Here is a 90,599-nt window from a genome sequence, read left to right as displayed (position 1 = left end):
TGGGAGAGTAGGTCATCGCCAAACCTAATAAGAACCATTCAATCTAAAACGATAACAACCAAACCACATAAAACGCAAAAACTGCATCGCTGAAATCAGTGTTTGCGCATCTGTGGATATCAGCCTTAAATTGACTACAGTTCGCGATACTGAATTTGTAGTGCAGGTTGATCCAATGGCAGAAGCTAACTCTAAAACCGACAGGCTTGAGCCGACTGAATGGCTAGAAGTCGTTTCCCTTGGCCCGGTTTTGCCTTTGGAAACTGAGTTTGGCGTAGATATTCCAACAGCGCCAATGCCTTTGATCCCGCATCTTTTTGCGACGATTGATCCAAGCCCTGATGAAATTGCGGCTTGGGGGGATGAAAACATTCCCGAAGCCCACACTTATGCCATTCTAGACGCCAGCGTCCTGACATTGCTTCCCGAAATGCTGGAAACATCGGAACTGCAACATAAGTGTTTGTTTACGGGCAAAGCTCTTGCAGAATTCGGGGACGCTGCGCCTTGGTTGGTCAAGCTTGAACCGGACCATCCGTTTACAAGAAACCTAATGATGGGTGAAACGGAGCCAGCAGGTCTATGGCACTTGCGACTAGGAATTTTCATCAGGTCCCGCCAGCCATTGGACGTGGTTTGGCGCCATCTTCGCAAATTTACCCGGGTGCAGGATGACGATGGCACCTGGTTTTTCAACCGTTTCTGGTCCGCTCCCGTAAGCACGAAGCTGATGGAATTCGGCAACGTGCCAGACCTACAGCAATTCGTCGCCCCTTTGTTCCCAACAGGACGGAACACACTTCAGATTATTGTTTTGTCAGACTTTTCGAACGCGGTCCTGTCACGCAAAGCCGGTACGGTCCCACCGACAGCGCGACCCCGTTTGACCCAAATTGTGCAGGATTGGATGCGATACATTCGTAGGGTCCAGCAATTCGAGGAAATCATCGCAATTGCCCAAAAGCATGTAGAAAAGCAAATGAAGCTAGATACGGAAAGCTCGGCCATACATTTGCGGTCAAAGCGCGAAAAGTTCTTTAAGATGGGGTTTTGGCGGCGTGATCACCTGACCAAGCTTTGTGTATGGGAGCTTATGCTTGGCCCAGATTTTATCGACACTTATGCCGACGGCCAGATCAAACGCATCTTGATTTCACAGCCTTCCGATTGGGAAGCGATCAAGCAGATCGGGCTATTCCTTGAACCACCCCAAGAACCGACAGACGCCGAAATCCAGGTTCAAATGCTGGCAGAACAAAAAGCCCTGCACGCCGGGGTTAAGCCTTCACCATAAGTTGGCGGGATGGGTAAAGTTGCCAGAATAGAACGGTTAGGCTACCCTCCGATTGTAATCGTATGAAATTGAGTAATTTGGAACATGAAACACATATGGGCGTTTGTGCTTTTGGGGGGAATCGTGTTCAGCTTGTTGGCCGGAGGTGCCACAGCTCAGATGTTTAGCGGCCGGCCAGATACACTCAGTACCAATGTCACGTTTGCCTCTCATGATCCGGTATCGTTTCAAATCATCATCAACGACAAACAAATTGCCACACGGCGATCCAGTCGCTTGGGGGATACCGGTGCTACGCCTTATACTGGGTATTTCGACAAAACACTGAATGTAGACCTCCGATGGATTGAGGTGTTCAGCGAAACCGCCTTTCAAACCAGCTTCAAGGTCCCGACCAAATCCTTATCGAGGCTGGATGCGAAGGGTGAACATGCGTCTTTGACCATTCGTATCGGTGCAAACGGTGCAGTTGATGTCATGACACCGCATCCAGAGTTGAACAAACACTTGCGCGAAGGCACCGAAGACAAAATTACGCCAGAAATGGATGTTCCGGTTATCCTGAAGACCTCATGCGCGTCACAGCTTGAAGCTGCAGATCCTAAGACTGTGGAAATGAAGGTCTGGCTTGATGCGCAGACATTAAAACGGGCCAAAAGATACAAAGCGGATGCGCAGCAAACAGGGGCGGCAATAGCCACGCGTGATCGGTGTTGAAAGGTAAATTCTAATGACTGACCCAGTTGCAGCAAACCAAACGGCTTCGGCCGCAGGCAATGAGGCGGGGGCAGGGTCCGCTGATTCAATTGCGATCTCATGTGATCTTATCCGTTACGGAGTTTTCTTTGACGGCACCAACAATTCGCGGGCACACACGGCCTTAGAAGACATTGCGTGGCACACAAACGTCGATCTTCTTGAACGGATCTATGAAGAAACGGAATCCAAAGTCACCCGCGAGGTCGATGGCCAAACCCGCGAAGTAAGTTACGGCAAAGAATACTTCCGCGGCATCGGCGTCGAAGCGGATGGTGGAACCACAACCAATGGCAGCGGACGCGGAATGGGCGCAGAAGGGGTGCGAACCCGTGTTGAAGATGCTGTAAATCAGTTGCGCGGGCAAATCCGCGCCAAAGCCAACGGCATGGAGGTCTGCGACCTTTGGTTTGATGTGTTCGGATTTTCGCGTGGATCGGCAGCCGCACGTCATTTTGCCAATTTGATTGAAGACGGTGAACTGGGGGTTCAAGAAGCTACAGCACGCGTTAAGTTTTTAGGCATCTACGACACGGTTGTCATGATCGGTTTCGGGATTGAAACATCGGGCGCGGATGACAACGTGCGGGTAGAAACACGCAATGTCGCGGACCAGATCGTGCACATCACCGCGGACGACGAAATTCGTGAAAACTTTCCACTTACGCTGGCGCTCAGCGGCAAACGCTACCGTATGGTTGGTGCACATTCCGACATTGGCGGTGGATATGATCTTGGCACGGAAACGGGCACATTCGAATTTGAGCATGAAGACTACACGGGTATGCCTGGCTATCTGCAGCGCAACTGGGGCTTGACCGAAAACACCTGCGGCGTAGACGGTGAAAGCCCCGACAGCATGACGACAATCGCGCAAAGCAACTGGCAAATACATGATGCGGGCGAAAGCCTGTCTACCTTCGCGTGGTCCGCAGAACATGGCCTGCAATTTGTGTCGCTGAAGATCATGTATGATGAGGCCAAAGATGCAGGCGTTCCGTTTGAAGATTGGAGCGACACGATTGATGGCATCGATGTCGGACTGGGTGGCGATGACAGTTTGTTGGCGTCTTACTACGAAGCTCTTACAGAAAACCGGCTGGACGTTGACGAAGCGCTCGAGCGCAAGGTCCGTTTGCGTTACGCCCATGTGTCGTTCAACAATGAAACGACATGGGGGATTCACGTCAGCCTGCCGCGTGAAAGCGGAACCCGGCTGGACGCAACCAGATAGGGTTTTTCGCGTCCACCCAAAAGGTCGCTTTTGGGTAAGCGTTGCAAATGTCCAGCGGCTAGCATGTGATAACTCTGAAGCTTTCCGGACCTCATATGCCTGCTCTTGACCTTGCCGATGTACGCCACAATTTTCACCGCACTCCTGAACTTGGGTTTGACGAACATAACACCAAAGCCCGGATAGCCAGCTTTCTGTCTTCATTTGGATTGGAGGTTCATGAAGGCGTCGGCGTCGTTGGCATCTTGAAATGCGGCACAGGCAATCGCGCAATCGGGTTGCGTGCAGACATGGACGCGCTTCCGATCCTTGAGACAAGCACACATGATTATGTTTCCAAAACCCAAGGTGTTATGCATGCCTGTGGCCATGACGGGCATATGACCATGTTGTTGGGGGCTGCTGAAAAACTGGCCAAAGCCCGTGATTTCGACGGCACCGTTGTCTTCATTTTCCAGCCAAACGAAGAACACGGGCTTGGGGCTCAGGCAATGATCGAAGAAGGGCTTCTTAAACAGTTTCCCATTGAAGAAGTCTATGCGATCCACAATTTACCGGGCGCTCCTGTTGGGCAAATCTCGACGCGGGCGGGGCAGATTTGTGCCAGCGAAAGTTTGTTTGAAATCACTGTAAACGGCCAAGGTGGACACGCGTCGATGCCACATGTCGGGCGGGATGCCATCACTATTGGCGCTGAAATCGTACAGGCGTTGCAGACCATTGTGTCGCGTAAATTGGCACCGGGGGCCGGTGCGGTGGTGTCGGTGACAGAATTTTTGACAGACGGTCAACGCAATGTCCTGCCCGGTGCTGCCACTTTGAAGGGTGATGTGCGCACCAAACAACCTGCCGACCGTGATCAGGTTGCGACTTTGATGACGCAGATCGCGACCGGCATAGGGGCGGCGCACGGCGTGGATGTTACAGTCGATTTTCGCACTGAATTCATCGAAACGCTCAATGATCCATTGCCAGTTGAAGCCGCGGTAAAAGCCGGGCGTGGCGTTGGGGTCGAGACCATCGGTGATCGCGATCCGATGAGCTTTTCAGAGGACTTTGCGCATTTTTGCGCCGCCGTGCCGGGGTGCTTTCTGCTGTTGGGCAACGGTGCCGAAGGACCGCATGGGCAACCTTTGCATTCTGCCGATTATGATTTCAACGATGCCCTTTTGCCTATTGGCGCTGCGTTCTGGACACAGCTTGTGCGTGATAGATTGCCCCTTGATACAAACACAAAGGCCTGAACATGTTCCAATCGCGTATGAAAACTTTTCGCCAAAAGCTGTCTGATGCCGGCGTCGACGTGGCGTTGATTACGGACGAAGACAATGTTTACTATCTGACAGGCTACTACGATTACCTGCACATGGAATTTGGGCGTCCCACCGTTCTTATCGTCTCGCGCGAGGGGCGAAGCCTGCTGATCACCCCCACAATCGATCTTGTCGCGGCCCAAGCGCACGCGCACGTAGATGCAATTGCGGCATGGAATGATGGCATGGGGGACGAATGGCGCACAGAGCTGCCAAAAGCCGTCCAGAAAGCGTCATGCGTCGCGATAGAACCGAACCATATGCCCCCAATCGTTCAAGCCTATGTGTCACAGTTGGTTGGCACAGATAGGTTGACGTCAGCGACGCCAATTTTGGCAGATATGCGCATGATCAAATCCGCGCCAGAGCTGCAGTTGGCGCGCCATGCTGGTCAGGTGGCCAACGCGATGATGGCCGCAGGCCGTGACGCCATCGGGCACGGTGTGGCCGAATATGAAGTCGCTCTTGCTACGTCACACGCGGGCACGCGAAAGGCTGCAGAGTTATTGGCCGCGCATTATGACGACGCGGACATGTCTCCAAACACGCATTTCCTACAGATCATGGCGTCCGGACCGGACATCACAAAAACCCATCACCGTGCATCGACGCGTGTGATGGCCAAAGGTGAACCGGTATTTTTGTGCTTTTGTGGCATGACCAATTTCCACCGTTTCAAGTTGGGGTTTGATCGCACGTTCTGGATCGACGATATTGCAGATCGCACACAGGCGGATGTCTACGAAGTCGCAGTCGCCAGCCAAAAGGCTGCCCTTGAAATGATCCGCCCCGGTGTAACGGCGCAGGATGTGCACGCGGCCTATGCCGAAGTCATCCAAGACGCGGGCCACGAATACCCGTTCCGATGCGGCCGGGCGACAGGTTTTAGTTTTTTGGAACATCCGCAGTTGGTCACGGGCGACACTACAGTTTTGCAGCCCGGTATGGTGTTGGCTGTTGATGGTTCTGTCAGCGTTGAGACATTTCGCGCCCAGGTCGGTGACAGCCTTATTGTAACTGACACCGGATATGAATTGCTTACAGATCATCCAAAGGTCGTGGCCGATGTGATCTTGTAGCCATGCGGGATGTGACTATTCCGCATCTATGGGTGTTGCAAAAATAAAACGAACTGTTTGCGGTGTGATTTCGAATTTGCCCAACGGCGGATGATATTTTAGATACTCCGCAACACAGCCTACGCGATTTTGCGTTACTATAGCCAGGAAAGGGTTCATCATGTTTGCTTCTCACAATGCCTTTTCAGGCCGGATCACTGCGTAACACCCCTTCCGGGGCCAGCTGATCCATTGCGCTCGCGCTAAAGTGCGCTGAGCATATCTGCAAAAAAAATTTACGAATTGGGTAATCTCAATGGGCAATTCCGTCTTGGATGGCTTCGTGTCTGCTGCAACACGCGACGCCGCCATCCAGAAATTTTACACATCTGCGGCTTGGATTGATGGCCGCTCAGAAGAACAATTGAAACACGTTTCCAACTGGGCGGGGGTGCAAAAGATCGCGGCCTTTCCGGACCTTCATCCCGGCAAGTATGGGCCGGTGGGGTGTGCCGTGCTGGCGGATCGCATCTATCCGCAATTGATTGGAAATGACATTGGATGCGGCATGGCTTTGTTCCAGATTGATTTGCCGAAACGCAAATTTAAACTGGAAAAGGCCCTGCGTCGGATGCGTGTGCTGGGCCATGATCCATCAACCGACTACTCTGCGCGTCTGGATGAAACCGATGCGCGTATGCGATCGTTTTCGAAATCCTTGGGCACAATTGGCGGCGGGAACCACTTTTGCGAAGTGCAAACATTGGTCACTTGTGAACCGGATGTTGGTTTGGATGTTGGCGCGTTGTATCTGCTGATCCATTCGGGGTCTCGCGGGTATGGCACAGCTGTTCTGGCAGATGTCCCACATGATGGGTTCAACGGAATGAATCCAGATGCGGATGCCACTTCGGCGTATTTGGCGGGCCACGACCAAGCGGCGCGTTGGGCGCGTTTGAACCGGCGCATCATCGCAGAGCGGGCCGCAGATGCGTTGCGAACGGATGTTCGGTTGATTGCAGATGTGCCGCATAATCTGCTGGTGCGTGTCGGCGATGGTTGGCTGCATCGCAAGGGCGCTGCGCAGGCGGATGCAGGGTTGGTTCCGCTTGCAGGATCACGGGCGACGCCCAGTTATTTGTTGCGGCCCAGCCACACAGAGGCCGCGTTATGGTCCACGGCACATGGGGCCGGTCGCCGGTATGACAGGTCTTCGATGCACGGCCGGGTCGGCACCAAACGATCTGATCTTGAAGCGATGCAACGCACGTCGTTCGGGGGGCGGGTCATATGTGAAGATCGTGCATTGCTGATCGAAGAAGCGCCTTTGGCCTACAAATCCGCCGCCGCAGTCGCTGCTGATCTGGAAGTGACGGGTGTCGCGAAAACGGTTGCCACGTTCCATCCTCTTTTGACGTTCAAGAAAACCAGAACCGGGGTGCTGCGCAATGCGTGAAACAACCCAAGCAGACCAAAGCGTGTCATTGCTGGTGACCAGCGGCAATGGCCCGGCTGAGTGTTGCATCGCGGCAAAACATGTCGTGACCCGTATGCTGGAGGACGCGGACACTATCGGATTGGACGCAGATGTCAGCCTTACAAAGGCCAAACATGGTATCAAGTCCGCTTTGGTCGTTCTGCATGGGCCTGCGGCACGACACTTGGCCAAAAGCTGGTTGGGAACTGTGCAATGGCGCTGGAAAAGCTCTTTGCGTCCTCAGCACAAGCGCGCCAACTGGTTCGTTGGCGTTTTTGAAATGCAGGTGCCTGCAGAACGTCCCGATGTGTGTCTCGCAGATGTGACGTTCCAGAGCTTTCGCGCAGGTGGTCCCGGCGGCCAGCATCAAAACACCACCGACAGCGCTGTACGCGCAACGCATGTGCCGTCCGGGATGATCGCCGTCGCCCGCGAAATGCGGTCACAACACCGCAACAAGGCACTGGCTTTGGAGCGGCTTGTCCTGCTTATGGCGTCCAAAGACGTCGCCGATGCAGATGCGCGAAAAAGCGATCAGAACCAGATGCATGCGTCGCTTGAACGGGGAAACCCTGTGCGTTGTTTTAAGGGCGTATCATTTCGCGACGTGCATTAGGTGGTGTGCATTAGGTGGCGTTGACGGGCTGCATGAAGGCCGCAAAAGTTGCACAAAGTTCTGCCGTTGCGATCATCGGCAGAACCTGTGCGATGTATTGATCGGGGCGCACAATGATCATCGTTCCGGTGCTGCGTGAGATGCCGCGGCTGTCGAAGATGTCTTCGGTTTTGGGATCAGCACAATAGATCTTTTCGTAATCCACCATCCCATACCGCCCTTTGCGGGGACGCAGCAGCTGTGGCATCTCGTCAAAGGCGAGGTCCTTGTGGGGCTGTTGAAAGACTGCACGCAGATCGATCACCGCGTCGCAGTCCATGTCGTGTGGCGTGTACAGGTTGATCGGTGATGCCGGGTGCTCCGCAAGAAATTTTGCGATCGCGGCGATACCACCGTCCGCTTGCCCTGTGTCGTCTTGGCCTGCGAACAAGAACAGACGCCACCGACCATCAGCCTTCATCACATGGCCCAGATGCATGGGTTTGGCATCGGCCAGCCGGATCACTGGTGCGGAATGAAACCGCGTTCCGACCCGAAACCCGATGGCGTGCGCTTGATGGGTGTCGCAGCCGACGATCATTGACGGATCATATCGTGTTTCGACGCCTGCCGTGTAGCGTGCATGTTTTGAGAAATACTGCTGAAAGACATCTGACGCTGATGTTGTGCTGAAGATTTGGGCCATTTCGCGGTCAAATTCGATAAGTTCCTGCGCTTTGGCCTGACGCTCTGATGAATAGGTGCGTAAAAGGTCCGACGCAGCCTGCCCGCGAAGAACAGAGGCAAGTTTCCATCCAAGATTATAGGCATCAGCCATAGAAACGTTCATGCCTTGCCCAGCCTTCGGGCTGTGGGTGTGACAGGCATCGTCCGCAATGAAGATGCGTGGATCATGTGTTCCGTCGTCAAACCGTTCGCACACCCGTTGCCCGATTTCATAGGCAGACCACCACACGACATTTTTCACGTCCATATAATAGGGCGCTAAAATGGCTTGGGCTTTCTGGATCAACATGTCTGGCGACACATTACGGTCGGCCGCACGTTCATCATCAGTCAAAGCATCAAGTTCAATGTACATTCGCACCATGTATCCGCCTTCGCGCGGAATAATCAGCAGGCTGCCTGCGCTGGCGGATTGGATCGCTGATTTCAGGCGAATATCGGGAAAATCCGTCACGGCGAGCACATCCATCACGCCCCAAAGCTGGCGTGCGGCAGTACCTCGCAATGACAGTCCCAGCACTTTTCGCACTGTACTGCGTGCGCCATCGCAGCCCGCGACATACCGCGCCGCGATTGTTTCCGTTTTCCCATCTGCGCGCATGATGTCTGCCGTGACCGGATGATCGGCGAAATCACTTCTACGCAGTGAAACAAGGGTTTGTTTGTAGTCTGGTTCCAACCGGTTGGGCGCGTTCTTCATGATCTCTAGGTAAAAGTCGTGCACGCGGGCCTGGTTCAGAATCGTGTGCTGCTGTTCGGACAACCCGTCTTCAACATCCTGAATGCGACCCGTTCGCGTGATGCCCTTGCTGCCATCGGGGCGCCAAAAAACCGTTTCGTTCACCCAATACGCTTCACGGCGGACTTTGTCGGCGAAACCGAATGCTTCAAACATCTCCATTGATCGGCATGCAATTCCGTCGGCTTGCCCCACTGTTAAAGGTCCGGGCTTGCTATCCAATATGCGAACGGCGATGTCCGGAAATGCAGACAGCTGGGCGGCCAGTGTCAAGCCCGCCGGACCACACCCCACGATCAGAACATCAACCTTGTTCGGGTTGGAATGCGCGTGATTTTCAGAGGGGGCAATGTCGGGCGAACCGGATTTGTACCCATTCAGGTGGTACTGCATGTTTTTCCTTTGCCCTTCGTTTGGTTGGGGTCAGCCACACGGGCAAACCCGCTTGGGTATTTTACATGAATTGGTTCAACAGGCCCCTGAAAACTTCGGAAAGTTCGGCGCGGGTGCGTGGGTGTTCTTCGAATTGTCCTTGCATGATATGACGAAACACACCGTCAAGAAGCGCATAGTGAATTTCGATTTGCAGTGGTGCAGGGTGGTCCGCTTTTTCGAATGCTGTGCGCAGCAGCCCGATCAAAGCCTGTTCGATTGTTGCAACGACAGGACGGAACGACGTATCGAACATGGCTTGGGTGCGGATATCATACCAAAGCCTGTGGGTCATCGCGTCGTCAAAGATCGAAGCGACAAGAGCTTCGGTGAAGGCTTCTATGACCTGATCCCTGCCTTGTGCCGCTTCCAAAGCTTTTGCGACCTTGTGAACGAAGTCCTCTTTGTAGATTTCGACGCAATAGATGATAAGCTCTGCGCGATCTGCAAAATAGTAGTGTAGCATGCCCAGCGACAGCGCACTTTTTGCCGCTATGTCGCGCAAGGTCGTATTTGCATAGCCCAGCTCTTTAAGCGCCGAGATCGCGCTATCCGCGATCTGGCGTTTCTTGACGTCACGTTTCGCCGTTTTGCGGTCTGCGCGCGTTTTCAACTTTGCTGGCAACTTGTTCATGGTGGCGATGTCTTAAGTTTCAAATTTGATGTCTGCGGCACTTTTTCGGCCCGGCACAACCTTGCCCCCCATCAGCGTCGCCTTTGACAATTCGCAAGCACCCGTTATCCATAATCAGGCTTCCTGTTTGTTTTGTTCGCTGATTTTTCTACTGATGCAATTCATGCGGCGTATTCGGATTTGATCATGTCGGCGCATTTTTCGCCAATCATTATGGTGGGTGCGTTGGTGTTGCCAGAGACCAGCAACGGCATGATGGACGCATCGGCAACACGCAGCCCTTCCAGACCGTGCACTTTCAGGTCAGAACTGACCACAGCCATATCATCGTGGCCCATTTTGCAGGTGCCAACCGGGTGGTAGACGGTGTCGGATCTATTGCGAATGACCTCTTCCCATTCGGCATCCGTCATTTTGTCATGCACTCCGAACAGTTCTTTGTGTTTGTATTTCGCCAATGCCGGCGCCTCCAGCGTAGCGCGCGTCTGTTTGGCGCCTTTGATCATGATGTCGAGATCGCGGTCATCTGACAGAAATTTGGGATCAATGCCGGGGGCCGCCATGGGATCGCTGCTTTGCAAGAAAACCTCACCGCGGGAATAGGGGCGAAGGTTGCAGATGTGACAGGAATACCCATGCCCCAGATGCAGTTTGCGTGCGTGATCGTCGACGATGGAAATCACAAAATGCGTTTGCAGGTTAGCGCGTTCAACGGAAGGGTCGCTTTTGAAAAAGCTGCCACATTCGGTGATGGTGGACGCAGCCATTGAATTGCCGTGCTTGCGCCATTTGAAAATCTCTCCGATCAGCTTCGCACCCGCCCGCAGGCCAATCCCGACGTTGTCGGTGTCTTTGGTCGTGTAGGCCATGGTAAAATCAAGGTGATCTTGCAGGTTCTGTCCGACGCCGGGCAAGTCATGGATCATTTCGATACCATGCCGGGTGATGGTCTTTGGATCACCAACACCGGATAGCATCAAAAGTTGCGGCGACTGGAACGCACCGCCACATAAAACCACTTCCTTTGCGGCGCGCACTTCCTTGTCCTGTTTGCCGTGCCGGTACGCCACGCCGACCGCACGTTTGCCTTCAAAGATGACTTTGGTGGCATGTGCTTTGGTGATGACAGTCAGGTTGGGCCGGTCGTCCATAACGGGATGCAAATAGGCCGCCGCCGCCGAACAGCGTTCGCCGTTTTTGTCGAGGGAATGGAACAACGTGGTTTGCCACATGCCCACACCTTCGTTGTCGCCATCGTTAAAGTCGGGCTTGGACCGCAGCTGCATCTGGTTGCTGGCCTCGATGAAAGCCTGCGAAATGGGGCGCGGTGCCTTTTGATCAGACACCTGCAAAGGGCCGTTGTCGCCGTGTGCATCATCTGCACCGCGCACGTTGTTTTCGGCCTTTCGGAAATAGGGTAGAACATCATTCCAGCCCCAACCGTCGTTCCCCAAGTCTGCCCAGCTGTCGTAGTCTTCCTTTTGGCCGCGGACGTATAGCATTGCGTTGATCGCGCTTGATCCGCCCAGGGCCTTTCCGCGCGGCTGATACCCCTTGCGCCCGTTCAGACCGGGTTGCGGAACAGTGTGAAACGCCCAATTGTTGATCTTCGGGCGGCCGGGCAACATTGCGACCACAGCGATGGGCATGCGGATAAAGATGTCTTTGCCGCTGCCACCTGCTTCGAGCAGACACACGTTGGTATGTGGATCTTCGCTGAGCCGAGAGGCGATTGTCGCCCCTGCAGAGCCACCCCCAACAATTACAAAATCAAATTCCATCCGACCCTCCCAAACCAATGTGCGTTGAATTTATCTGAACATATTTTCTGGACATCTGATCAGCTTTTTGTCCTGACGTTGCGTCGTCTTGATCACCCCACCGGAAACCACCTGCGGATGGCCCCCCTTGCTGGAACTGCGCGTCATGGTTGTCGCAAGGCGCGGCGCAAGTTATCAATGACCATACCTGTTTTGCGGCACTTGTATCTTTTCGTCACAAAGCGCGACGGGCCGCAACAAGATCAGATGGATTGAAGCATGTTTAAGAAAGCCGCGTTCATAGGCCTTGGAATTTTGGCTATTGCTGCCATCACCATCCTTTATATTTTTCGGCCTATTGCTGCCACGCATCAGGCGCTGCAGGCCGACCTGCCGAAACTTGTCGCTTTGCGCCATTTCTACGCGAACACGGACTCGAAATGGCGCTACCGGCTTTCGCCAGATGGCAAATACATCGCCTGGTTGGCAACCAAGGGTTTTCGGCCAGCGCTTTGGGTGCGTCCACTCGGTGGCGAAGAGGCCGATGTTTTCAACACCAAGGACGAGGTGCGCTGGTACAGCTGGTCTGCCGACGGGCGCTATTTGCTATACCAAGCCAACCGCGACGGATGGGAAAACGACGTCATTGTCTCGATTGATGTGACCCGGAAAGATGCGGAACCCCGCAGTTATGATTTTGGGAAAAACGTCAAAAGCTGGATTCATTCTGTTCCCGCAGAAGCCGGATCGGAGATTTTGATCGGGAACAATCAACGCGATGCCAGAAAGTTTGATCTTTATCGTTTGAACCTTGAAACAGGCAAGACCACCGCGCTTGATCTCATCTCCGAAATTGGCGTGCATTGGAGCGTGGATCGTCAAGGCGATGTATATGCCCGAACCGTCCATAAATCTCAGGACGACTGGCGCACAGAGTTGCGACAACCAGACGGAACTTGGAATGAAATCGCGCAAGGCGGCATGGAAGACTGGTTTCGGGTTCTCAGCCAACCGGACGAGGATGGAAACCTCTTGGCTCTTTCGACGATGGGGCGGGACAAGTCGGCTGTGGTGACATTTGACACACAATCGCAAACGGAAAATGTGATGTTTGACGATGATGCCGTCGATACGGCTTGGGTCGAATTACATCCTGTTACGGGCGCAGCCCTCAGTGCTGTATCTTATCCTGATTTTCAGCATCGGAAGTTCTTTGATCCCGACTACGAAGCCGCTTTGAACGCAGTGCCGCATGACGCTGAGACGGCGCGTCACCGGGTATCGACCACGAATGACATGTCGAAAATGATCATCGAAACAGAGCACACAACAAAAGGCTGGACCAAGTATCTGGTCAACCAAAGTGACAATTCCGTCGAGACAATCGCGGTGCCCCCGATTGCGGCGCAAGCGGATCACTTGTCCAAGATGGAACCCGTTACTTTCAGCGCCCGTGACGGGTTAACCATTCATGCAACGATGACACGTCCCAAAGGGGCGGTGGGACCGGCGCCTATGGTGGTTTTGATACATGGCGGCCCTGTGGCGCGCAGCGCTTGGGGCTTCAGCAGTTTGCACAGTTGGTTGGCAAACCGGGGGTATGTCGTGCTTGACGTGAACTATCGCGGCAGCGGTGGGTTTGGACGAAATTTCCGAGAGGCCGCAGTTGGGGAAGTCAGTCGGAAAATGCACTACGATATCGTGGATGCCCGTGCGTGGGCTGTGGACCAGGGGTTTGCCGATCCCGATAAAGTCGCCGTTTTAGGGGGAAGCTTCGGGGGGTTAAAGGTTCTGACAGCCGTGACCCAAAGCCCTGAGCTGTTCGCAGCTGGAATAGACATCAACGGTATCTCGGATATATCGACGATGCTGCAAGAGGTGCCCGCGTATTGGCAAGGTTGGCCCGACTGGTACCAAAAATACATTGGTGATCCATCTGATCCCGAAATGCTGGCAGAGATCAAAGACCGGTCGCCTTTGTATCATGCGGCGGCTGTGCAGGCGCCTCTTTTGATCATTCAAGGATCAAATGATGTGCGTGTCATTCAGGATCAGGCAGATCGCATGGTCGACGCACTGACCGCGGAAGGGAAAGATGTCGACTACATGTTGCTAGAGGGGGCGGGCCATCAGTTTAACAGCTGGGGATGGAAAACCCGCATCATCGCCTACCGCCGAATGGAACGTTTTTTGGCCAAACATCTGGGTGGTCGGGCCGACGGGTTTGATTATGCTGTGCTGGGCGCACATGTTTTGTGGGATTGAATCGTCGAAAAACTGCGCAAGCCTATGACATAGCCAAAGCTACCGGAATTTCATGGTGCTGCTGGAGAGAATCGAACTCTCGACCTCTCCCTTACCAAGGGAGTGCTCTACCTCTGAGCTACAGCAGCGCCGTGAGCGGCTGAGTAGCGTCAAAACCACAATCGTGCAACCCTATTCTGGACCCGGCCCAAGACCTGCGTTAGACACGTCCCATGGCAGAGAAAACAGCATCCAACAAAGGCAAAACGCAGGCTCAGATCCGCGAAGATCGGCTAAAGGCCGCGTTGAAAGCCAATATGGGACGACGCAAGGCACAAGCCCGCGCGCGCACCGATGATGCAAAAGACAAACAGGCGAAGGACACGTAAATGGATTCGATAGTTGTGCAGGGCGGTGGACCGCTAAACGGGCAAATCCCGATTGCGGGGGCCAAAAACGCCTGCCTGACCCTTATGCCTGCAACTCTGCTCAGCGAAGAGCCGCTGACGCTGACCAACGCACCGCGTTTGTCCGATATCAAAACCATGACTGAATTGCTCCAATCGCTGGGGGCCGAGATCACCTCGATGCAGGAAGGCCAAGTGCAAGCGATGTCGTGCCATGGCACCATCAACACCCGCGCGGAATATGACATTGTGCGCAAGATGCGGGCGTCGAACCTTGTGCTTGGGCCGCTTTTGGCGCGTGAAGGCGTGGCTGAAGTGTCCTTGCCAGGCGGCTGTGCAATTGGCGCGCGCCCTATGGACATTCACACCGACGGCCTGACCCTGATGGGCGCGGACATCGAACTGCGCGACGGGTATTTGCACGCCAAAGCGGCTGGCGGACGCCTTAAAGGCGCGGTCATCGACTTCCCGTTCGCCTCAGTCGGGGCCACCGAAAACATCATGATGGCGGCGACGCTGGCCAAAGGCACGACCGTCATCAACAACGCTGCCCGCGAACCTGAAATCGTCGACCTTGCGGATTGCCTGCGCAAAATGGGTGCGCAGATCGAAGGCGACGGCACCTCAAGCATTACCATCCAAGGCGTCGACCGCTTGAACGGGGCAACACATCCTGTTGTCACAGACCGGATCGAACTGGGCACCTACATGCTGGCGCCTGCGATTTGCGGCGGCGAGGTCGAATTGCTTGGCGGCAAGCTGTCGCTTGTCGGGGCGTTCTGCGAAAAGCTGGATGCGGCAGGGATCGACGTGACCGAAACGGACAAAGGTCTGATGGTGAAGCGCCGTGGCGACGAGATCAAAGCAGTGGACGTGACAACCGAACCGTTCCCGGGCTTTCCAACGGATTTGCAGGCGCAAATGATGGCGCTGTTGTGCACCGCCAACGGAACATCCGTTCTGGAAGAAAAAATCTTTGAAAACCGCTTTATGCACGCACCTGAATTGATCCGTATGGGGGCTGAAATCGACGTTTCCGGTGGTACGGCGACGGTCACAGGTGTGAAAAAGCTGAAAGGTGCGCCAGTGATGGCGACGGACCTGCGGGCGTCTGTTTCCTTGATCCTTGCGGGTCTTGCAGCGGAAGGCGAAACAAAGGTCAGCCGCGTTTACCACCTTGATCGGGGGTATGAACATGTGGTGCGCAAGCTGGAAGGGGTTGGCGCCAAAATCGAACGGGTCAAAGACTGATGGTAGATGATGCGCGCTTTGAAGACGGGCGCGAGGCGCCGTTGAACCTTGGGGCTATGGATGCAGATGATCTGAAGGTGATGTCGGCACTTGTGCAGGACGCCGTTCTTCCGATCACCGAAATGACATACCGCGCCCGAGACCGGCGTTTTGCTATGCTTTTAAACCGTTTTCGCTGGGAAAATGGCACACAAAGCAAAGAACGTGTGCAATCCATGCTGAGTTTTGAAGGCGTTTTGAATGTGTCCAGCCAAGGGGTGGATCGCAGCGACAAGGACATGATCCTGTCGGTTCTGGCGGTCGCTTTTGAGGCAGGCGAAGACGGCGCGGGCCTGATTGAAATTACGCTGGCGGGCGACGGTGCTGTGCGCCTGTCTGTCGAAACCATCGAGGCGCGTCTGAAGGATGTGACCAAGCCCTACATCGCGCCGTCCAAGAGGGCACCGTCCCATCCCGAGTAACAGTTCGCTTTAGGGTGAAATCTGGATTTTCGGCATATCGCTTACAAAAAAGGCCCCGAAACAATCGGGGCCTTTTCCTATTTTCGGGAACAAGATTATGCCCCGGGTGAGAAGAACGTGCTTTCCAGTTCTATCAAAGACAGGTCTTCGAATGTCAGGGAGTCGCCGTTGCCAAAGTCCAGAACAACATCATCTCCGATCTGTTGGGCCTCTGACAGAACCGTATCGATGTTGTTGAACATGTTGGCGTCCAGGCGCACGTTCTCAAAATCGTCGATCGAAAAGTCGGTGATCGTGTCATTGCCGTAACCCGTCGCAAAGGCGAATTCATCCGCATCCGCGCCGCCGGTTAGAATGTCGTCGCCTGTGCCACCGTCCAGCAAATCTTCGCCCGTGTTGCCAAGAAGCGTGTCTTCTCCTGCGCCCCCGTCAACCACATCGCCGCCAAAGCCACCGTCCAGGCGGTCGTTGCCCGTGCCGCCATCCAAAGTGTCGTCGCCTTTGTTGCCATTAACGCGGTCGTTGCCGGAATTGCCTTTTAGCAGGTCATTGTTGTTGCCGCCATTGAGCGTGTCGTTGTTGAAGCCACCGTCCAGAGTGTCATTTCCGTTGCCGCCATTGAGCGTGTCGTTGCCCTTGTTGCCGTTCAAACGGTCGCTGCCGGCGTTGCCCAACAACAGGTCGTTGTTGTTGCCACCATTCAGCGTATCGTTGTCGAACCCGCCGTCCATGGTGTCATTGCCATTGCCGCCGTTCAGCAAGTCGTTGCCTTTGTTGCCGTTCAAGCGGTCCGCGCCCGAATTGCCCAACAGCCTGTCGTTGTTGTTGCCACCGTTCAGCGTGTCATTGTTGAACCCGCCGTCCATGGTGTCGTTGCCATTGCCGCCATTCAGCAAGTCATTGTCGCGGTTGCCGTTTAGGCGGTCATTGCCGTTGCCGCCGATCAGCGTGTCGTTGTTGTTGCCACCGTTCAGGGTGTCGTTGTCGAACCCACCATCCAGACGGTCGTTCTGGTTGCCGCCGTTCAACAGATCGTCGCCGATGTTGCCGTTCAGGCGGTCATTGCCACCGCCGCCTTGCACCGTATCGTTGCCGTCGCCGCCGTTCACGGTGTCGTTGCCGGCCCCTGAATTGATGTTGTCATCAAGTGGTGTGCCTGTGACCTTGTCCCTCTCGGCGGTCGTCGTGTTGTCCAAGGTTGTCGGGTCTATGTTTGTGCCTGGGGTAAGCGGTCCGGTGGTAATTGGTCCAAAATTGGTGGTGTCGATAAACAGCTCAAGCTCTGAAACGCTGGATGCGGTTGGAAGGGTATCCCCCCCAATTTGGAACACGTAGGTCGTGCCTGTGTTTGTGGAGCTGTTGTAGCCATCAATGACCAACAACTGGGACGTGCCAGACATGCCGCCAAGGGACCAAGCAGCGTTAAGCATTTCAGCTTCCAGATCGAAGTTTATCCCCTCACCTGTGCTAATGTCTTGGGGGCCGCCCAACCCATTCAAAACCGCGTTGTAGAGTGCGCCTGCGCCGATCCCGATGTCGACGGTTTCATCGTCAAACAAGTCCGCTGTGTATGTGTAGCTGGCTTGGTAGTCGTCGCTTGTTGTTATTTGTAAGCTTCCCGCGCCAATCCCCGTGATGGTGTCATCGTCCGGTCCATTGTCAATATAGGTGAACGAGAAGCCGGTGAATGTGGTTGTTGTCATAACGCTAATTCCCTTTGATTACTTAAAATTTCTGGAAATATGGTACAGGCGGCCTGCCTTCTGAAACAAGTAAAAACCCACCTCATCCACAAACCTCAACCAGTGCGGGAGGTTTGCAGGAAAACATGCGCAATGTTGTAAGCGTTGATAACGCCTTGCGTAAGAGCCAACGTAGATTTTCAGATATTCGGGGTGCGCAGCGAGAGCACCCCGATTGTATGTTTGCCGTCCAAAATTTGCGGAGGCGTGGGGTCAGAACAAATTTGATGTCAGGTCGATGTCATCTGTAAGCTGCGCAATGGTGATATTTTCGATCAACACCCAGTCTGCGTTGCTGCCCAGGCTGGTGCCGGTTGTTAACAACAGCACGTCCCCATCAATTTCGGTTGCATCGTCCAGCATTTCTGACACGGTTGCATACCGACCGCTTGTGATGTCCAGCCGATCCACGTTGTCCGTGAAGTCGACGATGCGATCCTGATCGTGACCAAACCCGAACACAAAGACATCCGCCCCGGCGCCGCCGCGCAGCACATCGTTGTCCACGCCGCCAATCAAAGTGTCGTCGCCGCTGTTGCCCACAAGCCGGTCGCGACCCGCATCACCGGTCAGGACATCATCGCCCGCACCGCCATTTAACGTGTCGCGGCCTTCGCCGCCGGCCATTGTATCATTGCCAGACTGCCCAAACATCACATCGTTGCCATGATCCCCGGCCAGCAGATCGTTGCCGCCGCCACCATCCACAGTGTCGTGGTTGCGTCCGCCGTCGATTGTATCGTCGCCACTGTTGCCGAACAGGCTGTCTTCGCCAGCCCCGCCACGCATCCGGTCATTGCCACTGCCGCCGAACATTTCGTCGTCTCCGACATTGCCGTTCATCGTGTCATTGCCGGTGCCGCCCAGCATAGTGTCGTCGCCACCTCGGCCGACAAGGCGATCATGGTCGGCATTGCCCATCAGGAAGTCTTCGAACCTGCCGCCTTCCAACGTGTCATTGCCAGCGCCGCCGATAATTGAAATTTCTTCGGAAAACTCTCCATCGACGAAGTCGTTGCCGTCACCCACAATGATGTATCCTGGCAGAATTAGCCCTGAAATGACGTCGTCTTCGGATATGCTTGCACCCGGAATATCGCGTAAATCAAACGGTGTGCCGGGGATGAATGGCGTGGCAAGCAGGCCTGCATAGTCCTTCTCCGCTGACTCTGCCCACAGCGTGTAAGCCGCCACATCGGCAAAGGCAGGCAGTGCATCACCACCCAGAACAAACAATTGACTTGAGCCTGTGGGGGTCGGGGCCGCAGGCGCACTCCCGGCAGGTAGGGCGACGCGTGTGCTAAAATCTACCATGACTGCGGATTTCTGTACGCCGTCCTCTTCCCATCTCATGACAAAAAGGTCTGCTTTTGATTCCAAACTCGGGTCAATGGAAAACGGATCCGACGAATCAACAATTTGACCGTTCAGACCGGATAGGGTTGTTTTGAACAAGCTGCCAGTCGCGTTTACAAGTCCAAGGCCCACCGCTGAAAACTCAAAGGTTTGGTCTTGGCTGACAATTGTGGTCAAGGTGGCTGTGCCAATTTCTTCGTTAATGGGTTGGCCAGTGCTTGGGTCAAAGGAATAGGTGGTGGAAATGCCGGTTAATGCAATCGTGGTCATTTTTCAGAATGCTTCCATAAGTTAATAAGGTATTAAAAAGACACCTATGCAGGTTAATTCTTCCAAAACCAGCAAATCCTGCGTTTTGAGCATGGGTTTCACTTAATGGTTGAAAAACAATTGCTTATCAGGTGATGCGTTGGCGCAAATCTGATGCGCTATCATACATCGTCAGACGGAGCGCACCGCTATGGTTGTAGGCGTTCCATGCGACATATCCCCTCTTTCCCCTATGGCGCCGCAGCGCTATGTCGTCAGCAACGCAAAGACCGGAGCCACCATGCCTGTTTTCCTTAATACCACAGACCCCGATTTTGAGGCCGCCTTTACAACTCTGCTCAATGCAAAGCGCGAAGACAGTCCCGATGTGGATGCCATTGTGGCCGACATTATTGCGGATGTACGGGCGCGCGGTGATGCTGCGGTGTTGGAGCTGACAGCAAAGTTTGACCGCCTTGAACTGACCACAGATCGTTTGCGCATCATGGACGCAGAGATTGAAGCGGAGGCTGCAAAAGTCGCGCCTGATGTGCGCGCGGCACTGGAACTGGCCGCGGATCGCATCACAGCCTACCATGCCAAACAACTTCCCGAGGATCAGCAATGGACCGATGCCGCCGGTGCCACTTTGGGGTGGCGTTGGACGCCTGTGTCCGCCGCAGGGCTGTATGTGCCGGGCGGATTGGCAAGCTACCCGTCATCTGTTCTGATGAATGCGATCCCCGCCAAGGTCGCGGGCGTGGGGCGCTTGGCCATCACGGTGCCGACGCCGGATGGTATCCTGAATCCTGCTGTCTTGCTGGCGGCAAAACTGTCCGGGGTGGATGAAATCTACCGGATCGGGGGCGCCCAGGCGATTGCAGCATTGGCGTATGGCACAGACACAATTGCCGCCGTCGACAAGATTACGGGCCCGGGCAATGCTTTCGTCGCCGCAGCCAAGCGTCGTGTGTTTGGCAAGGTTGGCATCGACATGATTGCAGGGCCGTCAGAAATCCTTGTGATTGCCGATGCGAACAACGATCCCGATTGGATCGCCCTTGATTTGCTAAGCCAGGCGGAACACGACGAAAGTGCGCAATCCTTGCTGATCACCACAGACGCCGCTTTTGGCGAAGCGGTTGCACAGGCCGTGGACAAGCGGCTTGAGACGTTGGAACGCCGGGCCATCGCCGGCGCAAGCTGGCGGGATTTCGGGGCGGTGATCACTGTTCCGGATCTGGATGTTGCCGCTGCCTTGTCCGATCGCATAGCTCCCGAACACCTTGAGCTATGTGTGGGCGATCCGAATGCGCTGAGCGAAAAGATCACCCACGCCGGTGCGATTTTCTTGGGGCAGTGGACGCCTGAAGCCATCGGGGATTACATCGGCGGGCCCAATCACGTTTTGCCCACGGCACGCTCTGCGCGGTTCTCTTCTGGGTTGTCGGTGATGGATTTTGTCAAACGCACCACGTTGGCGCAAATGACACCGGATGCGTTGCGGGCGATTGGGCCGGGGGCAGAGGCGCTGGCGACGTCGGAAAGCCTTGAGGCGCATGGGTTGTCGGTCACTGCGCGGCTGCAAGCCCTTAACCGGTAATCAACACGCGCTGGGCGCCAATTGCCGAATGTCTTGGGGTGTCATTTTTGCGTTGGCCGCTTTTACGGTGCGGCACAGTTGTGAAGCAGGGTTGATCTGGGCTAGAGGTACGGCATACTTCTCTCTTCGGACTTGTGCCTATGACCCGTATTTCACACATCGCTCTTGACGACGCGAACCTGCCACCGCCCACGCCCGAGATCGAGCAAGAGCGCAAAGTGGCTGTGTTCGATTTGCTGGAAGACAACACGTTTGTGTTGCCCAAACGCGAAGAGCGCCCCGTACCGGATGGACCGTATCATGTGGGGCTTTCGATCCGTGATAAACGGCTTGTGTTCGATGTGAACACGGAACACGCCGAAAAAGCGGCAGAGTTCCATTTGTCGTTGGGACCATTCCGGCAGGTGGTGAAAGACTATTTCCAAATCTGCGAAAGCTATTTTGATGCGGTGAAAACAATGCCGCCCAGCCAGATAGAGACGATCGATATGGCGCGGCGGGGCATTCACAACGAAGGCAGTCGGGTCCTGCAGGAACGCCTTGAAGGCAAAGCCGAGATTGACACAGATACAGCGCGCCGTCTGTTTACGTTGATCTGCGTTCTACACTTCGGAGGCTGAATGGCGGACGATCTGCCCCAATCCGTGCTGTTTTGCTGCGACCACAACGCGGTGAGGTCCCCCATGGCAGAGGGGATTATGAAGAAGCTTTATGGCACGGACACTTACGTGCAATCCGCTGGCGTGAAAGGCGACATGGAGATCGACGGGTTTTCGATTGCCGTATGCCAGGAGCTGAACGTGGAATTGTCGCGTCACCGGTCGCGCAGTTTCGACGAGATGGAAAACTGGGGTGACGATCTAAGTTCATTCGATCTTGTGATTGCCCTCAGCCCGGCCAGCCAGCGCCGGGCATTGGAGCTGACGCGCTTTTTCCATCTTGAGGTCGAATATTGGCCCATTCTGGACCCTACGGGCCTGGGCGAAGGCCGCGACGCGAAGCTGGACAGTTACCGCCAAGCCCGAGATCAAATTGTGGGCAAACTGCAAGCGAAATGGGGGCAGGGCAACGGATGGATGTGATCAAACGATATTTTGCGGCTTTCAATGCCGGTGACGTGGCTGGAATGTTGGCCGAGCTTTGCGATGATGTGGCGCATCACGTCAATGAGGGGCGCGTTCGGCAAGGAAAGGCGCTGTTTGAGGCGTTTTGCGTACATATGAACGACAGCTATGCAGAACAGCTGACGGATATGGTGGTGATGTCCAACGATGATCAATCGCGTGCTTGCGCCGAATACATAGTCAACGGAACGTATCTTAAAACGGATGCTGGGCTGCCTGAAGCACATGGTCAAAGCTATAGGCTGCCAGCCGGATCTTTCTTTGACGTGCGCGACGGCAAAATTGCCCGCGTCACCACCTATTACAATTTGGCTGACTGGACGGCGCAGGTTACATGATTGATGTTCGTGTGGTGCCACACGAGGATCTTGAGAACCAATTGGACGATCTGGCGGCTTTGCGCATCGCGGTTTTTCGCGATTGGCCGTATCTGTACGATGGTGATCTGGCGTACGAACGGCAATATCTTCAAATGTACCGCAACACCAACCGCGCTGTTGTGGTTGGGGCGTTTGATGGCGACTGGATGGTCGGAGCTGCGACAGGGGCACCACTTGGCGAACACGCCGATGATTTTGCTGCGGCCTTCGAGGGCACAGACGTTGATGTGGATGCTACATTTTACTGCGCGGAAAGCGTGCTGATGCCCAGCTATCGGGGGCAGGGGATCGGGCACCGATTTTTTGATCGTCGCGAAAAGTTTGCAGCCGACCTTGGGTTTGAAAACATCTGTTTTTGTGCAGTAGACCGTCCTGTCACGCACCCGTCCCGACCCGCAACACCCCGCGATTTAAGCAGTTTTTGGGCGGGGCGCGGGTATGCTCAATTGCCTGGAGTCAAAGCCACATTCGCATGGCGCGATGTTGGCGATGCGCTGCAGACGCAAAAGAAACTACAAATTTGGATGCGACATCTTGATGCTTGAAGCATTCAGATCGTGTCAGCCTTAGCCGCACAAACGCGCGGCATCATTGCCAAAGGCTTTCCAGCGTTTCCAGAACCGTTCGTTGGCTGCATTGTCCGACTGTCGCGTGTCTTGCGCACTTTGCGGATTGTTGAAAAATGCAGCACCTTTGCGTTGGTCGGATGCGGACAATGACTGATTTGCCACCGCTTGCACACATCCGCACCGCGCTCGACTGGCCTGCTTGCGCCCGCCTGCACGGCACGCCTGTGCGATAGGGCCGCTGGCAAAAAGAACAGCAGGGGTGGGTGTCGTGTAGGAACTGCGCCCGCCCGCGGCATTGCTGCTGGAGTACTGCGTGCCGCCACCACAAGCCGCGATGAAGGTTAGAATGGAGAATGCCGCCAAGATGCGTGTCATATGCCTGTACCCGATTGAGGCGGCTGTTTGCGCCGCTCTGCTCTGCTTTGGGCGAAGTATGGCGCAAAGTGGGGAAGGGTGCAATTCACGAAGGGGTGGTGCGTCAAGACGCACCTTACGGGGTTGGTTTCCGAGCCTTGTTTGGGCGTAGCCCGAACAGCCCCCGACCCTCCCCACGGGAGGGGGCTTCACCCCCACCCAGGGCCGGGGGTTGTTCTTGTGTATTATCTAGCGTCTCCATCCACATCAAAGAACCAGTCAGCTATTCGCGTGCTCAGTTTTAATAACCAACTTGCACGCTTTTCATTTTTCTGTGCCTTGTCAATTCCGCCCCCAATGGTCGTCAACCAATTGACCAGTCGTGCCCGAATAACACGCGGCGGCTTTTCAGTTGAAACAACGATCTCAATATCGCTTTTCAACATATCCAAAGCAGGTTGGGTCATTTCCGCTTTGACGTCTTCTGGCACCAAAGAAAGGTCTTCTCGTTCTTGGGCAGTCGGATAGCGCCGGGTTTCCAAAGCGGCCAACTTCCCAATGCGTTCTCGGATCAAATCATCTTGCGTGCAAATTTCGTCCACAGATGTGTACAGGACGTTTTTGAGCACCAATAGCGACGCGTCTTCGGGGTAAACATCCCCAATGTTGCGTTGCAAACTCATACAAGCATTCCAAAAAGATGACGCAACAACACTGGGCATATCGCGATAATCTCTAAAAGCGCTGCGTATAAGAACTGTTTCTGGAGAGTTTTTGGTGAAGCCGTTGTTTGGATTGCCGGACAACGCTGCGGTTAAACTGACTTCAACTTGCGCGATTGCAAAGGCCAAGGGTTCTTCAGGTACTGTGACATCTGGTTCTATTTCCCATCTGTTGTTTTGATCTCTTTGAAGGCGTGGACCAGTCTGAGTTTTTAGTCGGCGTTGAATACGCTCGATTTCGGCGGCGACGGCTTCGGGGCCTGCGTTCCAGATTGCGTCATCTATCCAAGTTATTTCCGAAAGCAATTGGCCATCCAAAGGTTTGCCGTTTAGGAAGCCTTTGTACCAAGTGCTCCAAAACCTCCAAATCGGATCGTCGATTAGACTGAGCAAATGTTCTACTTGTTCTGTCAATCCGCTAACTGGGGCCTGATCGGTTGAATGTTGCCACAGCGAATCTGAAAAATGCAAAGTTTGGAGGCTGCCTTTTTCGGCATTGTTGACGTCGTCTACTCCAAAGAATTCTGTTTCCACAGCTGTGGGTGTTTCTGAGGTATGGTTTGATATCGTGAAAGTATTGGCATTTATAGCGGCCTCAATTGCCGATGTGTCTATGCGGGTCATTGTAGGGTTATGCAATTGACTTGGAATGCGAACAGTGGTTCCGCTTGTGACGCCTCCGGCAATGCCGCCTGAAATGCCACCCATGATGCTGGACGGGATGCCGCTTTCATCATCATCGGTTTGGTCTGATGCCAGAATTTTTGCCCAGTTGTTCCTTTCCGCGTCAATGAGATCTTCTAGATCTTCACATGCCGTGGTGTTCATAGCGCCTATTCTGAATTTATCGATGTCATCTGCAACTGTCGATTGGACATAGATTGAGTTGAGAACCCTCAACACGTTGAGCTTGGTAGAATCTTCTAAACCCGTTGTACTTCTAAAGAGAAAGGGCAGGACTCTCATTGCATGCCTGAATGCGAGGATAGTGTTTTTTCTGTCGACGAACTGATGCCTTAATTTGTGTTCAGTGTTCAGTTCCGCGGATGCCCATTGACCACCCCCCAAAACCCGCTAAGACCTCTAGCATGACACCACTCTCACATATCCGCAATTTCTCGATCGTGGCCCACATCGACCACGGGAAATCCACCCTTGCTGACCGGCTCATCCAAGAGACGGGCACGGTGAAGGATCGCGACATGCAGGCCCAGCTGCTTGACAGCATGGACATCGAACGCGAACGCGGCATCACCATCAAAGCCAACACCGTGCGCATCGACTACACTGCGCAAAACGGCGAAGACTATGTGCTGAACCTGATCGACACCCCGGGCCACGTCGATTTCGCCTATGAGGTCTCGCGGTCCATGCGCGCGGTTGAGGGATCGTTGCTGGTGGTGGACAGCACGCAAGGCGTCGAGGCGCAAACGCTGGCCAACGTCTATCAGGCCATCGACGCGGACCACGATATTGTCCCCGTCCTGAACAAGATCGACCTGCCGGCGGCCGACTGTGACCGCGTGGCGGAACAGATCGAGGATGTGATCGGCATCGACGCTTCCGGTGCGATCCAGGTGTCGGCGAAAACCGGCGTTGGGATCACCGAAACACTCGAAGCCATTGTGAACGAACTGCCCGCCCCCAAGGGGGACGAGAACGCGGACCTCAAGGCGATGCTGGTGGATTCGTGGTACGATAGCTACCTTGGCGTGATCGTTCTGATCCGTGTCATCGACGGACGTTTGAAAAAGGGCGAGAAGGTCAAATTCATCTCGAACGGCACCACGCACCACGTGGACCGCATCGGTGTGTTCCGCCCAAAGATGGAGATGATCGACAGCCTTGGACCGGGCGAGATCGGGTTTCTGACGGCCTCTATCAAGCAGGTGCGCGACACGCGGGTCGGCGACACAATCACCCACGAACGCAAAACGGTTGAGCCTTTGCCCGGCTTCCAGCCTGCGCAGCCCGTGGTGTTCTGTGGACTGTTCCCCGTGGATTCGTCGCAGTTTGAAGACATGCGCGACGCCATCGACAAGCTTGCGCTGAACGATGCGTCGTTCAGCTTTGAAATGGAAACGTCCGCCGCGCTGGGCTTCGGCTTTCGCTGCGGGTTCTTGGGGCTTTTGCACCTTGAGGTGATCCGCGACCGGATCGAGCGCGAATATGACATCGAACTGATCACGACAGCGCCCTCCGTGGTGTACCATGTGTACTTGCGCGACGGCGAGATGGTGGAACTGCACAATCCCGCCGACATGCCCGACCTGACGCTTGTCGACCATCTGGAAGAGCCGCGCATCAAAGCGACCATCCTTGTGCCTGACGAATATCTGGGTGACGTGCTAAAACTGTGTCAGGAACGGCGCGGCGTGCAGATGGACCTGACCTATGCGGGTTCACGCGCGATGACGGTTTATGATTTGCCCCTGAATGAAGTGGTGTTTGATTTCTACGACCGTCTGAAATCCGTGACCAAAGGCTATGCGTCCTTTGACTATCAGATGACGGGCTACCAAACTGATAACCTTGTTAAGATGTCGGTGCTGGTGAACGACGAACCCGTCGACGCCCTGTCCATGATGGTGCACCGTGACCGTGCCGAGACGCGGGGCCGTGCGATGGTCGAAAAGCTCAAAGACCTGATCCCCCGCCATATGTTCAAAATCCCGATCCAAGCGGCGATTGGCGGCAAGGTGATTGCGCGTGAGACGTTGTCCGCGATGCGCAAAGACGTGACGGCCAAATGCTATGGCGGGGATGCTACGCGGAAGCGCAAGCTGCTGGATAAGCAGAAGGCGGGTAAGAAGAAGATGCGGCAGTTTGGTAAGGTAGATATCCCGCAAGAAGCGTTTATCTCAGCACTGAAGATGGATGGCTGAACGTCTTTCCTTACAATGCTATTGAATCACTGCTTTTCAAGTTTCCTGTGATAGTCATTTGTCACTGCTTCACGTTCGGGGAAATCAGCAAAAGCGGTTTGTGAAGCTATCATTATTTCACTGGTCATTCGCCACCAGTCGAATTTCCGACTACCAATCAAGTATGAAGAGTCTCGCCACAATTGCACGGACCTTCTGAACGCTGGCGAGTCGGTAGTGCCAAGGCGCAAATAGTAGTGCTCTGCCATCAGTGCAGACTTAAAATACTGCTCAAAAAGGCGGTCCGGGATGTTCTTTTGGATAGGGTCGATTTGATCAAACCCGCATCTTCCAATGCAGTCGAAGTAGAATACAGGAATTGTGAAGCCTTTTTTAAGGCTTTCAGTTATGACCAGTTCGACGCCAACTTGCATCAAGCTCGCTTTTTGAACCTCAAAATTCTCTGAACCAGCGGCGTTTGGAAGAAAGAATTTAACTCCAAAACTGACTCTCTCGCCAACGCTAAAGTCTTCTAAAGAAATAGAAAAGTCTCCTTCATAGTTCTGCAAAAGGCGTTCCTGTCCGCTCTGATCAATCCAGACAACGACAAAGTTCCCGTAGCCGCTGTTGTCGGAGAAATTTAAGCGATTTGCATTGACGCTGGCTGCACTTAAAAAAAGACAGATTAATCCTACTAAGAAACTGGAGCAGTTCATTACTTTTGCTCCTTCTCAGAGCCAGCGACGTTTAGTTGAAAGCCAATTATTGAACAAGCAACTACCAAATAGAAAATTCTAACGCTTGAAAAAACAGACCCTACTTGTTCCACAGATCCTTCAAAGTCATTGCGGTCCACATGGCCTTCAATAGATGCCTCAATCCAATCTAACATGGATCTTTCAAAAAAGACGGGTTGGTCTTCAATGTGGAAACCAAGAAATAAATATAGAGCGTACCCCAAAACACAAACAGCCAAGCTTACTGTCATAAGCGGCTTAGAGAGTTCTTTTGGTGCATTCTTCGCCACAAATATCGCAGCAATCGCTGGTGTAACTTCGCCTACGAGAGCAAAATCGGCCTTAAACCAAGCAGCGCTTGAAACTAAAAACCGAATAAGTGCGTCTGACGCATAGATATAATTGTTGCTAAACTCATAGAAGAGAACAGCAGCAGGCGCCAGAAAGGCGCACAACATAAATATGTAGGCGACAAACCTACTCATTTTTGGCCTCAATTTTCTGCCGCCCAAGTTCGTAGTTGCTTGAGTCGATTGCCTGAATCACTCATAGCTAGCATTTTCCTAAGAGTTTCTCAAACATATCTCGTAAAAATTAATCTTACCTTAACTCATGGTATGGACTTAGTCAGTGAAGCGGCCGATTTCTTAGACTGATTCTTACTGCGGGTGACTGTTTGACTACAGAAAATTTCAACTAAAAGTAGTTTGAAAAATAAACCCAAGTATCTGACCCAGACCAAAGCCCCCACACCCAAATCCTCTACCCTACCCCTGCGCACCAAAACGCGCGGCAACAGACCATGTTCAGACTAACCCTCATCCTTCACCTTTTCATCGGCTCAACACTTGCAGGCAGCGGCGTGATTGCGGCGCTCACCATGGGGTATGGCACCCTCATCCCGATCCTGATCGCGGCGGCCATAGGCTTTCTCATCGCCTCTCCCGTCAGCGCTATGATCGTCAAGGCGTTGACCTCCCAAAGCTGAAACGCAAAAGGGGCGCAGCTTTCGCCCCGCCCCTTCCGTTACAATGTGTTGTTAGGCTTAGTGCCCGAAGGCCGAGTTTGGCATCCAGTCCGGCGCACCCTGACCCGCCCGCATGTGCAGGCAGGCGGTGCCCACGCGTTGGAAATACGTCGCCTTCAGATCGTACCAACCGGCAGACGGGATTTGCACCTGCGCGGGTTTGGATTCTTCACAGGGGTGGCGTCCGTCAAAGTCGACGACCTGCTTGCCGCCGATGGACACTTCAAGCCCGTCGTTGCTGAGGAAATCGATGGTGTACGTGCCAGGCGCGTCGAATTTGACGTAGCCTGAAATGCCCGCTGCCACATGGTGCGCGCGTTTGGACGTCAGGGTCTTGTCGCCATCGTTTGTGTCCATGTAATCCAGCCCCGACAATGGGGTGCCCGCTGTGCCCTTTTTCAGCGCCTTGCGGGCTTGGGATAACGTTTTGACGTCGCCTGGATAGGCATATTTCACCGATAGGCCGGGTTTAACGCTGCTGGGTTGCGGGCTGGCGGGTGTCAGTTTAAGGGGCCCTGCAAAGGCCGCTGTCGCCAGAAAAGCGCTTGCAAGACAAGCGGATAGAATGGTTTTCATTGATGTCTTCCCCTGTTGATCGGCCTCGTTTTTGGGCCGTCTTGACGCCAGCTTAACCGCGTCTCGTCAAACAGGGCAAGGGACCTGCCGCAATCACGCGTTCCGGTAGAAAAAGTACCGGTCGGGATCAACGGTGGGCGGCCCGTCTATTTGTGTCATTCCCGGCATCTTTTGCTGCGACACCACCAAGCCCTGCGGCGCCATGACAGCCTTGATCAAAGGAGCCAACCGCGTGGCTTCGGCGCTGTCAACATCGTTGACGCCGATCCCGAACTCATAGTGCGTGAACGCGACTTGTGTGCCGCGCTGCGCCATTTGCACAAGCATGTCATCGGCTTCCCCTTGCAGAAAATCGGCCTTGGGCGGCACACAAGAGGGGTGGCATTGCAGCACACGGTCGATCACCCAGATGCGCCGGTTTGCATATTCGCGCAGGTGATCGTAGGTGCGCCCGTTCCCAAGCCCCATTTCAAGGATGTCCCCTTGGATGGCGCCTGTATTTTCGCCCCCAGTCCCGCCGATATTTTCAATGGCCCAGTTGATGCCATCGATCTGTGCATTCAGCCTGCGTCGAAATGATTCCAAACGGCTCATGCCAAGTCCTTTCCAAGGTGTGCGGGTGTTGCGCCACCATCCAATAATTCGTTCAGGAACGCATAAGAGAACGCCCAAATGTCCGGATCATGCACCAGATGATGCGTCAAATATCCTAAAGGTTCCGCGGCGTCTTCGGTGCCGTTTCGTCGTGCCTCAATCCGTTCAACCGTCTGCGCAATCAGCTGTTCGGGTGGCACCAACCCCCGTGTGCTCCGCCAGAAGATGGGGTCGATATGGGTGTTGATGTGCAAGATACCGGACTGCGGTTTGCGTGGCCCAAAGGCAGACACGGCGTGATAGCCTGCCGCTTTCAGATGCTGAGACAGCCCTGTGTCCATTCTGTTCCAAGGGGGCACAAACACGGGCAAAAGATCTGAGCCGAACACATTCGTCAGCGTCTTAAACCCTTCCGATGCGCGGCTTTGAGACGCTGCATCATTGTGCGGAAATTCTGATTTTTTCATTCCGGCTTCTGCGTGGTTCTGATGCGCCCACCCATGCACCAAGGGGCGCAGGTTTGGCCGGCTTACCATGTATTCAGCCAATGTGTCTTTTGCGTGGGCCGGGATGACCGCTAGATGCACCGGCACATCCAATCGCACCGAAAGCGTGTGCAGCTGGTCCAACTGCGGCGTCGGCGCAATTGCATCATCGTCGCGCCACCAAACGGGCAGAGGTGTTTTAGATTGACGGCATCGCGCCAAGGCTGATCGCAGAGGGGCCCAGTCAATCATCGTGCGGCCAGTTTTTGTTCGACAATTTGAACGGTGCGCCGTGCACCATCAAACCCAAATCGTGGTGTTTCGATTGTGTGATCCTTCGAAACTGAATCCAGCGCGGCGATCAACGCGTTCGGCGTTAACGCATCGGACAACACAACCTGTATGCCGGGAAGTGCCGCCAAGGCCTTAGCGCGTAGGGTTTGTTCGACTTCGCCACCGGCATCGAAGGGGATGAAGACGGCAGGTACTTGGGTCTGCAAAACGTCCAGGGCAGTGTTGTAACCGCACATTGAAACAGAAGCCGTTGCGTGGCGCAGCATCTGGCGAAAATCAGGACGTGCCGCGTTCAAAATGACGTTCGTTGGTGCGGTTGCCTTGAAGGCTTTTATGCGCGCATCGGCATCGCTGCCCCCCACAAGAATACGCCACTTTAAGTCCGGTCGCAAAATTGCAGCCTTGATGCAGGTTTCGAAAATACCATCCCCCACGCTGCCGCCCCCGGCGCTGACAAGTATTTCGCCTTGCCCAAGCGCATCTGGATGATCGTTCGGTGGTGTGGGCGCCACGAACCCGGTGTATGACAGGCGCTGTTCCAAAGCGTCCGTGACAGGCCAACTGATGCCAAGCGGCGTTATCTCAGGGTCTGAATGCACCAAGACGCCGTCGTAGAACCTGTCCAACACCTCAGCGGCGAATTCGGCTTTGCGGGGTTTGGAAGGGGGCGCAAGGATGTCGCGGATTGAGGCGAACACCAAAGGCTTGGGGGACAGGCTGTGGGCTGCGTCGAGCAGGTGCTGAAATTCATCTTTCAGGCTGCGGCGGCCAAAGGGGAACAGCTCTGTTATGATGACGTCTGACGGGTCTGTGCGCAAAGCGTCCACCAACATATCCCGTCTGCTCGACATGTAATCGGGGTTTGCTGCAGTGCCTCTGTCGTCCAACAGGTCCGTGAAATTGGTGCCGTCCGACCGTAACGGCGGCATTTGCAGAAATTGCACACCGGTGGTGTCCAGATGTGGGGCAGGCATCCCGCCTGACAGTATGCGCACCGCGTGACCTTTTTGCGCGAAACACCGGCCCAGGGTCAGCGCGCGGCTTAGATGTCCCGATCCCAACAGATGCGTCACAATGATCATAAGCTTCATGATGCGTCTTCAATCAGGCGGATGGAGTCAGGCTTCAAAGTCCAGCCGTCTTGGTTGATTTCGATGCAAAACAAGCGGTTGCGTTTCACCTGAAACGGAGGCGTTCCAACAAAATCATAACCGCACGCATGTGCCATGAGAACCCGCATCACACCGATATGGCATACAGCCACCGCATCGTCTTGCAGGCCTGTCGCCCAAGTGACCGTACGGGTCCGTAAGGATGACAAGGCCTCGCCGTTTGGAGGTGTGAAATCCCAACCCCAGTGTTCCATATCCCGAAAACCGCTGGCAGGATCGGCGTGTAGGTCTTTGCCGTGTTTTCCTTCCCAATCACCCCAATTCATTTCGGTAAGCGCGGGGGATGTTCGGGGCGTATGTGATGCGACCAGCTGGGCTGTTTCTACGGCACGGCGCAGCGGGCTAGACCATAAATCAGCCTGCTCCCAACCGTCTGGCAGACGCAGTCTCGAAAGGGCTGCGGATGCGTCGGCATCCAACGGAATGTCAGTGCGCCCTTGGATGCGGCCTGCGCGGTTCCATGCGGTGTGGCCGTGGCGCAAAAGGCCCAAACGGATCATGCAGCCGCCTCAATGGCCGCGGACAGGCCTTTAAGCAGGGTCTGTGTTGCAGCGGGGCGCAGGTGGCGACGTTGAATGAAATTGCGGGCTTCAACGCCTTCGTTTGCTGCTTGCTGATTGTTGTCCAGCAAGTCTTGAATGCGTTGCGCCATCGGTCTGGGGCCTTGGCGGGGCGCAGGGCCATGTGTCAAAACCACGTCCCGAACGCCGGGACGATCCTGTGCCACAACGGGGACACCGGCGGCTTGGGCTTCCAGATAGGTCATGCCGAAGGCCTCGTTGACGCCGGGCCAGAACAGCAATTTCGCGTGGCTGTATGCTGCGGCCACTTCTTTTGCGTCTTGCCGGCCCAGAAACCGGACGTTTTGCCCGAACCGGGCCATCATGTTTTCCACTCTGTGCCGTGCATCTCCGTCACCGATAATATCAAGGCGCCAGTCCCGATGACGCAACACAGCCAAAGTGTCCGCGATCAGTAGGTAGGACGCCAGCTTGTCGCCTTCGCGCATCATTCCAACACTTAGCATCGAGCCGTCTTGGGACGAAGAAGCGGGTAGGGTGCTGCGGTTCAGAAATGGGCGCAAGTGGATCAGGGTTTGTGCATCCGGTGCATCACGTTCCAACGCTTCATTGTCACGGTCGGTGAGATAGAAAATCACCTGTGCCGCGTCGCAGGCGGCTTCTGATCGTGCGGCAAACGTGGCCCATTCCCCGTCCAGACGTTTACGGGCTCGGGTGGCTTCAATGATCAAATAGGGAATGCCCAATGCGGCGCTGACGGCGGGGCCGATCAGATCAGGGGCTTTGTAGTAATTGTGGTATGTGACCCATGCGGTCAGTTTGGCGTCTTGGAATTTCTGAACTATACCAGCAGCCTGTTGATGGGCTTGCTCAATCATACCTGTTTGAAGCTGTCGCGACCCTGTCTTTTCGAGGCTGCGAAATTCAGAGGCTAAATACACCTCTGCGCCCCCGTCTTTCAGCGCGTCCATAAGGGCCCTTGCCATGGTGCGATCCCCGGAAGGCACGCGATGATTTGGGGATTTAAGAGGCGCATAAAAGGCAATTTTCATGCCAGCATCTCGTGTAATCTGCGTGACAGATGCTTGATCCCGGGCGCAATCAAAAAATCACGACGCAACCGCGTAAATGCGGCATCGGCCAATCGCGGTCCCAGGGCGGGATCCTGTGCAAAGCGGTTCATTTCAAGGGCCAGAGCGGCAGGGTCATCGTCGCTGAGGATACCGTGAACTTCTGTGTCGATAAATTCGGGGATGGCCGAAACGGGCGTGGACAAGATCGGTAGTTTTTGACTGGCCGCTTCCATCAGCACGTTTGGCAGGCCATCGCGATCACCGTCTTCGGCAACGCGGCTTGGCAACACAAAAACATCGGCAGCGCGCATGGCTTCGATGACTTCCGGTTGGTCACAGGCCCCGCGCCATGTGATGCGGTGGCCGACCTGTGCGTCTTGAGCCGCCTGCATCATCTGGTCACGCAACGCGCCGCCACCAATATGGGTCCAGTGCCAATCCATCTCAGAGGGCAAAAGCGCCAAGGCCGCAATCAGCCTGTCAAAACCCTTCTTTTCCACCAAACGTCCGACGGACATCATGCGCAGTGGCGCACCCACGATGCGCAAAGGGCGTTCCGGCGGCGCGGGAAAACGCTGCAGGTCCAGACCGTGGTACACCAAATCGACAGGTGTGCCGCTGGACAACCCTTGCAAATGCGTCGCGCCAAATCCGGTGCAGGTTGCGCCAAAAGATGCCCCGAAACTGTCATGTGAAAGCTTTTCACGCAGCTCCCATTCGGGCGATGTCCAGATGTCTTTGGCATGGGCTGAAAAGGACCAAGGGAGGTCCAGAAGTATCGCGGCATAACGGGCGACGGATGACGGCGTATGCAAGAAATGGGCATACAGCCCGCGCAAGGCGGCAGGTGCTTCATGGGCCAGAACACAAGCCTGTCCAAAGCGGCGTTCGCGGTTTGGGGTCGCATCGCGGGCAAGGTCGCGTTCAAACGCGGCACGGGCCGCGGCATACGTCGGGCGGAGCGCTGCCGCTTTCAGGGCTGCGGCCACGCGATCAGGTTCGTCTTCAAGGTACTCGGGCAAGTATCGCACGCGCGCTTGCAGCCGGTCATGCAGCGGATGGGTTTTTGTGTCTGTTGGATGGCGTAGCGACCAGATTTCAAAGGCGATACCTGTCTCTTCCAACGCCACAAGTTCCTGGGCGATGAAGGTTTCGGACAGGCGGGGCCAGCCTTTGACTACGACAGCCAAGGCGGGCTCTGGAATTGTGTTGCTTTGGGTCATTCGGCAGCGGCGTCCAGGGCGGCATCGCCCATAAGGCTACGGGTGCGTTTGATAACGTAATCCAAACCATCAAGCAAACCGTCCGCACCGGCGTCCGATGGCCTGCTTTGGGTCTTTAGCCCACGAATTGCGGCGATCATGGCGTCGGGGGTCATACCGTCGCGATCTTCGTCCAGCATATGTACCAATCCAAGTTCCTCTGCGCGGCTTGCGCGGATCCATTGTTCTAAACGGGGCACTGTACGCGGCACGATCACGGCGCGCTTGTCAAACGACAGAACCTCACAAAACGTATTGTAGCCACCCATGCATACAACACCCTCAGCACCATGAAACAGGGCCTCGATGCGGCTTTCAAATCCGACAGCGGTGACGCGGCCCTGCAGTTTTTCAACGCGCGTTTCGAATTCTTCACGGACTTCGCCCGACAAGAAGGGGCCGTAGACCAGCACAGCGGGCGGGTTCAGGTCTGGATCTTGTTCATAGGCAGCCAAGACAAGGTCCACCATCGCAGCACCGTCCCCGCCACCGCCGGGGGTGATCAAGATAAACGGGTCTTCGGGGACTTCGCTGACCTCTGCGGCTTCGCGACGCAAATATCCGGTCCAATACATGCGGGCGCGTGCGCTGTCCGAAAGTGTCAGTCCCGCTGTGGGATCATAAACGGATTTCACGCCGTAGACCCAAATTTCGTCATAGTATTGTTCGGTGGCTTGCACAGCGCCTTTGCGGTCCCATTCTGCAGCCAGCACATCCGGTTCGTCCAAAACATCGCGCAACCCCAACACAAGCTTGGTTTTGCCCCTTTGGCTTAACCATTCCAATGTGGGCAAAAGCTCGCCGCGAAAACCTGTGGGTTCTTTGTCCACGATCAGCAGATCGGGGTCATATTGTTCGACGGCCGATTGGATCAGACCTGCACGCAACGCTGTTGTTTCGTCGATATCCAGACCCAGTGTTTGCGACACGTAGGATCCGTCGGGCAGTTTGGTGACGCCCGGCAGGCGCACATGGTCCACACGTTCCGGAAAGGTGAAACGCCCGGCAACCGGAGATCCGGTCAGGATGATTGCCGATTGCACGGTATCGCTGGCGGTTAGCGCAGACGCCAACGCCCGTGACCTGCGCAAATGTCCCAACCCAAAGGTGTCGTGGCTGTAAAGCACCACGCGCCGGGGGCGGTCGCTGGCAGGAAGAGGTGTCTGCACCATAGGGTCTTCTTTCGTCTTCTTCTTCGTGTCGTTTCAGTCAAAGACGCAGATCGCTGCCAGCTTTGCCGAATATGCCTTTTATATCGTATACCACAGCGCCCGGTTTGCCTAAGGCGCGAATGGCATCGGGGCCCATTTCTACAAATTCTTTATGCCCGACAGCCACAACAATAGCGTCATACGACCCTGCGACAGGCTTGGCCACCGGGTCAATCCCATGGCGCTTTTTCATGACTTCGGCAGCAACCCAAGGTTCGTGCACATCCACGTCGACGGAATAATCACGCAGTTCGTTCAGGATGTCCTCGACGCGGGTATTGCGGGTGTCTGAACAGTTTTCCTTGAATGTGTATCCAAGGATCAGAACCTTGGCATGTTTCACGTTCATATCGCGTTTGATCATCGCTTTCATAAGCGTTTGGGCGACATAGCTGCCCATTTGATCATTGATGCGGCGGCCTGCGTGAATGACCTCGGGGTGATATCCAAGCTGTTCGGCGCGATATGTCAGGTAATAGGGGTCCACGCCAATGCAGTGTCCGCCCACAAGGCCGGGCTTGAACGGCAAGAAGTTCCACTTGGTGCCTGCCGCTTCCAACACGTCCAACGTATCCAGCCCCATCCGTGCAAAAATAAGCGAGAATTCATTGACCAAGGCAATGTTCAAATCGCGCTGTGTGTTTTCGATGACCTTGGCGGCTTCTGCTGTTTTGATATCGGTGGCGGCATGCAGGCCCGCCTTGACGACCGGGGCGTAAATGACTTGCACACGGGTCAGGGTTTCTGCGTCTTGGGCAGCAACAACCTTGATGACATTTTCCATGGAATGTTCGGCGTCGCCGGGGTTTACGCGTTCCGGGCTGTACCCCAGTTTGATGTCGGGACCACAGACCAGCCCGCTGCCAGCTTCCAAAGCGGGGCCGCAAACGTCTTCGGTGACACCGGGGTAGACGGTGCTTTCCAAAATGACCAAATCGCCAGCGGACAAGTGCGGCGCGATGGTGGCGCAGGCCCCCAAGACCGCATCAAGGTTTGGCTTTTTGGCTTTGGTGATCGGGGTGGGCACAGCGATGATATATGTGGTGCAGGATGCCAAAGCCGCAGGGTCAGCGGTGAATGTGGCATTTGATTGCGCAAGGGACGCATCCGCGACTTCGCCGTTGGGGTCTGTCCCTTTGTGCAGGGTCGCCACCAGATCTGGGTCGGTGTCCAGTCCCACAACGTCAAATCCTGCACGGTCCAAGGCCAACGCCAAGGGCAGGCCCACGTAACCAAGACCTAAAATAGCAATTGGGCCAGTTGTCATTCAGGCAGTCCTTTTCGTTCGACCTTTGCAGGCCAATTGTTACAGCCGCTATGACATAAACACGCACGCCATGTAAAACACCCCCAAACATTGAAGTGATATTGAAGTCACTGGGGGTTTACCGCCCAAAAGCCACACTCTAGCTTGGCCAAGCCTGAATATCTGGATGAATACATATGCGCAGCCTGCTTCTTTGCCTTGCCACGACCTTTTTACTTTTGATCATGGCGATGCCGGGGGCGCAGGTCTCGGCGCAAAGTCTGTTTTCGCTGCCGGCCTCAGAGGCTGATGATGACACGGATGCTTTGGCCGATACGTTGCGATTGGCGGCCGAGAACGGCTTGAGTGTTGTGGTGGTCGACACGCAGGGCAACATTATTGTGGGCGGTGCAGAGGACGCACAGGAGGAACGCGCCCAGCCGCGTGAATCCGCGCTGATGATGGCACAAGCCCAAGGCACTGCCTTTCGGGGGATGCTGCGCCAGAGGTTGCAAGCGCTACCCGATTCACTCAACGAAGTGGCCTATATTTTACGCGCCACCAGCCCCGATGGGCGGATTATGACCTTTGTTGAGGTGCTTTTATATTCTGCATTGCTCTTCGGTGTTGGCCGATTGGTGATGGTGTATTTCGTTGGCCCTAAGATTTTCCAGAACTTTGTCACCTCTCGGATCAAAGAAAAACCCGCAGGCTACCGCGAGAAGATGCCGTTTCTGGTGTTCCGCTTTTTTGTGGGAATTTTTGCAACCCTGATCAGCATGGCCATTGCCTATGTGCTTGGGGCTCTGATCTTTCCGCCTGTAGAAAATCAAGCCATTCAAGTCACTATTCTGGCCATTTACGTGGCCTTCTTCGCGATCCGTACGATTGGCGATGTGTGGCGCATGATGCTATCGCCGTTTCTGGCGCAATACCGCATTCCCAACCTGTCGGATCGGGACGCCTTGGTTTTGTATCGCTGGGTCTTCTATGTGGCTGCGCTGGATGTTGGCGTGGTCACTTTTGCGACGTGGATCAAGGATTTCGGGCTGAACTACAACGTCTATGCCATCGGATATGGTGGGCTTGCGTTGATCATGGCGGCGCTGAACATCTGCGTTGCCTTGTTCAACCGACGTGCCATCTCGAACGCAATTCGCAATGGGCGTGCGGCTCAGGACGTGGCGCTGCTGACACGTTTGATTGCACGTTTCTGGGCGCCGGTTGTCATTATCTATGTGGTGTTCGGATGGTTCGAGCTGGCGTTTGATCTGGTGTTGGAACAGCCATTGTCGATCCCTCTGGTGGCGGGTGCTTACGCGGTCTTTATGACCATTTTGATTGTGTATGGCGTGATCAACTTCGGCATCGAAACCTATTTCCAGCGTGCGCGGCGTATTCAGGATATGAACGCGATCCTGGAAAGTGACGATGACGAAAGCGACATGACAGCTGCCGAAGTAGAGGCCATGGAACTCGCGCATATGCCGCGCCACAAGATGAGCACGTTCGAAGAGCTGGCGCGTCGTGTGTCCGGCATTTTGGCCTTTGTGGCAGGATCTTACGCGTTGATCAGCATTTGGGGGGCGTCTGCGCAATCCATGGTCGAAGAAAATCCGCTAACCCAGCGGGTTCTAGATGTGATGGTTATCGTGTTTATCGGCTATATCGTGTTTCACGCCTTTCGCATCTGGATCGATGCCAAAATTCTTGAAGAACAAGGCGAAGTGGTCGAAGCCGAGTTGGGCGACGAAGGTGGCGGGACCAGTGCCAGTCGTTTGGCGACTTTGTTGCCGCTGTTTCGTAATTTCATGCTGATTATTATCTTTGTGACAATAGTTTTGATCATCCTTTTGGAACTTGGCGTGAACGTGGGGCCGCTGTTTGCGGGCGCGGGCGTGGTCGGTGTCGCTGTGGGCTTCGGGTCGCAATCTTTGGTCCGTGACATTTTTTCCGGTGCGTTCTTTTTGTTCGACGATGCCTTCCGCAAAGGCGAATACATCGACATTGGCGGGGTGAAAGGCACGGTTGAAAATATCTCTGTGCGCTCGTTCCAGTTGCGCCATCACCTTGGGGCACTGCACACGATTCCGTTTGGTGAAATTCAGGTGCTGACAAACTATTCGCGTGACTGGGTGATTATGAAGCTTCCCTTGCGCGTAACCTACGACACAGACGTCGAAAAAGTACGCAAGCTGATTAAAAAACTGGGTGTGGCCTTGTTGGAAGATCCGATTATCGGGCCGGACTTTATCCAGCCTTTGAAATCGCAAGGCGTCATCGAAATGCAAGACAGCGCGATGATCATCCGGGTCAAATTCATGACGAAACCCGGTGACCAATGGGTGATCCGCAAGAAAGTCTATCAGGAAATCCGCGAACTCTTTGAACGCGAAGGGATCAAGTTTGCCCATAAGGAAGTGACCGTGCGTTTGGCGGATGGCAATGTCGAAGACCTAACCCCGGAGCAGCGCAAAACGGTAACGGCTGCCGCGCAAGCCGCCATAGACGATGACCTGTTGGAAGGTGGAATTGAAGACGATGGTGACGATCGGTAAACCGATTGACACTATACAAGGGCGGATAAAGCGCTTATTCGCGCGGTTTGATCCCATCAGAAAGCCCGTTCCTTTGAAACAAGCCCTTGCCGATGCGTTGCAACAACGCGGTTACGAAACCCTGACACCTGTCCAAGAGGCGGTGACAGAAGACCATCTAGAGGGTGCGGACCTTCTGGTCTCTGCGCAAACCGGGTCCGGTAAGACGGTGGGCTTTGGCTTGGCGCTGGGCAACACCCTGCTTGGGGAAGACGAATCCTTTGATCGTGCGGGTCCGCCTTTGGCTTTGATCATTGCACCAACCCGTGAGCTTGCAATGCAGGTGAAACGCGAATTGGCATGGCTTTACGAAAAAGCTGGTGTGATTATGGCGTCTTGCGTGGGCGGCATGGACATGCGCGATGAACGACGCAGCCTTGCGCGGGGTGCGCATATCGTAGTGGCGACGCCGGGGCGCTTGCGCGACCACATCATGAAAAACGTCATCGACCTAAGCGCCATTCGCGCTGTGGTTCTGGACGAAGCGGATGAGATGCTGGATCTTGGGTTCCGCGAGGATCTGGAATTTATCTTAGGCGAATGCCCCGAAGACCGCCGCACCTTGATGTTTTCCGCCACGGTGCCAAAAGCTATCGCCAATCTTGCCAAAAGCTATCAACGTGATTCTGTGCGCGTGACGACGGTGGCGGAAGCCAAGCAACACACTGACATCGAATACCATGCGATGAACGTTGCCAACCACGATGGCGAAAACGCAATCATCAATATCCTGCGCTTCTATGAGGCACCCAACGCCATCGTTTTCTGCAACACGCGGGCCATGGTGAACCGGGTGACGACACGCTTGTCGAACAGGGGGTTCTCGGTTGTGGCCCTGTCGGGGGAATTGTCTCAGGCAGAGCGGACACATGCCTTGCAAGCGATGCGGGATGGTCGTGCGCGCGTGTGCGTGGCCACGGATGTTGCGGCCCGCGGGATCGACCTTCCCGGGCTTGACCTTGTGGTGCATGCTGAACTGCCCAACAACCACGAAACTATGTTGCACCGGTCTGGCCGGACGGGACGCGCCGGGCGCAAAGGTGTGTCTGCCCTGATCGTGACGGGGAAAGTGCGCCGCAAGGCGGAACGCATTTTGCACATGGCGAAGGTTTCTGCCGAATGGGGCAATGCGCCCTCCGCGGATGCCGTGCGTGAAAAAGATCAAGCGCGTCTGCTGGATGATCCCATGTGGTCCAATCCGGTGGAAGACAACGAAGCTGAAATGGTTGCCAAATTGATGGAACATTTCAGCCCGGAACAATTGTCTGCAGCCTTTATGCGCTTGTATGCCCAACGCGTGTCAGCGCCTGAAGAACTGTCTGCCGCCGGGGACAACAAAGCGCCCAAAGCACGTGCACCGTTTGGGCCATCCAAGTGGTTCAGTGTGTCCTCGGGCCGCAATCAAGGGGCTGAAGTGCGCCGCTTGTTGCCGATCCTGTGCAATGCAGGCGACATCACAAAAGACGACATTGGTGCGATCCGCATCCAGAACGATGAGACATTTGTTGAAATTCAGGAAAGCAGCGTCGCCGGATTCAAGGCGGCTCTTGGCGCAGACATGAAAGTCGAAGGCGGCTTGACGGTAAGCGAATTGGCAAATGCGCCTGCAGCGGCCAAAAGCCCCCGCCCACCTTTCAAGGGCAAACCTAAAGGCGATGGGGCCGGTCGGAATTTTGACAAATCCAAACCACAACGGGACTACAAGCCGCGTGAGGATAAACCACACGAAAGCTACAAACCCCGTGACGAGAAACCGCGCGAAAGCTACAAGCCGCGCGAAGATGACAAACCCAAAACATCAAGTGCGCCTATCGATTACAATGACGCGCCAACACCCAAGCCGCGCAAACCCAAGCCGTCTGCTGCAAAACCAGCCGGCACTTCAGCACATCCGGCCTCGAAACGGTTCACAAAACCAAAGTCGACAATGGACAGGGCGCGCGAAGACGGGGCCGTCTCAGAACGAAAGCCACGTGGCGATAAATTCGCGAAACCGGGCGCGAAGCCCAAAGGCAAATTCGAAGGCAAGCCAAAGGGCGCAAAACCCGGTGGCAAACCATCCGGCGGCAAGAACCTTGCACCAAAAGTCGGCAAGCCCAATTCCAAAAAGAACAAAGCCCGCCGCGCCGCAGCAGAGGGTGGCGGCAAGCCGCCGCGCCGCTGACAGGCTTCATCTTGGGAAAAAGACCTCGGGGGAGACGCGGCACGCGGCGGGGGCAGCGCCCCCTGACCACGGCTAGCCCTTGTAAGGGTCCAAACTGTCGCGCAAACCGTCACCCAAAAAGTTGAACGCCAAGACGACAACGATAATTGGCAGCATCGGGATGGCTGTCCAAGGGTAGATTTCGATTGATGCGAGGTTCTGTGCGTCGTTCAGCATCACGCCCCAACTGACAGCAGGCGCACGCAATCCCAAACCCAGATAGGACAGCGCGGTTTCGCCCAGGATCATCGCCGGAATGGACAAGGTGGCGGATGCGATCAGGTGGCTCATGAAGTTGGGCAGCAAGTGCCTGCGAATAACGCGCCCCGGTTTCGCCCCCATCATTTCAGCTGCGCGCACGTATTCTTCTTCGCGCAAAGACAGAAATTTGGATCGCACAGCACGCGCCAAACCGGGCCAATCCAAAATCCCCAATATGATAGATATGATGAAAAACACGGACACTGGCCCCCAATTTGAGGGCACGGCGGCGGACAGAGCCAGCCAAATGGGAAGTTCTGGCAAGGACCGCAATATCTCGATCAGGCGGTTGATGGACCAGTCGATTTTACCGCCCAAATAACCCGCGATAGAACCAAATGTGATACCCAATAGGAAAGACACCGTAATCCCGATTAAACCGACCGTCAGAGACAGTTGGGCACCATATAAAATGCGGCTGAACACATCGCGTCCAAGGCGATCTGACCCCCATAAAAATACAGTGGCCCCAGAGGGTGCGCAAAACAAATGGGTGTCCGTTGGGAACAGGCCGGCCAGTTTATAATCGTCGCCCTTACAGAAAAACTCCAACTGTTGCGGTGCGTCGGTGTCGAAAGTGTAGCGCCAGCGAAATTCTTCAAGGTCCGCTTCCCCTGTGATGGGATAGACGAAGGGTCCAATGAAGGCGCCATCGTGCCAAAAATGCAGTCCTTGTGGCGGGGCGTACAGGTAATCTGCGCTGCGCTCGTTGGGGGTATAAGGCGCGATGAAGCCTGCAAAGGGTAACATCAGATAGCTGAGAAAAAGGAAAATCCCCGAAATCAGCCCCAGCTTGTGCTTTTTGAATTTGCGCCACACAAGCACCCAATTGGGCGCGTCCATGTCGGTGCGGTCCAGTGCGGACAAATCTACATGAGGGTCATACGGCGCGTCGTCGATATAGCGCCCGTCTGGCAAAGTGCTCATTCGCGCGCTCCGTATCTAATTCTGGGATCAAGCAGGACCAAAAGCATATCCGACACCATCGTGCCGATCAGGGTCAAAAAGGCCACAAACATCAAAATGAAGCCGGCAAGGAACTGATCCTGACTTTTCAAGGCAGCCAACAGGTCGGGTCCGATTGTGGGCAAGCTCATAACCACCGACACCAAAACAGAGCCGGATACCATCGCAGGCAACAGATTGCCGATGTCCGCCACAAACGGGTTAAACGCCATCCGCAGGGGATACTTTGACAACATGCGCGTGGGTGAGAGGCCTTTGGCGACTGCGGTTTCAACATAAGGTTTGCTAAGCTCGTCCAGCATGTTCGCGCGCAGACGTTGCATCATAGCCGCAGCGCCCGCTGTACCGATGACAAAAGTCGGAACGATCAGGTGGATGGCGATGGATTTGGCCTTGGCAAAGGTCATCGGTTCGCCCTCAAACGCTGGGTCCATCAGGCCACCAATGGGAAGACCAATGTATTTTTGGCCATAGTAAAACAAGATCAGCGCAAGCAAAAAGTTCGGCGTCGCCAACCCAAGGTACCCCACAAAAGCCGTTGTGTAATCGACCCAAGACTGCGAACGGGCGGCGGCCAAAACCCCAAGAGGCAAAGCCACAAGGTACACAAACAACACAGCCGACAGGTTGATCAAAACTGTCAGCCACAACGCGTCGCCCACAATGTCCGCGACGGGATTGTCGAATTCGAAAGACCAGCCGAAATCCCCTTGAATTAGACCGGAAAACCCGTTGGGGCCGGGCGCGAAGCCCACCCAGATCAGGTATTGTTCCCAAAGCGGGCGATCCAGTGCATATTCAGTTCGCAGAAATTCGGCCTTGGCGACACCTTCTGCTTGGCCCGTGGCGCGTAATTCCGCAATCTGGTTGGACAGGAAGTCACCGGGCGGCAGGTTGATAATGAAAAACACAAGAACCGACACAACAAGCAGTGTCAGCAGCATCGTCATAAACCGGTAAACGGCAAAGCGTAGAAAGATCATTGCGACACCTGCATTTTGGCGCGGTCGCCATCAAAGAAAAACTCGTCCATGCGGTGAATGCCAAAATGCGCACCGGGTTCCCATGCCCATTTGGCTTGTTCGGGCACATTGCGCAGGTCGTTGTTGACCACGACAGGTTGCGGGGCCTCTGCCAGGACGCCGATGCCAAACTGCTGGTCCGCATGGATGGCCAGCATCTCGCGCCAAATCTCGGCGCGGGCGGCTTCGTCTTCGTTGCGTTCCCACATGTGCCACAAATCCATCAAACGTTCGGCTTCGGGGATATCTATCGGTTCGCCGGCGGCGCCGCGTGTTTGCATATACTGGCCCCATTTGGGCCAAGCAAAGAATTCTTGTTGCGTGGGGGCCAGATATTCAGGCGGAGTTGCAGCTTGCGGCAAGCCATTGTCCCAACCAAACCACACAGCCGACATCGACACGCCAGCGTAAACACGGTTGCGCAGGATATCGCGGTCCAAGGGGCGCATCACCAGCTTGATGCCCAGTTCGCGCCACGTGTCGCTGATGATGGCCAGCGCGTTTTCGACTTCTTGGCGTTCCCCTGCCGTTTCGACAAGAAACTCCATGGGCCGTCCATCTGGCAAAAGACGCAGGCCCGCAGGGTTGCGATTTGTCAGGCCCATATCGTCCAGCAACTGGTTGCCTTGTGCCGTGTCGTAGTCGGCCCAAGCGTTCAGGTTTTCGGGGTCATGCAAGGGGCTGCGCGACACCGCCGTCATGCCGCCTTCTTTGGCCAAACCAAAGTACAGCGTGCGGTTGATCATGCGGCGGTCTATGCCCATCGACAAGGCACGACGGAACCGCACGTCTCGGATAACTTTGCGCCAGACGGGATCAGCAAAGTTCAGGTTTGGATAAATTGCGATTTGCGATGCGGCAGAGTTGGCCCACAAAAACGTCCGGTAGTTGCCGCCGTCCGTTTGCCCCTTTTTCAAGATAGACACATCGCGGAAATCGAGACCCCGCGCCTGCAAATCCGCCTCGCCTGCGTTGGCTTTCGCCGCGACAAGACCACCGCCCACAATCGTCATTTTCACGATGTCGATGTAGGGCAGTTGCGTGCCGTTGGTGTCGACACGGTGATAGAAGGGGTTGCGCACAAACAGTTGACGACTGGATTTGCCTGCGGTGGCTGACATCCACGGCTGCAAGGTTGGCAAGGCGGGGTTGTCGAACTTGTACATGTTGTCGACTTTGTTGTGCAACGCCGCCCAGCTTCGTACGCGCTTTGATCTTACAAGGCTTGCCAAAGCTTCGGTTTCCGCGAATTCAATGTGGAACTGCTTTAGGTAATGTGCGGGGCGATAAATAAAGGGGGGCCGTGCGCCTGCGAGAATTTGCAAAAACCGCGGGTTCGGTCGGTCCCATTCTACCACGACGGTGTGCAAATCCGGAAAGGTCATGGTGCCCACAACGCCGTCAACACGCATAACATCTGGCGGGCCATTCGGGCTGAGTTCAGAATTATTGGCGATGTGGTCCCAATAGTATTTGAAGTCGTCGGACGTAAAAGGCGCCCCATCCGACCAACGATGCCCCTTGCGCAAATGCAGGGTAAAGCGCTTGTTGTCCACGACCTCGTAGTCGCGCAACAGATCGGTTTGCAGTTCGTAATTCTGGTCGTAGCCCACCAATCGGGCGTAGCCGTAAACCACCATCTGGCGTATGTCTTTCGACCGTGTGACCATCGTGGCTAACGTGCCGCCTTGGGTGCCTGTTATGCGCCCCTTTGCTTCCAAATCCACAATCAGCGGTTCTAAAGGAATGCGATTTGCCACAGGGGGCAAGGTGCCGTTTTCGACTTCTTGTGCCCAGAAAGAGCTTTCTTTCAAAGGTGCTGCCACAGACCCCGGCGCCGTGGCGCAGGCCCACAAAAATGTGGCGCAAATCATCAAAGGTTTAAACATGGCAACGTACCTTGTGGCCGGGATCAACTTCGATCAGATCAGGGGCGCTTATGCCTTCAAAGCGGAACGTATCGGGCCAAGTGTCCGGGCTGCCCGCGCCTTTGGCAACAAGGCTTAGGTTGATGGGGCGGTTTACATTGGGTTCAGGCTGCGCCGCGATCAACGCCTGAGTGTAGGGATGGCGTGGGTTGTAGAACAATGTGTCGGGGGGGGCTTGTTCGACAACGACGCCTTGGCGCATCACAGCCACCTCGTCGGCGATCCGCGCAACCACAGCCAAATCGTGGCTGATGAACAAATAGCTCAGGCCCATGCTGTCACGGATGTCTTCCAGAAGGGTCAGGATTTGTTCCTGAACGGACACATCCAGCGCTGACGTGGGTTCGTCACATACCAAAAGTGTGGGATCCAGCGTCAGGGCACGTGCAATGGACAGGCGCTGGCGTTGGCCGCCGGAAAAGGCATGCGGGAAGCGTTTTAGCATATCGGGGTTTAAACCCACCCATCGCAGCATCTCAGCGGCTTTGTCGCGGCGGTCTGCGCGGCTGCCTATTCCGTGAATTTCCATCGGTTCTGTTAGGGCTTCTTGCACGCGCATGCGTGGACTTAGCGAGGAATAGGGGTCTTGAAACACCATCTGGGCTTGTTTTTGAAAGGCAATGCGCTGGGCACGTGTCAAGGCATGGACCGGCAAAGGGTCGGTGTCCTTTGTGCCGCGAAACATAACTTTTGATCCCACATCCGGCACCTCAGCGCCTAACGCAATGCGCGCACAGGTTGTTTTGCCCGACCCGCTTTCGCCAACCACGGCCAAGGTTTTGCCGCGCGGCAATTGTAGGTTCACATCTATGCAGGCATGAATTTTCTTGGCCGCTTTCCACCCTCCTGCCTTGGCGGTGTAGGTTTTGCAAACGCCTTTCAGATCAAGGATCAGATCATCGCGTTCCAAGGGTGCTGCGGGTTCGGCGACCTCGGGGATGACGGGGGCTGCGGCAAACAGTTTCCGGGTATATCCGTGGCCAGGAGCGCCCAGAACAGCGGCCGCTGGTCCGCTTTCCATCACGCGGCCTTTGTTCATGACCACAACCTGTTCCGCCATATTCGCCACAACGCCCAAATCATGCGTCACAAGAACCACAGCCATGCCGGTGTCTTTTTGCAAGTCTTTGATCAGACCCAGCACCTGGGCTTGGGTTGTGACGTCCAAAGCTGTTGTGGGTTCGTCCGCGATCAGCAAATCGGGTTTTGCGACCATTGCCATGGCGATCATGGCGCGTTGGCGCATCCCGCCTGACATCTCGAACGGGTAGGCGCGAAAGGCGCGTTCAACGTCGGGGAACCCGACTTGCTCAAATGTGGACAGAACGTCCTTTTTGGCTTCGGCTGCCGACATGCCACGGTGCAGATGCAGAACCTCTGCCACCTGATTGCCGATGCGGTGCAAAGGGGACAACGACCGCATGGGTTCCTGAAAGATCATCGAAATCCGGTTGCCGCGCACATTGCGCATCTTCTTTTCCGGCATAGACAACAGTTCAACCATTGTATTGCCGTTGGAAAAATTGATCTGCCCCGCACGCAATTGTGCGGCTCCGGGCAGGATGCGCAGCACCGAACGGCACGTCAGCGTTTTGCCTGATCCGCTTTCCCCGACAAGCGCCATGGTTTCTCCGGGCATGACCTGAAAATTCACGTCGTGCACGACTGGCGGCGCATCGCCAAAACCAATACTTAGCCCCTGCACATCAAGGAGTGGTGTCATCAAGTCGTCCCAACTGTTGGTGTCGTCCGTCTTTTTGCATCAAGTGCGCGGAGCGTTGGCACCAGTCAAACCCGATTCCAGCCCCAACGTCCAGTCAAGGCGTGGTAAACTCTGGCAATTGCGCCCCAACCTTCATAGATCAGACATGAACAAACAGATAATGGACGCAAAATTTATGGAAAGCCGCCTGGACCTATTCATCAACCGTATGGTGTCGCAACGCGCCTGTCTGGATTTTGCCGCAGACGCCACAAAGGACATGTCCGGCCCCGTGTTCGAGCTGGGTTTGGGCAATGGCCGCACGTATTCGCATATGCGCCAGATCATGCCGGACCGTGACATTTACGTGTTTGAGCGTGCTGTTGCGTCCCATCCCGACAGCACGCCGCCAGAAGATCGCGTTTTGCTGGGCGATGTGTTTGAAACCCTGCCTGCAGCTTTGAAACGCTTTGGCCCGACAGCGGCCTTGATCCATGCCGATCTTGGCGGGCACAACCGCGAAAAAAATGACCAGTTTGCACGGGCTTTATCCCCTGTCATTGAACCTATTCTAGCGCAAGGGGGGCTGATGGTGGCGTCGGACAGAATGTACTTTGATGCATTGACCGAAGTCGTATTGCCGCCAGATGCCGTGCCGGGGCGTTGCTTTATCTACTCCCACACGTGACGGCGTGACGGCCTGCGGCAAGTGACGCTGCGGCGCAGGTGGAACGTGGCCCTTGCCCCTAGGGCAAGCCAAAGCATAGGTTTGCGGGTGTTCTATCCCAGCAGGAGCCTGTTTACGTGTCAGACCCAATTGCCTATGAACGCGACGGTGACGTCGCTGTCCTTACCATCAACAATCCGCCGGTAAATGCGCTAAGCCAAGCTGTGCGTCAGGGCCTGATGGCCCGGATGGATCAAGCCGAAGGCGATGCAGGCGTTAAGGCCGTGGTGATTGTAGGCGAAGGTCGGGCCTTTATCGCGGGCGCGGACATCACCGAATTTGGCAAACCGCCAATGGAGCCGTCCTTGCCGGATGTGATCGACCGGATTGAAGCATCACCTTTGATCGTCGTGGCTGCCATGCACGGTGTCAGCCTTGGCGGTGGTCTTGAGGTTGCCCTTGGATGCCACTACCGCATTGCGGTGCCTTCCGCCCGTATCGGACTGCCCGAAGTTCATCTGGGGCTGATCCCCGGTGCTGGCGGCACGCAGCGTTTGCCACGCGTCGCGGGTGTTCAAGCCGCGATCGACATGGCCACAACCGGACGCCACGTCAAAGCCGATGAGGCCCATAAGATGGGTGCGATTGATGTGATCCAGGACGGTGATCCCAAAACGATCGGCATCGCCTACGCACAACAATTGCTGGCTGATGGCGCGGCCCGCCGCCCCGTCAGCGAAATGCCGTCCCCCGAAGGCATCGATTGGGACGCGACATACGATGCGGTCTTGGCGCGTGGTCGTGGTCAGATTGCACCGGCAAAAGCCGTCCGCGCGGTGCAAGCCAGTGTTGAAAAACCCTTCGCCGATGGTCTTTTGGCGGAACGCGATATCTTCATCGAACTGATGAACACCGACCAACGCAAGGGCATGATCCACGCGTTTTTCTCAGAACGTGCTGTCAGCAATCTGCCTGAACTGAAAGGCGTGACACCGCGCGAGATTGCCAATGTCGGAGTTATCGGCGGTGGGACGATGGGGGCTGGCATTGCCACAGCGGCGCTTTTGTCAGGTCTGCGTGTGACTATGCTTGAAATGACGGCTGAGGCAGGCGAAGCCGCACGCGGTCGCATCGGCGGCAATCTTGCAGGCGCACTCAAACGGGGCAAAATCAGCCAAGCGCAACATGATGCGATCATGGACAAGGCCTTGCAGGTCTCGACCGACTACGCCGCTCTCTCTGACGTGGATCTGGTGATCGAAGCCGTCTTCGAGGATATGGCCGTCAAGAAACAGGTTTTCACCAAACTGGACGAAGTCTGCAAACAGGGTGCGATCCTTGCCTCCAACACATCCTATCTGGACGTCAACGAAATCGCCGCCTGCACCAAACGGCCCGAGGACGTGATAGGGTTGCACTTTTTCTCGCCCGCCCATGTGATGAAGCTGCTTGAAGTCGTCGTGCCCGACAAAACCGCCATTGACGTCGTGGCAACGGGCTTTGCGCTGGGCAAACGGTTGAATAAAATCTCGGTCCGCGCAGGGGTCTGTGACGGGTTCATCGGCAATCGCATCCTGTCGACGTACCGCCAAGCCGCCGATCAAATGGTGATGCAAGGCGCGTCGCCCTATGACATTGATGCCGCCCTAGAGGCTTTCGGGTTCGCCATGGGGCCGTTTGCTGTCGCTGACCTTGCAGGGCTTGATATCGGCTGGGCGGTGCGCAAGCGCAAACGGGCAGAAGGCACGATGCCGGACGGTGCCACCTATGCGGACAAAATGTGCGAGGCGGGCAATTTTGGCCAGAAAACTGGCAAAGGCTACTACGATTATGCGGCTGGCGCGAAGGCGCGCGTGCCGAACGCTGATGTCATGCCCCTGATCGAAGAAGACCGCGCAGGCACGCCGCAACGCAGCTTCACCGCCGATGACATCCTGCGCTATTACATGGCGGCCATGGTTAACGAGAGCGCGAAGGTGGTGGGCGAAGGCATCGCGCGTCGCCCGCTGGATGTGGATATGACGTTGCTGTTTGGTTACGGCTTCCCGCGCTACAATGGCGGGCCGTTGAAATGGGCCGACATTGTGGGCCTCGACGACCTGCTTGGCGACATTAAGTCCTACGCTGAAACGAACCCCGATTTCTGGGCGCCCGCGCCCCTTCTTGAACAACTGGTGGCCGAAGGGAAAACCTTCGACAGCTTGAACCAATAACCCCGAAAGGAAGAACCAATGGATCTGAACTACACAGACGAAGAACTGGCCTTTCGCGACGAAGTGCGCGCGTTTTTTGACGAAAAACTGGACAGCGATCTGGCCAACAAAGTGCGGCTTGGCACGGGGCTGTCCAAGGATGACATGGAAGGCTGGCATGCAACGCTGAACGCCCAAGGTTGGCTGGTGCCAAATTGGCCTGCCGAATTTGGTGGCACCGAATGGAACGCCGTGCAGCGCCACATCTTTGACGAGGAATCCGCCCGCTACCACGCGCCGCGCACCGTGCCTTTCGGCTTTTCGATGCTGGCGCCTGTGCTGCACAAATTCGGGTCCAAGGAACAAAACGACTACTGGCTGCCCCGCATGCTGGATGGCACCGATTGGTGGTGTCAGGGCTACTCTGAGCCGGGCGCGGGCTCTGATTTGGCATCACTGAAAACCAAAGCCGTGCGTGAGGGCGACCACTATATTGTGAACGGTCAAAAGACGTGGACGACGCTGGGCCAGCACGCCAACATGATCTTCTGCCTTGTGCGCACTGACAGCGACGTGAAACAGCAAGAAGGCATTTCTTTCCTGCTGATCGATATGGACACACCCGGCGTCGAAGTGCGCCCGATCATCCTGCTGGACGGCACACATGAGGTGAACGAGGTCTGGTTCACGGACGTCAAAGTACCCGTCGAGAACCTAGTGGGCGAGGAAAACAAAGGCTGGACCTACGCCAAATATCTGCTGACGCATGAGCGCACGAATATTGCTGGCGTCGGCTATTCTCAGGCCGGAATTGCCACGGTCAAACGGATCGCAAAATCCGAGATGGCAGGCGGCAAGCCTTTGATGCAGAACCCCCATTTCGCCGCACGTGTGGCGCAGGTTGAAATCGACTTGATGGCAATGGCCACCACAAACCTGCGCATTATCTCGCGGGCTGCGGACGGGGCGGCACCGGGGATCGAGGCGTCGATGTTGAAGGTCAAAGGCACGATTATCCGTCAGGAAATCAATGACTTGGCCCGTCGTGCTGTGGGCGTATACGCGATGCCGTTTGCATCCGAAATGGTGGAAGGCAGCAATGAACCCCTGCCAGATCCACATGACGCAGGCCCATTGGCCGCGCATTATTTCAACAATCGCAAGCTGTCGATTTTCGGCGGCTCAAACGAGATCCAACGCGGGATCATCGCCAAAGTATCAATGGGGGGCTGATCCATGAATTTCGAGCTGACCGAAGAGCGGCAAATGCTGCAAGACACGCTGCGCCGTTTCCTAAGCGACCGCTACACAACCGAAACCCGCAACAAAATTTTGGATTCGGACGAAGGCATGTCCGCCGAAATCTGGGAACAATTGGCCGAACTTGGCGTCATCGGCGCGCTGTTCACCGAAGACCAAGGCGGATTTGGCGGCATGGGCTTTGACATTGCCGTGGTGTTTGAAGAACTGGGGCGCGCTGGCGTGGTCGAACCCTTCCTTGATGGCGCTTTGCTGTGCGGTCGCATCCTCGCGGAAGCCGGCGACGAGGCCCGCGTCGAAGAGATCATCGGTGGCGGTTTGCAATTGGCGCTGGCGCATGGCGAACCCACCAGCCGCTATGACCTGAACCGCGTACAAACCACTGCCAAAGGCAACGTCATCAATGGCCGCAAAGCCGTTGTGATGAACGCCGAAGCCGCAGACGTGATGATCGTCTCGGCCCGCACTTCAGGTGAAATCGGTGACGAGGATGGCATCACGCTGTTCGCAGTCGAGAAAGGGGCCAAAGGCGTCACCATGCAAGGCTATCCGCTGATGTCGGGTGGGCGCGCCGCAGAGGTGACTTTGGACGACGTTGAAGGCACCGTGATCGGCGAGGAAGGCAAAGGCTATGCCCTGCTTGAAAGAGCCAATGCAGCCGCTACCGTTGCGCAATGTGCTGAGACGCTGGGTGCGATGCACACGGCCACGAACCTGACCAAGGAATACCTGATGACGCGCAAGCAATTCGGGCGGCCCATTGGTACGTTTCAGGCGCTGGCGCACCGCATGTCCGATCTGCTGATCGAGATGGAGCAAGCGACATCGGCAGTCACCCGCGCCGCTGGCTACCTTGAGGCCGAGGACAAAACCCGCGACATGAACATCCACGCGGCCAAGAACCTGATGGGGCGTGCAGGACGTCTTGTGTCCGAGGAAGCAATCCAGATGCACGGCGGCATTGCCATGACGCAGGAATATGAACTGGCGCATATTGCCAAACGGATTACTATGGCGGATCACCGCTTTGGGGACACCGACCACCACCTTGAAAAGTTCATCGCGCTGAGCGCCGCATGAAAGACGCGGGCCTTATCCGTGATGAGACCGGTACGCAAACGCTGATCGGTTACGTTGTGGATGTGTCTGCGAAAGATGGAAAAGGACGCTGCTGGCTGGACATCGGCCCGCAGCACACCAACCGCCACAAGGCATTGCATGGTGGGATTATCACCTGCCTTTTGGACAACGCGTCAGGCACCACCGGATCGCTGACGGTGGACGACACCGGCACTGCCCCGTTTCTGACGATTTCCATGAACACGCATTATCTGGCCCCTGTGTTCAAAGGGCGGGTGACGGCCACAGGGCGGGTGACGGGCGGTGGTAAAAGCCTTTTGTTCATTGATGCCGAATTGGTGGATGCGGAAGGGCGTGTGATTGCCACGTCCTCGGGGGTGTTTAAACGGGTGCCACAGGAGAGATTTGCATGACGGCCTACATCGAAGACGCAGGCGATCGTTTGATCGTATGGAACGGGAATGCAGCCAAGCGCGGCGCGATCACACCTGAATACTACGGCGCGATCCAAAAGGCTTGTACCCAAGCGAAGGATCGACGTGTTCGGGCTGTTATCATCACATCCCAAGGGGATTTCTTCTGCGCTGGCGGCGATTTGAATGCGTTGCAAGAACGGCGATCGCTTTCGGAAGAGGGGCGCCAGCAAAAGATCGAAATACTGCATGACGTGATCCGTGCCATTCGCGCGTGCGACGTGCCTGTGATTGCGGCTGTCAAAGGCGGCGCAGCCGGGGCGGGGGCATCTATTGCGTTGGCTTGTGATTTCATTGTGGCGGAAGCGGGCTGCAAATTTACAGCCGCTTACGTCAAGGCGGGGTTGGTGCCGGATGGGGGATTAACGGCGTCTTTGGCGCGCATGATCCCGCGCCCATTGGCAATGGAAATGTGCGTTCTGGCGCGGCCCGTCACAGCGGAGCGGATGGAAGGCCTAGGCGCGATCAATGTGACGTGCCCGCTGGATCAGGTTTTGGCAGAAGCCAACGCATTGGCGGATGCCGTGGCAATTGGCCCACGCAACGCTCAGGGCCGGATCAGGGCGATGGTGGCGCAAGCCTATGACCAAAGCGAAGCGGCGCAGCTGGATGTGGAACGCGACGCCATGGCCCACGCGGCAGGCGCGGATGAGGCCGCAGAAGGCATCGCCGCGTTCTTGGGCAAACGCAAACCGGATTACGGCACATGAGCGCATGCGTCGAAGACTATCTGGCGGCGCAAGTGGCATCTCGCGCAGAGGCGCCTGCTGTCTTAGATGTGACGGGGATCGCACTGAGCTATGGAGGTTTGGATGCGGCCAGCGACGCGCTTGTTTCGGTTCTTGAAGACGCAGGCGTACAAAAAGCCGACCGCGTTTTAATCTTGTCCGAAAATTGCGTGGCAGCGGTGGCTTTGCTGTTTGCATGCTGGAAACTGGGCGCACGGGCGATCCCGGTGAACGCGCGACAGACGGAAAGCGAAGTGGATCGCATTCTGGCCCACGCCGAACCCGCGGCTGTGTTTATGACAACGTCTGTGTCCAATGATGCAAAGGCACACGCCGCGCGCATGGGCGGGCATGAAATTTCAGGGGATTACGGGTCGCTTCATATGAAAGCATTGACCAGCAAGCCTGATGCCGAAGGCGATGTGGCGGTTTTGCTTTACACCACCGGAACGACCGGAGATCCCAAAGGGGTCATGCTGACCCATGCAAATGTCCGGTTTGGGGGGCTGACATCAGCCAACCTGCGAAACATGAAGCATGAGGACGTGATCTATGGCGTGTTGCCCACCACACATGTGTTTGGGCTGTGTTCGGTGGTGGTGGCGGCGGTCTATGCCGGGGCGCCTGTGCGGCTCGCGCCACGATTTGAGGTGGCAAAGTTATATGCGGCGTTGCGCGACGGGGTGACGCTGTTTTCAGGCGTACCGCAAATGCATGCGCTTTTGATGCAATACACCAAAGAACAAGGGCTTGAGGAATTGGGGTCCGAGACGCTGCGCTATGTGTCTTCCGGTGCAGCCCCCCTTGATCCCACATGGAAGCGCGAGGCCGAGGCGTTCTATGGCGTGGCGATCCAAAACGGATATGGCATGACGGAAACGACAGCGGGGACGTCCGCCACAAGCAATCCCATCGGCAATCCCGACACATCTGTGGGCCCAGCGTTGCCTGGCATCGAAATCGGAATTGACGAAGACGTGCCCGGGGGCGGGGCAGGCGTGGGAGAGGTTATCACACGCGGGCCACACATAATGAAAGGCTACTACAAGAACCCCGAGGAAACCGCCAAAGTGCTGGATGCCAATGGATGGATGCACACAGGTGATTTGGGGCGGATTGACGATCAGGGTCTGTTGCACATCGTTGGGCGTTCAAAGGAATTGATCATCCATGGTGGGTTCAACGTCTACCCGCCCGAGGTCGAAGCCGCACTGAATGACCACCCGAAAGTCGTACAGGCTGCAGTTGTGGGGCGGCGCAAAGACGGCGATGAAGAAGTGTTGGCATTTGTGCAGCTTGCGGATCTTGAAGCGCTGGATGCTGAAAGCCTTGGCGCATTCGTATCCGAGCGGCTGGTGGGGTATAAAAGACCCAAACGCTATGTGTTTGCAAAGGTGCTGCCCGCTGCGCCAACAGGTAAAATCCTGAAGCATAAGCTTGTCGAAACATTTGCGGATCAACTCGACTGATCCTGTTTCTTTTCGCTGTAAGTATCCCGGGGTCCGGGGCAGAGCCCCGGTTTTAAACTTCGATGCTGGTTGCGGCCTCACGAATGGATCGGATGTTCGCTCCGTAGGGGGCAGGGTCTAGTACAGAGCCCCCCCGAAACACCGCCGATCCAGCAACCAAAACATCAGCGCCCGCATTTGCGACCAAAGGCGCCGTCGTTGGATCAACGCCACCGTCGATTTCGATGTGGATGGGCCGGTCCCCGATCATGGCGCGGAGCTGCCGGACCTTATCGATTTGGCTGTGAATGAATTTCTGCCCACCAAATCCCGGATTCACCGTCATCACACAGACAAGGTCCACCATATCCAGAAGATATTCGATCTCGGATGCGGGAGTGGCCGGGTTCAACGCGACACCCGCTTTGGCTCCGGCCCCTTTGATGGCTTGCATGGTGCGGTGGATGTGTGGTCCTGCCTCAACATGCGCCGTGATGACATCCGCGCCTGCGTTTGCAAAGGCTTCGATGTAGGGATCAACAGGGGCGATCATCAGGTGGACGTCCATGACCCCTTTGATGTGGGGGCGGATCGCGGCACAGGTGGCAGGGCCAAAGGTGATGTTGGGCACGAAATGTCCGTCCATCACATCCACATGCACCCAGTCTGCCCCTTGTGCTTCTATAGCTTCGCATTCAGCGCCAAAGTTGGCGAAGTCCGCAGACAGAATGGACGGCGCGATTTTGATAGAACGATCGAAGGTCATGGCAGTGCCTTTTTGTTGGGTTTGCCGCGCTATAGCGGGTGCATGCGTGCGTGGCAAACCTTAGGACCCTCCGGGGGAGGTTTATTTAGCGAGATGAAGATGGATCAGACCTGATAATAATCGCGGTACCAGTCAACGAAGGTTTGGATGCCGGTTTGGATCGGGGTCGTTGGCGTTTTGCCGGTCAGTGTTTTGAGCAAAGTCGCGTCTGCCCATGTTGCAGGGACATCACCCGGTTGCATGTCTTTGAATGATTTCGTGGCTTTTTGGCCAATGGCTGTTTCAATCGCTTCCACAAAATCCATCAAGGCAACGGGTGCACCGGTGCCTATGTTTACGACCCTGTGGGGGGCTACCGCAGACAGGCTATCGCCTTGGATCGGATCAGCCCCGGGCATCGGCGGCACAGCATCGATCAAGGCGGTTATTCCGCGTACGAGATCGTCTATGTAGGTAAAGTCCCGTTGCATTTTTCCATGGTTGTAGATTTCGATGGGTTCATTGTTCAAGATGGCTTTTGTGAATTTGAAATGCGCCATGTCAGGCCGGCCCCAAGCGCCGTAAACGGTAAAGAACCGGAACATCGTGATCGGCAAATCGTACAGATGGGCATAAGAATGTGCCATGTTCTCGGTGGCCTTCTTGGTGGCTGCATAAAAGGACATTTGCGCGTCTACTTTGTCGGCTTCCGTGTAAGGCATTTGGGTGTTTGCGCCGTAAACGCTGGATGTTGAGGCCAAAAGCATATGCGCTGGTGGCACGGCCCGCGCGGCTTCCAGCAATTCAAACGTGCCCATCAAATTCGCTTCGACATAGGATCGCGGCGCGTCGATAGAATGGCGCACCCCTGCTTGCGCTGCCAAGTGAACGACTGCATCGAACTGATGAGTTTCAAAAAGATCTTGCAGCACCCCGGGTGTTTCAAGGCGGGCGTTTACTGCGCTAAAGCCTGCATTTTGATGCAGCATGGCATGCCTGCGATCTTTCAGGCGGACATCGTAGTAGTCGGTCATCGCGTCCAGCCCGACGACACGCCATCCTTGATCCAGAAGTGCCTTGGCTGTGAAGTAGCCGATGAACCCTGCCGAACCTGTTACCAATGCAGTGCGTGTCATTGTTGTGCCTTACCTCATCCCTTGTTTTCAAATTGAAGCACCGCAGGCGAAAAGACCAGCGCCAAGCGGAATGGGTCTTTTTAATTTCACTTTAGAATTAAATGGGTCACAATGGCCGGAACGCATTTGGAAACACAGGAGAGCGGCAATGTTTATCGGTCTTGATTTGGGCACTTCGGGCCTGCGGGCATTGTTGGTTGATGCAGCGGGGCGCACCATTGGTGACGCCAATGCAAATTACAGCGTGTCGCATCCCCACAGCGGTTGGTCAGAGCAAAACCCGAAGGACTGGACAGACAGCTGCATTGCCGTGATGGCTGCGCTGAAGGCGTCTTATCCGTCCGATTTTGCCAAAGTGCAGGGCATCGGGATGTCTGGTCACATGCATGGCGCCACAACACTGGACGCGGACGGTCTTGTTTTGCGCCCCTGCATTTTGTGGAACGACACCCGCAGTCACAGTCAGGCGGCCCGTTTGGATTCAAATCCAGTGTTTCGCAAAGTGACCGGCAACATTGTGTTCCCCGGCTTTACAGCCCCCAAACTGGTGTGGATGGCGCAACATGAACCTGCGTTGTTTGCACGGGTTGATAAGGTTCTGCTGCCAAAGGATTACATGAATTTCTGGCTCACCGGTGTGGCTGCTTCGGACATGTCTGACAGTGCGGGGACCGCGTGGCTGGATGTGGGCGCGCGAGACTGGTCCGATACGCTGCTGGACGCCACGGCCATGCGCCGCGACCAAATGCCAATGCTTTATGAAGGCACCGAAGGTATTGGCACTGTGAAACCGGATATCGCGGCTGTGCTGGGGTTGCCGGAGGATGTGCAGGTTGTGGCCGGGGGCGGCGACAATGCCGTTGCTGCGTGCGGGGTGGGGGCGATGGAAGACGGAGACGGTTTTGTATCGCTTGGCACTTCTGGTGTCGTTTTGACCGCGCGGGACGGATTCGCGCCCATGGCCGAGACGGCCGTACATAGCTTTTGCCATGCGGTGCCCGCGCAATGGTATCAAATGGGGGTCGTTTTGGCGGCCACAGACAGTATGAACTGGCTAAGCGAGGTCACGGGCGTGACGCCATCTGAGCTGACCCAAGCCTTGGGGACGACGCCCGAACCACCAAATGATCTGTTGTTTTTGCCGTATCTGTCCGGCGAACGCACGCCTCATAACGACAGTGCTGTGCGGGGCGGCTTTCTGGGGCTGGATATTGCGCACACACGCAATGACATGACCCGCGCCGTCATGGAGGGCGTGTGCTATGCCTTGCGCGACAGTCTGGAAGCATTGCGCACAACAGGCGCTGCACCAAAACGGCTTTTGGCGATTGGGGGCGGGACACAATCGGATCATTGGGTTGCGATGCTGGCGTCCATTCTGGACCTTCCGCTGGACGTTCCGGCGCAAGGTGAATTTGGCGCGGCCCTTGGTGCGGCGCGACTGGCGATATGCGGTGTAACGGGTGCCGACCCTGCGACGATCATGACAAAACCAACCCTTGCGCGGACGGTCCATCCTGATCCATCTTTGGTAGAGCCCTACGCGCAGGGGTATGCGCGATACTGCAAGGGATATTCAGCGATGAAGGCACTGCAATGAAAAGGGCATTGGCAACGGTTCTGATAAGTGCGTGTGCTGTGGTCGCCGTTCAGGCTGCGGACCTTCCAACGCCTGATGTATCGTTCCCGCAAACAAACAATGCGCAAATCACGTTGGGGCAGCTGTTGTTTTTCGACCCCATCTTGTCGGGCAACAAAACGGTGTCCTGCGCCACGTGCCATCATCCGAAATTCAACACCGCTGATGGTGTGTCTTTGGGTATCGGCGATGGTGGCATCGGGCTGGGGCCGGCGCGCGAAGTGGATGCGGACAATCTGCCGGAAAAGCGGATTCCGCGTCATGCACCGATGTTGTTCAATATAGGCGCTTCGGAATTCACATCGTTCTTCCACGACGGGCGGCTTGAAGTCGACACCACGCGCCCGTCCGGTATTCGCACACCCTTGGGTGCAGAGATGGAGCAAGGTTTTGCGTCATTGTTGTCGGCACAAACGATGTTTCCGGTCTTGTCCGCAGATGAAATGGCCGGGCATTTGGGGGAAAACGATGTGTCACGCGCGGTCCGGCGTGGCGTGATCACCGGCCCGGACGGTGCTTGGGATATTCTGGCCAAGCGGGTCGAGGCAATTCCGGCTTATCGCGCCGCTTTTGATCCGATCATAGGTGCGGACACAGCTGTGCATTTCACGGATATTGCGGATGCGATCGCGGCGTTTGTAGATTTTGAATGGCGCGCGGTGAACAGCCCGTTTGATGCGTTTTTGCGTCGGGGGGCCGCTATGGACACGGACGCTATGGCGGGGATGGAATTGTTCTATGGATCTGCGGGCTGTTCCACATGCCATTCGGGCCTGTTCCAGACCGATCATAAGTTTCACGCAATCGCCATGCCGCAAATCGGGCCAGGCAAAGCGGCTATATTTGAAAATCACCAACGCGATCTGGGGCGCATGCGTGTGACTGGAAATACCGCAGATGCCTATGCGTTTCGTACGCCTAGTTTGCGCAATGTTGCGCACACAGCGCCCTATGGGCACGCCGGAGCCTATGCGACCTTGGAAGGTGTGGTGCGCCATCATCTTGATCCTTTGGGGGCGTTTAAAACCTATTTGACCGATCAGGCTGTGTTGCCTGAAGGTTTGGGAAAGGATGATTTCGCGGTGATGGCGGATACCGCAGAGGTCACCCGTATCTCACAGGCAAATCAGCTTGAGCCACAAGATTTGACTGACACGGAGGTGGCCCAGCTGCTGGCGTTTTTGAATGCACTGACCGATGTGCAAAGCTTGCGCGGGGCCTTGGGCATTCCTGCGTCTGTCCCAAGTGGATTGCCCTTTGACTGAGGGCAGCCAGCGCTGGTGGTGAAGGGACCAGACCCTAATAGCGGGTCAGCGTCGCAGTTTCCCCGTCGCGCATCACGCGTACGCGTTGGTTTGTTTGCACAGCCATCCACTGTGTGGCTGTCGTATCAGGCCATATAACGCGCATCATTATGCCTTCAGCGTCACCAAGGCCAAAGTGTTCAGGACCTGCGCTGCCGCCTGCATGTCCGCCACCAATCACCAATTCGCGCATTTGCAGCCCCATGTCGTCCATCACTTCGATCCAGCCGCCGATGGCGCGTGTGTTCACGTTCGGTTGACGGGCCTCAACGCTCAGCCAATACCCTGTTTGCGCTGAAGTATTTCTATAGACCTCGAGCGTCGCCATACGGTTGACAACGATCAGATCCAATAGCCCGTCACCATCCAGATCGGTCAGGGAGGCGCCACGGGCACGGTGCAGGCTGGCGATACCTGCGGTCAGACCCGCCTCTGAAAATTGTCCTTTTTCATCCTGAATCAGCAGGTTGTTGGGATCTTCCATCGCCATGCCGGGCATTTGTTGGACGTTGCCTTTGGCGATGAACACATCATCCATGCCGTCGTTCTGTACGTCGCCCAATGCAATGTGCCATCCTGTTGATGGTCGCCCATCGCCGCCAGTATACGGGCGGTGTGCGGCAGCACCACGTTCAAAGGGTGCGTCTTTGAATTCAGCGCCTTGCCCCGTCCATTCTTGCAAACGCTGGTCGCCCATCGAGGACAAAAACACCTCTGTCAGCCCGTCGCGATCCAGATCACGGGATGCGATGCCCATTCCCCAAAGCTGGTGGGTGATCCACCCATCGTCTTGCGTGTACAGGCGCGGTGTGTCGCCCAAGGTCCAAAGCTGCTCTGCGCCACCTTTCACGTAGTAATGTCTGTCATTGCTGACGCGCAGGTCCGGTGTGCCGTTGCGTGACCAATCAGAGATCAGCATGGATAAGGCGCAAAACCCCGGCGCCAGTTCCGTGGCGATGTAGGCGTTGTTCGTGCTGTCGGGGCGCAACAGAAGGTTGGTGTCGCATGCCTCGAAGGGGCCATCCGGATCAGACCGGTCCACGTAGTGCCCGAAAGCCAAACTGGGCAAAGTGTCATCGCCAGACCAGATGGCGGAAAATGCTGTTGTCCAGCGGTCTTCGAATGCTGCACCCGGCAGCGGGGCAGGGGTGAATCCGCATTGACCGTCGCCCAAAAGGGTTGTGTCTTGGCCAACCCGCATCACGACCAAATCAAGGTGGGTGTCGTTGTTCAAATCCATCGGGTAAGCGCCTGTGACGCCGGACAGTTGTGCAAATCCCGTGACGGGGGCAAATGCAATCCCATCCTTGGAGCTTGTGTTGCGCCAAAGCGCAGAAGGCGCGGCACCGCCTGCCGCAAAAAGATCGGGCTTTGCGTCGCCGTCACAATCCAGAACGGAAAGGCCACCCCCGACAAAATGTTCCCAGCCACCTGTATAGAAATGTTCGGGCACCGTCACCGGGGCAAACCGGATATCGGCCAGCGCAAACGGGGCAAACCCGGCCCATGCGATACCTGCTGTAAATAGCGCGACTTTACCCTGCATCTTCACGCACGTCCTTTGCCGCCATGTCATAGACGAAGTCCAACGCATAGGCTGCGGCACCGCTGGCCCACATCTGGTTGCCCCATTTATGGATGACGACTTCAGGCGGTGCCTTGTCGATTTGAACGATGGATTTGCGCATCTCGGCGATAACCTCTTCGGCGTAAAGGTGGTCGAATTTCATCTGCTCGCCTGCCAAAATGATAAGCTCGGGATCAAAGACATTGACCAGATTGGCAAGGCCCAAGGCGAACATGTGCCCCGCCCGCGCCACGATGGTTTCTGCCGTGGGGTCCTGGGCTTTGGCTGCGGCCAAAAGTTGTTCAAACTGTTTTGTGGGGGACAGGGTATGGTCGATTGCGCCAACGCTGGCAGCTTCGCGCAACATGGCATAATCGGCAACGTAGGCTTCAAGGCATCCGCGTTGCCCGCAGCGACACAGCGCACCGGCCAATTGCACCTTGGTGTGGCCGAATTCAGCGCCGCAACCCCGTGTGCCGCGATAAATTTGGTCATTTAATACAATGCCCATGCCAACGCCGCTTTCAATGATAACAACGATGAAATCGGAATGTCCGCGCCCAAGACCAAAGCTTTTTTCTGCCATGGCCACGAGGTTCGCGTCATTGTCCAGAAATGCGGGCACCCCCATGCGTAGTGATAGGATGTCGCGAAAATTGATGTTGCGGGCGCTCAGGGACGGCGACCAATAGACTGTGCCGTTTTGCGCGTCGACAATGCCCGCCAAACCAACGCCGACGCCTGATAGATCAGACAGATTTTTGCCGATGGACTCTGCGAGTGTTTGAACGACGTTTGCGATGCGATCCGCAAGCGCGTCTGCTGCGTTCGGGCCTTTGGGCAGGTCCACGTCAAGACTTGCCAATTCGGTGCCGACAAAATCTGACAGCATTACAGATATTGTCGTGTCGGAGACTTTGATCCCGGCGACACAATGGGCGTCGCCGCGCAGTTTCAGATCGACACGGGGACGGCCACGGCTGGTTTCTGCGCCGTCTTGGCGGGGCACCTCTTCGATCAGGCCCTCGCGTAACAGGTCTGCGGTGGTTGTTGTGACGGTGGCGCGGGAAATGCCCGTGACCTGAGACAGGTCTATGCGTGGGATTGGTCCGTGCCGTTCAATGGCGCGAAGCAACACACGTCGCCCCTGTTCGCGCTGATGTCCAAATGCCATGCCCGTTCTCCCTGCCGATGGTTATACACAGATCGGCCTTCCAAGACCAAGCTTGCACCAAAAAATAGGGCTGTGTCCAATTTAATTTGCAAAGCGAATTTAATCTCGCTACAACAGATTCGACCCCGCATGAAAAATTGCAAAACCAGCGGGTGACATCGTTCGGGAGGAACACATGAAACTTTTTAAAACTGCAATCGCGGTCACAGCAGGCGTGTTGATGAGCACAGCCGCTTGGGCTGAAGACATCGTCGTCGGTGTGAGCTGGTCAAACTTTCAGGAAGAGCGCTGGAAAACCGACGAAGCCGCTATCAAAGCTGCTTTGGATGCCGCGGGCGCAAAATACATTTCTGCAGACGCGCAATCTTCCTCCGGCAAGCAATTGTCTGATGTTGAATCGCTGATCGCTCAAGGCGCAAACGCACTGATCATTCTGGCGCAAGACGCGTCGTCTGTTGGTCCGGCCGTGCAGCAAGCTTCCGACGAAGGCATTCCTGTCATTGCCTATGACCGTTTGATCGAAGATAGCCGCGCCTTTTACCTGACATTCGACAACGTCGAAGTGGGTCGCATGCAGGCCCGTGCGGTTCTGGAAACCATGCCAAAAGGCAATTACGTCATGATCAAGGGCTCGCCCACCGATCCAAACGCGGACTTCCTGCGTGGCGGTCAGCAAGAAGTGCTGCAAGCGGCGATTGACGCAGGCGACATCACCATTGTCGGCGAAGCCTACACAGACGGTTGGGTTCCAGCGAACGCACAGCGCAACATGGAACAGATCCTGACCGCGCAAGACAACAAAGTTGATGCGGTTGTGGCATCGAATGACGGCACGGCCGGTGGTGTTGTTGCGGCTTTGACGGCGCAAGGCATGGAAGGCATTCCAGTGTCCGGTCAAGACGGCGACCATGCCGCTTTGAACCGTGTCGCGACTGGCACGCAAACTGTGTCCGTTTGGAAAGACGCACGCGCCCTTGGTACAGCCGCTGCTGAAGCCGCTGTGGCTTTGGCCGCAGGCGACACCGTTGAAGGTGCCGCCGAATGGACATCGCCATCAGGCACAACCATGCAGGCCCGCTTCCTTGAGCCGGTTCCTGTAACAGCCGACAACCTGTCCGTCGTGATCGACGCGGGCTGGATCGAAAAAGACAAGTTGTGCGCGGGTTCTTCCAACGCCGCTTGTAACTAAACACTCCCAGTCCTCTCGGCCCTGCGAGGTCGGGGGGACACCTCGCTTCTTCTCCTCATAATTTGTTTGCATTTATGGTGAGCGCCTGTTGACGCGCATCCCGTCTGTGCACCCGCCTCTCACATCCAAAGGTGACGTGATGAAAAACTTCCTAACCAAACTTGGCATCGACCTACGCCTTCTGGGCATGATCGGCGCACTTGTAGCATTATGTGTGATGTTTGATCTGATCACAGGCGGACGTTTCCTGACGCCGCGCAACCTGTTCAACATTTCGGTCCAGACGGCGTCGGTGGCGATCATGGCAACTGGCATGGTGTTTGTGATCGTGACACGTAACATCGACCTATCGGTGGGGTCCTTGCTGGGGTTCATCGGCATGACAATCGCTGCATTCCAAGTGCATGTCCTGCCGGAATATCTAGGGCTTGGACATTGGTCGATCTGGGTGTTAGCCCTGCTTGCCGCTGTGTTGATGGGCACCATCATCGGGGCCGCACAGGGGTGGGTGGTCGGCTATCAGATGGTACCATCTTTTATTGTCACGCTTGGTGGCTTTCTGATCTATCGCGGCGCAATGTGGTGGGTGACCCAAGGGCAAACCGTTGCCCCCTTGGACCCGACATTCAAGTTGATGGGGGGCGGAGCCGAAGGCACGCTTGGGGAAACCCTGTCGTGGGGGTTTGGTGTGGTGGCCGCAGTGGTGGCTATTGCGCTGATCCTGCTGAGCCGGCAGCGCAAAGAAACCCACGGCTTCAAAGTGAAACCCAAATGGGCCGAAGGTATTTTGATCATTCTCGCGGCGGGGCTGATCCTATCTTACGTGTGGACTATGAATAACCACCAGATGGCGAAAGGTGCGGTGAAACGTGTGGCAGAGGCGCGCGGCATCGAGGTGACGGACGGGATGGTGCTTAACCACGGCGTAGCGATTCCGGTGGTGATGTTGCTGGTTGTAACGGTTGTGATGACCATCGTGTCCACGCGTACCCGCTTCGGGCGTTACGTTTATGCGACGGGGGGCAACCCCGAAGCGGCGGAATTGTCGGGGATCAACACCCGGCTTTTGACGGTCAAAGTGTTCGCGCTGATGGGCGCACTGACGGGGATTTCTGCGGTGGTCGCATCGGCCCGCTTGGGCTCTGCGGACGTGGGCCTTGGCTTGCTGGACGAATTGCGCGTGATCGCGGCGGCCGTCATTGGCGGCACGGCGCTGGCGGGCGGATTTGGTACCATCTACGGCGCGGTCATCGGGGCGTTTATCCTGCAAACGCTGCAATCGGGCATGGCATCCTCCAATGTGGACGCGCCATTGCAAAACATGGTTGTCGGGTTGGTTCTGGTGTTTGCTGTGTGGCTGGACATCGTCTATCGCCGCAAAATTGGAGTGTAAGGAGACATGGAAATGAATAAGCAAACACCTCTGGTCGAGCTGAAAAACATGTCCATCGCCTTTGGCGGCGTACGGGCTGTAGACGATGTATCCATCAACCTATATTCCGGCGAAGTCGTGGGCCTTTTGGGCCACAATGGCGCAGGCAAATCCACGCTGATCAAGATGCTATCGGGGGCCTATGCCGCTGACAGTGGTGAAATCTGGATCAATGGCGAACGCGCCACCATCAACAACCCCCGTGATGCGCGACGCTATAACATCGAAACCATCTATCAGACGTTGGCTTTGGCCGACAATCTGGATGCTGCCAGCAACTTGTTTTTGGGGCGTGAACTGACCAGTGGTTTGGGCTTTGTGGATGATGACGCGATGGAGGCCGAAACTCGCAAAATCATGAACCGCCTGAACCCGAATTTCCAGAAATTTGCAGAACCAGTGTCTGCGCTGTCAGGCGGTCAACGGCAATCCGTGGCCATTGCACGGGCTGTTTATTTTGATGCGCGAATTCTGATCATGGATGAACCCACCGCGGCCCTTGGACCACACGAGACGCAGATGGTGTCCGAATTGATCCAGAAGTTGAAGGCCGACGGCATTGGCATCTTTCTGATCAGCCACGACATCCATGATGTGATGGAGCTGTGCGATCGGGCCTCGGTGATGAAGAACGGTCAATTGGTCGACACCGTGGATGTGAACGACGTGACGGATGATGAGCTGCTCAGCATGATCATTCTGGGCAAAAAGCCAGGCGAGGCCGCTGCCTGATGGAAAACGCGCCGACGCTATTGGCGGATGTTGGGGGCACCAACACGCGCCTTGCCGTGTATTGGCAGGGGCAGATTGTGGCGGGCAGCACGATGCATTACGCCAATGCCCGCATGGACAGTTTCGAAAGCGTTGTTGCCATGTATCTGGCGCACCGCGGTGGCACACGCCCAAACAGCCTGTGCGTTGCAATTGCGGGTCCTGTGACGGGGCGTTCGGGCGCTTTGACAAATGGGGCGTGGCGCTTTGATGCGGATGTTTTGCAGGGTCAGCTGGGTTTTGATGACGTGCAAGTGATCAATGATCTGGCGGCTTTGGGGTATGCTTTGCCGGCTTTGCCGACAGAGGCTGTGCAGCGCATTGGCGGTGGTGCGGCCCAAGACGGGCAGGCCCTTGTTGTTGGTGTGGCGACAGGCTTCAATGTAAGCCTAAGCGCGGATGGTCGCGTGTTTCAGGCAGAGCTTGGTCATGCCAGCCTGCCTGTGCGGGTGATGCAAATCCTGAAAACAGAACTGGGCGCCGCTGCGCCAGAATTCCAAACGGTCGAGCAGTGCTTTTCGGGGCCCGGATTGGCAAAAATCCATACCCTTCTGTGTGGTGTTCAGGCTGAACCTGCGGCGATCACGCGGGGTTGTGATCCGGCGTCTCAAGCCACGAAGGCCCTGTTTGCGCGTGCTTTGGGCGTGTTTTGTCGCGAAATGATCTATCAGTATTTGCCGCTTGGCGGCTTGTATTTCAACGGATCGTTGGCCCGGGCCATTCTAGGGCAAGATGTGGCAGAGATCGTTGTTCAAGAGGCGGGTAAGGACGCTGCTTTTGCAGGGCGTTTTGGTGAAATTCCGCTATATCTGATCACCGATGACACGGCTGCATTGTACGGGTGCGCTCGCTATATCTCAGGTTGACACAATGATGCAGGGCGCTGCAAATGCGCCTATGTCGAAGGATGCCCAAAATCGGTTGCTTGTCTGTGCCACATGCGAACGCGTGGAAGGTCACACTGCGCGTCAGGATTGTGCCGTTTTGCGTGGGGCTTTGAAGCAGACGGGGCTAAGTGACGCCATCGAAGTCGATGCGGTTTCCTGTCTGGGTGGTTGCGTGGCGCCGGTGAACATCAGCCTGCAAGGGCAAGGTCGGGCAACCTACGTCTTTGACGGTTTGGATGTGAAGGACGCGCAGTCCGACATCGTCACCCTGAGCCAGATGTTTCTGGCGTTGGACAAGGGCTGGATTGAAGACGCCCGGCCACTGGGAGATTTGCGCAATCACTTGCGAGCGCGTGTGCCGTCGTTTGAGCCATAGCCGTTGTCTTTCAAAGACAACGGTCCAGAAAATTTGAAATTTTCTGGACGTTAAGCCGCCAGCCCCTTTGAACCCAAATCCAGGAATTTTTTGCGGCGATCCGTGATCAGCTCTGCTGGTTTCATTTTGCCCAATTCAGCCAGCATGTCGCCAATTTCTACACTGACGGCTTCGATGGCTTTTTGCCAGTCACGGTGTGCGCCGCCCAAGGGTTCGGGGATGATGTGGTCGGTGACGCCAAGTTGCTTGAGATCTTGCGCTGTAAGGCGAAGGGCCTCTGCTGCTTCGCGCATTTTTTCTGCATCTTTCCACAGGATCGACGCGCAGCCCTCGGGCGAGATCACCGAATAAATCGAATGTTCCAGCATCGCGACACGGTTGGCCGTGGCAAATGCCACAGCGCCGCCGGACCCGCCTTCGCCGATGATCACCGAAATCAACGGCACGCCGATTTGCAAGCATTTTTCCGTCGCGCGGGCAATGGCCTCAGATTGGCCCCGTTCTTCTGCGCCTTTTCCGGGGTAGGCCCCTGCGGTGTCGACAAGGGTAATGACAGGCATGCCGAAGCGCCCCGCCAAATCCATCAACCGCGTGGCTTTGCGGTAGCCTTCGGGGCGCGCCATGCCAAAGTTGCGGTCGATGCGCGATTTGGTGTCGTTGCCTTTTTCATGGCCAATCACCATCACAGGGGTGCCGTTGAAGCGGGCCAAACCACCCATGACGGCGTGATCATCTGCGAAATTCCGGTCGCCGGCGAGCGGCGTGTATTCGGTGAACAGTGCTTTGATGTAATCGGCGCAATGGGGGCGGTCGGGGTGGCGCGCGACCTGACATTTACGCCATGGCGTCAGTGTCGCGTACAGCTCTTGCAGCATGGCGGCCGCTTTGACGTCGAGGGCTGCGGCTTCTGCCGTGACGTCCATATCTTCGTTGTCGCGCGCCATAGCCCGTAATTCTTCGGCCTTGCCTTCGATCTCAGCGAGAGGTTTTTCAAATTCCATATATTGCGTCATTGCCCTGTCCCTCAGATCTGGCTGCCGTGTTGGGTGTTATATGGCGGGCTATGATGCCTTTTGCAACGCTGTGCTGATGAGTGGCGCAGGAGGCAATGTGTCTTTTAGGGAAAGAGCACAGGATAAAGCGAGGCCACCAACAACGCCGCCATCGAATAGTTAAACATCCGCAACCGCGTGGGGTTGGTCAAAAAGCGCGCCATTTCGCGTCCCATCAGGTTCCATGTCGTGATGCATGGAATGTTAAATGCCCCGAAAACAGCCGTCACCAACAACAGCGCTGAAAAATTGGTGTCGGGCGTGTAAACCGTTACGGCTGTGACAGCCATGGTCCACGCCTTTGGGTTCACCCATTGAAACGCACATGCTTGCAGAAATGTCATCGGCGTTCCGGTTTGGTCCGATGTTTCCTTCGGTGCAGACGTCGCGATTTTCCATGCAAGATACAGCAGATAGACAACCGACCCGATTTTGAGGGTCGTGTGGGAGATCGGGTAGATTTCAAACACCTGTCCCAGTCCGAGGCCAACCAGAATGATCATCGCCAGAAACCCGAACCCTACACCCGCCATATGCGGCAAAGAGCGGGTGAATCCAAAATTTGCACCCGACGCCATCAACATCAAGTTGTTTGGGCCCGGAGTGATTGAACTGACAAAGGCGAAACCGGCAAGCGCCGTCAAAAGATCATACTGCATGCCGCAACTATTTACTGTTTGAGATGCTTTGAAATTGCGAAGCCACGCATTTTGTATTATATTTTGCAACAAATGGCGAAGCTTGATCAAATAAACGAGAATATATTGCAAGAGCTTATCCGTGATGGACGGATCAGCAACCTTGAATTGGCGGACCGGGTTGGTTTGTCTCCGTCTGCCTGTTTGCGTCGCGTGCAAGAGATGGAACGAACGGGTCTTATCAGCGGTTACCGCGCTGTTTTGGATCGCACCGCGTTGGGTATAGGTTTTCTGGCTTATATCGGGGTCGGTTTGCGCGATCATTCCAAGGAAAGTCAGGAAGGCTTTGAACGCGCGATGTCCCGCGCTGTTGAAGTCACAGAATGCCACAACATCACTGGCACCATCGAGTATCTGCTGCGCGTTGAATGCGCTGATATTGCCGCTTACAAAGCTTTTCACACAGACTTTTTAGGTGCCCATCCGCAAGTGAATGCCATCACAACCTATGTGGTTATGGGATCCCCAAAGGATGCGCGGGCCTGATAGGATCCAAGGGGCGCTGCCCCCGCCCGCTGCGCGGTCTCCCCCGGGATATTTTTGGCGAAAAGAAAACGCTAGTTTTGCGCGTCTTTTGCGATCTTTGCGAAGATTGAATCCAATTCTTCCGCAAGCGTCATCAGCTCTGCTCCGCCATCTTCTTTGTAGGGTGCAAAAACAAATGTCGGCGTCTTGTATGACAGGGTAGCAGTCTTGTTGGCGTTTTCCGTCACATAGAGCCTGATGGGTGCTTCAATCATTGCGGCAGTTGAGGTGCCCAACACTTTGACAGCGAAGTCGTTGTTGAACACGCCAATCACCCGGTTTCCGGGTATTGTGATGCCACGTTTTGCTGCCGCTGCGGTTGGCCCCGCTTGTGTGACCACGAACATGCCATGCGCTTTGACGGATGCACGCGTGTCTTTGACCAATTGTGCGTAGGGTTTATCCGTTTTGTGCACAGCCCAGCCGTCGCGGACTGACAGGTCTGCCGCCCGCAGAGACAGCGGGATGAAACACATAACTAGGATGAGAAAACGCATGGGGCCTCGCACGTAAGTAGAGGCCCCATTGGACGCGCCATCCGCGCCTTTGGCAAATCACTTATCCGTTGATCATTTCATGCTGACGCACGATCACCTCGGCTTGTTTGATGGATGCGATGTCCACCAGGCGGCCTTTGTAGACGGTTGCCCCTTCGCCATTTGCTTTGGCTGTTTCCATAGCTGCCAGAATTTCGCGGGCCTCGGATACGGCTTCGTCGGAGGGTGTGAACACTTCGTTGCTGATTGCGATTTGTTTTGGGTGGATGGCCCATTTCCCGACCATTCCCAATGTCGCGGACCGGCGCGCTTGCGCACGGCACCCTTCGTCGTCGGAGAAATCCCCGAATGGTCCATCAACGGGCAAAATACCGTGTGTGCGGCAGGCTGCAACAATTGCGGCTTGCGCCCAGTGCCATGGATCAGACCAGTGTTTCTGGCCTTCGTGCAGCATATAGTAGTTTTCCTGTGTCCCGCCGATGCCTGTCGTTTGCATGCCCATAGACGCGGCGAAGTCGGCGGCGCCGAGGCTCATGGCGACAAGGCGTGGCGAAGATGCAGCAATTTCTTCAACGTGGGCGATGCCCGCAGCGCTTTCGATGATGACCTCAAGATCGATGCGTTTTGTGCGTCCCTTTGCAGCTTCGATTGCAGTGACCAGCGCGTCAACGGCGTAGATGTCTGCCGCACAGCCCACTTTTGGAATCATGATCTGGTCAAGGCGTTCAGACGCCTGTTCCAACAGGTCCACGACATCGCGGTACCAAAAAGGGGTGTCGAGGCTGTTGATCCGCACAGACAAGGTTTTGTTGCCCCAATCAACTGTGTTGATGGCTTCAATCACATTGGCGCGTGCCACGTCTTTGTCAGTGGGGGCGACGCTGTCTTCGAGATCAAGATTGATGACGTCTGCGGCCGACGCTGCCATTTTGGCAAACAGCTTGGTGTTAGAACCCGGGCCGAAAAGCTGGCAGCGGTTTGGGCGTGCAGGTGGGGTGGGTTGCAGGCGGAAGCTCATTTTGTGGCCTTTCGGGTGGGAAACATTGTTGCGCTTGGGTTGCCCTAAGCAGGTATTAAATTGCGCAGAAGGGTGCAAGCGGGATTCTGCACCTGCAGCATTGACGTTGTGTGAGTCGGAGGGTTTCGTTGATTTTTCGACCAAGATGCAAAAATCTTCGAATGAATTAAGAAATCATCGAAGATATCTCCCAAAAACTGCTGTATTGACTGAGAATTGGAATTGAATTGCGTGATAGGTCAGCGATATTGCCCGAAACTGACACATTCATTAATACCGTGGGGGCTTCGCTATGATCCAAACACCTTATCTTTTGTTCCTGGGCGACGCGCCTGATCAATTGGCTGCTAAAGTTGCACAAGGTATCAAGGACTGGCGTCCTGACAATGCAGTTGGCCAGTTCCGCCTGCCAGGATGCGGCGCGGATATGGGCATTCCCGATCTGACGCTGGAAGAAGGGCTGAACGCAGGCGCCAAGACGTTGGTGATTGGTGTTGCCAACCGTGGCGGTATCATTTCCGATGCTTGGAAAGTGGTGATCGTCAAGGCTCTGAAGATGGGTTACGATGTGGCTGCTGGCCTGCACAACCTGTTGCGCGACGAAGACGAGCTTCAAGCTGCTGCCAAAGTCAATGGTCGTACTTTGCATGATGTGCGTGTGCCTTCCGTGGCTTACCCGATCGCCAACGGTGAAAAGCGCACAGGCAAACGTGTGTTGGCCATCGGCACCGATTGTTCGTGTGGCAAAATGTACACGGCCATGTCCATGGACGCTGAAATGGTAAAGCGCGGTTTGAAATCAGACTTTCGCGCAACAGGACAGACCGGGATTTTGATCACAGGCAAGGGCGTGCCTTTGGATGCGGTCATTGCTGATTTCATGGCTGGTGCTGTTGAGTACCTGACCCCTGACAATGATGCCGACCATTGGGATCACATTGAAGGCCAAGGCAGCCTGTTCCACGTGTCTTATTCCGGTGTGACCATGGCCTTGATTCATGGTGGCCAACCCGATGCGCTGATTTTGTGCCACGAGCCAACCCGCACGCACATGCGTGGTTTGCCGCATTACACGTTGCCTTCTTTGGAGCAGTTGCGTGATACGGCTTTGCCCATTGCCCGTGTGGCCAATCCAGACTGCCAGATTGCTGGTGTGTCAGTGAACACCAAAGCGCTGGACGAAGCAGAGGCGCGGGCCTGTCTGTCAGAGATTGAGGATCGCATGGGTCTGCCCGCGACCGATCCGTTCCGCTTTGGGGCGGGGCCTTTGGTGGATCGTTTGCTTGAACTTTAAAGGTTCGGTCTATGCTGCCTTTGCCGGATGCCTCCGGCGGAGGTTTTCTTTGCGAGATGAACGGGGGATACAATGCGCATTGATGTGAGCCATGACGTTTTCAAGTTGGCGCAGGTGTTTACCATTGCGCGCGGGTCTCGCACCGAGGCCAAGGTGCTGACGGTTCATCTGGATGATGGCACCCACAAAGGGTGGGGCGAATGTGTGCCTTATGCCCGCTATGGTGAAAGCCTTGACAGCGTGACAGATCAGATCAAGGGATTGCCTGGCGATGTGACCCGCCAGGCGTTGTATGATCTATTGCCGGCGGGCGCCGCGCGAAATGCGGTGGATTGTGCGCTTTGGGATATAGAAGCCAAACGGGTCGGAAAACGTGTTTGGGAGCTGGCCGGTCTGTCTGCCCCGACCCCCGAGATCACGGCATATACTTTGTCATTGGATACGCCCGAAGCCATGCAGGCCCAAGCGTCCGAGCACGCCTTTCGCCCGTTGTTGAAAATCAAGCTGGGCACGCCTGATGACATGCCGCGTTTGGAAGCCGTGCGGCGCGGTGCCCCTAAATCCACCATCATTGTAGATGCCAACGAAGGCTGGTCTGCTGAAGTTTATGCCGATCTTGCACCTCATTTGGTGCGCTTGGGCGTTGCCCTTGTTGAGCAGCCGGTCCCTGCGGGCGAAGACGACGCTTTGTTGGGTATGGAACGCCCTGTGCCTGTTTGCGCAGACGAAAGTGCCCATGACACAGCAAGCTTGCCCAAATTGCGCGGTAAATATGATGTGGTGAACATCAAGCTGGATAAGACTGGTGGTTTGACGGAAGCTTTGGCGCTGCGTGATGCTGCGTTGGCTGAGGGCTACAAGGTTATGGTCGGATGCATGGTCGGGTCATCTTTGGCGATGGCACCGGCGACTTTGGTGGCCCAAGGTGCGCTGATAACGGACCTTGACGGCCCGCTTCTTCTGGCCGAAGACCGTGATGAACCTTTGACATTCGATGCCGCTGGCGTGCACCCGCCGTCAGCCACACTATGGGGATAAATCCAATGCGCACAGTCTATTTGAACGGTGAATATGTTGCCGAAAACGAAGCCAAAGTGTCTATCTTTGACCGTGGGTTCCTGATGGCGGATGGGGTTTATGAGGTGACGTCTGTCCTGGATGGCAAGCTGGTGGATTTTGACGGGCATGCGGTGCGGTTGGAGCGGTCATTGGGCGAGTTGGGCATGAAAAACCCCATCACCAAAGATGAATTACTGGCAGTTCACCGTGAACTGGTCACGCGCAACGACGTCGTGGATGGCGGCGTTTATTTGCAGATCACACGCGGCGCACCGGCTGACCGCGATTTTGCCTTTCCTGACCCTGAAACAACGCCTTGTACCGTCGTCTTATTCACGCAATCCAAGCCGGGTGTCACCGAAAGCCCCGCGTCAAAAGCCGGCATCAAAGTGATTTCCATCGCCGATGAACGTTGGGGCCGCCGCGACATCAAAACCGTTCAATTGCTGTACCCGTCCATGGGCAAAATGATGGCAAAGGCCGCAGGGTGCGATGACGCTTGGATGGTCGAAGATGGCTTTGTGACCGAAGGTACATCGAACAACGCCTATATCGTCAAAGGCAACAAGATCATCACACGTGCTTTGTCCAACGACATTCTGCACGGCATCACCCGCGCCGCCGTTTTACGTTTCGCGCAAGAGGCGCAGATGGAAGTGGAAGAGCGCAACTTTACCATCGACGAGGCGAAAGAGGCTGACGAGGCGTTCATTACCTCGGCCACGATGTTCGTGAACGGTGTGGTCGAGATTGACGGCGCGCAGATTGGCGACGGTGTGCCCGGACATGTGTCCAAGCGCTTGCGCGAGATCTATCTGGATGAAAGCCGCAAAGTTGCGATTTAAGATTGGTGAGATGGGCTGAACCCCACCTTACTTGTCTGTCACATTTTCTTTGAAGGCAGTTTTGAACGCATCTTGTTGTGCGCCTGATGCGTCGGTTTGGAAGTTTGCCTTCCAGTCATCCATAGTCATGCCGTAGAAGGCCATGCGCCCTTCATCTTTTGTCATGTCGATGCCCCGTTCATTGGCCGCTTCCTGATACCAGCGTGACAGGCAGTTCCGGCAGAACCCTGTCAGGTTCATCATGTCGATGTTTTGCACGTCTGTGCGGTCTTCCATCAGGTGTTTTTGCAGGCGGCGAAATGCTGCTGCTTCAAGTTCGAGTTGGGTTTGAGGGTCCATAGGATCGGTCCTTTTGCATGGGGTCGGACCGGGGCGCGGCCCCGGACCCCGAGGTTTGTTTTGCGAGATGAAGTTGGATCAAAGGTTGGTCATGGCACGGGCTTTTACAAGATGCGCTGCAAGGAAGTGTGCCCATTTCACTTGATCTTGCTCTGTTTCAATCAGGTCATTGCGGATTTCGATCAGTACATTTGGCCGGTTCTTTTGTAATCCATGCTGATCGATGGCATCGCCGGGCAGGTGCCCTGCGTAGGGTTCATTATTGCCGACAGGGGTGTCTAGCGCGGCGCTGAGGCTGTCCATCAAGGGCAGGGCCATGCGTGTGTCGGTGTGATAGAGCACGCCGATTTCCCACGGCCGCAGGTCGCGACCTTTGAGTTGGGGGGTGAAACTGTGGATCGACACCAGCACCGTATTGGGACGCTTTGCCAAAGTTTCATATGCCGTGTGGTAGGGCGTGTAGCAGCCATTGATCCTGCGCTGGCGTTCTGCGTCGTCCGCTGTCCTGTTGCCCGGAATGATTGTGCCATCGTACAGTTTCATCAGCAGCGTTGGATCGTCCATGCCCCTGTTGGGGTCGATCACAAGCCTTGAGAAATTCGACAGAATTGCGGGCGCATCCAGTATGTCAGCCAATGCGCGTGTCACCCCGGCTGCACCGATGTCATAGGCGATGTGGCGTTGCATGTCTGCTTGAGCCAGCCCCAAATCCCCGCCGTTCACAAAGTCTGGCACGGTGTTGTTGGCGTGATCACATGTGATCAGCCAAGGGTTGCTGCGAGATGCGCCGTGGGTGAAAAATGGTTCAAATGTCATGGGTCTGTTACCTTGGTGCTGCCATGAGGTTTACGGCAGTTGCTCCGGAATGTGAATTGGGCGATAAGGCTGCAACTGATAGCGATAACAGCAAGGATGCCCCATCATGAGACGACTGCGCAGCGTGAAAATCGTAGCTACTTTGGGACCAGCTTCTGACAGCTATGACATGATCCGCGCCTTGCATGAGGCGGGCGCAGATGTGTTTCGTCTGAACATGTCCCATGGCAGCCATGAGGAAATTGCCGAAAAACATGCCATCATCCGTCAGGTCGAGCAGGATTTGAACAGCACTATCGGTATTCTGGCTGACTTGCAGGGCCCCAAATTGCGTGTCGGCGTGTTTGCCGGTGACAGTGAGATGCTGGACGAAGGCGCAAAATTTCGCCTTGATCTGGACAAAGCCGAAGGCGACAGCGCCCGCGTTTGCCTGCCGCATCCCGAGATTTTTGCGGCACTTGAACCCGGCGCGTCCTTGTTGGTCAATGACGGGAAAATCAGGTTGCGGGTCGAGGCCTGCGGTAAGGATTTTGCCGATTGCACCGTTGTCATCGGAGGCGTGATTTCCAATCGTAAAGGTGTCAACGTGCCCGATGTGGAACTGCCGTTGGCGGCGCTGTCTGAAAAGGACAAGGCCGATCTGGAATGTGTCTGTGGGTTGGGTGTCGATTGGTTGGCGCTTAGCTTTGTGCAACGCCCTGCAGACGTCGAGGAAGCGCGTGCGTTGGTTCAGGGGCGCGCGGCGATCTTGTCCAAGATCGAAAAGCCAAACGCGGTGGACCGCTTTGATGATATTCTGGCTGTCAGCGACGGGATCATGGTCGCGCGGGGCGATCTGGGTGTGGAGCTGCCTGTGCAAAATGTGCCGCCCATTCAAAAGCGGTTGGTGCGCAAATGCCGTGCTGCGGCCAAGCCTGTGATTGTGGCGACCCAGATGCTGGAATCCATGATCGAGAGCCCGATGCCGACACGCGCCGAGGTCTCTGATGTGGCAACTGCCATCTATGAAGGGGCCGATGCCGTCATGCTGAGCGCCGAAAGTGCTGCAGGCGGCTACCCCATCGAAGCGGTGCGCACCATGGACAATGTGGCGCAAGAGGTCGAAGCCGACAGCACGTATCGCCAAATCATCGAAGCCAGCCGCACCGCCAATCGCACAACTGTTGCCGACGGTATTGTGGCCGCTGCCCGTGAGATCGCAGAAACAACAGACATCAAAGCCATTTGCTGCTTTACTCAAAGCGGAACCACAGCGCTTTTGACAGCACGGGAACGTCCGCGCGTGCCGATTGTCGCGATGACACCACTGGTTGGTACAGCCCGTCGGTTGGCGTTAAGCTGGGGCATCAACTGCGTACAAACAAGCATGATGGATCGTTTCAAAGGGGCTGTGGTGAGCGCCGCAAAAGCCGCGCGCGATCAGGGGTATGCGGATGAAAGCGATCAGATCCTTGTGACGGCAGGTGTCCCTTTCAATGTGACAGGCACAACCAACATTCTGCGTGTGGCGCCCTGTGACGAGCGTTTGATTTTCAACACTGATCCAGAGTAGGTTACCCACATATTGTGGAGTAACGAACAATGGAACCAGATATTGCATTGGTCGTGGGGATTATTGTCGCCATTTTTGCGATCCCTTCGATGTTGTCTGCCTTAACGGACAGGCGGGCGCCTCGTGCGTCGGCAATTACGATTTTAATCGCTGGTGGGCTGATTATCTACGCGATCCAGACAAAGCCCAACGGATATAGCCTGCAAGATGTGCCCAATGCCTTTGTGCGTGTGGTGGCCCAGATCCTTTAGGGCCTGATGCGTTTTTGTTGGGCGCGCGAATTCAGAAAAAGCCTTGAAAAGTATCTGTAAGAGCCATTTGTAGATTTGTGCCTTGAAGCTCTAGGTGCTACCACAAAATATGGTACGATGTAATTGTGGATCCCTAAATGCAGCCTGTCCTTTATTCACATAGACTAAAAACGGTGTTGCAACACACTGTGCGTGAATTGGGTCTGACCTTGGTCTTGAATGATCAGCAAAGCCTTCTGCCGCTACGCGAAAACGAGGCTGTTATTCGGGAATCGGCAGCCTTGTTGGGGATCAATGTGAATATCGAGATAAGCGCGGACAGCACGACAGTGACGTTTTTCGCGTAAAAAAGCTGCGCTGATTTGATCGGGGGATGAAATGGCACAAGGGCTGGGTAAAACTGAACCGGCGACTGCACGGTTGCGCAAAGCGGGTCTAAGCCACGCGGCGGCTCAGCGTGTGATGTCGGGGCGCAAACGCAAAACGCCCTTTGTGCTTTATGTTGCGGGCGCGCTTGGATTTGCTTTGCTGGGTGCCGGGGCATTTACTGCATGGTCGCAGTCGGGAACCGACAGCATGACGATTACCCGAACCGCCGCTGTGCAAGAAGGCGCGGAAAGCACGAATGCAAGCAACCCGACCGCTGCGCTTGCCACGCCGCAGGACATTGTGATTTCCCAACGTGCCGATACGACGCTTGCGTTTTCCTTGACGGAAGTGCCTGGGGCCTTGCCCCCGGCGCCGGCCCCTGCACCTGTCATTAGACCCACCCCACAGCTGAAACCAGCTGCCGATGTGGTGGCAGCACGCGACTGTGTAGATAATCTTCAAGATATTATGGCCCAAACCGTCATCGGCTTTGACGCCGGTTCAACGGGTATCAACGCAGATGGGCGCGATACATTGCGGATGCTGGGCATCGCTGTACGCTATTGTCCGCAAGCCCATATTGTCGTGGCCGGGCATTCCGATCCGTCCGGCGACGAGGCCAGCAACCTGAAACTCAGCTGGGACCGCGCCGACAGTGCGCTCGCGGTTTTGGCGGACCTTGATCTGTTGGTCGACAACTTTGAACCGATGGGCTTTGGGTCGCAATTGCCATTTGCTCAGGGGGATGCGTCAGAGGATGCAGAAAACCGCCGCGTTGATTTTCAGATAACCCGCATCACCGAAGGGAAGAACTGAAATGACAACCACAATCATGGTGTGGGCGGGAATGATGATTCTGTCTGGTGTGCTGGGGTTTGTTTTGGGCCAGCGCCGCGGTGTCGGTATCGAAGCAAATGACAGCGAAGCCTACGTGTCCGCGCTTGCGAAAATGCAGCGCCGTTTGAACGAGGCAGAGGCCCGCAACCGTCGTGCCGAAGCAGAGACACAAAAGCTAAAACGCCGCCGGTGATATGGCGGCGATTTACGCGTTTAATTCTAGTTTCACAGCGCCAACGACTTACCGTGTTGGCGCCAATTCGATTGCAATGTCCTGAAGCACGTCCAGCAGGCTGTCCACGTTCACCGTTTCGGGGTTCACATTATCCGTCGAGAAGTAGCGTAGATAGATTTCGCGGGTCCGTTCATCCATGCCCTGATGCAAGCCCATGGACCACTTTGAAAACATACGTTCGCGCACATCGGCACATGACAGCAAGATGATGTTGGCGTGACGGGAATCGCGTGAAATACGGTGGTACAGGGCGGACACTTCAACGCGTCCGCCTTCAAGCACCTGCAAGAAATGGTCTCCGTTGTAGTGTAAAATTCCTGTCAGATTTTGCCGCGCATTGTTGGTTTGGCACGTTTCGATCAGTGTTTGGCAGTCCAGTTTTTCAGACGGATTGCGTTGGCTGTAGTAAACAAGACGTGTCAGGTTCATGAATACACCTCGGGACTTAAGTTTCTGGTCGCAGCATTTGGTAGCCTATTGGGCTGATATGTACAGATTTTGATGGCTTGATGGTGCTTTCAAGGTGAAGTGCAAGCCAGATTTATTCTGCTCTCATCGGGCAGCCCCCCCCCCTATAGCTGCCCTTGGTGGCGACAGGGGTTCTTTTTCGGGGTGCGCATGGGCCAAAACACCCTTGCGTCACATGCCGTTCCCCCCTATAGCCCAACTTCGTTCCGCGCGTCCGGCCGATATGGCATGCCGAGTCGCGCAAATACCGAACTCAAACTCAGGAGACGGAAATGCCAAAGATGAAGACGAAATCGAGCGCCAAGAAGCGCTTTAAGGTTTCCGCGACCGGTAAGGTCATGGGCGCCCAGGCTGGCAAACAGCACGGGATGATCAAACGCACGAACAAATTCCTGCGCAACGCACGCGGCACGACAGCTTTGTCTGCGCCAGATGCAAAAATCATCAAGGGCTTCATGCCCTACGACCGTTAAGCCAGAAGGAATTACAATATGTCTCGAGTCAAAGGTGGCACAGTCACTCACGCCCGTCACAAGAAGGTCATCAAGGCCGCCAAAGGCTACTACGGCCGTCGCAAGAGCACCTTTAAGGTCGCGCGCCAGGCGGTGGACAAAGCCAACCAATACGCAACCCGTGACCGCCATAACCGCAAGCGCAACTTCCGTGCGCTGTGGATCCAGCGGATCAACGCGGCTGTGCGCTCCCACGACGAGGCGCTGACATACTCGCGCTTCATCAACGGTCTGAACCTGGCTGGCATCGAAGTGGACCGTAAGGTTCTGGCCGATCTGGCAGTACACGAGCCCGAAGCATTCGGTGCGATCGTGTCCCAAGCACAGGCAGCTTTGGCCAACTAAGCCAAGCTCAAGTCGACTTTGAAAAGCCGCTCCGGTATCTCGGGGCGGCTTTTTCGTTTGTAGAGACGAATTATTTTGACTTGAGTTAGCGGCAAAACGCGTCATGTTAGCGACGTTAGCTTTGAGTATTTGCGTATGACCTGTACAACCGGAAACTGTCCGCCCCCCAACACTATCTGCGAAGCCATTCGCAAAAAGATCGATGAATACATCAATCGAGACAAACGTGCCGCAGGCAATGGCGGGACGCATGGTCTCGTGCATCGGTTTCGCGAGCAAATCAACGGTGCAAGTGGTCCAGGGACGCGGGGATGGGATACACATCACAAAGCGATCACAGATCAGCAACGCGGACTTGGCAAGCTATTGAAAAAATTGGAAAAGAACTTTTGCGGACCTCCGCCTCCAGGTGCGAGAAACTGGGCGGAACGCCCTGCACCACAACCCTCTGAATGGGTGGATCCGAATCCCGGAATCACTCCGGGTGGTGCTGCAAAAGTCGTGGCCGGCGGGGCCGCTACTGTTGGGATTGGATATCTGATCTATCGCGGTATTCGTATGATTCCATCGCTCTTCTTCCCGCCGAGTATTCCTTTTAATGCGGCAATCCCATGACCCTTAGACAACACGCACAAGCCCGAACACCCGAACATTGGGGCACTTTGGCAGCCTACTTTTCTATGGATGTGACAGAGCCGTTTTGGGAAAAGCTTGGCTTTGTGTCCGAGCGTGGGGTGGCGGAGTGCCGTGCAGCACTGCGCGATATGATACTTCGACTGCGGCAAGCGGCAGTGAAATCGCCTAATCCTTTGCCCGATATCCGCGACTGGGTTTTCACCGATGGTCCTTTGGCGTGGACGGCGCAAGAGCAACAAAGCTTCTTGGAACTGGGGATCAATTTTGAAGCGACCCATTCTGAAAAACCGCATATTTCATCTTGGGCCAGCGTTTTGATTTACTTTCCGGGAATGTTTGACGCGACGGTTGCGGCCGTGAATGATCCTGATGCCATCAGCCACATTCTTGAGATGCGCGATTCAGAGCTTCCCACCGATGCACCGGAAAAACTCAGCATGTGGGACGCTCAAATGTGCGCCAGACATGGGTGGAATCCAAAGGATGAATTGGAATACTTCCCCCCTTTGGACGAGCTGTCTATTGTTGAAAACCAGATAATTGCCGACCAAATCCTGCGATGGGCAGCGGTAAACCTTGATCCAGCAGCGCAACGGGTGTTTTGGGAAAATGCACAAGCCGCGATTGATGAACTTGGCGTTTGGATACCTGAGCCGCTGAAGCCCCTGCATTTGAAAGTCTAGAAAATGTTTCGCATTTCCAAAGCCCAAATGGCCGCTTTGAATGAAACCGCAACTGTGCGCCTGAAGCGGCGTGTGGCAGAACAAGTGATATTGGAAGAACCTGCATGGGCCGAAGAACGGGACGCTCTTGATGCTGTGATTGATCAGCTTTTTGAAAGTGGGTTTACCAGTTTCGACACGCTTTACGGCGCCACGATCGGCCTGATCCTTGTGGCGCAACGTGCAGACATGCCAGATGCCGCTGAGGCGCGGACGTTAACGGATGCTATTCTCTTTAATCAGGATCACTCAGCCGAGGCGCGGCTGGCCTTTTTTAATGCTCAGGAATTGACCGAACCAGCGTCTAGGTTGGTCGCAGAGTAACAAAGTCTTCACCGCTTTTGGCCCCAAACGCCTCGACGCCTTTAAGCAGGGCGTGCAGTTGGCTTGGGTCCAGAACCTCGGCAAGACGTTCCACCCATGAGGGTTCCCAAAAACGGAAAAACATCCATGTGTCCGTTTCGTCGCGGACTTTGGTAAACTTGCGGAAATGGGTCCGTAAACTGTTCAAGTCTTCATACGACCGCAAGATCACGCCGCCGTCCGTGTCCCAAACATCCCAAGGCGCAGAAGACTGTGTGAACAGGCCCCGCACAAACCGGTTGTTGTCTTCCAGTGCAACGATCCAAGGGGCTGCATCCCCCAGATCCTCCAAGGCCTTGCCCTGAAACAAGCATTGATGTGGCAGGCGGGATCCTTCCAACATCTGAGGCAGGTTTGTGATCTTGGCCGCATCCAGAATTGCAAAACTGGCAGGTGCTGCCGCATCGGGGGACTGTGGCAACGGACCAAAGACGGCGGGCCAAAGTGCGGCGGGCACTGTTTCGTCTGTGGTGCCGTCCAAAGGGGTCACATCCGTGATCCTGTCCAACGCATAATGCATGGGGTCATGCGGTGTCTGCGCAATCACATCGGTCTTGGATGCGGTCGGCGTCAGGGCCCATGGATCGTCTTCTTGCATTGGGCCTACCCCTTATGTTTACCCAGCCTATCCTGTGTTTCCGTTTGATTTTGTCAACCAAAGGTTACGGTTTGGCTGTCGTTTGTAATGGCACGGCTTGCAATCAAAACCCTCGGGCGCTAGCAGAGTGCAACATTATTTGAGGGGCCGTCATGGACGATCTGAAAGCCAAATATCTTGACCAAATCGCAGGTGCTGCTGATGAAGCCGCCCTTGAGGACATTCGCCTGGCTGCTGTTGGCAAAAAAGGCGAAGTTGCGTTGAAGATGCGTGAATTGGGCAAAATGACTCCCGAAGAACGCCAGACAGCGGGTCCGGCGCTGAATGCCCTCAAGGATGAAATCAACAGCGCTTTGGCCGCTAAAAAGGCGGGTCTTGCCGATGCCGCGTTGGATGCGCGTTTGCGCACTGAATGGCTGGATGTCACCTTGCCGACGCGTCCGCAACGTCGTGGGTCCATTCACCCGATTTCCCAAGTCACCGAAGAGGTGACGGCCATCTTCGCAGAGATGGGATTTTCCGTGGCCGAAGGCCCGCGCATCGACACCGACTGGTATAACTTTGACGCGCTGAACATCCCCGGCCACCATCCGGCGCGTGCCGAAATGGACACATTTTACATGCACCGCGCGGAAGGCGACGACCGCCCGCCACACGTGTTGCGCACCCACACAAGCCCCGTGCAAATCCGGTCGATGGAGAAAACGGGCGCGCCCACGCGGATCATCTGCCCGGGCGGCGTGTACCGCGCGGACTACGATCAGACCCACACACCCATGTTCCATCAGGTCGAAGGGCTGGCGATCGACAAAGATATTTCCATGGCCAACCTCAAGTGGGTTCTGGAAGAATTCGTGAAATCCTATTTCGAAGTTGATAACGTGGACATCCGCTTCCGCGCGTCACACTTCCCGTTCACTGAACCATCAGCCGAAGTCGATATTCGCTGTTCTTGGGAAGGAGGCACGCTGAAAGTGGGCGAGGGCGACGATTGGCTCGAAATCCTTGGCTCTGGCATGGTGCATCCCAAAGTGCTGCAAGCGGGCGGCATTGATCCGGCCGAATGGCAGGGCTTTGCCTTTGGCATGGGGATCGACCGCATTGCGATGCTGAAATACGGCATCCCCGACCTGCGGGCGTTCTTCGACAGCGATCTGCGCTGGCTGCGGCACTACGGGTTTGCGGCGTTGGACACACCGACATTGCATGGCGGGTTGAGTAGGTAGGCCTTTGCATTACCTCGTTGTTCGTTTTTCCGACTACTATGCGTGGTGTCAGCGCAAAGTACCTTCAGTGTCGCGTTGGGCCGTGCGGTCCATCACAGCGCTTTGTTTCGTCGTGCATGTGGTAACTCTGTTTTCCGGCAATCTTGCAGTATATTTCGCGGTCGGCACGGCCAGTGTACCGCTTGTGGTGTTTTTGCATGCCCATGAAACATACACACGCAAAGAGGCCCGGATTCGTCAGGCGCAAATGGCGTCGGTGCTGCGGGTCAAAAGCAAGCTGGATCAGAACGCCAAGTGAAGGGTTTCGTCTTATGGCGCCACGATTTTGTGAGATGACTTCCCCAACACCATCCGCCATGTAAGGCGTATGAAATACGCCATCGCCCTGCTGCTTGCCCTTGTCACACTGCCTGCCCATGCCATGGGCCCTTGGAAACGCGATTGTCTTTTGGATGTGCCCTGCGCCGTGGGTGACCGGTCCTATCACGTCAGGGAGCCCGACGATTGGGATGGCGAAACCGCGATGCCTGTTCTGATCCACTTTCACGGCTGGCAACGCACTGGTGCTTTGCCTGTGCAACATCAGCGCATTTCAGGGGCCACACGGCGGCGCGGGGTGTTGCTGATTGCGCCCAACGGGCTGCGCAAAACGTGGAACATGTGGTCCCCGGAAACCGAGGATGTGGCATTTGCACAGGCCGTTCTTGAGGATGTTGCCAAACGCTATCCCATTGACCGCAATAACATTTTCATCTCGGGCTATTCCTACGGCTCGATCATGGCGTGGCGTGTGGCCTGTGATCGTGGCGGCCAGATGAATGTCCGTGCCCTGCTGGGGATTTCGGGAACGCTGTCGCAAGGCGAAGACTGCGCACAAACCCCCACACATGTGCGCCATGTGCATGGGCTAAATGACAATGTGCTGGATTTTAAATACGGGGCAGACGGGGACGCGACCTATCCGGTGGCCTTGTGGCGCCAGCGGATGGGCTGCGGGGACGGACATGTGCAAAGCAGCTACAATGTGGTTGATTTTCTGACGTTTCAGCGCACGGAGTGGGCCGATTGCGCGATGGGAACGGGCGTGGTTCTGGACACGCATCCCGGCGGGCACTTTATCCCGCACGGCTGGATTGGGCGGCAACTGGATGAACTGTTGGGTCGTGTGCCTACCTACCCGTAAGGTGTCGCTTTAGCGCACCATTGCTTGCACTTGAGGTCATTCTTTGTCATTGCACAGGGAAGACAAATCTTTCGATTTCCCAAAGGCACTCCCGCGATGAAATTCACGCTCTCTTGGCTCAAAGACCACCTCGACACTGATGCGTCTCTTGATGACATCCTCTATGCGCTGACCGACCTGGGTCTCGAAGTTGAGGGCGTCGAAAACCGTGCCGCGAAACTGGCTGATTTTACCATCGGCTACGTCGAAAGTGCTGAAAAGCATCCCGATGCAGACCGTTTGCGGGTGTGTCAGGTCAACACAGATGAAGGCATGAAGCAGATCATCTGCGGCGCCCCCAACGCGCGGGCGGGGATCACGGTGGTTGTGGCCAAACCCGGCGTTTACGTGCCGGGCATCGATACCACCATCGGTGTGGGCAAAATTCGCGGCATCGAAAGCTTTGGCATGATGGCCTCAGAGCGCGAGATGGAGCTGTCGGATGAACACGACGGTATCATCGAATTGCCGTCAGGTGACGTGGGGCAGCGTTTTGTTGATTGGCTGGCGGAACACGATCCCGCCAAAGTCGATCCTGCCATTGAAATCGCAATCACACCCAACCGCCCCGATGCCCTTGGCGTTGAAGGCATCGCACGCGATCTGGCGGCACGGGGCCTTGGCACACTCAAATCACGTGACGTGGAATATGTGCCTGCCAGCTTTGCGTCGGACATTCAGGTCAGCATCGACGAGGACACGCGCGATGGCTGTCCGGTCTTTTATGGCCGTTTGATCAAAGGCGTGAAAAACGGCCCGTCCCCGGCATGGCTTCAGGATATCTTGCGGGCAATCGGCTTGCGGCCGATTTCTTTCCTTGTCGATGTGACCAACTTCTTCACGTATGATCGCAACCGCCCGTTGCACGTCTTTGATGCAGATAAAGTTGCAGGCAACCTGCGTGTGCACCGTGCCACAGGCAATGAAACGCTGATCGCTTTGGATGAAAAATCCTACGCGCTGCAAGCGGGTCAAATGGTCATTTCCGATGATACTGGTCCTGAAAGCATTGCAGGTATCATGGGGGGGCTCGACACCGGCTGCACCGAAGACACTGTGAATGTCTTTGTCGAAAGCGCTTATTGGGATCCGGTTCAAATCGCCTACACAGGCCGCGCCCTCAAGATAAACTCGGACGCGCGGTATCGCTTTGAACGGGGCATCGACCCTGCCTTCACCTACGAAGGGCTGGAACGTGCGGTGCGCATGATCGTGGATCACGCCGGCGGCGAAGCTTCTGAAGTTGTTGTTGCTGGCAAAGACCTGAACACAGCGCGGGCTTACAAGCTGGACGCAGCACGCGTGCAATCTTTGGTGGGCATGGTTATTCCCGAAAGCACCCAGCGCCAGACCTTGACCGCCCTTGGATTCCGCTTGGAAGGTGATATGGCGCATGTCCCAAGCTGGCGGCCTGACGTGCAAGGTGAGGCCGATCTGGTCGAAGAAGTGGCGCGGATCGCGTCATTGACCAAGCTGAAAGGCGTGCCTTTGCCACGTTTGACGGATGGTGTGTCTAAGCCGGTCATGACACCTATGCAGCGCCGCGAACAAATGGCGCGCCGGACCGCTGCTGCTTTGGGTTATAATGAATGTGTAACATATACGTTCATCGACCAGGCCTCAGCGGCTTTGTTTGGTGGCGGCGATGACGCGACTATGCTGGAAAACCCCATCAGCTCAGATATGAGCCACATGCGTCCCGCGCTGCTTCCGGGGCTTTTGCAGGCCGCGGCCCGCAATCAGGCACGTGGATTTCAAGATGTGGCCTTGTTCGAAGTCGGCCCTGCATTTCATGGGGGCGAACCGGGCGAACAACACAATCTAGTCACTGGATTGCTGGTGGGCCGCACAGGCCCCAAAGACTTGCATGGCGCATCGCGCGACGTCGATGTTTTTGACATCAAAGCCGACGCAGAGGCCGTTTTGGCCGCCATGGGGGCGCCTGCAAAAGTACAAATCATGCGCGGCGCACCCGACTGCTGGCATCCGGGCCGCCATGGCAAAATTTGCCTTGGTCCTAAAAAGGTGTTGGGTATATTCGGGGAAATCCATCCAAAAGTACTGGCAGCGATGGACATCAAAGGCCCTGCAATGGGCTTTACCCTATGGCCGTCCGAGATTCCGTTGCCACGCAAAGCCGGAGCCAACAAAGGCGCATTGACCATCAGTGACCTGCAAGCAGTAGAACGTGACTTCGCATTTGTTGTGGACGCGGACGTCGAAGCATTGACGCTGGTCAATGCCGCCGCCGGTGCCGACAAAGCGCTGATCCATGATGTGCGTGTGTTTGACGAATTCATCGGCGACAGCTTGGGCGAAGGCAAAAAATCCTTGGCCATTACTGTGCGTTTGCAACCAAAGGATGCCACACTGAAAGATGCGGACATCGAAGCGGTTGGTGCAAAGGTGATTGAAAAAGTGATCAAGGCCACCGGCGGCGTGCTGCGCGGCTGACCCTTTCAAAACAGGAGACATGGCATGTTGAACGTATATCTTTCCGGTGAAATCCATACCGATTGGCGCGAGCAGATCACGCAAGGCGCAAGTGACCTTGATGTGGCGTTCAACAGCCCTGTGACGGACCATGCAGCGTCAGATGATTGCGGTGTGGCGATCCTTGGGGACGAACCGAACAAGTTCTGGCATGACTGCAAGGGCGCACAAATGAACGCTATTCGCACCCGCAAAGGGATCGAGGATGCGGACGTCGTGGTGGTGCGTTTTGGCGAAAAGTACAAACAATGGAACGCCGCGTTTGATGCGGGCTACGCGGCAGCGCTGGGCAAATCCCTGATCGTGCTACACGGTGCGGATCACGCCCATGCTCTGAAAGAAGTCGATGCTGCCGCGTTGGCGGTTGCAGAGGACCCGGCCCAGGTTGTCCAGATCCTCCGCTATGTTTTGACAGGTGCCTTGCCCGCTTAACCGCGCGGCGGAATGGTGCGCCCTTTGACGACGGCAGGGCGGGCCAGAAAGCGATCGAGGTAGGCCACGACATTTTTGTGGTCTTCCCATGCGACAAGTTCTTTGGTTCCGTAAAAATCCAAAGCGGCCAGCCATGGTGCAATCGCAATATCTGCGATGGAATAGTCACCTGCGATCCAGTCTTTGCCGTCCAGTTCTTTGTCCAGAACTGCAAGTAGCCGTTTGCCTTCGTCAATGTAGCGCTGTTGTGGACGCTTATCTTCCCATTCGGATCCCGCGAATTTGCTGAAGAACCCCAATTGCCCGAACATCGGACCCAAGCCCCCCATCTGGAACATGACCCATTGGATAATCTTGGCTTTGTCCGCTGCGGTTTTGCCGATCAACTTTCCAGACTTTTCAGCCAGATAGATCAAAATCGCACCAGATTCGAACAACCCGAAGGGGGCGCCATCCGGGCCATCCGGATCAACAATAGCGGGGATCTTGTTGTTTGGGTTGAGTGACAGGAATTCGGGGCTTTTTACGTCAGCATCGGACAACGTCACTGTGTGCGCCTCATAGGGGATTCCCATTTCTTCAAGGGCGATGGACACTTTCACCCCGTTGGGTGTGGGGAAGGAATAAAGCTGCAAGACGTTTGCATCTTGTGCGGGCCACTTTTTGGTGATCGGAAATGCGCTAAGGTCGGTCATCGTGTTCTCCTGATGAATTATGAGGCAAAACTAGTCAGTTTCCCCCGTAAAAACAGTCTTCAATAGGCGCGAAGATGTGCTAGGCCATGTGCGCAGGCGAACGTTTACAAAAAGACGACGGCCATTTCGACAAAACGAGGGAACTAAAATGCTTAAAGAATTCAAAGATTTCATTGCCAAAGGCAATGTCATGGACATGGCTGTTGGGATCATCATCGGTGCTGCCTTCACAGCGATCGTCGGGTCACTTGTTGCTGACTTGATCAATCCTATCATCAGCCTGTTCATGGGCGGCGTGGACTTTAGCGGCATGTATGCTTTGTTGGGTGACGGTGAATACGCATCTATCGCAGAAGCGGAAGAAGCAGGTGCGGCTGTGTTTGCCTACGGTCGTTTCATCATGGCCATCATCAACTTCCTGATCATCGCCTTTGTGGTGTTCATGCTGGTGCGCACCGTGAACAAGATGAAGAAGAAAGAAGAGGCAGCGCCAGAACCGGAAGCACCAAAAGGCCCGACGCAAGAAGAGCTGTTGGCGGATATCTTGGTTGCTTTGAAGAAGTAATGAACTTTTAAATGATCTACCGAAAGGCCCGCCGGACTGTCCTGCGGGCCTTTTACTTTATCCCAGAAGGATAAGGTTTGTATTGCCGGACCCCCGACGCAAGTCGTGTGTCTCAGCCAGCTCTGGGTCTGCATGCCAGGCCAGTGCCGCATCTGCATCAGGAAAACTCAGAACTGCGGCCATCGTTGGCGTGTCTTGGTCTCCGTCCAGGCGCGTGATGCTACCAGACGCTTGCACGACAGCCCCGCCATGTTTGGCCAGCGCTTGCGCTGCAACTTCGCGGTACTGCGCCAATCTGTCAGGATTGGTTAGGGATAGTGTAAACACTGCGTGGGTCGCCATTGGATCTTCCTTTTGTGATGTGATCCGAAAGTAAGGCCTGGCTTTTACGTGCAAAAGTGCTCAACATTGCGCCTGCAATGTGCAAAAATAATCAGGTTATGACCGACTGGAATGATCTGAAACATGTCCTTGAGACTGTGCGCCAAGGCGGGTTAAGCGGCGCGGCGCGTGTCCTTGGCGTCAATCACGCGACTGTATCGCGACGGATCGCAGCGCTTGAGGATGTGATGGGTGCACGCCTGTTCGATCGCCTGCCACAAGGGTATGCGCCGACAGTCGCCGG

90 protein-coding genes and 1 tRNA gene (1 of these 91 cut by a window edge) are annotated in these 90,599 nt (G+C 55.6%); 54 read left to right on the top strand and 37 right to left on the bottom strand.

The annotated features are described in order from the left end of the window. The first annotated feature begins 175 nt into the window (after positions 1-175). The 7 genes from ABJL60_RS14505 (at position 176) to prfH (ending at position 7,748) form a co-directional block, all read left to right on the top strand. Entirely contained in the window at positions 176-1,294 is a 1,119-nt protein-coding gene (locus tag ABJL60_RS14505; protein ID WP_348376057.1) for a DUF4123 domain-containing protein, read from the top strand. A gap of 84 nt (positions 1,295-1,378) precedes the next feature. Continuing rightward, positions 1,379-2,011: a hypothetical protein gene (locus ABJL60_RS14500; protein WP_348289779.1), complete on the top strand. Its 633-nt coding sequence runs from the start codon at positions 1,379-1,381 to the stop codon at positions 2,009-2,011. A gap of 13 nt (positions 2,012-2,024) precedes the next feature. Beyond that, positions 2,025-3,284 (top strand): DUF2235 domain-containing protein, encoded by a 1,260-nt coding sequence (locus tag ABJL60_RS14495; RefSeq protein ID WP_348376056.1) that lies wholly within the window; start codon positions 2,025-2,027, stop codon positions 3,282-3,284. A gap of 95 nt (positions 3,285-3,379) precedes the next feature. Then, entirely contained in the window at positions 3,380-4,528 is a 1,149-nt protein-coding gene (locus ABJL60_RS14490; RefSeq protein ID WP_348376055.1) for an amidohydrolase, read from the top strand. Between the two features lie 2 nt (positions 4,529-4,530). Beyond that, complete coding sequence (locus ABJL60_RS14485) at positions 4,531-5,676, top strand: Xaa-Pro peptidase family protein (protein WP_348376054.1); 1,146 nt, start codon at positions 4,531-4,533, stop codon at positions 5,674-5,676. A 295-nt stretch (positions 5,677-5,971) separates the two neighbouring features. Beyond that, a complete protein-coding gene (locus ABJL60_RS14480) occupies positions 5,972-7,111 on the top strand; it encodes an RNA ligase RtcB family protein (RefSeq protein ID WP_348376053.1) in 1,140 nt (379 codons plus the stop codon). Next, a complete protein-coding gene (prfH, locus tag ABJL60_RS14475) occupies positions 7,104-7,748 on the top strand; it encodes a peptide chain release factor H (protein ID WP_348376052.1) in 645 nt (214 codons plus the stop codon). Before ABJL60_RS14480 ends, prfH begins: the two co-directional genes overlap by 8 nt. Positions 7,749-7,758: 10 nt before the next feature. Here the strand turns inward: prfH and ABJL60_RS14470 are convergent, their stop codons facing one another. From ABJL60_RS14470 to ABJL60_RS14460, 3 genes are all read right to left on the bottom strand, one after another. Further along, on the bottom strand, positions 7,759-9,606 hold the full coding sequence (locus ABJL60_RS14470; protein WP_348376051.1) for an FAD-dependent monooxygenase: 1,848 nt from the start codon (positions 9,604-9,606) through the stop codon (positions 7,759-7,761). A gap of 61 nt (positions 9,607-9,667) precedes the next feature. Continuing rightward, positions 9,668-10,279, bottom strand: coding sequence for a TetR/AcrR family transcriptional regulator (locus tag ABJL60_RS14465; protein WP_348376050.1), 612 nt, complete (start codon positions 10,277-10,279; stop codon positions 9,668-9,670). 161 nt (positions 10,280-10,440) lie between these two features. Continuing rightward, positions 10,441-12,060 (bottom strand): GMC family oxidoreductase N-terminal domain-containing protein, encoded by a 1,620-nt coding sequence (locus ABJL60_RS14460; protein WP_348376049.1) that lies wholly within the window; start codon positions 12,058-12,060, stop codon positions 10,441-10,443. Positions 12,061-12,318: 258 nt separating this feature from the next. Between ABJL60_RS14460 and ABJL60_RS14455 the strand changes: the two genes are divergently transcribed. Beyond that, entirely contained in the window at positions 12,319-14,304 is a 1,986-nt protein-coding gene (locus ABJL60_RS14455) for a S9 family peptidase (protein WP_348376048.1), read from the top strand. Between the two features lie 53 nt (positions 14,305-14,357). On the opposite strand, the gene ABJL60_RS14450 is transcribed toward ABJL60_RS14455, so the two are convergent. Next, positions 14,358-14,432, bottom strand: a tRNA-Thr gene (locus ABJL60_RS14450). An 84-nt stretch (positions 14,433-14,516) separates the two neighbouring features. On the opposite strand from ABJL60_RS14450, the gene ABJL60_RS14445 reads away from it, so the two are divergent. From ABJL60_RS14445 to ABJL60_RS14435, 3 genes are read left to right on the top strand one after another with little or no spacing between them, the layout of a single operon-like run. Continuing rightward, on the top strand, positions 14,517-14,672 hold the full coding sequence (locus ABJL60_RS14445; protein WP_181364391.1) for a hypothetical protein: 156 nt from the start codon (positions 14,517-14,519) through the stop codon (positions 14,670-14,672). Continuing rightward, positions 14,673-15,941 (top strand): UDP-N-acetylglucosamine 1-carboxyvinyltransferase, encoded by a 1,269-nt coding sequence (murA, locus tag ABJL60_RS14440; protein ID WP_348289752.1) that lies wholly within the window; start codon positions 14,673-14,675, stop codon positions 15,939-15,941. It begins immediately after the preceding gene. Continuing rightward, positions 15,941-16,402, top strand: a complete 462-nt coding sequence (locus ABJL60_RS14435; protein ID WP_108827093.1) for a DUF2948 family protein — start codon at positions 15,941-15,943, stop codon at positions 16,400-16,402. Before murA ends, ABJL60_RS14435 begins: the two co-directional genes overlap by 1 nt. A 95-nt stretch (positions 16,403-16,497) precedes the next feature. Here ABJL60_RS14435 and ABJL60_RS14430 read toward each other — a convergent pair whose 3' ends face one another. Then, positions 16,498-18,105 (bottom strand): calcium-binding protein, encoded by a 1,608-nt coding sequence (locus ABJL60_RS14430; protein WP_348376047.1) that lies wholly within the window; start codon positions 18,103-18,105, stop codon positions 16,498-16,500. Between the two features lie 252 nt (positions 18,106-18,357). Further along, positions 18,358-19,770 carry a calcium-binding protein gene (locus ABJL60_RS14425; protein WP_348376046.1) on the bottom strand — a complete coding sequence of 471 codons (1,413 nt, stop codon included), beginning with the start codon at positions 19,768-19,770 and terminating at the stop codon, positions 18,358-18,360. Between the two features lie 280 nt (positions 19,771-20,050). On the opposite strand from ABJL60_RS14425, the gene hisD reads away from it, so the two are divergent. From hisD to ABJL60_RS14400, 5 genes are all read left to right on the top strand, one after another. Then, positions 20,051-21,352: a histidinol dehydrogenase gene (gene hisD, locus ABJL60_RS14420; protein WP_348289741.1), complete on the top strand. Its 1,302-nt coding sequence runs from the start codon at positions 20,051-20,053 to the stop codon at positions 21,350-21,352. A gap of 140 nt (positions 21,353-21,492) precedes the next feature. Continuing rightward, positions 21,493-21,972 carry a UPF0262 family protein gene (locus ABJL60_RS14415; RefSeq protein WP_108827097.1) on the top strand — a complete coding sequence of 160 codons (480 nt, stop codon included), beginning with the start codon at positions 21,493-21,495 and terminating at the stop codon, positions 21,970-21,972. Next, a complete protein-coding gene (locus ABJL60_RS14410; protein ID WP_348289737.1) occupies positions 21,973-22,434 on the top strand; it encodes a low molecular weight phosphatase family protein in 462 nt (153 codons plus the stop codon). Next, positions 22,425-22,814 (top strand): ketosteroid isomerase-related protein, encoded by a 390-nt coding sequence (locus tag ABJL60_RS14405; protein WP_348376045.1) that lies wholly within the window; start codon positions 22,425-22,427, stop codon positions 22,812-22,814. The genes ABJL60_RS14410 and ABJL60_RS14405 overlap by 10 nt, the downstream gene beginning before the upstream one ends. After that, complete coding sequence (locus ABJL60_RS14400) at positions 22,811-23,401, top strand: GNAT family N-acetyltransferase (RefSeq protein WP_348289731.1); 591 nt, start codon at positions 22,811-22,813, stop codon at positions 23,399-23,401. Before ABJL60_RS14405 ends, ABJL60_RS14400 begins: the two co-directional genes overlap by 4 nt. A gap of 21 nt (positions 23,402-23,422) precedes the next feature. Here the strand turns inward: ABJL60_RS14400 and ABJL60_RS14395 are convergent, their stop codons facing one another. Together ABJL60_RS14395 and ABJL60_RS14390 are read right to left on the bottom strand one after the other, a co-directional pair. After that, complete coding sequence (locus tag ABJL60_RS14395; RefSeq protein WP_348376044.1) at positions 23,423-23,800, bottom strand: hypothetical protein; 378 nt, start codon at positions 23,798-23,800, stop codon at positions 23,423-23,425. 224 nt (positions 23,801-24,024) lie between these two features. Continuing rightward, the gene (locus ABJL60_RS14390) at positions 24,025-25,329 is read right to left on the bottom strand and encodes a hypothetical protein (protein ID WP_348376043.1); all 1,305 of its coding nucleotides are present in this window, start codon (positions 25,327-25,329) and stop codon (positions 24,025-24,027) included. A 260-nt stretch (positions 25,330-25,589) separates the two neighbouring features. Here ABJL60_RS14390 and lepA point away from each other — a divergent pair, with 260 nt between their 5' ends. Continuing rightward, entirely contained in the window at positions 25,590-27,386 is a 1,797-nt protein-coding gene (gene lepA / locus ABJL60_RS14385) for a translation elongation factor 4 (protein WP_348376042.1), read from the top strand. Positions 27,387-27,412: 26 nt separating this feature from the next. Here the strand turns inward: lepA and ABJL60_RS14380 are convergent, their stop codons facing one another. Together ABJL60_RS14380 and ABJL60_RS14375 are read right to left on the bottom strand one after the other, a co-directional pair. Continuing rightward, positions 27,413-28,081 carry a hypothetical protein gene (locus ABJL60_RS14380; RefSeq protein ID WP_348376041.1) on the bottom strand — a complete coding sequence of 223 codons (669 nt, stop codon included), beginning with the start codon at positions 28,079-28,081 and terminating at the stop codon, positions 27,413-27,415. Further along, complete coding sequence (locus tag ABJL60_RS14375) at positions 28,081-28,587, bottom strand: hypothetical protein (protein ID WP_348376040.1); 507 nt, start codon at positions 28,585-28,587, stop codon at positions 28,081-28,083. Before ABJL60_RS14375 ends, ABJL60_RS14380 begins: the two co-directional genes overlap by 1 nt. Positions 28,588-28,904: 317 nt before the next feature. Here ABJL60_RS14375 and ABJL60_RS14370 point away from each other — a divergent pair, with 317 nt between their 5' ends. Beyond that, positions 28,905-29,090 (top strand): CTP synthetase, encoded by a 186-nt coding sequence (locus ABJL60_RS14370; protein ID WP_348376039.1) that lies wholly within the window; start codon positions 28,905-28,907, stop codon positions 29,088-29,090. A 57-nt stretch (positions 29,091-29,147) separates the two neighbouring features. Here ABJL60_RS14370 and ABJL60_RS14365 read toward each other — a convergent pair whose 3' ends face one another. The 9 genes from ABJL60_RS14365 to ABJL60_RS14325 form a co-directional block, all read right to left on the bottom strand. Then, positions 29,148-29,705 carry a PA14 domain-containing protein gene (locus ABJL60_RS14365; RefSeq protein WP_348376038.1) on the bottom strand — a complete coding sequence of 186 codons (558 nt, stop codon included), beginning with the start codon at positions 29,703-29,705 and terminating at the stop codon, positions 29,148-29,150. A gap of 93 nt (positions 29,706-29,798) precedes the next feature. After that, positions 29,799-30,299: a class I SAM-dependent methyltransferase gene (locus tag ABJL60_RS14360; RefSeq protein WP_348376037.1), complete on the bottom strand. Its 501-nt coding sequence runs from the start codon at positions 30,297-30,299 to the stop codon at positions 29,799-29,801. Further along, positions 30,296-31,036, bottom strand: coding sequence for a polysaccharide deacetylase family protein (locus ABJL60_RS14355; protein ID WP_348376036.1), 741 nt, complete (start codon positions 31,034-31,036; stop codon positions 30,296-30,298). Before ABJL60_RS14355 ends, ABJL60_RS14360 begins: the two co-directional genes overlap by 4 nt. After that, positions 31,033-32,169 carry a glycosyltransferase gene (locus ABJL60_RS14350; RefSeq protein WP_348376035.1) on the bottom strand — a complete coding sequence of 379 codons (1,137 nt, stop codon included), beginning with the start codon at positions 32,167-32,169 and terminating at the stop codon, positions 31,033-31,035. The genes ABJL60_RS14355 and ABJL60_RS14350 overlap by 4 nt, the downstream gene beginning before the upstream one ends. Beyond that, a complete protein-coding gene (locus tag ABJL60_RS14345) occupies positions 32,166-32,750 on the bottom strand; it encodes a histidine phosphatase family protein (protein WP_348289704.1) in 585 nt (194 codons plus the stop codon). Before ABJL60_RS14345 ends, ABJL60_RS14350 begins: the two co-directional genes overlap by 4 nt. Continuing rightward, positions 32,747-33,757: a glycosyltransferase gene (locus ABJL60_RS14340; RefSeq protein WP_348376034.1), complete on the bottom strand. Its 1,011-nt coding sequence runs from the start codon at positions 33,755-33,757 to the stop codon at positions 32,747-32,749. Before ABJL60_RS14340 ends, ABJL60_RS14345 begins: the two co-directional genes overlap by 4 nt. Before the next feature lie 62 nt (positions 33,758-33,819). Next, a complete protein-coding gene (locus tag ABJL60_RS14335; protein ID WP_348376033.1) occupies positions 33,820-35,067 on the bottom strand; it encodes a glycosyltransferase family 4 protein in 1,248 nt (415 codons plus the stop codon). Next, positions 35,064-36,278 carry a hypothetical protein gene (locus ABJL60_RS14330; protein ID WP_348376032.1) on the bottom strand — a complete coding sequence of 405 codons (1,215 nt, stop codon included), beginning with the start codon at positions 36,276-36,278 and terminating at the stop codon, positions 35,064-35,066. Before ABJL60_RS14330 ends, ABJL60_RS14335 begins: the two co-directional genes overlap by 4 nt. 37 nt (positions 36,279-36,315) lie before the next feature. Next, positions 36,316-37,584, bottom strand: coding sequence for a nucleotide sugar dehydrogenase (locus ABJL60_RS14325; RefSeq protein ID WP_348376031.1), 1,269 nt, complete (start codon positions 37,582-37,584; stop codon positions 36,316-36,318). Positions 37,585-37,760: 176 nt separating this feature from the next. On the opposite strand from ABJL60_RS14325, the gene ABJL60_RS14320 reads away from it, so the two are divergent. Together ABJL60_RS14320 and ABJL60_RS14315 are read left to right on the top strand one after the other, a co-directional pair. After that, the gene (locus ABJL60_RS14320; protein ID WP_348376030.1) at positions 37,761-40,121 is read left to right on the top strand and encodes a mechanosensitive ion channel family protein; all 2,361 of its coding nucleotides are present in this window, start codon (positions 37,761-37,763) and stop codon (positions 40,119-40,121) included. A gap of 73 nt (positions 40,122-40,194) precedes the next feature. Further along, a complete protein-coding gene (locus ABJL60_RS14315) occupies positions 40,195-42,324 on the top strand; it encodes a DEAD/DEAH box helicase (RefSeq protein ID WP_348376029.1) in 2,130 nt (709 codons plus the stop codon). Between the two features lie 72 nt (positions 42,325-42,396). On the opposite strand, the gene ABJL60_RS14310 is transcribed toward ABJL60_RS14315, so the two are convergent. Genes ABJL60_RS14310 through ABJL60_RS14295 form a run of 4 tightly spaced genes read right to left on the bottom strand, consistent with a single transcriptional unit; the run spans position 42,397 to position 48,263 of the window. After that, positions 42,397-43,551, bottom strand: a complete 1,155-nt coding sequence (locus tag ABJL60_RS14310; RefSeq protein WP_348289684.1) for an ABC transporter permease — start codon at positions 43,549-43,551, stop codon at positions 42,397-42,399. Further along, positions 43,548-44,573: an ABC transporter permease gene (locus tag ABJL60_RS14305; protein ID WP_348289681.1), complete on the bottom strand. Its 1,026-nt coding sequence runs from the start codon at positions 44,571-44,573 to the stop codon at positions 43,548-43,550. The genes ABJL60_RS14310 and ABJL60_RS14305 overlap by 4 nt, the downstream gene beginning before the upstream one ends. Continuing rightward, positions 44,570-46,486: an ABC transporter substrate-binding protein gene (locus ABJL60_RS14300; RefSeq protein ID WP_348376063.1), complete on the bottom strand. Its 1,917-nt coding sequence runs from the start codon at positions 46,484-46,486 to the stop codon at positions 44,570-44,572. The genes ABJL60_RS14305 and ABJL60_RS14300 overlap by 4 nt, the downstream gene beginning before the upstream one ends. A 7-nt stretch (positions 46,487-46,493) precedes the next feature. Then, positions 46,494-48,263 (bottom strand): ABC transporter ATP-binding protein, encoded by a 1,770-nt coding sequence (locus ABJL60_RS14295; protein WP_348318701.1) that lies wholly within the window; start codon positions 48,261-48,263, stop codon positions 46,494-46,496. Between the two features lie 145 nt (positions 48,264-48,408). Between ABJL60_RS14295 and ABJL60_RS14290 the strand changes: the two genes are divergently transcribed. The 7 genes from ABJL60_RS14290 (at position 48,409) to ABJL60_RS14260 (ending at position 56,111) form a co-directional block, all read left to right on the top strand. Continuing rightward, positions 48,409-48,930 (top strand): class I SAM-dependent methyltransferase, encoded by a 522-nt coding sequence (locus ABJL60_RS14290; RefSeq protein ID WP_348376028.1) that lies wholly within the window; start codon positions 48,409-48,411, stop codon positions 48,928-48,930. Positions 48,931-49,046: 116 nt separating this feature from the next. Next, positions 49,047-51,122, top strand: a complete 2,076-nt coding sequence (locus ABJL60_RS14285) for a 3-hydroxyacyl-CoA dehydrogenase NAD-binding domain-containing protein (protein ID WP_348376027.1) — start codon at positions 49,047-49,049, stop codon at positions 51,120-51,122. An 18-nt stretch (positions 51,123-51,140) separates the two neighbouring features. Further along, complete coding sequence (locus ABJL60_RS14280; protein ID WP_348376026.1) at positions 51,141-52,334, top strand: acyl-CoA dehydrogenase family protein; 1,194 nt, start codon at positions 51,141-51,143, stop codon at positions 52,332-52,334. Positions 52,335-52,337: 3 nt separating this feature from the next. Further along, positions 52,338-53,441 (top strand): acyl-CoA dehydrogenase, encoded by a 1,104-nt coding sequence (locus ABJL60_RS14275; protein WP_348376025.1) that lies wholly within the window; start codon positions 52,338-52,340, stop codon positions 53,439-53,441. Continuing rightward, positions 53,438-53,854 (top strand): PaaI family thioesterase, encoded by a 417-nt coding sequence (locus ABJL60_RS14270; RefSeq protein ID WP_348376024.1) that lies wholly within the window; start codon positions 53,438-53,440, stop codon positions 53,852-53,854. Before ABJL60_RS14275 ends, ABJL60_RS14270 begins: the two co-directional genes overlap by 4 nt. Further along, the gene (locus ABJL60_RS14265; RefSeq protein ID WP_348376023.1) at positions 53,851-54,624 is read left to right on the top strand and encodes an enoyl-CoA hydratase family protein; all 774 of its coding nucleotides are present in this window, start codon (positions 53,851-53,853) and stop codon (positions 54,622-54,624) included. Before ABJL60_RS14270 ends, ABJL60_RS14265 begins: the two co-directional genes overlap by 4 nt. Next, complete coding sequence (locus tag ABJL60_RS14260; RefSeq protein WP_348376022.1) at positions 54,621-56,111, top strand: class I adenylate-forming enzyme family protein; 1,491 nt, start codon at positions 54,621-54,623, stop codon at positions 56,109-56,111. The genes ABJL60_RS14265 and ABJL60_RS14260 overlap by 4 nt, the downstream gene beginning before the upstream one ends. 52 nt (positions 56,112-56,163) lie before the next feature. On the opposite strand, the gene rpe is transcribed toward ABJL60_RS14260, so the two are convergent. Together rpe and ABJL60_RS14250 are read right to left on the bottom strand one after the other, a co-directional pair. Further along, entirely contained in the window at positions 56,164-56,856 is a 693-nt protein-coding gene (gene rpe / locus ABJL60_RS14255) for a ribulose-phosphate 3-epimerase (protein ID WP_348376021.1), read from the bottom strand. A gap of 104 nt (positions 56,857-56,960) precedes the next feature. Further along, a complete protein-coding gene (locus ABJL60_RS14250) occupies positions 56,961-57,971 on the bottom strand; it encodes an SDR family NAD(P)-dependent oxidoreductase (RefSeq protein ID WP_348376020.1) in 1,011 nt (336 codons plus the stop codon). Positions 57,972-58,119: 148 nt separating this feature from the next. Between ABJL60_RS14250 and xylB the strand changes: the two genes are divergently transcribed. Then, positions 58,120-59,571, top strand: a complete 1,452-nt coding sequence (gene xylB, locus ABJL60_RS14245) for a xylulokinase (protein WP_348376019.1) — start codon at positions 58,120-58,122, stop codon at positions 59,569-59,571. Continuing rightward, positions 59,568-60,875: a cytochrome c peroxidase gene (locus ABJL60_RS14240; RefSeq protein ID WP_348376018.1), complete on the top strand. Its 1,308-nt coding sequence runs from the start codon at positions 59,568-59,570 to the stop codon at positions 60,873-60,875. The genes xylB and ABJL60_RS14240 overlap by 4 nt, the downstream gene beginning before the upstream one ends. A gap of 34 nt (positions 60,876-60,909) precedes the next feature. Here the strand turns inward: ABJL60_RS14240 and ABJL60_RS14235 are convergent, their stop codons facing one another. Beyond that, positions 60,910-62,460: a CRTAC1 family protein gene (locus ABJL60_RS14235; protein WP_348376017.1), complete on the bottom strand. Its 1,551-nt coding sequence runs from the start codon at positions 62,458-62,460 to the stop codon at positions 60,910-60,912. Continuing rightward, positions 62,450-63,655 carry an ROK family protein gene (locus ABJL60_RS14230; RefSeq protein WP_348376016.1) on the bottom strand — a complete coding sequence of 402 codons (1,206 nt, stop codon included), beginning with the start codon at positions 63,653-63,655 and terminating at the stop codon, positions 62,450-62,452. Before ABJL60_RS14230 ends, ABJL60_RS14235 begins: the two co-directional genes overlap by 11 nt. Positions 63,656-63,830: 175 nt before the next feature. Here ABJL60_RS14230 and xylF point away from each other — a divergent pair, with 175 nt between their 5' ends. The 5 genes from xylF (at position 63,831) to ABJL60_RS14205 (ending at position 68,310) form a co-directional block, all read left to right on the top strand. Further along, a complete protein-coding gene (gene xylF, locus ABJL60_RS14225; RefSeq protein WP_348376015.1) occupies positions 63,831-64,844 on the top strand; it encodes a D-xylose ABC transporter substrate-binding protein in 1,014 nt (337 codons plus the stop codon). Between the two features lie 139 nt (positions 64,845-64,983). After that, entirely contained in the window at positions 64,984-66,237 is a 1,254-nt protein-coding gene (locus tag ABJL60_RS14220; protein ID WP_348376014.1) for a sugar ABC transporter permease, read from the top strand. A gap of 6 nt (positions 66,238-66,243) precedes the next feature. After that, positions 66,244-67,008 (top strand): ATP-binding cassette domain-containing protein, encoded by a 765-nt coding sequence (locus ABJL60_RS14215; protein WP_348376013.1) that lies wholly within the window; start codon positions 66,244-66,246, stop codon positions 67,006-67,008. After that, positions 67,008-67,913 (top strand): glucokinase, encoded by a 906-nt coding sequence (locus ABJL60_RS14210; RefSeq protein ID WP_348376012.1) that lies wholly within the window; start codon positions 67,008-67,010, stop codon positions 67,911-67,913. Before ABJL60_RS14215 ends, ABJL60_RS14210 begins: the two co-directional genes overlap by 1 nt. 4 nt (positions 67,914-67,917) lie before the next feature. Continuing rightward, positions 67,918-68,310, top strand: a complete 393-nt coding sequence (locus ABJL60_RS14205) for a DUF1636 family protein (RefSeq protein WP_348376011.1) — start codon at positions 67,918-67,920, stop codon at positions 68,308-68,310. A gap of 50 nt (positions 68,311-68,360) precedes the next feature. Here the strand turns inward: ABJL60_RS14205 and ABJL60_RS14200 are convergent, their stop codons facing one another. Both ABJL60_RS14200 and ABJL60_RS14195 read right to left on the bottom strand, forming a co-directional pair. Further along, complete coding sequence (locus ABJL60_RS14200) at positions 68,361-69,323, bottom strand: acetyl-CoA carboxylase carboxyltransferase subunit alpha (protein ID WP_348376010.1); 963 nt, start codon at positions 69,321-69,323, stop codon at positions 68,361-68,363. Between the two features lie 104 nt (positions 69,324-69,427). After that, complete coding sequence (locus tag ABJL60_RS14195) at positions 69,428-70,021, bottom strand: LysE family translocator (protein WP_348376009.1); 594 nt, start codon at positions 70,019-70,021, stop codon at positions 69,428-69,430. Between the two features lie 72 nt (positions 70,022-70,093). Here ABJL60_RS14195 and ABJL60_RS14190 point away from each other — a divergent pair, with 72 nt between their 5' ends. Then, positions 70,094-70,546 carry an Lrp/AsnC family transcriptional regulator gene (locus tag ABJL60_RS14190; protein WP_108829970.1) on the top strand — a complete coding sequence of 151 codons (453 nt, stop codon included), beginning with the start codon at positions 70,094-70,096 and terminating at the stop codon, positions 70,544-70,546. Between the two features lie 71 nt (positions 70,547-70,617). Here ABJL60_RS14190 and ABJL60_RS14185 read toward each other — a convergent pair whose 3' ends face one another. Further along, on the bottom strand, positions 70,618-71,082 hold the full coding sequence (locus ABJL60_RS14185) for a DUF302 domain-containing protein (protein ID WP_348376008.1): 465 nt from the start codon (positions 71,080-71,082) through the stop codon (positions 70,618-70,620). A 61-nt stretch (positions 71,083-71,143) separates the two neighbouring features. Then, entirely contained in the window at positions 71,144-72,100 is a 957-nt protein-coding gene (locus tag ABJL60_RS14180) for an L-malyl-CoA/beta-methylmalyl-CoA lyase (protein ID WP_108827138.1), read from the bottom strand. 292 nt (positions 72,101-72,392) lie between these two features. On the opposite strand from ABJL60_RS14180, the gene dgcN reads away from it, so the two are divergent. The 3 genes from dgcN to ABJL60_RS14165 all read left to right on the top strand — a co-directional run bounded on the left by dgcN (position 72,393) and on the right by ABJL60_RS14165 (position 75,298). Further along, positions 72,393-73,394 carry an N-acetyltransferase DgcN gene (gene dgcN, locus ABJL60_RS14175; protein WP_348376007.1) on the top strand — a complete coding sequence of 334 codons (1,002 nt, stop codon included), beginning with the start codon at positions 72,393-72,395 and terminating at the stop codon, positions 73,392-73,394. 72 nt (positions 73,395-73,466) lie between these two features. Continuing rightward, positions 73,467-74,432, top strand: coding sequence for an N-acetyl-D-Glu racemase DgcA (gene dgcA, locus ABJL60_RS14170; RefSeq protein ID WP_348287572.1), 966 nt, complete (start codon positions 73,467-73,469; stop codon positions 74,430-74,432). A 5-nt stretch (positions 74,433-74,437) separates the two neighbouring features. Beyond that, a complete protein-coding gene (locus ABJL60_RS14165) occupies positions 74,438-75,298 on the top strand; it encodes a D-amino-acid transaminase (RefSeq protein WP_348287570.1) in 861 nt (286 codons plus the stop codon). Positions 75,299-75,325: 27 nt separating this feature from the next. Here the strand turns inward: ABJL60_RS14165 and ABJL60_RS14160 are convergent, their stop codons facing one another. Continuing rightward, positions 75,326-75,637: a DUF1244 domain-containing protein gene (locus tag ABJL60_RS14160; RefSeq protein ID WP_348287568.1), complete on the bottom strand. Its 312-nt coding sequence runs from the start codon at positions 75,635-75,637 to the stop codon at positions 75,326-75,328. A 78-nt stretch (positions 75,638-75,715) separates the two neighbouring features. After that, positions 75,716-76,453 (bottom strand): N-formylglutamate amidohydrolase, encoded by a 738-nt coding sequence (locus ABJL60_RS14155; protein WP_348376006.1) that lies wholly within the window; start codon positions 76,451-76,453, stop codon positions 75,716-75,718. A gap of 106 nt (positions 76,454-76,559) precedes the next feature. Here ABJL60_RS14155 and pyk point away from each other — a divergent pair, with 106 nt between their 5' ends. From pyk to ABJL60_RS14130, 5 genes are all read left to right on the top strand, one after another. Beyond that, on the top strand, positions 76,560-78,005 hold the full coding sequence (pyk, locus tag ABJL60_RS14150) for a pyruvate kinase (protein WP_348318700.1): 1,446 nt from the start codon (positions 76,560-76,562) through the stop codon (positions 78,003-78,005). Positions 78,006-78,034: 29 nt separating this feature from the next. Continuing rightward, the gene (locus ABJL60_RS14145; RefSeq protein WP_348287749.1) at positions 78,035-78,256 is read left to right on the top strand and encodes a hypothetical protein; all 222 of its coding nucleotides are present in this window, start codon (positions 78,035-78,037) and stop codon (positions 78,254-78,256) included. A 137-nt stretch (positions 78,257-78,393) separates the two neighbouring features. Next, the gene (locus tag ABJL60_RS14140) at positions 78,394-78,603 is read left to right on the top strand and encodes a hypothetical protein (RefSeq protein ID WP_348287751.1); all 210 of its coding nucleotides are present in this window, start codon (positions 78,394-78,396) and stop codon (positions 78,601-78,603) included. A gap of 31 nt (positions 78,604-78,634) precedes the next feature. Continuing rightward, positions 78,635-79,441: an OmpA family protein gene (locus ABJL60_RS14135; RefSeq protein WP_348376005.1), complete on the top strand. Its 807-nt coding sequence runs from the start codon at positions 78,635-78,637 to the stop codon at positions 79,439-79,441. 1 nt (position 79,442) lies between these two features. After that, the gene (locus tag ABJL60_RS14130) at positions 79,443-79,655 is read left to right on the top strand and encodes a hypothetical protein (RefSeq protein ID WP_348287754.1); all 213 of its coding nucleotides are present in this window, start codon (positions 79,443-79,445) and stop codon (positions 79,653-79,655) included. A 48-nt stretch (positions 79,656-79,703) separates the two neighbouring features. Here ABJL60_RS14130 and ABJL60_RS14125 read toward each other — a convergent pair whose 3' ends face one another. Beyond that, positions 79,704-80,126, bottom strand: coding sequence for a BLUF domain-containing protein (locus ABJL60_RS14125; protein ID WP_348376004.1), 423 nt, complete (start codon positions 80,124-80,126; stop codon positions 79,704-79,706). Positions 80,127-80,437: 311 nt separating this feature from the next. Between ABJL60_RS14125 and rpmI the strand changes: the two genes are divergently transcribed. From rpmI to ABJL60_RS14105, 4 genes are all read left to right on the top strand, one after another. Beyond that, on the top strand, positions 80,438-80,638 hold the full coding sequence (rpmI, locus tag ABJL60_RS14120; RefSeq protein WP_108827149.1) for a 50S ribosomal protein L35: 201 nt from the start codon (positions 80,438-80,440) through the stop codon (positions 80,636-80,638). Positions 80,639-80,656: 18 nt separating this feature from the next. Beyond that, positions 80,657-81,022: a 50S ribosomal protein L20 gene (gene rplT, locus ABJL60_RS14115; RefSeq protein WP_108827150.1), complete on the top strand. Its 366-nt coding sequence runs from the start codon at positions 80,657-80,659 to the stop codon at positions 81,020-81,022. 611 nt (positions 81,023-81,633) lie between these two features. Further along, complete coding sequence (locus ABJL60_RS14110; protein WP_348376002.1) at positions 81,634-82,341, top strand: hypothetical protein; 708 nt, start codon at positions 81,634-81,636, stop codon at positions 82,339-82,341. A gap of 3 nt (positions 82,342-82,344) precedes the next feature. After that, positions 82,345-82,704 (top strand): hypothetical protein, encoded by a 360-nt coding sequence (locus ABJL60_RS14105; RefSeq protein WP_348376001.1) that lies wholly within the window; start codon positions 82,345-82,347, stop codon positions 82,702-82,704. On the opposite strand, the gene ABJL60_RS14100 is transcribed toward ABJL60_RS14105, so the two are convergent. Continuing rightward, positions 82,685-83,341, bottom strand: coding sequence for a DUF4123 domain-containing protein (locus tag ABJL60_RS14100; protein ID WP_348376000.1), 657 nt, complete (start codon positions 83,339-83,341; stop codon positions 82,685-82,687). The two genes, ABJL60_RS14105 and ABJL60_RS14100, sit on opposite strands and share 20 nt — an antisense overlap. A gap of 152 nt (positions 83,342-83,493) precedes the next feature. Between ABJL60_RS14100 and pheS the strand changes: the two genes are divergently transcribed. The 5 genes from pheS to ABJL60_RS14075 all read left to right on the top strand — a co-directional run bounded on the left by pheS (position 83,494) and on the right by ABJL60_RS14075 (position 88,714). After that, positions 83,494-84,567, top strand: a complete 1,074-nt coding sequence (gene pheS, locus ABJL60_RS14095) for a phenylalanine--tRNA ligase subunit alpha (protein WP_108827155.1) — start codon at positions 83,494-83,496, stop codon at positions 84,565-84,567. Between the two features lie 67 nt (positions 84,568-84,634). After that, entirely contained in the window at positions 84,635-84,865 is a 231-nt protein-coding gene (locus ABJL60_RS14090; RefSeq protein WP_348375999.1) for a hypothetical protein, read from the top strand. Between the two features lie 69 nt (positions 84,866-84,934). Next, positions 84,935-85,750 carry a polyhydroxybutyrate depolymerase gene (locus ABJL60_RS14085; RefSeq protein WP_348375998.1) on the top strand — a complete coding sequence of 272 codons (816 nt, stop codon included), beginning with the start codon at positions 84,935-84,937 and terminating at the stop codon, positions 85,748-85,750. A gap of 96 nt (positions 85,751-85,846) precedes the next feature. Beyond that, entirely contained in the window at positions 85,847-88,243 is a 2,397-nt protein-coding gene (gene pheT / locus ABJL60_RS14080) for a phenylalanine--tRNA ligase subunit beta (protein ID WP_348375997.1), read from the top strand. A 24-nt stretch (positions 88,244-88,267) separates the two neighbouring features. Next, positions 88,268-88,714 (top strand): YtoQ family protein, encoded by a 447-nt coding sequence (locus ABJL60_RS14075; RefSeq protein ID WP_348375996.1) that lies wholly within the window; start codon positions 88,268-88,270, stop codon positions 88,712-88,714. Here ABJL60_RS14075 and ABJL60_RS14070 read toward each other — a convergent pair. Beyond that, complete coding sequence (locus tag ABJL60_RS14070) at positions 88,711-89,409, bottom strand: glutathione S-transferase N-terminal domain-containing protein (RefSeq protein ID WP_348375995.1); 699 nt, start codon at positions 89,407-89,409, stop codon at positions 88,711-88,713. The genes ABJL60_RS14075 and ABJL60_RS14070 overlap by 4 nt on opposite strands. Before the next feature lie 148 nt (positions 89,410-89,557). On the opposite strand from ABJL60_RS14070, the gene mscL reads away from it, so the two are divergent. After that, entirely contained in the window at positions 89,558-89,974 is a 417-nt protein-coding gene (gene mscL / locus ABJL60_RS14065; protein ID WP_348287776.1) for a large conductance mechanosensitive channel protein MscL, read from the top strand. 57 nt (positions 89,975-90,031) lie between these two features. On the opposite strand, the gene ABJL60_RS14060 is transcribed toward mscL, so the two are convergent. After that, complete coding sequence (locus ABJL60_RS14060; protein ID WP_348375994.1) at positions 90,032-90,316, bottom strand: DUF1330 domain-containing protein; 285 nt, start codon at positions 90,314-90,316, stop codon at positions 90,032-90,034. Positions 90,317-90,414: 98 nt separating this feature from the next. Here ABJL60_RS14060 and ABJL60_RS14055 point away from each other — a divergent pair, with 98 nt between their 5' ends. Continuing rightward, on the top strand, positions 90,415-90,599 hold the 5' end (the start) of the coding sequence (locus ABJL60_RS14055) for a LysR family transcriptional regulator (protein WP_348375993.1). The gene runs 703 nt beyond the window's last position; only the first 185 of its 888 coding nucleotides appear in the window; the start codon lies at positions 90,415-90,417; its stop codon lies beyond the right edge, outside the window.

The organism is Ascidiaceihabitans sp. (genome assembly GCF_039986515.1).
Taxonomy (GTDB): Bacteria; Pseudomonadota; Alphaproteobacteria; order Rhodobacterales; family Rhodobacteraceae; genus Ascidiaceihabitans.
Note: the sequence above shows the minus strand (reverse complement) of the source record. Positions and strands in the feature narration are given on the sequence as shown.

What these genes read in the sequence shown, in the direction of transcription:
- ABJL60_RS14505 (WP_348376057.1), top strand. Translation starts at nt 176, where the DNA reads ATGGCAGAAGCTAACTCTAAAACCGACAGGCTTGAGCCGACTGAATGG.
- ABJL60_RS14500 (WP_348289779.1), top strand. Translation starts at nt 1,379, where the DNA reads ATGAAACACATATGGGCGTTTGTGCTTTTGGGGGGAATCGTGTTCAGC.
- ABJL60_RS14495 (WP_348376056.1), top strand. Translation starts at nt 2,025, where the DNA reads ATGACTGACCCAGTTGCAGCAAACCAAACGGCTTCGGCCGCAGGCAAT.
- ABJL60_RS14490 (WP_348376055.1), top strand. Translation starts at nt 3,380, where the DNA reads ATGCCTGCTCTTGACCTTGCCGATGTACGCCACAATTTTCACCGCACT.
- ABJL60_RS14485 (WP_348376054.1), top strand. Translation starts at nt 4,531, where the DNA reads ATGTTCCAATCGCGTATGAAAACTTTTCGCCAAAAGCTGTCTGATGCC.
- ABJL60_RS14480 (WP_348376053.1), top strand. Translation starts at nt 5,972, where the DNA reads ATGGGCAATTCCGTCTTGGATGGCTTCGTGTCTGCTGCAACACGCGAC.
- prfH (WP_348376052.1), top strand. Translation starts at nt 7,104, where the DNA reads ATGCGTGAAACAACCCAAGCAGACCAAAGCGTGTCATTGCTGGTGACC.
- ABJL60_RS14470 (WP_348376051.1), bottom strand. Translation starts at nt 9,606, where the DNA reads ATGCAGTACCACCTGAATGGGTACAAATCCGGTTCGCCCGACATTGCC.
- ABJL60_RS14465 (WP_348376050.1), bottom strand. Translation starts at nt 10,279, where the DNA reads ATGAACAAGTTGCCAGCAAAGTTGAAAACGCGCGCAGACCGCAAAACG.
- ABJL60_RS14460 (WP_348376049.1), bottom strand. Translation starts at nt 12,060, where the DNA reads ATGGAATTTGATTTTGTAATTGTTGGGGGTGGCTCTGCAGGGGCGACA.
- ABJL60_RS14455 (WP_348376048.1), top strand. Translation starts at nt 12,319, where the DNA reads ATGTTTAAGAAAGCCGCGTTCATAGGCCTTGGAATTTTGGCTATTGCT.
- ABJL60_RS14445 (WP_181364391.1), top strand. Translation starts at nt 14,517, where the DNA reads ATGGCAGAGAAAACAGCATCCAACAAAGGCAAAACGCAGGCTCAGATC.
- murA (WP_348289752.1), top strand. Translation starts at nt 14,673, where the DNA reads ATGGATTCGATAGTTGTGCAGGGCGGTGGACCGCTAAACGGGCAAATC.
- ABJL60_RS14435 (WP_108827093.1), top strand. Translation starts at nt 15,941, where the DNA reads ATGGTAGATGATGCGCGCTTTGAAGACGGGCGCGAGGCGCCGTTGAAC.
- ABJL60_RS14430 (WP_348376047.1), bottom strand. Translation starts at nt 18,105, where the DNA reads ATGACAACAACCACATTCACCGGCTTCTCGTTCACCTATATTGACAAT.
- ABJL60_RS14425 (WP_348376046.1), bottom strand. Translation starts at nt 19,770, where the DNA reads ATGACCACGATTGCATTAACCGGCATTTCCACCACCTATTCCTTTGAC.
- hisD (WP_348289741.1), top strand. Translation starts at nt 20,051, where the DNA reads ATGCCTGTTTTCCTTAATACCACAGACCCCGATTTTGAGGCCGCCTTT.
- ABJL60_RS14415 (WP_108827097.1), top strand. Translation starts at nt 21,493, where the DNA reads ATGACCCGTATTTCACACATCGCTCTTGACGACGCGAACCTGCCACCG.
- ABJL60_RS14410 (WP_348289737.1), top strand. Translation starts at nt 21,973, where the DNA reads ATGGCGGACGATCTGCCCCAATCCGTGCTGTTTTGCTGCGACCACAAC.
- ABJL60_RS14405 (WP_348376045.1), top strand. Translation starts at nt 22,425, where the DNA reads ATGGATGTGATCAAACGATATTTTGCGGCTTTCAATGCCGGTGACGTG.
- ABJL60_RS14400 (WP_348289731.1), top strand. Translation starts at nt 22,811, where the DNA reads ATGATTGATGTTCGTGTGGTGCCACACGAGGATCTTGAGAACCAATTG.
- ABJL60_RS14395 (WP_348376044.1), bottom strand. Translation starts at nt 23,800, where the DNA reads ATGACACGCATCTTGGCGGCATTCTCCATTCTAACCTTCATCGCGGCT.
- ABJL60_RS14390 (WP_348376043.1), bottom strand. Translation starts at nt 25,329, where the DNA reads ATGAACACCACGGCATGTGAAGATCTAGAAGATCTCATTGACGCGGAA.
- lepA (WP_348376042.1), top strand. Translation starts at nt 25,590, where the DNA reads ATGACACCACTCTCACATATCCGCAATTTCTCGATCGTGGCCCACATC.
- ABJL60_RS14380 (WP_348376041.1), bottom strand. Translation starts at nt 28,081, where the DNA reads ATGAACTGCTCCAGTTTCTTAGTAGGATTAATCTGTCTTTTTTTAAGT.
- ABJL60_RS14375 (WP_348376040.1), bottom strand. Translation starts at nt 28,587, where the DNA reads ATGAGTAGGTTTGTCGCCTACATATTTATGTTGTGCGCCTTTCTGGCG.
- ABJL60_RS14370 (WP_348376039.1), top strand. Translation starts at nt 28,905, where the DNA reads ATGTTCAGACTAACCCTCATCCTTCACCTTTTCATCGGCTCAACACTT.
- ABJL60_RS14365 (WP_348376038.1), bottom strand. Translation starts at nt 29,705, where the DNA reads ATGAAAACCATTCTATCCGCTTGTCTTGCAAGCGCTTTTCTGGCGACA.
- ABJL60_RS14360 (WP_348376037.1), bottom strand. Translation starts at nt 30,299, where the DNA reads ATGAGCCGTTTGGAATCATTTCGACGCAGGCTGAATGCACAGATCGAT.
- ABJL60_RS14355 (WP_348376036.1), bottom strand. Translation starts at nt 31,036, where the DNA reads ATGATTGACTGGGCCCCTCTGCGATCAGCCTTGGCGCGATGCCGTCAA.
- ABJL60_RS14350 (WP_348376035.1), bottom strand. Translation starts at nt 32,169, where the DNA reads ATGAAGCTTATGATCATTGTGACGCATCTGTTGGGATCGGGACATCTA.
- ABJL60_RS14345 (WP_348289704.1), bottom strand. Translation starts at nt 32,750, where the DNA reads ATGATCCGTTTGGGCCTTTTGCGCCACGGCCACACCGCATGGAACCGC.
- ABJL60_RS14340 (WP_348376034.1), bottom strand. Translation starts at nt 33,757, where the DNA reads ATGGCAAGGGCCCTTATGGACGCGCTGAAAGACGGGGGCGCAGAGGTG.
- ABJL60_RS14335 (WP_348376033.1), bottom strand. Translation starts at nt 35,067, where the DNA reads ATGACCCAAAGCAACACAATTCCAGAGCCCGCCTTGGCTGTCGTAGTC.
- ABJL60_RS14330 (WP_348376032.1), bottom strand. Translation starts at nt 36,278, where the DNA reads ATGGTGCAGACACCTCTTCCTGCCAGCGACCGCCCCCGGCGCGTGGTG.
- ABJL60_RS14325 (WP_348376031.1), bottom strand. Translation starts at nt 37,584, where the DNA reads ATGACAACTGGCCCAATTGCTATTTTAGGTCTTGGTTACGTGGGCCTG.
- ABJL60_RS14320 (WP_348376030.1), top strand. Translation starts at nt 37,761, where the DNA reads ATGCGCAGCCTGCTTCTTTGCCTTGCCACGACCTTTTTACTTTTGATC.
- ABJL60_RS14310 (WP_348289684.1), bottom strand. Translation starts at nt 43,551, where the DNA reads ATGAGCACTTTGCCAGACGGGCGCTATATCGACGACGCGCCGTATGAC.
- ABJL60_RS14305 (WP_348289681.1), bottom strand. Translation starts at nt 44,573, where the DNA reads ATGATCTTTCTACGCTTTGCCGTTTACCGGTTTATGACGATGCTGCTG.
- ABJL60_RS14300 (WP_348376063.1), bottom strand. Translation starts at nt 46,486, where the DNA reads ATGATTTGCGCCACATTTTTGTGGGCCTGCGCCACGGCGCCGGGGTCT.
- ABJL60_RS14295 (WP_348318701.1), bottom strand. Translation starts at nt 48,263, where the DNA reads ATGACACCACTCCTTGATGTGCAGGGGCTAAGTATTGGTTTTGGCGAT.
- ABJL60_RS14290 (WP_348376028.1), top strand. Translation starts at nt 48,409, where the DNA reads ATGAACAAACAGATAATGGACGCAAAATTTATGGAAAGCCGCCTGGAC.
- ABJL60_RS14280 (WP_348376026.1), top strand. Translation starts at nt 51,141, where the DNA reads ATGGATCTGAACTACACAGACGAAGAACTGGCCTTTCGCGACGAAGTG.
- ABJL60_RS14275 (WP_348376025.1), top strand. Translation starts at nt 52,338, where the DNA reads ATGAATTTCGAGCTGACCGAAGAGCGGCAAATGCTGCAAGACACGCTG.
- ABJL60_RS14270 (WP_348376024.1), top strand. Translation starts at nt 53,438, where the DNA reads ATGAAAGACGCGGGCCTTATCCGTGATGAGACCGGTACGCAAACGCTG.
- ABJL60_RS14265 (WP_348376023.1), top strand. Translation starts at nt 53,851, where the DNA reads ATGACGGCCTACATCGAAGACGCAGGCGATCGTTTGATCGTATGGAAC.
- ABJL60_RS14260 (WP_348376022.1), top strand. Translation starts at nt 54,621, where the DNA reads ATGAGCGCATGCGTCGAAGACTATCTGGCGGCGCAAGTGGCATCTCGC.
- rpe (WP_348376021.1), bottom strand. Translation starts at nt 56,856, where the DNA reads ATGACCTTCGATCGTTCTATCAAAATCGCGCCGTCCATTCTGTCTGCG.
- ABJL60_RS14250 (WP_348376020.1), bottom strand. Translation starts at nt 57,971, where the DNA reads ATGACACGCACTGCATTGGTAACAGGTTCGGCAGGGTTCATCGGCTAC.
- xylB (WP_348376019.1), top strand. Translation starts at nt 58,120, where the DNA reads ATGTTTATCGGTCTTGATTTGGGCACTTCGGGCCTGCGGGCATTGTTG.
- ABJL60_RS14240 (WP_348376018.1), top strand. Translation starts at nt 59,568, where the DNA reads ATGAAAAGGGCATTGGCAACGGTTCTGATAAGTGCGTGTGCTGTGGTC.
- ABJL60_RS14235 (WP_348376017.1), bottom strand. Translation starts at nt 62,460, where the DNA reads ATGCAGGGTAAAGTCGCGCTATTTACAGCAGGTATCGCATGGGCCGGG.
- ABJL60_RS14230 (WP_348376016.1), bottom strand. Translation starts at nt 63,655, where the DNA reads ATGGCATTTGGACATCAGCGCGAACAGGGGCGACGTGTGTTGCTTCGC.
- xylF (WP_348376015.1), top strand. Translation starts at nt 63,831, where the DNA reads ATGAAACTTTTTAAAACTGCAATCGCGGTCACAGCAGGCGTGTTGATG.
- ABJL60_RS14220 (WP_348376014.1), top strand. Translation starts at nt 64,984, where the DNA reads ATGAAAAACTTCCTAACCAAACTTGGCATCGACCTACGCCTTCTGGGC.
- ABJL60_RS14215 (WP_348376013.1), top strand. Translation starts at nt 66,244, where the DNA reads ATGGAAATGAATAAGCAAACACCTCTGGTCGAGCTGAAAAACATGTCC.
- ABJL60_RS14210 (WP_348376012.1), top strand. Translation starts at nt 67,008, where the DNA reads ATGGAAAACGCGCCGACGCTATTGGCGGATGTTGGGGGCACCAACACG.
- ABJL60_RS14205 (WP_348376011.1), top strand. Translation starts at nt 67,918, where the DNA reads ATGATGCAGGGCGCTGCAAATGCGCCTATGTCGAAGGATGCCCAAAAT.
- ABJL60_RS14200 (WP_348376010.1), bottom strand. Translation starts at nt 69,323, where the DNA reads ATGACGCAATATATGGAATTTGAAAAACCTCTCGCTGAGATCGAAGGC.
- ABJL60_RS14195 (WP_348376009.1), bottom strand. Translation starts at nt 70,021, where the DNA reads ATGCAGTATGATCTTTTGACGGCGCTTGCCGGTTTCGCCTTTGTCAGT.
- ABJL60_RS14190 (WP_108829970.1), top strand. Translation starts at nt 70,094, where the DNA reads ATGGCGAAGCTTGATCAAATAAACGAGAATATATTGCAAGAGCTTATC.
- ABJL60_RS14185 (WP_348376008.1), bottom strand. Translation starts at nt 71,082, where the DNA reads ATGCGTTTTCTCATCCTAGTTATGTGTTTCATCCCGCTGTCTCTGCGG.
- ABJL60_RS14180 (WP_108827138.1), bottom strand. Translation starts at nt 72,100, where the DNA reads ATGAGCTTCCGCCTGCAACCCACCCCACCTGCACGCCCAAACCGCTGC.
- dgcN (WP_348376007.1), top strand. Translation starts at nt 72,393, where the DNA reads ATGATCCAAACACCTTATCTTTTGTTCCTGGGCGACGCGCCTGATCAA.
- dgcA (WP_348287572.1), top strand. Translation starts at nt 73,467, where the DNA reads ATGCGCATTGATGTGAGCCATGACGTTTTCAAGTTGGCGCAGGTGTTT.
- ABJL60_RS14165 (WP_348287570.1), top strand. Translation starts at nt 74,438, where the DNA reads ATGCGCACAGTCTATTTGAACGGTGAATATGTTGCCGAAAACGAAGCC.
- ABJL60_RS14160 (WP_348287568.1), bottom strand. Translation starts at nt 75,637, where the DNA reads ATGGACCCTCAAACCCAACTCGAACTTGAAGCAGCAGCATTTCGCCGC.
- ABJL60_RS14155 (WP_348376006.1), bottom strand. Translation starts at nt 76,453, where the DNA reads ATGACATTTGAACCATTTTTCACCCACGGCGCATCTCGCAGCAACCCT.
- pyk (WP_348318700.1), top strand. Translation starts at nt 76,560, where the DNA reads ATGAGACGACTGCGCAGCGTGAAAATCGTAGCTACTTTGGGACCAGCT.
- ABJL60_RS14145 (WP_348287749.1), top strand. Translation starts at nt 78,035, where the DNA reads ATGGAACCAGATATTGCATTGGTCGTGGGGATTATTGTCGCCATTTTT.
- ABJL60_RS14140 (WP_348287751.1), top strand. Translation starts at nt 78,394, where the DNA reads ATGCAGCCTGTCCTTTATTCACATAGACTAAAAACGGTGTTGCAACAC.
- ABJL60_RS14135 (WP_348376005.1), top strand. Translation starts at nt 78,635, where the DNA reads ATGGCACAAGGGCTGGGTAAAACTGAACCGGCGACTGCACGGTTGCGC.
- ABJL60_RS14130 (WP_348287754.1), top strand. Translation starts at nt 79,443, where the DNA reads ATGACAACCACAATCATGGTGTGGGCGGGAATGATGATTCTGTCTGGT.
- ABJL60_RS14125 (WP_348376004.1), bottom strand. Translation starts at nt 80,126, where the DNA reads ATGAACCTGACACGTCTTGTTTACTACAGCCAACGCAATCCGTCTGAA.
- rpmI (WP_108827149.1), top strand. Translation starts at nt 80,438, where the DNA reads ATGCCAAAGATGAAGACGAAATCGAGCGCCAAGAAGCGCTTTAAGGTT.
- rplT (WP_108827150.1), top strand. Translation starts at nt 80,657, where the DNA reads ATGTCTCGAGTCAAAGGTGGCACAGTCACTCACGCCCGTCACAAGAAG.
- ABJL60_RS14110 (WP_348376002.1), top strand. Translation starts at nt 81,634, where the DNA reads ATGACCCTTAGACAACACGCACAAGCCCGAACACCCGAACATTGGGGC.
- ABJL60_RS14105 (WP_348376001.1), top strand. Translation starts at nt 82,345, where the DNA reads ATGTTTCGCATTTCCAAAGCCCAAATGGCCGCTTTGAATGAAACCGCA.
- ABJL60_RS14100 (WP_348376000.1), bottom strand. Translation starts at nt 83,341, where the DNA reads ATGCAAGAAGACGATCCATGGGCCCTGACGCCGACCGCATCCAAGACC.
- pheS (WP_108827155.1), top strand. Translation starts at nt 83,494, where the DNA reads ATGGACGATCTGAAAGCCAAATATCTTGACCAAATCGCAGGTGCTGCT.
- ABJL60_RS14085 (WP_348375998.1), top strand. Translation starts at nt 84,935, where the DNA reads ATGAAATACGCCATCGCCCTGCTGCTTGCCCTTGTCACACTGCCTGCC.
- pheT (WP_348375997.1), top strand. Translation starts at nt 85,847, where the DNA reads ATGAAATTCACGCTCTCTTGGCTCAAAGACCACCTCGACACTGATGCG.
- ABJL60_RS14075 (WP_348375996.1), top strand. Translation starts at nt 88,268, where the DNA reads ATGTTGAACGTATATCTTTCCGGTGAAATCCATACCGATTGGCGCGAG.
- ABJL60_RS14070 (WP_348375995.1), bottom strand. Translation starts at nt 89,409, where the DNA reads ATGACCGACCTTAGCGCATTTCCGATCACCAAAAAGTGGCCCGCACAA.
- mscL (WP_348287776.1), top strand. Translation starts at nt 89,558, where the DNA reads ATGCTTAAAGAATTCAAAGATTTCATTGCCAAAGGCAATGTCATGGAC.
- ABJL60_RS14060 (WP_348375994.1), bottom strand. Translation starts at nt 90,316, where the DNA reads ATGGCGACCCACGCAGTGTTTACACTATCCCTAACCAATCCTGACAGA.